This is a genomic window from Nocardioides asiaticus, from assembly GCF_040049175.1.
In the GTDB taxonomy this organism is placed as follows: Bacteria; Actinomycetota; Actinomycetes; order Propionibacteriales; family Nocardioidaceae; genus Nocardioides; species Nocardioides cheoyonin.
The window spans coordinates 682,083-793,373 of the sequence record NZ_JBDZDM010000001.1 but is presented as its reverse complement, the minus strand read 5'-3'; the positions used below and the strand labels follow the sequence as shown (position 1 = coordinate 793,373).

Here is a 111,291-nt window from a genome sequence, read left to right as displayed (position 1 = left end):
TACGACCACAAGGCGATGGGCATCACCGCGCGCGGCGCGTGGGTGTCCGTGCAGCGGCACTTCCGCGAGCTCGGGCTCGACACGCAGCGCGAGGACTTCACCGTCGTCGGCGTCGGTGACATGTCGGGCGACGTGTTCGGCAACGGCATGCTGCTCTCGGAGCACATCCGTCTCGTGGCCGCCTTCGACCACCGCGACATCTTCCTCGACCCCGATCCCGACCCCGCGACGTCGTATGCCGAGCGGCGCCGGCTCTTCGACCTCCCGCGGTCGAGCTGGCAGGACTACGACCGGTCGCTGATCTCCTCCGGCGGCGGGGTCTACTCGCGGCGGCTCAAGTCGATCCGGATCGACGACGCCTGCCGCCGGGCGCTGGGGATCGACGCCGGGGTGACCTCGATGACCCCTGCGGAGCTGATCAGCGCGATCCTCGAAGCGCCGGTGGACCTGCTGTGGAACGGCGGCATCGGCACCTACGTGAAGGCGTCCCACGAGCCGCACTCGGCGGCGGGCGACAAGACCAACGACGCGGTTCGTGTGGACGGCCGCGACGTGCGCGCCCGGGTCGTGGGGGAGGGCGGCAACCTCGGCCTGACCCAGGCCGGCCGGGTGGAGTACGCCATGCACGGCGCCTCCGGGGTCGGCGGCCGGATCAACACCGACGCCATCGACAACTCCGCCGGGGTCGACACCTCCGACCACGAGGTCAACCTCAAGATCCTGCTCGACCGGCAGGTCGCCGCCGCGGAGCTGACCACCGCCGACCGCAACGCGCTGCTCGGCGAGATGACCGACGAGGTCGCCGACCTCGTCCTGGCCGACAACGAGGAGCAGAACCTCGCGCTCGCCAACGCCGCCGCGCACGCGCCGTCGCTGCTGCACGTCCACGAGGAGTGGATGGCGCGGCTGGAGGAGCGCGGCGTCCTCGACCGCGCGGTGGAGGGACTGCCCTCGACCGCGGAGGTGCGCCGCCGCCTCGAGACCGGCGGTGCGCTCACCGCCCCCGAGCACGCGGTGCTCATGAGCTGGACCAAGATCGAGCTGGCCCGGGAGCTGATCGACACCGACCTGCCCGACGACCCCTACATCGCGGCCGGTCTGCCCGCCTACTTCCCCTCGCTCGTCCGCGAGCGGTTCCCCGAGGCGATCGAGGCCCACCCGCTGCGCCGCGAGATCGTCGTGACCCAGGTCGTCAACGACGTCGTCAACCACGCCGGCAAGACCTTCTGGCCGCGGCTCGTCGCCGAGACCAGCGCCCCGATCTCCGACCTCGTGCTCGCGCGCTTCGTGGCCCGCGACGTCTTCGGCGTCGCCGAGGTGCTGGACGAGATCCGGGCGCTCGACCATCGGGTCGAGGCCGGGCTGCAGACGCGGATGCGGGTCGACGCGCGCACCCTCGTCGAGCGGGCGACCCGTTGGCTGGTGGCGCACCGGCCGGGGGAGGGCTCCGCCGCCGTCGAGCGGTTCCGCGGGCCGGTGCAGGAGGTGCTGGCGCGGCTGCCGGAGCTGCTGACCGGCGCCGAGCTGGCGGCGTACGACGCCCGGCGGGAGCGGCTCCTCGACGGCGACGTCCCCGCGGGGCTGGCCTCCCGGGTGGCGATCCTCCCGGCGGCGTACGTCCTGCTCGCGGTGGTCGACGTCGCCCTCCGCGAGCGCCTCGACCCGGTCGAGGTGACCCGTACCCACGTCATCGTGGGGGAGCGGCTGGGGCTGCCGACGGTCCTGGACCGGATCGTCGCGCTCCCGCGCGAGGACACCTGGGAGTCGATGGCGCGCGCGGCGATCCGCGAGGACCTCCACGCCGCCCACGCCGAGCTCACCGCGCGGGCACTCCACGACCCGGCCTGGCTCGACTCGCGCGAGGTCGCCCACGCCGCCGACATGCTCGGCCGGATCGTCGCCGACGAGAACGCCGACCTCGCCCGGCTCTCCGTCGGGCTGCGGGTGATCCGCGGACTGCTCTGACACCGAACTGTCACGGTGACAGTCCGGGGCGTGCGTGACGGTTGCGAACTGTCGACGAAGGCGCGAGGTGTCACGGTGACACCTCGCGCGGGCCATGACAGGCTGCCAGGGTGATCGATCCGTACGACGACTTCCACCGCGCCCTCTCGGCGATCGAGCCCGACGGCCTGGTGGGCGACACCGCGCAGACCGGCGGCATGCGACGGCTCGAGGCGATCTCGGGCAGGTCGGTCGGCTCGCGTGACCTGTGGATGGGCCAGACGCACGTCGCGCCCTCGACCGCGTCGGCCAACCACCACCACGGTCACTCCGAGACCGGGATCTACGTCGTCAGCGGCCGGCCCGAGTTCGTGTTCCTCGCCGAGGACGGCGAGGAGACCCGGCTGGTCACGGGTCCGGGCAGCTACGTCTACGTGCCGCCCTGGGTGCCGCACCGCGAGGAGAACCCCGACCCCGACGACGAGGCGGTCGTCGTCATCGCCCGGACCACGCAGGAGGCGATCGTGGTCAACCTCGACAGCCTCGAGTGGGTCGGCCCGGTCGCCGTCGGCGAGGCGCCGCCGCCGGCGCCCTAGGCCCGGTCGTCGACCCGCCCTGCACCCGCACCGCGACCGAAGATCTTTCGGTCGGGAAAGGATTTTACGGTGTCGGTGGCGACGCTTATCCTTGCTAACGATGTCGTCGTCGTCGTCCTCCTCCGCTCCGGCCACGGCCGGTCATGACTCGCACGATGTGGAGGCCAACGCCAGCCTCCGCACCCTCTTCCGACTCAGTCCCTATCTGCGGCCCTACCGCTGGTCGCTGTTCTGGATGGCCGTGGCCGCGTTCGGCGCGGTCCTGATGACGATCGTCATCCCGCTGGTGACCAAGCACCTGATCGACGGCCCGATCCGCCACCACCAGACCGCGGGCGTGCTGCCCCTCGGACTGCTGGCGCTCTCCCTCGGCTGCCTCGAGGCGTTCCTGATCTGGCTGCGCCGGTGGGTGCAGTCCAACGCCGTCCTCGGCCTCGAGACGACGATGCGCAAGGACCTCTACCGCCGGCTCCAGGAGCTGCCGATGAGCTTCCACTCCCAGTGGGGCTCGGGCCAGCTGCTCTCCCGCGCGATCCAGGACCTCTCCCAGATCCGGCGGTTCTCCGGCTTCGGGATGCTCTTCCTGGTGATGAACATCCTGCAGCTGCTCATCACGACGCTGGTGCTGCTACAGATGTACTGGCCGCTCGGCCTCGTCGTCGCCGCCGCGGCGGTGCCGATCATCATGCTCTCGATGCGCTTCGAGAGGCGCTACACCCGGATCTCGCGCCGGGTCCAGGACGAGCAGGGCGACCTCGCCACCCTCGCGGAGGAGGGCGCGGTCGGCATCCGGACGATCAAGTCGTTCGGCCGCTCGCGCCACGTCTCTGAGCAGTACGCCGCGCAGGCCCGCCAGCTCCACGACACCAACCTCGAGAAGGTGCGTACCTCGGCGCGCTTCTGGACCTTCCTCGAGATGATCCCCAACGTCGCGGTGGTCGTCGTCCTCGCCCTCGGTGCCGTCGGCGTGGGCCGCGGCGCGATCACCACGGGCGAGCTGGTCGCCTTCATCACGCTGATGCTGAGCCTGGTCTGGCCGGTCTCCAGCCTCGGGATGATCCTCGCGATGTCCCAGGAGGCGATGACCGCCGCCGCCCGCATCCTGGAGATCTTCGACACCGAGCCCTCGATCGTCTCCGGCACCCGCACCATCGACCACCCCCGCGGCCACGTCCGCTTCGAGGGCGTCCACTTCGGCTTCGCCGAAAATGCACAGAGTGGCTTCGCCGAAAATGCACAGAGTGGCTTCGCCGAAAATGCACAGAGTGGCTTCGCCGAAAATGCACAGAGTGGCTTCGCCGAAAATGCACAGAGTGGCTTCGACGACGTCAGGCAGAGCCCGCGCGGCGATCACCCGGAGGAGATCCTCAGCGGGCTCGACCTCGAGATCCGGCCGGGCGAGACGGTCGCCCTCGTCGGCGCGACCGGCTCGGGCAAGACGCTGCTGACCGCGCTGATCCCGAGGCTGTACGACGTCACGGGCGGCCGGGTCACGATCGACGGCGTCGACGTCCGCGAGCTCGACCTGGTCCATCTCCGCACCTTGGTCGCCACCGCCTTCGAGGAGCCGACGCTGTTCTCGATGTCCGCGCGGGAGAACCTCGTGCTCGGGCGCCTCGACGCGACCGACGAGGAGATCGCCCAGGCGATCGACATCGCGCAGGCGCACTTCATCCACGACCTCCCGTGGGGCCTCGAGACCCGGATCGGGGAGCAGGGCATGTCCCTCTCGGGCGGCCAGCGGCAGCGGCTCGCCCTCGCGCGCGCGGTGCTCGCCCGGCCCAAGGTGCTGATCCTCGACGACACCCTCTCCGCGCTCGACGTCCACACCGAGAAGCTCGTCGAGCAGGAGCTGCGCCGCGTGCTCGCCGACACCACCGCCCTGATCGTCGCACACCGCGCCTCGACGGTGCTGCTCGCCGACCGGGTGGCGCTCCTCCAGGACGGCCGGATCACCGCCACGGGCGGCCACCGCGAGCTGCTGGCGACGGTCCCGGCCTACCGCGAGCTGCTCTCGGCGTACGACTCCGACGACGGGTCGCGGCCCGAGCTGGACGACCTCGACGACGACTACCTCGAAGGGGCGGAGAGCCGATGAGTGCGAGCACGACGCCCCAGCAGTCGTCGCAGCAGCCCGCCCAGTCTGCCCGGTCCGAGCAGGGCAACCTGTCGCAGGCCGAACTCGAGGCGCTCGAGACCAACCGGTCGTGGCGCGGGATCCTCGACGCCGACGCCGAGGAGGCGGCCGAGCGCGCCCAGGCCGGGAAGATGGGCGCCGGCGCCCGCCGGCTCCTCGTCGACCTGCTGCGGCCCTACAAGAGGTCGCTCTACTGGCTGATGGCGGTCGTCCTCGTCGAGAACGTCAGCCGGCTCTCGATCCCGTACCTCGTGAAGTTCGGCATCGACAAGGGCATCCCCGCCGGCGACCTGCACGAGAAGACGCTGTCCCTGATCGTGGCGCTCGTGCTGGTCGCCACGGTCTCGCAGGCGATCTCCCGCAACCGGTTCCTTGTGAGGTCCGGCGAGATCGGCCAGGGCGTCCTCTTCGAGCTGCGGGGCCGGGTCTTCGAGCACTTCCAGCGGCTCAGCCCGGCGTTCCACGACAGCTACACCTCCGGCCGCGTGATCTCCCGGCAGACCTCCGACATCGAGAGCATCTACGAGATGCTCGAGACCGGGTTCGACGGGCTGATCACCGCCGCGCTGACGCTGTTCGGCACGTCGATCCTGCTGCTCACGCTCAACGTGGAGCTCGGCCTGATCGCGCTCGTCAGCATCCCGTTCCTCACCTGGCTGACGGTCTGGTTCCGCCGCGAGTCGGCGAAGACCTACCGGGTCACGCGGGAGAAGGTCGCGCTCGTCATCGTCCACTTCGTCGAGTCCATGGGCGGCATCCGCGCGGTCCAGGCGTTCCGCCGGGAGCCGCGCAACCAGGAGATCTTCGACGACGTCAACGACCAGTACCGCGACGCCAACCTGCGTGCCTTCCGCCTGGTCGCGTGGTTCATGCCGGGCATCAAGCTGATCGGTAACCTGACGATCGGCCTCACCCTCCTGATCGGCGGCTACCTCGCCTACCACGGCCACCTCACGGTCGGCACCCTGGCGGCCTTCCTGCTCTACCTGCGCCAGTTCTTCGACCCGATGCAGGACATCTCGCAGTTCTACAACACCTTCCAGTCCGCCTCCGCAGCCCTCGACAAGCTGGCCGGCGTCCTCGCCGAGGAGCCGGGCGTCGCGGAGCCGACGAAGCCCGTGGCGCTCGACCGCGCCCGCGGCGAGGTCACCTTCGACCACGCTCGCTTCGAGTACGTCGGCGGGCGGCCGGTCATCCCCGACCTCGACCTCACCATCCCCGCCGGGCAGACCCTCGCCCTGGTCGGCACGACGGGGGCCGGCAAGACGACGATCGCCAAGCTCGCCACCCGGTTCTACGATCCGACCGACGGCCGGGTGCTGCTCGACGGGATCGACGTCCGCGACCTCACCTCCGACGACCTGCGGCGCAACGTGGTCATGGTGACCCAGGAGAACTACCTCTTCACCGGCACCGTCGCCGACAACATCAGGTTCGGCCGGCCCGAGGCGTCCCACGACGACATCGTCGCCGCCACCACGGCGCTCGGCGCGCACGGCTTCATCACCGCGATGCCCGACGGCTACGACACCGTGGTCTCCAACCAGGGTGGTCGGCTGTCGGCGGGCCAGCGGCAGCTGATCGCGTTCGCGCGGGCGTTCCTCGCCGACCCGGCGGTGCTCATCCTCGACGAGGCGACCTCGTCGCTCGACATCCCGAGTGAGCGGCTCGTCCAGCAGGCGCTGCGCACCGTCCTCGCCGGTCGTACGGCGGTGATCATCGCCCACCGGCTCTCCACGGTGGAGATCGCCGACCGGGTGCTCGTGCTCGAGCACGGCCGGATCGTCGAGGACGGCTCGCCCGCCGAGCTGGTCGCCGGCGGCGACGGGCGGTTCGCCGGCCTGCACGAGGCCTGGCTCGCCTCCCTCGCCTGACTTCTGACGATCCAGGTTTGCGGCCGCTTGGCCGGCGGTAGGTTCCGGGCATGAGCGAGCGTCAGCGAGCGACCGTCCAGATCCTCAGGCCGTCGCACCCGTATTCTTCGTTGTTCCTGACGGGGGCGACGGCATGAGCCACGCCGCCAACTGGTACCCCGACCCGCTCGGCCGCCACGAGCTTCGCTACTGGGACGGGTCGCAGTGGACCGAGCACGTCTCCTCCCACGGGCGCCAGGCGGTCGACCCGCCGGTCGGCGGGAGCCACGTGCCGCAGGTCAACCGGCCGACGGAGAAGGTCCAGCGCGACGTCGCCCGCGCCGGCGTACAAGCGGGCCAGTACGCCGGCGGCGGCTCGCTCTTCACCGAGCCGGTGCTGGTGGTCAACCAGAAGGCGAAGCTGATCGAGCTCAACAACGAGTACGCCGTCTACGACCAGCACGGCCGCCAGCTCGGCGCCGTACGCCAGGTCGGCCAGAACGCGTTCAAGAAGGCGGTCCGGCTGCTCTCCAGCTACGACCAGTTCCTCACCCACAAGCTCCAGGTCGTCGACGCGAAGGGCCAGGTGGTGCTCGCGCTCACCCGGCCGGCGAAGTTCCTCAAGAGCCGGGTCATCGTGCAGGACGGCGCAGGCGCCGATATCGGCCAGATCGTGCAGCAGAACGCGATCGGCAAGATCCGGTTCGCACTCGAGTCCGGCGGCCACACCTACGGCTCGATCAACGCCGAGAACTGGAGGGCCTGGAACTTCAACATCCAGGACCACACCGGCACCGAGATCGCCCGGATCACCAAGACCTGGGAGGGGCTGGCGAAGGCGATGTTCACGACCGCCGACAACTACGTCGTCCAGATCCACCGGCCCCTCGAGGACCCGCTGCGCTCCCTGGTCGTCGCCGCCGCCGTCGCGGTCGACACCGCCCTCAAGCAGGACTCCGGGGGCGGCTTCAACTGACCGGCCCCTCACCGGGCCGGCGGCGCCCCCCGACGAAACTGTCACGGTGACACTTCCAAAGTGTCACCGTGACACCTCACGACGTACGTGACACGTCGGAAGTGGGCGAGCGGGCGCTCAGCTGGCCTTGCGGGCGGCGGTCTTCTTCGTCGTCGACTTCTTGCTGGTCGACTTCTTGGCCGCGGTCTTCTTCGCCGGGGCCTTCTTGGTCGCCTTGGAGGAGGACTTCTTGGCGGTCGACTTCTTCGCAGCGCTCTTCCTCGCCGGTGCCTCCTCCTCGGTGTCGGTGTCCTCCGCGTCCTCGGCCTCCTCGGGCACGTCCTCGCCGCGCGACTTCTTGGCGGCCGCGACGGAGCGTTGCAGGGCCGCGAGCAGGTCGACCACCTCGCCGGAGGACTTCGTGGAGGTGGGCGTGCGCTCGACCTCGCCGCCCTCGATCTTGGACTTCACCAGGGTCTCGACGGCCTCGGCGTAGTCGTCCTCGAACTCGCTCGGGTCGAAGTCCCCGGCGAGCGTCTCGACGAGCATCTGGGCCATCTTGACCTCGGAGTCCTTCACCTCGCCGGTCTCGACGTTGAAGTCGGGCGTGCGGATCTCGTCGGGCCACATCATCGTCTGCAGCACGATCACGTCATCGCGCACGCGCAGCACGGCGACCGTCGTACGCTGCCGAAGCGCCACCGTGACCACGGCCATCCGGTCCGCGTCGAGGAGCGCCTGGCGGAGAAGGGCGTACGGCTTCGCCCCGGTGTTCTCCGGCTCCAGATAGTAGGAGCGCTCGAACAGCATCGGGTCGATCTGGTCGCTCGGCACGAACTTCTCGACGGCGATCTCGCGCGAGGAGGTCGTGGGCAGGTTCGCGAAGTCGTCGTCGGTGAGGACGACCATCTCCCCGTCCTCGGTCTCGTAGCCCTTGGCGATCTCGGAGTACGGCACCTCCTCGCCGTCGATCGAGCAGACCCGCTGGTAGCGGATCCGCCCGCCGTCCTTCACGTGCACCTGGCGGAACGAGACGTCGTGGGACTCGGTCGCGGCGTACAGCTTCACGGGCACGCTCACCAGCCCGAAGGACACCGCGCCCTTCCAGATCGCTCTCATGCGTCACATCCTCCCCGGCCGTCGGCCCGATTGCCACCAAGATGGGGGCATGCGTCCGATGCTCGCCACGACCGGTACCCACGTGCCGACCGGGGACGAGTGGGTCCACGAGGTGAAGTGGGACGGCATCCGGCTCCTCGCCGACGTGCCGTTCGGAAGTACGACGGCGCGGTTGACGACCAGGAACGAGAACCTCGCCACGGTCGCCTGGCCCGAGATCGCCGACCCCGGCCCGGCCGGCCCGTCGGGCCGCGACATGCTCGTCGACGGCGAGGTGATCGCGCTCAACGAGTCCGGGCTGCCCGACTTCCGGGTGCTCGGCGAGCGCATGCACGTCCGGGACGCGCGGCGCGCCCGCGCCTTCGCGGAGGCCCGCCCGGCGACCTACATGGTCTTCGACCTGCTCCGGCTCGACGGCCGCAGCCTGCTCGACCTGCCCTGGACGGATCGCCGGGCGCTGCTCGAGGGCCTCGACCTCGGCAGCTGGCAGGTCCCCGCGACGTACGACGACGGGGCGATGATCCACCGGGTGACCTACGAGCAGGGGCTCGAGGGGATCGTGTCCAAGCGGCGCTCGTCCCGCTACCACCCGGGGCAGCGCAGCCGGGAGTGGCTGAAGTTCGCGCACCGGTTCCGGGAGAGTTACGTCGTCGGCGGGTGGCGACCGCAGACCGGGACGGCCGACCGTCTCGCCGCGCTGCTCGTGGGGCAGCCGACCCCGACCGGTCTGGTCTACCGTGGCCGCGTGGGCAGTGGGATCGGAGCCAAGGAGAGTCTCCAGCTGCGCGCGCTCCTGACCGCCGCGCCGGCCAACCCGTTCGCGGACGACCACCTCGGCGGCGTGCCCAAGGAGGACGCCGTCGGCACCTTCTGGGTCGAGCCCCGGCTCGTGGTCGACGTGGAGACCCACGGGCGCCACCTCTACGACAGGCTGCGCCAGCCCGCGTTCATCGCCGTACGACCGGATCTCGGACCGGAGGACCTGCTGTGAACCCCCAGACCCGTCGTCGGCCGAAGGCCGGCGCCCTCGCCGTGCTCCCGCTCGTCGCGGGCCTGCTGCTCTCCACGATGGAGGCACCGCAGGCGACCGCGGCCGCGACCACCGTCACGCTCGGCGGCGTGCGCGTGAAGGTGCCCGACGGCGGCCGGCAGGTCGTCACCGTGAACCGTACGGCGGGCTACCACGCCCGGGTCGTCCTGTGGCGCAAGAGCCACGGCCGCTGGGAGCGGGTGGCGCGGGCGAAGGACGGCCGGATCGGGTACGGCGGCCTCGTCCGCTCCTGGAAGCGCAGGCAGGGCACAGGCACGACCCCGCTCGGCACCTTCGGGCTGATCTCGTCCTTCGGCACCCATCCGCATCGCGCCGGCTGGAACCTCGCCTACCGCAGGATCCGCAAGGGCGACTTCTGGGTCGAGGACAACACCTCGGCGTACTACAACCGCTACCGGAACCGGCGCCAGGGCGGCTTCCACTGGCGGCTGCCGGAGAGCGCGGAGAACGGCTCGGAGAGGCTCACCGACTATCCGACGCAGTACGAGTGGGCGATCGTCACGAGCTTCAACCGTCAGCAGGTGCGCCACCGCGGCGCCGGCATCTTCCTGCACGTCAACGGCAGCGGCGCGACCGCCGGCTGCGTGAGCGCGCCGCGCTGGTTCATCAAGAAGGTGGTGCGGCGCCTCGCGCCGTCGTACCACCCCGTCATCGCGATCGGGCGCTGAACGGCAGGGTTGGATGGCAGGGGGCGAGGTCCGGGTCGACGTCGAGGGCCGCACCCTCACGCTCAGCAACCTCGACAAGGTGCTCTACCCGCGCACCGGCACGACGAAGGGCGAGGTGCTCAACTACTACGCCCAGGTCGCGCCGCGGATCCTGCCGCACCTGCACGACCGCGCGGTGACGCGGATCCGCTGGCCTCACGGCGTCGAGGGCCAGTCGTTCTTCGAGAAGAACGCCCCGGCCGGTACGCCGAGCTGGGTCCGCACCGTCACCGTGCCCACCACCGGCTCGAGGACCGCCGACAAGCGCGCCGGCACGCTCACCTTCCCGGTCGTCGACGACCTCGCGACGCTCACCTGGCTGGTCAACCTCGCCGCGCTCGAGCTCCACGTGCACCAGTGGACGGTCGACGCCGACGGTACGCCGCAGGGTGCGGACCGGATCGTCATCGACCTCGACCCGGGGGAGCCGGCCGGGCTGCACGAGTGCTGCCAGGTGGCGCTGCTGGTGCGCGACCGGCTCGCCGGCCGCGGCCTCGACGCCTTCCCGGTCACCAGCGGGAGCAAGGGCCTCCACCTGTACGCCGGCCTCTCCGAGGCGCTGCCCAGCGACGAGGCGACCGCGCTCGCGAAGGAGGTCGCCGAGGAGCTCCAGACGGAGCAGCCGCGGATGGTCACCGCCTCCATGACGAAGAGCAGGCGGAGCGGGAGGGTGTTCCTGGACTGGTCGCAGAACTCCGGCTCGAAGACGACGATCTGCCCGTACTCGCTGCGCGGCAAGGAGCGGCCCACCGTCGCCTCGCCGGTCGGCTGGGACGAGGTCGAGGAGGGTGCCGACGACCCGCTCGGGCTGGAGCAGCTCACCCTGGAGCAGGTGCTGGTGCGGGACTGACCCCTTCGGCGTACGACAGGATGTGCGCATGACGTCCCAGCGCCCCATCGAGACCTGGCTGACCGACATGGACGGCGTCCTCGTGCACGAGGAGGTGCCGATCCCGGGCGCGACCGACTTCGTCGAGGCGCTCAAGACCTCGGGGCGACGGTTCCTGGTGCTGACCAACAACTCGATCTTCACCCCGCGCGACCTGCGGGCGCGGCTGCTCGGCAGCGGCATCGACGTACCCGAGGAGTCGATCTGGACCTCGGCGCTCGCGACGGCGCAGTTCCTGAGCGACCAGCGGCCCGGCGGTTCGGCGTACGTCGTCGGGGAGGCGGGCCTCACGACAGCGCTGCACGACATCGGCTACGTGATGACCGACCGGAGCCCGGACTACGTGGTGCTGGGGGAGACCCGGACCTACTCGTTCGAGGCGATCACGCGCGCGATCCGGCTGATCGAGGCGGGTGCGCGGTTCATCGCCACCAACCCCGACCCGAGCGGGCCCTCGCCGAGCGGGACGCTGCCGGCGACCGGCTCGGTGGCCGCGCTCATCTCGACGGCGACCGGCCACGAGCCGTACTACGTCGGGAAGCCGAACCCGCTGATGATGCGCAGCGCGCTCAACCGGATCGAGGGCCACTCCGAGACCACCGCGATGATCGGCGACCGGATGGACACCGACATCGTCAGCGGTCTCGAGGCCGGGCTCCGGACCTTCCTGGTGCTCACCGGCTCCACCCGGCCCGACATGGTCGAGCGGTTCCCGTACCGTCCGACGAAGGTCGTGGACTCGGTCAAGGACCTCGTCGAGATGGTCGGCTGAGGCGCCGCGGCTGCCGATTCAGGGCCGGTTCCTTGACATGTCGTCAAGTGAGTTCACTCACACGTAACACGCCATTTACGCGGGAATCGGTGCCGCGAACAACGGATTTGTGCTAGGCGGATTGGTTTCCCGCCGGATTCCCTGCCTACGGTCCGTTGCTGTTTGCAACTGCAACGCCGGTCCCCGGGTCACGCCGAGTCCTGTCCCGCCGGGCGACCGGTCCCACCGACCCAGCACGACCAGCAGCACTACGGGACAGGAGCGGGGGACCCAAATCTCGCGGCCGCATCGGGAGGCCGCTCGGGGTGAAGCCCAGCCGAGACTCGGATCGGCGGGCCGGGCACCTTCTCGCCCGAACCCGACAGCTCACCTCGCAGGCGTGGGAAGGAACTCCTACGCATGCCCAAGTCCACATCCCGTCCTGCCCTGCACACCCTCACCCGGGTCGGCCTCGCAGGACTCGCCACCGCCGGCATCCTCATGGTCGCGCCGGCCGGCGCGCAGGCAGCCCCGATGACCACCGTCGACCAGGCCACGCCCGCCGTCATCGTTCCCGGTCCCACTCTCCACCTCACCTGGGCCAAGGAGCAGCGCCTCGAGCGCGCGGCCGCAGAGAGGCGCCGCGAGGCCGCTGAGCGCCGCCGCGAGGCGCGGCTCGCGGCCAGCCGTGAGGCCCAGATCCGGAAGGCGCTCGACGTCGCCTTCCAGCACGTCGGGGACCCGTACGTCTGGGGCGCCACCGGTCCCGACTCCTTCGACTGCAGCGGCCTGACGTCGTACGCGTACGCCGCAGCGGGGATCCCGATCCCGCGCACGGCGGCCGAGCAGTCGGCGTACTTCCGCACGATTCCGCGCGACCAGCTGCGCCGCGGCGACCTCGTCTTCTTCGACGACGGCGCCGGCGTCTACCACGTCGGCTTCTGGCTCGGCTGGGGCGACGGCTCGGGCGTGATCCTGCACGCGCCGCACACGGGTGCGACGGTGCGCACGGAAGCCATCTGGACCGACAACTGGTTCGCGGGGACGCTCCGCACCCGCTGATCCACAGTCACCCAGGGGCGTGGCGCCCGGATCCACGATAGAAACGGGCGCCACGCCGCCCGGACCCATGCATCCAGAGGGATCCGTTGGGTAAAGAGGGTGTCGTGGCCCACACCCCGCTGAGCTCGGACCAGCGCAACGCCTTCATCGCAGCCCTCCTCGGCTGGACGATGGACGCGTTCGACTACTTCATCGTCGTCCTGGTGTACGCCGACATCGCCGACGACTTCGACGTCTCCAAGGAGAAGGTCGCGTTCCTGACGACCGCGACCCTCCTGATGCGACCGGTCGGGGCGTTCGTCTTCGGGCTGTGGGCGGACCGCATCGGCCGCCGGATCCCTCTGATCGTCGACGTCTGCCTCTACTCGGTCGTCGGCTTCGTGTGCGCGTTCGCGCCGAACCTGACCGTCCTCATCGTGCTGCGGTTCCTCTACGGGATCGGCATGGGCGGCGAGTGGGGCCTCGGGGCGGCGCTGGCGATGGAGAAGATCCCGGCGGAGCGGCGCGGGTTCTTCTCGGGGCTGCTGCAGGAGGGCTACTCGTTCGGCTACCTGCTGGCCGCGGCGGCGTACCTCCTCATCGGCGACGCGCTCGACCTGTCGTGGCGATGGCTGTTCGCGTTCTCGATCCTGCCGGCGCTGATCAGTCTGATCATCCGCAGCCGGGTCGAGGAGTCGGCGGTGTGGGAGAAGAGCAGGGAGACGCTCGAGGTCACCCGGACCGGCTTCCGCGACGTCTTCCTCAACGGTGCGGTGCTGCGCCGGTTCGTCTACCTGATCATCCTGATGACGGCGTTCAACTGGATGAGCCACGGGACCCAGGACGTCTACCCGACGTTCCTCAAGGCCACCGACCACGGCGGGGCCGCGCTCTCGGAGACCACGGCGCTGGTGATCGCGATCATCTACAACTGCGGCGCGATCATCGGCGGGCTGATCTTCGGCACGCTCTCGCAGCGCTTCGGTCGCCGCTACACGATCGCGTTCTGCGCGGTGCTGGGCCTGCCCGTCGTACCTCTCTTCGCGTACTCCGACACCGCCGGCTGGCTCTGCCTCGGCTCCTTCCTCATGCAGGTCTGCGTGCAGGGTGCCTGGGGCGCCATCCCCGCCCATCTCACCGAGATGTCGCCGGATGCCATCCGCGGCTTCTACCCGGGCGTGACCTACCAGCTCGGTAACCTGCTCGCCGCGCTCAACCTGCCGATCCAGGAGCACCTCGCCGACTCGCACTCCTATCCCTTCGCGCTGGCGGTCACGATCATCCCGGTGCTGATCGTCGTCGCCGGCGTGGTCCTGGTCGGCAAGGAGGCGAAGGGCGTCGAGTTCGGCCACCGGCCGACCGAGGCCCAGGTCACCGCGTAGCGGGCGCCGTAGGTCCGTCCGCGCCGGGGGCCGCCGCTGGCGTAGCCGTGGTTGTCCACAGGCCCTGACGCGGGCCGTCGACGCGGCGTGTTTCGACATTTACATTCCTGGGCACGACGTCGACCAGACGTCGGAGGATCGGGAACGGAACACACATGGCGATGATGGCCGCGGCGCAGGGTCGGGTGGTCGACCAGCTGGACCAGCACGTGCGCGAGCGGGTGCGCGCTGAGGGGGTCGACCCGCAACGCGACGCGCCCGTCGTACGCCGCATCGCGGAGTCGGTCGTCCGTGCGCATGACGAGCGCAGCCTCACCGGCGCGGTCGCCGCGCTTCCCGATCCGGAGGCGATGATCGGTGAGCTGGTCGCCCGGATCGCCGGGTTCGGAGTGCTGCAGCAGTTCCTGGACGATCCCGCGGTCGAGGAGATCTGGATCAACGACCCGAGCCGCGTCTTCGTCGCCCGCAACGGCCGTCACGAGCTGACCAACCTCGTCCTGACCTCGGCCCAGGTCGAGGAGCTGGTCGAGCGGATGCTCAAGGCGAGCGGCCGCCGCCTCGACCGCACGACGCCGTTCGTCGACGCGATGCTCCCCGACGGGCACCGCCTCCACGTGGTGCTGGAGGGCATCTCCCGCGGCTTCAGCGCGGTCAACATCCGGAAGTTCTCGCTGCGCGCGGCGCGGCTCGGCGACCTCGTCGAGCTCGGCAGCCTCACGCCCCAGGCCGCGACGTTCCTCGAGGCGAGCATCAGGGCGGGGCTCAACGTCCTGGTCTCCGGAGCGACCCAGGCAGGCAAGACGACCATGCTGAACTGCCTGGCGAGCGCGATCCCGGGCGGCGACCGGGTGGTGTCCTGCGAGGAGGTCTTCGAGCTCCGGTTCCCGCACCCCGACTGGGTGCCGCTCCAAACCCGCCAGGCCGGGCTCGAGGGGACCGGCGAGATCCGGCTGCGCGACCTCGTCAAGGAGAGCCTGCGGATGAGGCCGTCGCGGATCATCGTCGGCGAGGTCCGGGCGGAGGAGGCGCTCGACCTCCTGCTCGCGCTCAACGCCGGCTTGCCGGGGCTCGCGACCCTCCACGCCAACAGCGCCCGCGAGGCGCTGGTGAAGCTGTGCACGCTGCCGCTGCTTGCGGGGGAAAACATCAGCGCCCGCTTCGTGGTGCCCACGGTCGCGAGCAGCGTCGACCTCGTCGTCCACCTCGGGATCGACGAGCGCGGCGTACGCCGGGTGGAGGAGCTGGTCGCCGTCCCCGGGCGCATCGAGGCGGACGTCATCGAGACAGCGACGATCTTCGCCCGGGCCGGCGGCGAGCTGCGCCGCGGCGTCGGGATGCCTCCGCGGCCCGAGCGCTACGCGCGGCTCGGGCTCGACCTGCAGCGGCTGCTGGCGGAGGCGTGAGATGGGTGCGCTTCTCGGGCTCGGGACGGGCCTCGGCCTGCTCCTGATCTGGTCGGCGTTCGCGGTGCCGCGGGTGCCGACACACGCCGCGCCGGAGTCCGGCCGGGTCGACCGGCTGCTCGCCGCGGCCGGCATCGGTCAGGTCTCCCCGACCAGCTTCCTCGCGCTGTGCGTCGTCTGCGCGGGCGCGGCGGCGGTGGTCGTCGAGATCGCCACCCGTACGCCGCCGATCGCCGTGGTCGCGGCCGTCGCGGCGGGGTGGGCTCCGGTGGTGATCCTGCGTAGCCGGGCGCGCAGGCGGCAGCGTGACCTCGCCGAGGTGTGGCCGGAGGCGGTGGACAACCTGGCCTCGGCGGTCCGCGCCGGCATGGGGCTGCCCGAGGCGGTCGCCGGCCTCGCCGTCCGCGGCCCGGAGCCGCTGCGGCCGGCCTTCGAGCGGTTCGGCGCCGACTACCAGCTGTCGGGCCGGTTCGGCGAGTCGCTGGACCGGCTCAAGGAGCACCTCGCCGACCCGGTCGGCGACCGGGTGGTCGAGGGCCTCCGGGTCGCCCGCGAGGTCGGCGGCGGGGAGCTCGGGCGGCTGCTGAGGAACCTCTCGGCCTACCTCCGCGAGGAGCTGCGGACCCGCTCCGAGCTCGAGTCCCGGCAGGCCTGGGCGGTCAACGGCGCCCGGCTCGCGGTCGCGGCGCCGTGGATCGTGCTCGCGTTCCTGTGCTTCCAGCCGGCGGTCATCCACCGCTACGCCTCGCCCGCCGGGGCCGTGGTCATCGGTGCCGGAGCCGTGGTCTGCGTCGTCGCCTACCGCGTGATGATGCGGATCGGCCGGCTGCCGACGGAGCGCCGGATCCTCCGCTCGGTCGACGAGCAGGCGGGGGCGGTCCGATGAGCCCGCTGCTGTGGGGCATGGTCCTCGGCGGCGCCGCAGGTGCGGGGCTGCTGCTCGTCGTGGCCCGGGTGCGCGCGATCCGGCGGCCCCAGCTCGCGGTCCGCGTGCTGCCCTACCTCCGCGACCTGCCGCAGGCCGATCGGCGCTCGCCGCGCGAGGCGCCGACGGGTGCGGTGGCCGGCGTCTTCGGGCCGTTCCTGCGGTCCGCGGCGGACGGCGTCGAGCGGGTGCTCGGCGGCGCCGCCTCGATCCAGCGCCGTCTCGACCGTGCGGGACTGGCGACGACCGTCCACGAGTTCCGCGTGGAGCAGGTGCTCTGGGGCCTGGCCGGATTCGGACTGACGGCGGCGTACGCCCTGCTCCTCCAGCTCCGCGGCGGCGGCAGCCCGGTCGCGTCTCTCGTGCTCTGCCTGGTGGCGTTCGCGGCCGGGGTGATCTGCCGCGACTCACGGCTGACCGCCCAGGTGCGGCAGCGGGAGCGGCGGATGCTCGCGGAGTTCCCGACCGTCGCGGAGCTGCTCTCGCTCGCGGTCGCGGCCGGCGAGGGGCCGGTGCCCGCCCTCGACCGGGTCGTACGCCGCAGCGCCGGCGAGCTCAGCCGCGAGCTGGCCCGCGTGCTCGCCGACATCCGTACCGGCTCTCCGGTCCAGGAGGCCTTCGACGTCCTCGCGGCCCGCACCGGCGTACCCGCCGTGGCCCGGTTCGCCGCCGGCGTCGCCGTCGCCGTCGAGCGCGGCACTCCGCTGGCCGACGTGCTCCACGCCCAGGCCGCCGACGTACGCGAGGCCGGGCGCCGCGAGCTGATCGAGGTCGCGGCCCGCAAGGAGGTCCTGATGATGCTGCCGATCGTCTTCCTCGTCCTGCCCACCGTCGTCTTCTTCGCGCTCTGGCCGGGAGTCATCGGGCTCCACCTGAGCACGAACTGACCCACCGTCCCGCTCCTCGCTCGGAAGGACCCACGATGAACCCCCTCCTCCTGCTGATCCGGGTCCAGCTGACCCTGGTGGCCGCGCTGGCCCGCCCGCGTGATGACCGCGGTGACGTCCCGGGCTGGGTGATGGTGACGGTGATGACCGCCGGCATCTGCGCGGTGCTCTACGGCGTGGCCAAGGACCAGCTCGCCGACATGCTCCGGTCGGCGCTCAACCAGGTGAAGTAGTGGCCCGACGCACGCAGCGCGGGGCTGCCGTCGTCGACTTCGTCCTGGTCATGGTCGTGCTCCTGCCGCTCGTGCTCGGGGTGATGCAGCTGGCCCTGGTGCTCTACGTCCGCAATACCTCGCGTCGGCGGCCGCCGAGGGCGCGAGGTACGCCGCGACCCTCGGCCACCGGCCGGCCGACGGCGCCGCCCGTGCGCGGTCCCAGATCACGGGCGTGCTCTCCGGGAGGTACGCCGTCGGCGTGACCGCACACCCGAGCAGCGTCGACGGGGCGCCGGCCGTCGCGGTGAGCATCACGGCCAAGGTCCCGGCGCTCGGGCTCGGCGGGCCGGCGGTGTCGTTCACGGTCAGCGGCCACGCGGTCCAGGAGCAGCGATGAGGCTCCCGGTGGATCGTCTCCGCGCCGCCCGCGGGGAGCGGGGGAGCGGGCTGATCGAGATGACCTGGATCGGCATCATCCTCCTCGTCCCGCTGGTCTGGATCGTGCTGTCGGTCTTCCAGGTCCAGCGCGCGGCGTTCGCGACCAGCGGCGCGGCTCGCGCGGCCGGCCGCGCCTACGTGCTGGCCGACACCGACGCCGAGGGCGCGGTGCGTGCCCGCGACGCGGCCAGCCAGGCGGTGCGCGACCAGGGCGCCGACGTCAGTGGCCTCGCGGTGAGGGTCCGCTGCTCGCCGTACCCCCACGCCTGCCACAGCGGCACCTCGGTCGTCACGGTCACCGTCACCGGTCGCGTCACGCTGCCGCTGCTCCCGGCCATCCTCGGCGGCGGGGCGCCGAGCTTCCACCTCGACGCCTCCCACACCGTCCCCGTGGGGCAGTACCAGGAGATCCGCGATGCGGCCCGCCGCTGACCCCGGGCGCCGCGGGTGCCGCGGCGACCGCGGCTCGTCGCTGCCTCTGGTCATCGGCTTCATGGCCGTTCTGCTGATCCTGGTGGCGGTCGTCGTGGACGCCAGCGCGGCGTACCTGCGGCGGCAGAGCCTCGACACCCTCGCCGACGGCGCCGCCCTGCGCGGCGCGGATCTCGGTGCCGAGGGCACCCAGGTGTACGCCGGCGGCGTGACCGGCCAGCGGCTGCGGCTGACCACGGGGTCGGTGAGCCGCGCCGTCCGCAGCTACCTGCGGGAGGTCGGCGCCTACGGCCGCTACCCCGGCCTCACCGTCTCGGTCGCCGTGGACAGCGGCGCCCGTCAGGTCGCGGTGCACCTCTCCGCGCCGCTCGACCTGCCGCTCACCGTCCCCGGCGCGCCCGGCAGCGCCCGCGTCGGTGCCGAGGGCTCGGCCGCCGTGACCATCGATCCCGACGAATGAGGCCCGCGCCACGCGGTGACGTACCCTTGATCCTCGTGGCAGGCCCCGACTTCGACACCGAGATCAAGCAGCTCCAGGCGACGATGCACACCATCGAGCAGGTGCTCGACCTGGACGCCATGAAGGCGGAGATCGCCGATCTCCAGCAGCAGGTCTCGGCCCCCGACCTGTGGGACGACCAGGCCAACGCCCAGCGGGTGACCGGCCGGCTCTCGCTGCTGCAGGGCGAGCTGGAGCGCTTCGAGCAGCTCGACGGCCGCGTCGAGGACCTCGGCGTCCTCGTCGAGCTCGGTCAGGAGGAGGGCGACGCCGAGTCCCTCGCCGAGGCGGAGTCCGAGCTCGGCCGGCTCAAGAAGTCGGTCGAGGCGCTCGAGGTCCGCACCCTGCTCTCCGGCGAGTACGATGCCCGCGAGGCGCTCGTCACGATCCGCGCCGGGGCCGGCGGCGTCGACGCGGCCGACTTCGCCGAGATGCTGATGCGGATGTACGTCCGCTGGGCCGAGCGCAACAAGTACCCCGTCGAGGTCTTCGACACCTCCTACGCCGAGGAGGCCGGCCTCAAGAGCGCCACGTTCGCGGTCCACGCCCCCTACGCCTACGGCACGCTCTCCGTCGAGGCCGGCACCCACCGGCTGGTCCGGATCAGCCCGTTCGACAACCAGGGCCGCCGGCAGACCTCGTTCGCCGCGGTCGAGGTGGTCCCGGTGCTGGAGCAGACCGACGAGATCGAGGTCCCCGAGGAGGAGATCAAGGTCGACGTCTACCGCTCGTCCGGCCCCGGCGGCCAGAGCGTCAACACCACCGACTCCGCGGTGCGCCTGACCCACATCCCGACCGGCGTGGTCGTCAGCTGCCAGAACGAGAAGTCCCAGCTGCAGAACAAGGCCGCCGCGATGATCGTCCTCAAGGCCAAGCTCCTCGCCATGAAGAAGGCCGAGGAGGAGGCCCACCTGCGCGAGCTCAAGGGCGACGTCGCCGCGAGCTGGGGCGACCAGATGCGCAACTACGTGCTCAACCCGTACCAGATCGTCAAGGACCTCCGCACCGGCTACGAGACCGGCAACCCGCAGGCGGTCTTCGACGGCGAGATCGACGGCTTCCTCGAGGCCGGCATCCGCTGGCGGCGCGGCGCCGAGAAGGCCGACCAGAACTGACTCGCAGGACGTCATACGCCTCTGGCGGTGGACGGTCCCCGTCCGTATGACGTCCCGCAGCGGCCCGGAATGATCGCAGGGCGGCGGCCCCCATCCCTAAGGGCCGCCGCCCTGCTTTCGTGGCCGCTCCTGCGCTGCTCTGACCCAGCGGGGCGGCGGGCCGGCCGCGCTGCTCTGACCCAGCGCGGACGGCGGGCCGACGTCGGTGGCAAGCACTCCCGCGGGTGTGGGGGAGGCGTACGGCGCCGGCGGTCTGTGACTCCTCAGGCGGTCTCCCTCCGCTGAGTGGGTGGCGCGCTCGGCTCGGGCGCGGTCAGTCCGGTGCCGAGGCCGAGCTCGGCGAGCAGGTGGGACCGCAGGGCGGCGTACGCCTCGGCGACCGGCGCCTGTCGCCCCGGCCCCGACCGGACCGTCAGGTCGCAGTGGATCCGGCCGTCGCGCAGCGTGACGACGCGGTCGGCGAGCGTGATCGCCTCGTGGACGTCGTTGGTGACGACGAGGACGGCGGTCCGGTGGTTCTCGCAGACGGTCCGCAGCAGCCGGTGCAGGCCGCGCTGCGTGAGCGCGTCGAGCTGGCGGAACGGCTCGTCCGCGAGAACCAGCTCGGGGTCGGCCGCGAGCATCCGTGCGATCGCGACCCGGTGCTGCTCACCGGGGTCGAGGTCGCCGGGCCAGGCCAGCTCGCGGTCGGCGAGGCCGACCTCGGCGAGCGCACGGCGGCCGCGGACGAGGGCGTCGTACGTCCCCAGCGGGCTGGTCACGTTGTCGAGCACCCGCCGCCAGCCGAGCAGCCGCGGGTCGTCGCCCAGCACGGCGATCTGCTCGGGGAGCCGCAGGGTGCCGCTGCCGACCACCTCCTGGTCGACGCGGGCGAGCGCCCGGAGGAGCGTGCTCTTGCCGCTGCCGCGGCGACCCATCAGGCCGACGATCTCGCCGGCCCTCAGGTCGAGGTCGACACCGGCGAGGACGCCGCCGGTCGGCGTGAAGCTGCGGCACAGGTCGCGGACCCGTGCGACGCTCTCGGCCGGGTCGTACGTCGGGTGGTGGGTCGCACCTCCGCGCAGCTCGTCCATGCCCTCTCCCCGCGCACCTTGCGATTAAGTCAACTGGAATACTAGACAAAAGGAGCTGGGAACGGAAGCCGAACGGCCCGGCGCGTCGGGAGATTTTGCCGGGGGTGCCGACGACAGGGGTCAGCCGGCGGCCCGCGCGACCGCGAGGCACCAGCTGCCCGCGCGGGAGGCGACGGTGGCGGACGGCTCGGACCTGCGGCCGGTCAGCTCGCAGCTGAGCCAGGCGTCGCCGAACAGCCCGCGCACCGAGACCGTCGAGCGCGTGGCACCGCAGGAGAACGCGACCGACGGGTTCCCGTAGGGCAGATCCCGCTCGGGCCGGCAGCCCTTCGGGACGGTGTGTGCCATGTGCCGCGCCCACGCGCGGGTGACCGGCGGCGCGAACACCCACGCCCGCGCCTGGGCGCCGCGGGCGCCGGACCAGGTGCAGCCGTACTCCTGCGCGACGTCCTTGACCGAGTCGGTCAGCTCCGCCGAGTCGCCGTCGCCGTACGACGACGCCCTGGTGGCCTTGCTGCCCAGTGCCGCCTCCACGTCGGCGCTGTCGACCCGGTCGCAGAAGGCCTCCCGGCGTACGACCAACGTGGTCGTGTCGACGTCGGAGAGGGACTCGGTCGACGCGGTCGACTCCGAGGTGGCCGCCGGCTCGTCGCCGCCGTTCGGGGAGTGGAGCGTGACGCCGATCCCGACGCCGATGGCGGTGACCGCCACCGCGCCGACCAGGGTCTTGGTCTTCGCTGACACGCGAACGAGGGTACGTGCCCATGGGGGCATGGCTCCCAATCGAGAGGCCGCGGCAGCCGGGGGCCGGATCCGCGGATGGGGAAGGGCGCCCACCTGTCGACTACCCTCAGCCCGGTGATTCGCTTCGAGAAGGTCACCAAGACCTACCCCGGCACGACCAAGCCCGCGCTGGAGCAGGTGTCGGTCGACGTGGAGAAGGGCGAGTTCGTCTTCCTCGTCGGCCAGTCCGGATCCGGCAAGTCGACCGCGCTGCGGCTCGTCCTGCGCGAGACCCGGCCGACGGTCGGCCGCGTCTACGTCGCCGGCAAGGAGATCAACCGGCTCGCCGGGTGGAAGGTGCCGCGGCTGCGCCGCGACATCGGCACCGTGTTCCAGGACTTCCGGCTGCTGCAGAACAAGACCGTCGCCGAGAACGTCGCCTTCGCGATGCAGGTGACCGGCCACTCGCGCCACGAGATCGCCCAGCGGGTTCCCGAGACCCTCGAGCTGGTCGGTCTGGACGGCAAGGGCGAGCGGATGCCCGACGAGCTCTCCGGCGGTGAGCAGCAGCGCGTCGCGATCGCCCGCGCGTTCGTCAACCGGCCGATGATCCTGATCGCGGACGAGCCCACCGGAAACCTGGACCCGGCCACCTCGGTCGGGATCATGAAGATCCTGGACCGGATCAACCGGACCGGGACCACCGTCGTGATGGCCACCCACGACGCCGGCATCGTCGACCAGATGCGCAAGCGCGTCATCGAGCTCGAGTCCGGTCGCGTCGTACGCGACCAGTCCCAGGGCGGCTACGGCTTCTAGGCGACCGCGCCGCCAGGCGCGCCCGCCGTACCGTCCGCGAACCACGTCACGAAAGTCCCACACCACTCCATGCAGCTGCGCTACGTCTTCACCGAGCTCCGGCAGGGGCTGCGTCGCAACCTGTCGATGCACCTCGCCGTGGTGCTCACCCTCCTCGTCTCGCTCACCCTGGCCGGCATCGGGCTGTTGCTGCGGCAGCAGGCCGACCTGACCGAGGAGGTCTGGGGCAACGAGCTCCAGATCACCTTCTACCTCTGCAACGGCGTCGACGACCGCAACGCCGGCTGCACCGGTGCCGTCGACGACTCGCAGAAGAAGGTCATCCAGAAGGCCCTCGACGACAACCCGTACGTCGACTCGTACGACTTCGAGAACCAGGCCCAGGCCTACGAGCGGTTCAAGGCGATCTCCGACAAGAGCAACTGGTCGGGCTCCGACCCGGTCGTGCGCCAGTCGGACATGTGGGAGTCCTACTGGGTCACGATGACCGACCCCCACAAGGCCTCCGAGATCGTCGAGGCGGTGGCGGGGCTCGACGGCATCGATCACGTCTCCGACAACCACGAGACGATAGGCCCGGTGCTCAGCGCGATCGACGGGCTCCAGACGGCCGCGCTGATCGGGGCCGTGCTGCTGGTCATCGCGGCGCTGCTGCTGGTGGCCAACACCATCCGGCTGGCGGCGTTCGCCCGCAGACGCGAGATCGGCATCATGCGGCTGGTCGGCGCCTCGACGCTCTACATCGCGCTGCCGTTCCTCCTCGAGGCGCTCGTGACGGCGGTCGTCGGCATCGTCCTCGCGGGAGGTGCGCTCGCGCTGGTGATGTGGCTGGGCGTCGTACGCCGGCTGTCCAACGCGCACTGGACGCACTGGGTCGGCTGGCACGAGTACGCCGTGTCGCTCCTCATCGTGGCGATCCTCGGCGTCGCGCTCACGCTCATCCCGACACTCCTGCTCACACGCAAATACCTCAAAGTCTGAGCCGCGTCGCTTACGGTCGATCCGTTCCTCACCAGATCGGGCACGACCCCGAACGAACAAGCGGAGACCGACGGTGCGTCCCTTCCCCCGTGCCGCCCGCCGCCGTGCGATTGCCGGCGGGCTCGTCGCTGTGGCGACCATCGCCCTGGCGGCGCCCGGCGCGGACGCCGAGGACCACCGTCACCAGCTGGAGCAGAAGCAGAAGCACGTCCACGCCCAGCAGAAGCAGGCCGCCCACGACCTCGACGAGTCGAGCGCAGCGCTCCGCAAGGCCAGCGCCGCGCTCCGCACCGCCTCGGCCCGGCTGACCAGGGCCAGGTCCCACCTGGACGAGGTCAACGGCAAGCTCGCGGTGGCGCGCCGCGCCGACGCCAGGCTGAGGCGCGAGCTCGCGGAGAAGCGCGAGCAGCTCCGCGAGGCGCGCTCGGCCCTCTCCGAGGGGAAGAAGGACGTCGAGGACCAGCGCGACGAGCTGCGTGACCACGCCCTCGACACCTTCAGCCAGGGCGACCCGGCGCTGCAGCAGCTCTCCGCGCTGATGGGCGCCGGCTCGCTGGAGGACCTCACCCGCCAGCAGGCGTACGGCGACGCGGTGACCGGCACCCAGGACAACACGCTGCAGCGGCTGCAGGCGGCGCAGGCGGTCCTGACCGTCCGCGAGCAGGACGTCTCGGACGCGACCGACGCCGTCGCCGCCAAGGAGGACGAGGCGGCCGAGAAGGTGGCGGAGGTCAAGAGCCTGCGCCACGACGCGATCCTCGCCCGCAACCAGGTGCTCGTCCTCTTCGACGACCGCAAGAAGGCGGCGAGGGCCGCCGCCCGGGTCCGCGCCCACGACCGCGCCGTGCTCGCCCGCCTCCAGAAGCGCGAGGAGGCGATCCGCAAGCAGATCCTGAAGCTGGCGGCGAAGGCGGCCAACCGGCACGTCTCCAACCTCGGCGGGATGTTCGCGACGCCCGTGCTCAACACCTACATCACCTCGCCGTACGGCTGGCGCGAGCACCCGATCTACCACTACTGGGGCCTCCACAACGGCGACGACCTGCACGCGCCGTGCGGGACGCCGGAGCGGGCGATCGACACCGGCAAGGTGATCGCGACGTACTACTCCAGCGTCTGGGGCAACCGGCTCTACCTCAGCCTGGGCAGGATCAACGGGCACTCCTACGTCGCCGTCTACAACCACATCTCCGCCTACAAGGCCCACGTCGGCCAGGTGGTCGGACGCGGCGACACGGTGGCGTACGCCGGCACCACGGGCTGGTCCACGGCGTGCCACCTGCACTTCACGATCCTGCGCGACGGCAACCCGGTCGACCCCGCCCGTCTCATCGGCTTCTAGAATCCTCGACCGATGAAGGTCCTCGTCTCCGGCGGTGCCGGCTACATCGGCTCGCACACCGTCCTCGCCCTGATCGCCTCCGGCCACGACGTGGTCGTCGTCGACGACTTCGCCAACAGCAAGCCGACGGTGATCGCCCGCTTGGAGACGCTCGCCGGCCGGCCGATCCCGGTGCACGCCTTCGACCTCACCGACGTCGACAAGACCGAGCGGCTCTTCGACGCCGAGCGGTTCGACGCCGTCGTCCACTTCGCGGGCTTCAAGGCGGTCGGGGAGAGCGTGGAGAACCCGCTCGACTACTACACCAACAACCTCGGCTCGACCTTCTCGCTGCTGCGCGCGATGGCCCGCCACGACGTACGCCGGCTGGTCTTCTCCTCCTCGGCCACCGTGTACGGCGACGCGCCTGTGCCCTACCGCGAGGACCACGAGCCGCTGACGGCCGCCAACCCGTACGGCTGGACCAAGGCGATGCAGGAGCAGGTCTTCCGGGATGTCGCGCCCGCCCACGGCCTGCGGATCGCGCTGCTGCGCTACTTCAACCCGGTCGGCGCGCACCCCTCCGGGATGATCGGCGAGGACCCGCAGGGCAGGCCCAACAACCTGATGCCGTTCATCGCGCAGGTCGCCGTCGGCCGGCGCCCCGAGCTCGAGGTGTTCGGCGACGACTACCCGACCGCCGACGGCACCTGCGAGCGCGACTACATCCACGTCGAGGACCTCGCCCGCGGCCACGTCGCCGCGCTCGAGCACCTCGACGCCATGGTTGAGCCGGTCCGCGCCTTCAACCTCGGCGGCGGGGTCGGCACGTCCGTCCTCGAGCTCTTCCACGCCTTCGAGCGCGCCGTCGGCCACGAGCTGCCCTACCGCGTCGTGGGGCGGCGTCCGGGTGACCTGCCGGCGTACTGGGCCGACACCGCCCGCGCCCGCGAGGAGCTGGGCTGGGTGGCCGAGAAGACCATCGACGACATGTGCGCCGACACCTGGCGCTGGCAGCAGCAGAACCCGAACGGCTTTCCCGACGCCTGAGGAGCGGTGGTCGAGCCGGTCGACCGCTTGACGTGACGCGCGCCACGCCGACAGTGTCGGCGCATGGCGATCGCTGCTGATCTGGTGAGGCGGGGTGCGGCGAGGTACGCCGACCGCACGGCCGTGCTGTCCGGGGACGAGTCACTGACCTACCGCGAGGTCGACGAGGCGGCGAACCGGATCGCCGGCTTCCTCGCCGCACACGGTCTCGGCAAGGGCGCGCGGATCGGCCTGCTCGTCGGCAACGGGCTGTGGTCGGTGCCGCTCGACTTCGCGTGCATCAAGGGCGGTCTCGTCCGGGTGCCGCTGAACGCGCGGCTCTCGGTGCCCGAGCACGAGCGGATGCTCCGGGACACGGGCGTCGCCTGGCTGGTCCACGCCCCGGAGCTGACGAGCGTCGCCGAGGAGCTCCTCGGCCGCGTCGACGGGCTCTCCGCGATCGGGCTCGGCGCGTCCGGCGCCGGCGGCGGCCCGGACCTGCTGGCCGAGGCCGCCGCGCTGGCGCCGACAGACCCCGCCGTACCCCTCCAGGCCGACGACCCGATGCTGCTCATCTTCACCTCGGGCACGACCGGCCGGCTCAAGGCGGCCACCCACACGCAGGGCTCGTGGGCGGCGATCGCCACCAACATCCTGGCCAACCTCGTCGACCCGGGCCGCGACTCGGTGATGCTCCACGCGGCCTCGCTGATCCACGCGAGCGGCACGTTCGTGCTGCCGTACTGGCTGCGCGGCGGCGCCTCCGCGGTCCTGCCGGGCTTCGAGCCGCGGGAGTTCATGGCGGCGATCGAGCGCTGGTCGGTCACCGAGATCAACCTCGTCCCGACCATGCTCGGCATGCTCTTCTCGACCGGGGTCGCGACGTCGGGGGACGTCTCCTCGCTCCGCACGGTGGTGTACGGCGCAAGCCCGATGCCGCGGCCGCTCATCGAGGAGGCGATGAAGGCGTGGGGCCCGATCTTCGTGCAGTACTACGGCCAGACCGAGGCACCGCTCTGCCTCACCGTCCTCGACAAGGAGGACCACCTCGACGAGACCCTGCTCGGCTCGTGCGGCCACCCGTCGGTCGACGTGGAGGTCAGGCTCGTCGCCGAGGACGGCGGTCCGCTCGGGGCCGGCGAGATCGGGGAGCTGTGGATCCGCGCGCCGTTCCAGATGTCCGGCTACCACGAGGCGCCCGAGCTCAACGCGGAGATGCTGACCCCCGACGGCTGGATCCGCACCCGCGACATGGGCCGGGCGGACGAGCGCGGCTACCTCTACCTGGTCGACCGGCGCAGCGACATGATCGTGACCGGCGGCTACAACGTCTATCCGCGCGAGGTCGAGGACGCGCTCGCGACCCATCCCGCGGTCGCGGAGTGCGCCGTCGTCGGCGCGCCGGACGAGACCTGGGTCGAGGCGGTGACCGCCTTCGTGACGCTGCGGCCGGGGGCCTCCGCGACCGAGGACGAGCTGCGGGCCGTCTGCCGCGAGCGGCTGGCCGGCTACAAGGTGCCCAAGCGCGTCGTCTTCGCCGACAGCCTGCCGAAGTCGGCGGTCGGCAAGATCCTGCGCCGTGCGCTGCGCGACCCGCTGTGGGAGGGCCGATGAGCGCGGTCTCCGTGGAGCGGAACGGTCCCGTCGCCACCGTCGTCCTCGACCGTCCGGCAGCCCGCAACGCCGTCGACCGGCCCACCGCCGAGGCGCTCGCCGACGCGCTGCGTGGGTTCGACGCCGACGACTCGGCGTCCGCCGCCGTGCTCTGGGGAGCCGGCGGCACCTTCTGCGCCGGCGCCGACCTCAAGGCCGTCGGCACCGCGGGACAGAACCGGCTCGACCCCGACGGCGACGGACCGATGGGCGTCACCCGCCTGGAGCTGTCCAAGCCGGTGGTCGCCGCGATCGAGGGGTACGCCGTCGCCGGCGGTCTCGAGGTGGCGCTGTGGTGCGACCTCAGGGTGGCCGCGGCGGATGCCATCCTCGGTGTCTTCTGCCGGCGCTGGGGCGTGCCGCTCATCGACGGCGGCACCGTCCGGCTGGCGCAGGTCGTCGGGCGGGGGAGGGCGCTCGACCTCGTCCTCACCGGCCGCCCGGTCGGGGCCGAGGAGGCGCTCGCGATGGGGCTCGTCAACCGCGTCGTACCTCCCGGGCAGGCCCGCGCCGCCGCGGAGGAGCTGGCCGCAGACCTGGCGGCCTTCCCGCAGACCTGCCTGCGCAACGACCGACGCTCGCTGCTCCACGGCCTCGGCCGGCCGACGGCGGAGGCGATGGCGTACGAGTTCGCGGTGGGGATGGAGTCGCTCGCGGCCGACGGCGTCGAGGGCGCCGGCCGGTTCGCGGGCGGCGCCGGGCGCCACGGGGCGTTCTGAGGCTTTCAATGCCGTTGCTCCCACCTGCGACAATGGTGGGATGCCGAAGGAGCAGGGCCGCAAGATGGTCGCGCAGAACAAGAAGGCGCGCTTCGACTACCACATCGAGGACACCTTCGAGGCCGGTCTTGTGCTGACCGGGACCGAGGTGAAGTCGCTGCGGCAGGGGCGCGCCTCGCTCGTGGACGGGTTCGTCGACATCGAGCGCGGCGAGGCCTGGCTGCACGGCGTCCACATCCCGGAGTACTCCCAGGGCACCTGGACCAACCACTCCGCGCGCCGCAGGCGCAAGCTGCTGCTCCACAAGGCCGAGATCGAGAAGATCGACCGCCGCGTCTCCGAGAAGGGCCTCACCGTCATCCCGCTCTCGCTCTACTTCAGCGACGGCCGGGCCAAGGTCGAGATCGGGATCGCCAAGGGCAAGAAGTCGTGGGACAAGCGGCAGACGATCGCCGAGCGCACCGCCCGGCGCGAGACCGAGCAGGCCGTCGGACGCCGGCTGAAGGGACTGCGTGACTGACCTGCGCGCCGTCTCGGGCGACGCCCCGGACGTGCGCGCCTGGTGGGAGCGCCACGACCTGCCCGGGCTGTTCGACGTCCACGTCCACTTCATGGCGCCACCGGTCCAGCGGGCGGTGTGGGAGGTCTTCGCGCTCGCCGAGCACCACCCGAAGCTGGGCCGGCCGTGGCCGATCCGCTACCAGCTGCCCGACGAGGAGCGGGTGGCGCTGCTCCGCGACTTCGGCGTACGCCGCTTCTCCGCGCTGGCGTACGCCCACAAGCCCGGAGTGGCGACGTTCCTCAACGCGTGGGCGCGCGACTTCGCCGTACGCGTGCCCGAGTCGCTGTGGTCGGCCACGTTCTATCCCGAGCCCGAGGCGCCGGCGTACGTCGCCGACCTCCTCGCCGACGGCGTCGAGGTCTTCAAGGTGCACGTGCAGGTGGGCGAGTTCCACCTCGACGACCCGCTGCTCGACCCCGTCTGGGGACTCCTCGCCGAGGCCGGCACGCCCGTCGTCGTCCACTGCGGCTCCGGCCCGGTCGGCAACGACTACACCGGCCCCGAGCCGCTCGCCCGCGTCCTCGCCCGGCACCCACGGCTGGTCGTGATCGTCGCCCACCTCGGGGCGCCCGAGTACGCCGACTTCATCGCCCTCGCCGAGCGCTACCCGCGCGTGCGGCTCGACACGACGATGGCGTTCACCGACTTCTTCGACGCGATCGACGCGTTCCCCACCGACCTGCTGCCGCGCCTCGCCGACCTCGGTGACCGGATCCTGCTCGGCACCGACTTCCCGTCGATCCCCTATCCCTACGTCCACCAGCTCGACGCCCTCGAGCGGCTCGGCCTCGGGGAACAATGGCTCCGGGCGGTGTGTTGGGACAACTGCGTCGCCCTCTTCGGCGCTGGTTGAGGAGGTCGCGCAGCGACCGTCTCGAAACCGGTTCGGGGTCTGTCGGTCCCGCCCGCTAAGATGGCACGCGCACAACTCAAGAGGGGCTGATCGGTTTCGACTTGGGACGTTGGTCCCAGGGGAAGCGGGTCGAGGAGCCAGCGTCATCTCGTTAACGATCGCTGGAAACCAATAACTGCCGACAACAAGCAGTCGTACGCTCTCGCCGCCTGAGCGGTGACCGTACCGTCAGTCAGGGCATCCGTCTCCGTCCCTGAACCTGGCGTCGACTAGGAGACTCACCCACCAGCTCTCGTCGGAGGGGCGGTGGGGACAACAATCCGACTGAGTCCGTCGGTGACGTGTCTGTGCGAGCGCCGGGACTGAGAACACGACATCGCAGACTGCACCCGGAGAAGACCTGGTACGACGCTCGAGGACCGGGGTTCGATTCCCCGCAGCTCCACTCGGCAAGGCCGTGTGCTCGCGCTTCGCGCTCGCCACGGCCTCGTTAGTTTCATGGCGGCGCTCCGCGCCGCTGCGGGGGACTTCGTCCCCCGCACCCCCTCCTCACGGGGCTGGGGTTCCGGGTTCGTACTCGTCGTCACGGGCCAGTGTGGCCTTGTCGTCCGGTCTTCAGGCAAGGGCCAGGAACAGCTTCTCCATCTTCGCGAGGTCGACGCTGTCGGCCTCGCCGCCCTCGGCGAGGCAGTGCTGCAGGCCGGCGGCGACGATGGCGTACCCGCTCCTGCTCAGCGCCTTGTTGACCGCGGCGAGCTGGGTGAGGACGGACTCGCAGTCGGTGCCCTCCTCCATCATCCGGATCACGCTCCCGAGGTGTCCGTGGGCGCGCTTCATCCGCAGGATGATCGCCTTCATCTCGTCGGGTGCCAGGTCCACGCTCGTCTCCTTCTCACGACCTACGGCCCGCGGGCCTACGACGCCTTCTGTGAGTTCGCGGATGCACTGGAGCCGGGCGAGAGCCGGGCCTGACCGGACCCGACCTGAGGAGAGACGACATGTGCCGACCAGTCCGCTGCAAGACCTGCGGGAAGACCACCTGGGCCGGTTGCGGCCAGCACGTGGCGCAGGTCCGCGCCGGCGTACCCACCGACCAGTGGTGCCCCGGCCACCCCGACGAGCCGGCGACCGGCCTGCTCTCGAGGCTGTTCCGCCGCTGAGACTCGCCGCAGGCCAGCCCACCACGGCAGGCCGCGGCGGATAGGGTGTCGCCACCATGCGCCTCGGAAGCCTGCTCGCAGCCCTGTCCCTGATCGGCCTGGTGGCGCTTCCAGGCGTCACCGAGGCGGCGCCGCCAACGGCGAGCCTGACGCTCACCGCGACGCAGGCGTACGCCGGCAGCGACTCGACGCTGAGGGTGACCGCGACGACGGGCGACGGCGATCCGCTGGCGGATGCCGCGCTGACCCTCGAGCGCCGTACCGACGGCACCTGGAGGAAGGTCGCCGAGCTGACGACCGACGGTCAGGGTCGGGCGACGGACAAGGTGAAGGTCTGGAAGGACCCCGCCGGCAACGTCGTCCGGGTGACCTACAGCGACCCCGACGCGGGCAAGGCGACCGCGACGAAGACGCTCCCGCTGAAGAAGCGGGTCGGCGTGCTGTCGCTGACCGGCCCGGGCAAGGTCGTGGACGAGAGGTCGGCAACGCTCACCGTCCGCTGGCGCACCGGCGCCGGTGACCCGGTCGCCGGCGTCGTACGCATCGACCGGCGCTATCCCGGCGGGAAGTGGCGGACGGTGACGAGGGTCCGCACCCACGCGAAGGGGGTCGCCCGCTTCACGGTGCGCCCCCGGCTGGACACCTCGTGGCGTGCGAAGGGCTCCATGACCTGGGTCGCCTGGGACACCAGCGCCGTGCACAGGCTCGACAACGTCCCGCCGGGCAGGCCCGTCGCGCTGCCCGCCAAGGCACCGAGGCCGCGCCGGCACCCGGGCGCCCAGGCGCACGCGGTGGGCGCCGGCCCGCACGCGGTGATCAGCCGCATCCCGAACCGCATCTGGCGGCAGATGACCGGGATCTCGTGGCACAGCGGGTGTCCGGTCGGCCGCGCCGGCCTGCGGCTGCTGCGGATCAACTACTGGGACTACTCCGGCTACCGCCGTCGGGGCGAGCTGGTCGCGGCCGCCGGGGCGATCGACAACATGGCGGGGGCGCTCTCCGAGATGTATCGCAAGGGCTACCCGATCCGCTCGATGTACCGCGTCGACCGGTTCGGCTACTCCAAGCGGTCCCACGGCGGCAACGACTACGCCTCGATGGCGGCCGGCAACACCTCCGCGTTCAACTGCCGCGACGTCACCGGCCGGCCGGGCGTCCGCTCGCCGCACTCCTACGGCCGGGCGCTCGACGTGAACACCTGGGAGAACCCCTACCGCTCGGCGCAGGGGATCGTCCCCGACCGGTGGTGGCAGTCCCACTCCCACCCGCGGGTCGCCTGGCGGAGCGCCAAGCACCCCGTCGTACGCATCATGGCGCGGCACGGCCTGAGGTGGACCTACGGCCTCGGCGACACCCAGCACTTCGACGTCACCGTCAACGGCCGGCCGCTGGTCGTGCCCGGCTGCGAGGACGTGGTCTGCGACTAGCCTGCGGACATGAGCGACTGCGTCTTCTGCGACATCGTGCAGCGTCGTACGCCGGCGGAGATCGTGGTCGAGGACGAGCGGTTCCTCGGGTTCCTCGACCGGCGGCCGGTCCAGAAGGGTCACGTCCTGCTGGTCCCCAAGGAGCACGTGGTCACCCTGCCGGACCTGCCGGCGCAGCTGCGCGACGGGTTCCTCGCCCACGGGCAGCGGCTCGCGGCGGCGATGGTGGAGGGGCTCGGCGCCCAGGGCAGCTTCGTGGCCGTCAACAACGTCGTGAGCCAGTCGGTCCCGCACCTCCACCTCCACGTCGTACCGCGGACGCGCGGCGACGGGCTGCGCGGCTTCTTCTGGCCGCGGCACGCCTACCAGGACGGCGAGGCGGAGGAGTACGCCGGCCGGCTGCGCCTGGCCCTGGACTGATCTCGTGGACCAGCCGACCGGGCCCGGCGCAGCGTCGGGTCAGGACGCGGGCGGGATGTTCTGGTTGACGTGGAACACGTTGCCCGGGTCGTAGGTCCGCTTGACCTGCTGCAGCCGCTCGAAGTTGCCGCGGTAGGAGGCCCGGACCCGGTCGGCGCCCTCGTCGCCCATCAGGAAGTTGACGTAGGCGCCCCCGGCCGAGGTCGGGTGGAGTGCGGCCCAGTACTCCTTCGTCCACGCGGTGATGAGCGGAGCGCTCGCGGGGTCGGGGTCGACGCCGACGATGACGCCGGACCAGCCGCCGTCGCGGTAGGGGAACGCGGTGGCGGTCTCCGGGACCCGGGCTGCCGCGCCGTCGATCGGGTAGAGGTGCATGGTCGACTGCCCGGTCGGCAGGCGGCGACCGAACTCCTCGTGCACGGCGATCGCCTCGTCGGAGATCTCCTGGAAGACATCGGCGCGCCAGTACCACTGCAGCCCCTTCGGGTAGAGCGCGTCGAAGGCGCTCTGCAGCATCGTGAACGGCATCTCCTGGAGGCCGACGACCAGCGGCGAGCCGAAGTCGCGGACGGGGGCGAGGACCTCGTCGGCCCGGTCGTGCGGCCCGATGTAGCACCACACGATCGCGCACGACTTGCGGCCCCACAGCTCCTCGGGGAACGGCGGCGCCGGCGGGATGGTGATGAGCCCGAGCCACCCGTTGAGGTCCTCGGGGAGCGAGGGCTGGAGCTCGCGGTACCACCGCAGGACGTCGCCGGTGTCGGCGATGTCGTACAGCACCGGTCCGCCGATGACGTTGCCCGTCTCGCCCACCGGGTGGCAGCGGAAGGTGAAGCTGGTGACCACCCCGAAGTTCCCGCCGCCGCCCCGCAGCGCCCAGAACAGGTCGGAGCGCTCGGTCTCGTCGGCGTGCACGGCCGAGCCATCGGCGAGGACGACCTCGGCACCGATGAGGCTGTCGATGGTGAGCCCGTAGCGCCGTGTCAGGTAGCCGGTGCCTCCGCCGAGGGTCAGCCCGCCGACGCCGGTCGAGGAGATGAACCCGGTCGGGGTGGCGAGGCCGTGCGGGACGGTGGCGGCGTCCACCTGGGACCAGGTGCAGCCGCCGCCGACGACGACGGTCCCTGCCGTCGGGTCGACGTCGACCGTGTCCAGGCCGGCCAGGTCGATGACCAGCGCGTCGTCGGCGACGCCCAGGCCGCCGGCGTTGTGTCCGCCGCCGCGGACGGAGATCGTCAGGTCGTGGGCGGTGCCGAACCGTACGGCGGCCGCCACGTCCTCGGCGTCGTGACACAGCGCGACGGCCGCGGGTCGCTTGTCGATCATCCCGTTGTAGACGGCGCGCACGTCGTCGTACTCCTCGTCGGTCGGCAGGACCAGCCGGCCGTGGAGCCGCCCGGCCAGCTCCTCGTACGGCGGGGCCGCGTGGGTCTGCTCTGTCGTGGTCATGGAATCTCCCTCCCCGTCTCCGGGTGCGTGCCCACCCTGGGCACTGCCGGGAAACCTAGGAGCGGGAGCGTTCGCCCAGCGTTCGGCGCGTTCGGAGCGCGGAGCCGCCACCGCGCGGGCCAGGGACGGTGGTGAGCCGGTCGAGGAGGAGCCGGTTGCCCTGCTCGGTGGCCAGCCGCTCGGCAGCGGCGCGGGCGCGCTCGTCACCGCGGACGACGGCCAGGCGGTGCAGGATCTCCGGCAGCCACCAGCGGTCGCCGCGGGCGCCGGCGAGCGCCCGCGCGGCGTCGAGGGCGGCGACCTCCGCCTCGTCGCGACCCGCCGCGGCGTGCAGGTCGGCGAGCAGGGAGAGCCAGTACGGCATCCGCACCAGCGAACCCTGGTGGCGCAGCGTCGCGATGCCGCGGCGCGCCTCGGCGGTCCCGGCCTCGCCGCCGATGAGCCAGCCGTGCAGCACGTGTCCCCACTCGCCGTAGTAGGCGAACTCGTAGCGGGTGGTGACCTCCAGCAGCTCGACGGCGGTGTCCGCGAGCGCGTCGCGGTCGCCACGGATCTGGTCGGTCACGGCGGCGTACGCCAGTGCGACCGCGAGCGTGTAGGGATGGCCGTCCTCGCGGGACTGGTCGATCGCCGCCGTACGGCTGACGACGGCTCCCTGCGGATCTCCGAGCAGGAGCTGTGCGTGGGCCTGCCAGGCCAGCCGGTGCCGGTCCGGCTGGGTGCCGACCAGGAGGAAACCGTTACCGGGGCTGAGTCGCTCGGCCTGGGCGAACCGGTCGAGCGACTCGGCGAGCCGGCCCAGGGTCATCGCGGTGCCGGCGGCGGCGAAGTACGCCTCGGCGACGAGCCGCTGGTCGCCGCCGGTCGCGAGCGCGCGCTGCGCGAACTCGTAGGACCGCTCCACGTCGCCCTGCACGAAGCGGCACGACCACAGGCCGAGGAGGCCCTCGGCGAGATCGGTCGTGTGCCCCGAGCTCTCGGCGAGCCGGACCACCTGCTCGAGGACTCCCTGCAGCGCCCGGGAGCTGTAGCCCTGCATCGCGTTGAGCGGCGCGGCCTCGGCGCGCAGGAAGGCGAGCTCGTGCGCGTCGCGGACGTCGCCCGGCGGCAGCGTCGCCACCAGCGCGAGCGCCTGGTGACACAGCCTCACGGACTCGGCATGGGCGAACCGGTCGGCCGCCGACTTCGCGGCTCGGGCGTAGTGCGGGAGCGCCTGCTCGGGCCGGCCGGCGCGGGCGTACTGGTCGGCGAGCTGTACGCCGACGGCCGGGTCCTCCGGGCCGGCCCGCTCCAGCGCCAGGGCGAGCCGGTTGTGGAGCAGCCACTTCCGAGCAGGCGAGACGCCGGCGTACGCCGCCTCCCGGAGCAGGTCGTGGGAGAAGTCGTAGCCGCCGTCGGCCTCGACCAGGATCCCCGCCTGCGACAGCTCGTCCACCGCGTGTACGACGGCTTCGGGCCCGGGGCCGCCGTCGCGGCCTGCGGCATCCGCCACCAGGTCCAGCCCGAAGCCGCGCCCCACCGCCGCGGCGAGCGCCGCGACCTCCTGCGCGGCCGGCGAGAGCTGCCGCAGCCGCATGGTGAGCACGTCGTGCCATCCGGTCGCGGCGGCGCCGGCGTCGATCCCGGAGCGGACCGCCTCGCGCAGGAAGAGCGGGTAGCCGCCCGACACCGAGACCAGCGCGTCGAGCGTCGTCGGGTCGACGTCTCCTCCGGCCAGCGCACGGGCCAGCGCTGAGCTCTCCGGCCGGGCGAGCGGCTCGAGGGTGACGACGGTGAGCGACAGTCCCGTCGAGGGGAGCTGCGCGAGCCACTCGGCGACCGGCGGCGGGAAGTCCTCCCGGACCGTCGTGAGCAGCATCAGCGGGCGGCCGGCCGCCAGCCGGAGCAGCAGCGAGACGAAGGCGAGGGTCTCCTCGTCGGTCCACTGCAGGTCGTCGAGGACCAGCAGCGTCGGCCGTCGTACGGCGAAGAGCGCGTGCGCGAGCCCCTCGAAGAACCGGTGCCGCTGCCACGCGTCGGCCATCGGCCGCTCGCTCGGCGGCAGCGTCGCGCCGTCCTCCGGCAGGAGCCGGAGCACCTCCGCCCGCCAGACGTCGTCGAGGGACGCGGTCGCCGCCCGCACCCCGGAGGAGCGCAGCCAGTCCGCGACCGGAGCGAGCGCCACCCGGCCCGCCGTACCGAAGCAGGACGAGGCCGCCACCACGGCACCCTGCGCCCGGGCGACCGCCTCGACCTCCTCCGCCAGCCGGGTCTTGCCCAGCCCGGGCCGGCCCCGGACCACCGCGACCGACGGGCCCCGGCCGGTCGTGGCCTGCTGCCAGCCCGCGACGAGCGCCGTGACCTCGGCGGTCCGGCCGACCAGCGGCACGCCCAGGTGGGCGCCCACCGTCCGGTCCGGGGCCGGGGCCCCGCCCTCGATCGGCGCGTCCGGGTCGCCGGCGGCCAGGAGGCGCCGCAGCTCGACGGCGAGCGCCGGGGCGGGGCGTACGCCGAGCTCGCGCTCGAGCAGTGCCCGGCAGCGGCGGTAGGTCTCGATCGCCGCCGCCCGGTCGCCGGCGGCTGACTGCAGCCGCATGAGCGTCAGGTAGCGCGACTCCTCGAGCGGCGCCATCGCCACCGCCCGCCGGGCGGCGTCGAGCGCCCCGGGGACGTCCTCGACGGCGCTGGCGGCGCCGGCCAGGCGGTCCAGCAGCTCGAGGCACTGCGCCCGGAGCTCCTCGCGCGCCGCGTCGGCCCACGGCTCGTCGAGCCCTGGCAGGAGGTCGCCGCCGTACGCCGCGACGGCGACCCGGGCATGACGACGTACGACGGCCGGCGTCGCACCGGGCCGCAGCGCCGCCTCACGCTCGCGCGCGAAGGTGCGCAGGTCGACGTCGCAGCCGGGGGAGTCGCACCAGGCGAGGCTGCTCGCCGTCACCGCGAGCGCCTCCGCGGGCACGATGCGGCGCAGCGCGTGCAGCTCGCGGCGGAGGTTCGTCATCGCCTGAGCCGAGGTGGAGTCGGGCCAGAAGAGCTCGGCCATCAGCCCCCGCGGCTGGGGAACGCCGGCGTGCCACGCCAGATAGGCGACCAGCGCCAGCGCCCGCGCCGAACGGCCCCGGGCCCCGGTGACCGTGTCGGCGAGCGACTGCTCACCGAGAACTCTGACCGTGAGCACATCTCACTATGAGCCTCGCCGGCCCGGTTGTGATACGGCCGATCGTCCTCACCCGCGGAGGCGACCCCGGCGAGCCTGTCCTAGAGTGACGCGCGTCCCACTGTCGTGCAGTCGCAAGGAGTTTGGTCATGGGTCGTTTCGACGGTCGCGTCGCAGTCATCACCGGTGCCGCCCGCGGGATCGGTTTCGGTGTCGCCACCCGCTTCGCCGAGGAGGGTGCCTCGGTCGCCGTCATCGACCTCGACGAGACCGCGGCCGCGGAGGCCGCCGCCAAGCTCCCGCTGACGGAGGGGGCGAAGTCGGTCGGCATCGGCGCCAACGTGAGCAAGGCCGAGGACGTCGACGCGGCGGTGGAGCGGGTCGTCTCCGAGCTCGGTGGCCTCCACATCCTGATGAACAACGCCGGCATCATCCGCGACAACATGCTCTTCAAGATGACCGAGGAGGACTGGGACCTCGTCATGGGCGTCCACCTCAAGGGCCACTTCCTGATGAGCAAGGCCGCCCAGAAGCACTTCGTGGCGCAGAAGTACGGCAAGATCGTCAACGTCTCCAGCACCTCGGCGCTCGGCAACCGCGGCCAGGCCAACTACTCCGCCGCGAAGATGGGGATCCAGGGCTTCACCCGCACCCTCGCCATCGAGCTCGGCCCGTTCGGCGTCAACGTCAACGCGGTCGCCCCGGGCTTCATCGTCACCGACATGACCGACGCCACCGCCCAGCGGGTCGGCATGGACCCCGAGGCCTTCCGCGCCGCCGCCGCCGACCGCAACCCGGTCAAGCGGGTCGGCCACCCCGAGGACATCGCTGCCGCCGCGGCCTTCCTGGCCAGCGACGAGGCGTCGTACATCACCGGCCAGGTGGTGTACGTCGACGGCGGCGCGACGCTCCTCTGACGACCCGTTCTGACGCCCGTGCCCCGGGCAGCCGGGGCGCGTGCGACCTCACCCTTGGCTCGCGGCGAATCACGCCGCTCACCACTCGTCGCCTACCCTCTCGCAAGGCCGCCCGGCGCAGGGCGCGCCTCCCGCGTTCGTGGAGCGATCCGTCGGACACTGGGTCCGAAACACCACTGAACCAGACGACAATGCCGAGAACAGACAATGGAGTTGCCGTGCGCCTTTCCCGTGCCCTCATCCCTCTGGTGGCCGCCGCGAGCCTCGCGCTGACCGCCTGCGGGGGATCGGACGACAAGGCCGACAAGGACCCGCAGAAGGTCTCGGCCGGGACCACCCTGGACTCGACCTGGCCGCTCACCGGCCTGGACGTGACCGGCGACGGCTCTGCCGCGCAGAAGCATCCGGTCTACATCGCCAAGATCGACAACACGGAGGCGAGCAACCCCCAGATCGGCCTCGGCAAGGCCGACATGGTCACCGAGGAGCTCGTCGAGGGCGGCATCACCCGGCTCGCGGTGTTCTTCTACTCCGACCTGCCGAGCAAGGTCGGCCCGATCCGCTCCATGCGCGCCACCGACGTCGGCATCGCCTCGCCTGTCGGCGCGAGGCTGGTCACGAGCGGTGCGGCCCCCTACACGTACGCCGCGCTCAAGAAGGCGGGCGTCACGTGGATCGACATGAGCGACCCCAACGTCGTCCGTGACCTCGACGGCACCCACGACACCCTGCACAGCGTGATGGCGAACCTCGAGAAGATCGGCGCGGGCGCCAAGGGCAAGGAGACCCGGCCCGAGGACTACTTCCCGTGGGGCGAGGAGTCGGACTTCCCGGCCAAGAAGGCGGCCACGTCGATCCAGGCCCGGTTCTCGCCGGCGCGCACCGACGACTGGAAGTACCAGGGCGGGAAGTACGTCCTGCAGAACGGCTACATGGCCGCCGGCGACGTCTTCCACCCCGACACGATCGTCGCGGCGCAGGTGAAGACCTCGATCGCCCCCTACAAGGATCCGGCCGGCAACCCGGTCCCGGTCTCGCACTTCAACGGCAAGGGCAAGGCGTGGATCTTCCACGGAGGCAAGCTCGTCCGTGCGACCTGGGTCAAGAAGGGCGAGGATGCCCCGATCAGCTTCACGCTGGCCGGTGGGAAGACCCTCGACATCCCCGCCGGCAAGGTCTGGCTCGAGCTGATCCCGAAGGACGGCGGCTCGATCACCTTCGCCAAGAAGTGACGAGGCAGTCGCGGCTCAGGCGTCGTGGCGCAGACCGTCGAGCACGTCGCCGGTCAGCGCCACGCCCTGGTCCGTGAGCGTCTGGATGCCGGTCAGGATGAACCCGATCGCGGTCTCGACCCGCTGGGCGGCCGCGACCGCGTCGCTGGCCCCCGAGACGGACTCCCCGGCCGAGGAGAGCGCGCCGAAGAAGATCCGCGCGAACGTCGCGATCATGTCGTCGTCGACCTTGTGGCCACCGGAGGTCAGCACCGTGCGGACGATGTCCTGGACGACGGCGAACGCCGAGCGCTCCTCCTGCTCGCGGTAGCGCTCGTAGCCGAGGACCGCGGGCCCGTCCTGGATGACGATCCGACGGTACGCCGGCTCCTGGACCGCCGCGAGGAACGACCGCAGCCCCGTGAGCGCCTTGTCCCAGGGGTCCTTGACGCCCTTCATCTCCTGCTCGATCCGCTTCGCGGTCGACGACTCGACCTTCTCGAAGACGGCCTCGAACAGGGCCTGCTTGCCACTGAAGTGGTGGTAGAGCGCTCCCTTGGTGACCTCCGCGCCGGCGACGATCGCGTCCAGCGAGGCGTTGGCGTAGCCGTGCTCGGTGAAGAGGTCCTCGGCGACCTCGACGAGCGTGCGCTTGGTCGAGGCGGAGTACTGCTGCCGACGTGACGCCCCGGGAACCCCCGGCAGAGGAGGGACCTTCGGCACCAGCTTGCTCACAGTCGGCTTCGGCACCCACCCCACTGTAGTGGCGGCCGCTGTGGCACGGGTGGTCAGGATCACCCCGTGTCAGATTGGCCTACCGTCGGTATGGCCCGTACCTTGGGTACGTACTCACGGTATGTGAGTCCGAACCAAGGGGGCCATTCATGACCTGGACGACCTACCACAACCGCGCAGAGATCCTGCGCACCGTGATGGCCGTCGCCGACGAGCGTCGCGACGGTCTCCTCCCGATGGACGTGGAGGGCGTCGTCGAGAAGTTCGACGACGAGCTCGGCCTCCTCGGGACCCTGCAGCTGAAGTGGCACACCCGCCTCGCCGGCCGCATCGAGCAGGAGCTCAACGACCAGCCGATGGACCTCGAGTCCGCGGTGGTCCGGGCGTGGCAGCAGACCGCGGCCGAGATGCCCGGCGTCCGCGCCATCCTCGACCACTACCGCTCCGAGCCCGTCGACGCCCGGATGGCGGAGACCATGGCCAAGGCGCACGCGAAGGAGCACCTGCTCCTCGCCGTCATGGCCGGCAAGGGCGCCTACTCCGACGAGCTCGCCGTGCCCGCGGGTGCCGCGATCGAGGAGCGGGCGCGTGCGTCGTACCGCCCGCTCGGCCCGGTCCCCGCCCAGCGCGGGACCTCGCTCCTCGGCCGCATCAAGGCGGCCCTCGCAGCCTGAAGCTGCCCCAGACCGACGACCCCGGTGCCGGCGCACCCTCCCTCCCTCAGCGGTCCTCGACCGCGCTCCCTCCCGCGCCGGCCCGGGGTCGCCGTACGCCGCGTGCGGCATGGACACTGATGCCACACTGATGCCATGACCGAGGTCCGCGCGGGGATGCTGCTCGTGGCGACGCCGGAGCTGCGCGACCCCAACTTCATGGACACCGTCGTGCTGCTGCTCGACGTCGACGAGGGCGGCGTGCTCGGTGTGGTCCTCAACCGCCCCTCGCCGGTCCCCGTGGCCGACGTCCTCGATCCGTGGGCCGGGTCGGTCGCCCATCCGGACGTCCTCTTCCAGGGCGGCCCGGTCAGCCCCGAGGCAGCGCTGGCCGTCGCGCTGCTGCGCGACCCCGACGACGTACCTGTCGGCTTCCGTGCCGTCGAGGGCGCCAGCCAGCTCGGCCTGCTCGACCTCGACACTCCCCCCGAGCTGGTCGAGGGGAGCCTGAGCGGGCTGCGGATCTTCGCCGGGTACGCCGGCTGGGGTGCCGGTCAGCTCGCCGGGGAGATCGGCGAGGGGGACTGGTACGTCGTCGAGGCCGAGGACGCCGACCCCTTCCGCGACGAGGTCACCGAGCTGTGGCGGGACGTGCTCCGCCGCCAGCCGGGCAACCTCGCCTGGCACTCCACCCGCCCCGCCGACCCCGACCTCAACTGACGCCACCGTCCGACCGCTGACGTAGGCTTGCGGCATGTCCTTCCTGGGGTTCGACACCGCGACCGACGTCGACGAGAAGGTGCGCGAGGACGAGCGCACCGTCCCGACCGACGAGGGCGACCACGACCGCTTCTCCCACTACGTGGAGAAGGACAAGCTCACCGAGGCGATGGTCATGGGCACCCCCGTCGTGGCGCTGTGCGGCAAGGTGTGGGTCCCCAGCCGGGACGGCACGAAGTTCCCGGTCTGCCCCGAGTGCAAGGAGATCTGGGAGTCGTTCTCCGACAACCCCGGCTCCGGCAGCGGGGACGGCGAGTGAGCACCCCACCGAACCACTCGCTGCGCTCGCGTTTCGGCGGGGACCCCGCGTGACGGGGCGGCCGGACGCCGCCCACACGCCAGCGCCGACGGACGCGCTCACCCCCGCCTGGCCCAACCGCGCCGCCTGGGGGACGGCCACCAAGCTGCGCGCGTGGCAGCAGGCGGCGATGACGCAGTACTTCGACGAGCTGCCGCGTGACTTCCTCGCCGTCGCGACACCCGGCGCCGGGAAGACCACCTTCGCGCTGTCGGTGGCCGCCGAGCTGCTCGGCCGCCGGATGATCGACCGGGTCACGGTCGTGGCCCCGACCGAGCACCTGAAGCTGCAGTGGGCCGAGGCCGCCGCGCGGGCCGGGATCCCGATCGACCCGACCTACTCGGCCGGCCAGGGCAAGACCTCGAAGGAGTTCCTCGGCATCGCGGTGACGTACGCCGGTGTCGCGGTCAACCCGCTCGCGATGCGGATCCGCACGGAGCGGTTCAGGACGCTCGTCATCCTGGACGAGGTCCACCACGCCGGCGACGCGCTGTCCTGGGGCGAGGGGATCCGCGAGGCCTTCGAGCCCGCCGCGCGGCGGCTCGCGCTGACCGGCACGCCGTTCCGGTCCGACACCAACCCGATCCCGTTCGTCACCTACGCGCCCGGCGAGGACGGCGTGCCGCGCTCCGTGGCCGACTACACCTACGGCTACTCCGAGGCGCTGCAGGACCACGTCGTACGCCCGGTGCTGTTCATGGCGTACTCCGGCCAGATGAGCTGGCGGACCCGGGCCGGCGACGAGATCGCCGCGCACCTCGGCGAACCGCTCACCAAGGACCTCACCGCGCAGGCGCTGCGGACCGCGCTGGACCCGCAGGGGTCCTGGATCCCGTCGGTGCTCCAGGCCGCCGACAGGCGGCTCTCGGAGGTACGCCGGCACGTGCCGGACGCCGGCGGGCTCGTGATCGCCACCGACCAGGAGTCTGCCCGGGCGTACGCCAAGACGCTCCGGTCGATCACCGGCGAGCCGGCGACCGTCGTGCTCTCGGACGAGAAGGCCGCGTCGAAGAAGATCGCGAAGTTCAGCGAGGACGACAGCCGCTGGATGGTCGCGGTGCGGATGGTGTCCGAGGGGGTCGACGTACCGCGGCTGGCGGTCGGTGTCTACGCCACGACGACGGCGACGCCGCTGTTCTTCGCCCAGGCGGTCGGCCGCTTCGTCCGCGCCCGGGCACGGGGTGAGACGGCGTCGGTCTTCCTGCCCTCGGTCCCGATGCTGCTCGGGTTCGCCTCGGAGCTGGAGGTCGCCCGCGACCACGTGCTCGGCAAGCGGATCCAGGACGAGGACGACATCTTCGCCGCCGAGGACGCGCTGCTCGCGCAGGCCAACCAGGCCGAGTCCGCCTCCGACGAGGAGGCGCTCGGGCCGTGGGAGGCGCTCGGCTCGGAGGCCCGCTTCGACCGGGTTCTCTTCGACGGCGGGGAGTTCGGCCACTCGGGCGAGGTCCACGTCGGCTCGGAGGAGGAGATGGACTTCCTCGGCATCCCCGGGCTGCTCGACGCCGACCAGATGCGCGACCTGCTCAAGCAGCGGCAGACCGAGCGCGCCCAGAAGCAGAAGCGGGCCGACGCGGCCGCGGGGCCGCGGCCGGCCGAGACGGTCGCAGCCCTTCGAGACGCCTCGTCCCTCGGCTCCTCAGGGACCGCTACGCACGAGCAGCTGGCGATGCTGCGCCGCGAGCTCAACGGCCTCGTCGCCGCCTGGCACCACCGGACCGGCCAGCCTCACGGCCAGACCCACAACCAGCTGCGCAGGGAGTGCGGCGGCCCGCCCGCAGCGGTCGCCACCGCCGACCAGCTGCGGGCCCGGATCGACCTGATCCGGGACTGGGCCGCGCGGCGGTCGGGGTGATTACGGGTTGGCGGTGACCGGTCGGTTCGTCGAGGTCGTGCCGGGGGCGTACGTCGCCACGTCGCGGAGGATGACGACGACCTCGACGCTGCTCGTCACCGGCGACGCGTCCGTGCTCGTCGACCCGGCCTGGCTGCGCGACGAGCTGGACGCGATCGCCGAAGAACTGGAGGCGCGCGGCGTCGCGGTCACGGCCGGGTTCTCCACCCATGCCCACCACGACCACCTACTCTGGCACCCGCGCTACGGCGACGTGCCGCGCTGGGCGGCGCCGAAGGCGGCGGCGCTGGCGGTCTCGGAGGAGACGGGCCTGAGGGAGGAGCTCGGCGGCGACTACCCCGACGAGGTGCTGGCGCTCTTCGCGAAGGTCACGCCGCTCCCCGGCGACGTGGTGCCCGGCACCGAGCTGGAGGTGGCCGTCCACGACGGCCACGCGCCCGGCCACGCCGCGCTGCTCGACCCGCGGTCGGGCGTGCTCGTCGCCGGTGACATGCTCAGCGACGTCGAGCTGCCGCTGCCGTTCTGGCCAGATGACCTGCCGGCGTACGTCGAGGGGCTGGACCAGCTGGAGCCGTACGTCGCGCGGGCCTCGGTGCTCGTGCCGGGGCACGGGACGCCGTCGTACGCCCCGATCGAGCGGCTCGACGCCGACCGGCGCTACCTTGACGACGTGATGTCCGGCCGGGTCCCCGACGACCCGCGGATGGGCAACGAGGGCATGGAGGAGACGTACGAGCACCTCGTCCGGATGGTGCGCGGGGAGTAGGGCCGGTCAGGCCTTGCGGGGGGTCGGCTCGACCAGTTCGCGCAGGATCGCGACGGCGGTCTCGAGGTCCTCCGCGGTGTACTTGCTCTCGGAGAGCCGCTCCTGGACCGCGGTGGAGATCCGGTCGCGATAGGAGTCGAGCTCGGTCCTGCCCGCCTCGGTCAGCGTGATCACGCAGCCACGCGCATCGGTGGGATTGGGGGCCTTGGTCACGAGGCCCGCGTCGACCAGCTGGGCCACCTGCGCCGACATCGTCGGCTGCGAGCAGTTGTCGGCCTGGGCCAGCTCCGTCACGCCGAGCGGGCCCATCTGGGCGAGGATCGAGAGGACGCGCACACCAGCGGGCAGGTCGAGCGAGCGCCGCATGGTCCGGACGAGCCGGGCGGCGTACATGACGACGTCACTGGTCATCGCGAGCGTCGTCGCGGACATGAAGAGGTGGTGCATGGCCGTCCTCTGCGTGGCGTGTGATGGGGGTTGTGTGGGTGACATTATCGGGCCATGGCAACCTGGATCGCGTTTCTGAGGGCCATCAATCTCGGCGCCACCAGAAAGTTCCCCAAGGACGCGATCGTCGCCGCGGTCGAGCGGGCCGGCGGCCGGGCGATCGAGACCCACATCAACACCGGCAACGTGCGGTTCGACCACGACGTCGAGGTCCGCGCCGAGGTCGAGGTGATGCTGGAGGAGGAGTTCCTCCGCGACCGGGGCTTCGAGGTGCCCACCATCTGCGTGACACCCGCCGAGCTGAGCAGCATCGCCGAGGAGGCGGAGGCGTTCGGCCACGACGGGCGCCACTACGTGTCGGTGCTGAAGCGCGAGCCGACCGACGAGGAGGTCGCTCGGCTGGAGGCGGTCTCCTCGGCCGGGGAGGTCGCGAAGGTCGGCGGCCGCGCCGTCCATCTCCTGCTGGGCTCGAACTACCACACCGCGCGGCTCACCAACACGATCGTCGAGAAGCATCTCGGCGTCGCGACCAACCGCAACCTCAACGTCATCACCACGCTCGCGCGCAAGTGGGGCGGGTGACCGCCCTCTCCGAGGCTCGGGTCAGGCCGCCTGCGTCTGGGACCGCGGGACCACCCGGCGCACTGCCCGAACCGACGGGCTGAGCAACAGGAGCAGCGAGATCGCGACGTAGGCCACCCCGGAGACGAGGAGCACCCTCTCGAGGCCGTACGCCGCCGCGACCGGGCCGAGGGCCAGCTGGCCGACCGGGATCGCGGCGAACGAGCCGAGCTGGTCGTAGGAGACCGCCCGGGAGAGCAGCTCCTCGGGGATGTGCTCCTGCATGGCGAGGTTCCAGCCCATGCTGAAGACCTGGATGCCGACGCCGGACAGCAGGGCGGCGGTGAGCAGCGTCGCCAGCCCGGTCGTCACCCCGAGGACGACCATGGGCAGCCCGAACAGCGCCATCCCGACCATCCCGGTCTGGAGGGGCCGCTGGAGCCGCCAGCGGATCAGGCCGAGGGTCGCGATCAGCACGCCCACGCCCTGGGCCGAGAGCATCAGGCCCCACCCGTGGGGGCCGAGGTCCGACGACTTCGCGCGCACCGGGCCGAGGGTGAGCAGGCCGCCCTCGTACAGCGCGTTGAGGACGCAGGTCGCGGCGACGCCGAGCCACAGCCACGTCGTACGCCGGAAGAAGCCCCAGCCGGCGCCGAGGTCGTGGAGGAGGGACGGCCTGCGGTCGGACCCGGGCTCCGGGGCGCGGGCGGGGAGCTTCACCGGCACCATCAGCGCGGCCGCGGCCAGCCAGGTCGCGGCATCGACGAGCAGCGCCCAGCCGGGGCCGGCGCCGACGACGAAGACGGCCGCGAGGCTCGGGCCGAGGATGGCGAGGACCGCCCGGGTGAGCGCCGTCAGCGCGTTGGCCTCCTGCAGCCGGGTCCGGGGGACGAGCTGCGGGATGAGGCCGTTCATCGCCGGCATGCCGGCGGCGTCGGCGACCCCGTTGACCGCGGAGAGCGCCACCAGGTGCCACAAGGTCGCGTGACCGCTGAGCACGACCACCGCAGCGGCGCCCTGGCTGACCCCGCAGACGAGGTTGGACGCCATGATGACCCGCGCGCGGCCCCACCGGTCGGCGACCACCCCACCGATCAGCAGGAAGACCAGCAGCGGGACCGTCCTGGCCGCGAGGACGAGTCCCAGCGCGATCGCGGCGTGGCTGACCGAGAGCACGGCGAACGCCAGCGCGACCGGCGCCATGGTGTTGCCGACGAGGTTGACGGACCGGGACGCGAAGTACCACCTGAAGGGCGGTTCGCGCAGTGGGGCCATCGCCGAGATCGAAGCCACCCGCAGAGGGTAGACCAACCGCGACACTCCGGTGTGCCCTGGCGCACAACCGGGCCGCGAAGCGGTCCGGACCGGACTAGCTCGCCGGCCGGTCGCCGCGATGGCGGGGCGACAACGGCGGCGAGGCGAACGCGTGCGAGCTGCTCAGCTGACCAGCACCCCGGCGGCGCGCATCTCGGTGATCGCCCGCTCGGTGGTCTCCGGGGCGACACCGGCGCTCAGCGCGGTCAGCACCCTGGTGGTGAAGCCCTCCTTGGCGGCGTCGAGTGCGGTAGCGCGGACGCAGTGGTCGGTCGCCAGGCCGCAGACGTCGACCTCGGTGACGCCGTGGGCGCGCAGCCAGTCGGTGAGGCCGGTGCCGTCCTGCGCGACGCCCTCGAAGCCGGAGTACGCCGCGTGGTGCTCGCCCTTCCGGAAGATCTCGTCGAACGGCTCGGGATCGAGGTTGGGGTGGAACGCCTCGCCGTCGGTCCCGACCCGGCAGTGGACCGGCCAGGACTCGACGAAGTCGGGCTCCTTGGCCCAGTGCCCGCCGGGGTCGATGTGGTGGTCCTTGGTCGCCACCACGTGGTCGTAGTCCACCGCCCCGGGGTCCTTGTGGGTCCAGTGCTGGAGCAGGACCCCGATCTCGTGGGCCACCCGGGCCCCGCCCGCCACGGGCAGGGAGCCACCCTCGCAGAAGTCGTTCTGCACGTCGACGACGATCAGCGCACGCGTCATGCTGCTCACCGTAGCGCCGTCGCTAGCCTGACCGCGTGGAGCGACGACAGCTCGAGTTCTTCCTCGCGATCGCCGAGGCCGGCGGCTTCACCCGGGCGGCCGGCCGGCTCAACATCGCGCAGCCGTCGCTGTCCTACGCCATCCGCGTGCTGGAGAAGGAGCTCGGTGCCACGCTGTTCGAGCGGCACGGGCGCGGCGTACGCCTGACGGCCGCGGGCGAGGCGCTGGTGCGGCCGGCGCAGCAGGCGCTGCGCGGGTTCGCGCTCGCCGAGGTGGCCGTGCGGGCCTCCTCCGAGGGCGGTTTCGGGCGGGTCGTCATCGTCGGCAACACGCTCTGGGCGATCGACCCGCTGGTCGGGATCGTCAGCACCTTCCGGCGGCTGCAGCCGGCCGTGCAGTTCGTCGTACGCGACCCGGTGAGCCGCTCCGACGCCCTCGACCAGGTGCGCTCGGGGGCGGCCGACCTCGCGCTTGTGGACGGTACGCCGCCGGGCGGGGCCCTCACGAGCAGGCGGCTCGCCGAGCACGAGCTGGTCGCCGTGCTCCCGCCGGCCGAGCGCGGCAACCTGCCGGAGGAGGGCGCGACCTCGGTCGCGGCGCTGGTCGAGCTCGGGCTGGTGAGCACGCCGCGCGGGACCCCGATGCGCGAGCTGCTCGACCGCGCCCTCGAGGAGGCGGGAGCTGCGCCGGAGATCGCCGTCGAGACCGCCCACACCGCCACGGTCGTGCCGCTCGTCCTCGCCGGTGCCGGCGCCGCGGTCCTGCCGGAGGGGATGGCCGCCGAGGCGGCGGCGAAGGGCGCCCGGATCGCGCGACTGGACCCGCCTACGCGCGCGAGCGTCTCGCTGGTGTGGCGGTCCGGCCGGCTGAGCGAGGTCGCCCGGCAGGTGCTGCTGGTGGCCGGGGACGGGATGTCGGCGGGCGACTCGACCGGCGGGCGATAGACAGCCTCTATGACGGAGAACTGAAACCCGTCTGGCTCGACGCTGTTTCGCGCTTCCGTGGGCGCCTCACATTTCTCTACCGTAGTGGTCATATATAACCGCTACGCGTGGCAATGATGCCGACGCCGCACCCGAAGGGAGCCCCTATGACCATCACCGACAGCCCGACGGCCCCTGCGGGGACCGCCGGGACGCCTCGCGTCACCCGGCTGAACGGCCGCATCGGCGCCCGCGTCGACGGCGTACGCCTCGGACCGGACCTGCCCGACGACGTCGTCGCGGAGATCCGGCGCGCGCTCCTCGAGCACAAGGTGGTCTTCTTCCGCGAGCAGCACGACCTGACCGACGAGGACCACATCGGCTTCGCGGAGCGGTTCGGCCCGCTCACGACCGCGCACCCCACGGTCAACACCGGCAGCGCCCGCATCCTGCGCGTGACCGCCAACAAGGGGATGGCCGCCAACGCCTGGCACACCGACGTCACCTTCGTGGACCGTGTGCCGGCGATCAGCGTCCTGCGCGCCGTCACGCTCCCGCCGTACGGCGGCAACACGGTCTGGGCCAACACGGCGGCGGCGTACGACGACCTGACGCCGGGGCTCAAGGCGCTCGTCGACGAGCTGTGGGCGGTGCACACCAACAGCTACGACTACGCGCAACGCGACGAGGAGCACGAGCAGCCGGACGCCAACTACTCCCGCGACGACTTCACCTCGCAGCTGTTCGAGACCCGGCACCCCGTCGTCCGCGTCCACCCGGAGACCGGGGAGCGGTCGCTGGTGCTCGGCCACTTCGTGAAGGGCTTCGTGGGCCACAACAGCTCGGAGTCGGTGGCGCTGTTCCACCTCCTGCAGAATCGCATCACCCGGCTGGAGAACACCGTCCGCTGGGCGTGGCAGCCCGGCGACGTCGCGATGTGGGACAACCGCGCGACGCAGCATTACGCGGTCGCCGACTTCGACCACCACCCGCGCGAGATGCGGCGCATCACGGTCGCCGGCGACGTACCCGTCTCCATCGACGGCCGGCGCAGCGTCGTGATCTCCGGCGACGCGGAGGCCTACTCCCGCCTCGACGAGCTGATCAGCTGAAGGGCGGTCGCCAGGGGTCGTCCTCGGGCGGCCGCGCGGCGTCGGCCGGCTGTGCGGCGTCGGCCGGCTGTGCGGCGTCGGCTGGCTGTGCGGCGTCGGCCGGCTGTGCGGCCCCCGGTGCCTGTGCGGCCTCCGGTGGCTGTGCGGCGTCGGCCGGCTGTGCGGCCCCCGGTGGCTGTGCGGCCTCCGGTGGTGCGGCATCCGGTGGTTGAGGAGGTTGCGCTAGCAACCGTCTCGAAACCACCGGATCGCCAACTCCCGAAGGACCAAAGACTCCCGACCTGCTCGTGCGGTCGGTGGAGCTCGTCCGCCGCCGGGCGAGTTGCGGCAGGTCGTCGTACTCGCCCCGGATGAGCGCTTCGCGCTTGGCGCGACTCCAGCCCTGAACCTGCTTCTCGAAGTAGAACGCGTCCTTGATCGAGTCGAACTCGGCTGCCCAGGCCAACGTCACGGGCCGGCGTCGACGTGTGTAAGCCGCACCTTCGCCGTTGTCGTGCTGCCAGAGTCTGCGTTCGAGGTCGGTCGTGCTCCCGACGTAGTAGGTGCCATCGGCGCAGCGCAGGATGTAGACGTGGGCCATGAGACGCATGGTGCCCCGAGCGATGTGTCGCAACCGGCGGTCGTGATGCGCTGTGGATGGTGGTGGTTTCGAGACGGTCGCTGCGCGACCTCCTCAACCACCGGGCGTGGTGGATGGTGGTGGTTTCGAGACGGTCGCTGCGCGACCTCCTCAACCACCGGGCGTGGTGGATGGTGGTGGTTTCGAGACGGTCGCTGCGCGACCTCCTCAACCACCGTCAGACGAAGATCGTCGGGATCGCCGGGTCGCCCTTGGCCATCGACCGGACGGTGATCGGCAGCTCGTCGCGAGAGGCGACGTGGCGCTCGCGGGCCGCCTCGAGCGGCTCGCGACCGACGATCTCGCCGTCGCGGACGAGGGGCACGAGAAGCGGCCGATCGTCGCCATCGTCGACGGGCGGGGTGCCGATGCCGATGACCTCGGCCTCCGCGCGGCCGCGGCGGTCCCGGCGCCGGAGGGCGTACTTGCGGCCGCCGACCGAGACCTTGTCGGCGCTCTTCTTCGCCACCGACACCAGCTCGCCGTCCTCGCCCTCGCGCGCGACCAGCTTGTAGACGAAGCCGCAGGTCGGGTGGCCGCTGCCGGTGACGAGCTGGGTGCCGACGCCGTAGCCGTCCACGGGGGCGGCAGCGAGGGCCGCGATGGCGTACTCGTCGAGGTCACTGGTCACGATGATCCGGGTGTCCTTCGCGCCGAGCTCGTCGAGCTGCTCGCGTACGGCGACTGCGAGCACGCCCAGGTCGCCGGAGTCGATCCGCACGGCGCCGAGCTCGGGCCCGGCGACCTCGACGCCGAGCCGCACCGCCTCGGCGATGTCGTAGGTGTCGACCAGGAGCGTGGTGCCCTTGCCGAGCGACTCGACCTGCGCCCGGAAGGCCTGCTCCTCGGTGTCGTGGAGCAGGGTGAAGCTGTGGGCGCTCGTGCCCGCGGAGGGTACGCCGTACCGCGCCCGGGCGGCGAGGTTGGAGGTCGAGCCGAAGCCCGCGACGTACGCCGCCCGCGCGGCCGCGACCGCCGCCTCCTCGTGCGTACGCCGCGACCCCATCTCGATGCACGGCCGCCCGTCGGCCGCGAGCGTCATCCGCGAGGCCGCGGAGGCGACGGCGGAGTCGTGGTTGTAGATCGACAGCAGCACCGTCTCGAGGAGCACCGCCTCGGCGAACGTGGACTCGACGATGGCGAGCGGCGACTGCGGGAAGTACGCCTCGCCCTCGGGGTAGCCCCACACGTCGCCGTGGAAACGGTAGCCGGCCAGCCAGGTCAGCGTGCGGTCGTCCACGACGCCGTCGAGCGCGGCCAGCGTGACGTCGTCGAACCGGAAGGCCTCGATCGCGTCCAGCGCCCTGCCGACACCGGCCACGACGCCGTACCTGCGGCCACCGGGGAGGCGGCGCGGGAAGAGCTCGAAGACCGATCGCCGCTGGGCGGCGCCGCCCTCGAGCGCGGCCTGGAGCATGGTCAGCTCGTAGTGGTCGGTGAGGAGCGCGGTCGAAGCTCCCGTTGATTCAGTCACGGGCGCCATCGTGACACGATGGGAGACATGAGCGCGCCCAGCCCCGTGGAGCTCGACGAGCCGGACGTCGACGAGGTCGTCGCGCCCAACACACCCTGGGTGACGATCGTGTGGAACGACCCGGTCAACCTGATGTCGTACGTCACCTACGTCTTCCAGAAGTACTTCGGCTACTCCAAGAAGAAGGCCGAGAAGCTGATGCTCGAGGTGCACAACGACGGCAAGTCGGCGGTGAGCGCGGGCTCGCGCGAGGAGATGGAGCGCGATGTGCAGGCGATGCACGAGTACGGCCTGTGGGCGACGCTCGAGAAGCAGGACTGATCAGTGGTGGGTGGCTTCAGCTATCACCGGCGGAGCAAGCACGTCATCGCGACCTTCACCGGGTTCGAGGCGGACCTGCTGCGCTCGCTGGCGGGCCAGCTCGTCGAGCTGCTCCGCAACGAGGCGGCCGCGCCGCGCGAGAGCGAGGACCCGCTCGAGGCGATGTTCGACTTCTCGGGGCCGACGACCGAGCCCGAGGACCCGGTGCTCGCCCGGCTCTTCCCGACGGCGTACCGCGACGACGAGGAGGCCGCCGCGGAGTTCCGCCGCTTCACGGAGGGCTCGCTGCGCGACGGCAAGGCGGCGGCCGCCGCACAGATCATCGACGCCCTCGAGGAGGCCGGGCTGCCGCCCGAGCTCACCGAGGACGGCCTGGTCATCGACGTCGAGCTCGACCGCGAGGGCGCCGAGACCTGGCTGCGCTCGTTCACCGACATCCGGCTCGCGCTCGCGACCCGGCTCGGGATCGAGGAGGGCGACGAGGACTACTGGGACTCGCTGCCCGATGAGGAGCAGGTCGCCCAGGTCTACGGGATCTACCAGTGGGTCGGCGTCCTGCAGGAGACGCTCGTCGAGGCGCTCTACGCCGGCGAGTGAGCGGCGCCCGCCGTACCACTGCGGAGGGTGAGATCCGCCACTGTCCGGCACCCGGTCACGGCGCGCCGCCGACCGCCCGCGACCTAGGCTTGACGCCGTGCTGACCATCGACCAGGCGACGTACGACGCGATCATCGCCCACGCGAAGCGCGACCATCCCGACGAGGCGTGCGGGATCGTCGCGGGACCCGAGGGCTCCGACCGTCCGGAGCGCTTCATCGAGATGATCAACGCCGCCGGTTCGCCCACCTTCTACGAGTTCGACGCAGGCGACCTGCTGCAGCTCTACAAGGAGATGGACGCGAACGACGAGGAGCCGGTGATCGTCTACCACTCCCACACCGCGACCGAGGCCTACCCCAGCCGCACCGACATCGGGCTCGCGATGGAGCCGAACGCGCACTACGTGCTGGTGAGCACGCGCGAGCACGGAAACAGCAGCGGACCAGTAGAGTTTCGGTCCTACCGGATCGTCGACGGGGTCGTCACCGAGGAAGAAATCCAGGTCGTCCCGGCGTTGCCGCCCCACGAAACCGCACACGCACGTCAGCAGTGACGCAGCCGAGCGCATCAACACCCGAGCGAGGAGAACCCATGGCCATCGAGGTCAAGATCCCGACCATCCTGCGTACCTACACCGGCGGCGAGAAGGCAGTCACCGGCGAAGGTGCCAGCCTGAGCGCGCTCATCGAGGACCTCGAGGCGAACCACCCGGGCATCAAGGAGCGCCTGATCGACAACGGCGACCTGCGCCGGTTCGTCAACGTCTACGTCAACGACGAGGACGTCCGCTTCATCGGCGGCCTCGACGCCGAGCTCAAGGACGGCGACCAGGTCGTCGTGCTTCCCGCGGTGGCCGGCGGACAGTGACCCGCTTCGACAACCTGCTCTCCTCCGTCGGCGGTACGCCGCTGGTGGGGTTGCCGAGGCTGTCGCCGAGCCCCGACGTACGCCTGTGGGCGAAGCTCGAGGACCGCAACCCCACCGGCTCGATCAAGGACCGCCCGGCGCTGAAGATGGTGGAGGAGGCCGAGAAGGACGGCACCCTGCGCCACGGCTGCACCATCCTCGAGCCGACCTCGGGCAACACCGGGATCTCGCTCGCGATGGCGGCGAAGCTCAAGGGCTACCGGATCGTCTGCGTCATGCCGGAGAACACCTCCGAGGAGCGCCGCCAGCTGCTCCGGATGTGGGGCGCCGAGATCGTCTCCTCGCCTGCGGCAGGCGGCTCCAACGAGGCCGTGCGGGTCGCCAAGCGGCTCGCCGCCGAGCACCCCGACTGGGTGATGCTCTACCAGTACGGCAACACGGCCAACGCGCTCTCCCACGAGGAGGGGACCGGGCCGGAGATCCTCGCCGACCTGCCGTCGGTGACCCACTTCGTCGCCGGTCTCGGCACCACCGGCACCCTGATGGGCGTCTCGCGCTTCTTCCGCCGCGCGAAGCCCGACGTACGCATCGTCGCCGCCGAGCCGCGCTACGGCGAGCTCGTCTACGGACTGCGCAACCTCGACGAGGGCTTCGTCCCGGAGCTGTACGACGGCAGCCTGATCGACGCCCGCTTCTCGGTCGGCCCGCGCGACGCCGTACGCCGGGTCCGTGAGCTGCTCGAGCTCGAGGGCATCTTCGCCGGCATCTCGACCGGCGCCATCCTGCACGCCGCGCTCGGCCAGGCGGCCAAGTCGGTGAAGGCGGGGGAGAAGGCCGACATCGCCTTCGTCGTGGCCGACGGCGGCTGGAAGTACCTCTCCACGGGTGCCTACGAGGGCACCATCGACGACGCCGAGGAGTCCCTCGAGGGCCAGCTCTGGGCCTGACCAAAGTGTCACCGTGACACGTTGCGGCGTCGGTGACACTTCCGAAGTGTCACCGACAGCTCGAGCTGTCACGGTGACACTTTGGGGGCGCGGGCACTGTGGCGCGCGGTCTCTCAGCGGACGTCGAGGTTCTGCTTCGCGTCGAGCGTGCTGCCCCTGACAGGCCCGAGGCCGAGGAGCTCGAGGGCGAGGTCGGCGACGTCGCCGTTGCGGATCGGCTGGCGCGTGGCGGCGTACGCCGGCCGGCGGGTGCCGGGGTCCTTGTAGTCGGGGTTGAGCGCGTACAGGTCGCGGTGGGCGACGCCCGGGCCCCAGACGACGAACGGGATCCGGTAGTTCGCCAGGATGTGCGGCGTGTGGCTCTTCGCGCCCTTCGCGAAGCCGTGGTCGGAGGTGAGGACGACGACGAGGTGGCGCTTGAGCCGCGGGTGCCGGTCGAGCGCGGTGAGCACGCGGCCGAGCTGCGCGTCGGTCCGGCGTACGGCGGTGAGGTAGCGCGGCGACATCCCACCGTAGGCGTGCCCCGCCTGGTCGGGTAGCGACACGTGCAGGAAGGTGAAGTCGCGTCGCTTGGTCACGAGATCGTGGACGGCGGCGCCGACCAGCCGGTGCTGGTTCTCGTCGAGGTCGGTCCGGCCGATCGCGAAGCCCCACGACCGGCGGTAGAGCCCGAACTTCTTCTTGGTCGAGAACAGCGCGGTCGACCCGCCGGCGTAGTGCACCCGGGTGAACACCGATGCCACCGCGTGCCCGGCGGCCTTCTGGACGGTCATCCGCGGGCGGTCGGTGTCCCAGGTGACACCGTGGCCGCCCTTCGACGCGGTGATGCGGCGGCCCGTCAGCATGCTCGTGTGGTTGGGCAGGGTGACGTTCTGCTCGTACTCGCTGCGCGCGTTGAGCGTGTGCGCGCCGTGGTCGATGAGCCGGTAGAAGCTGGGCAGCCGCTTCCTGCCGAGCTGGGTGAGGGCCCGGGTGTTGAGCCCGTCGACGGAGATCGCCAGCACCTTGTAGGCCGAGCCGCCGGCCGCCGCGGCGACCGGCTCGACCCGACCACTGCGGTCCTCGGACGCCGCGCCACACCCCGCGAGAGCGAGCGAGCCGACGAGCGAGAGAGCGACCAGACCCCGGCCAAGCACCATGCCCCAGACCCTACGCGACGGCGACGTGACGACCGTCTCGTCCCATGGGAGAGTGACGTGGATCAAGGGTCCGTGCGACTGAAGGGGTGAGCGCCTAGCCTTGCCTTCCGTGCGTGCCCCCCTTCCCCCCACCGACCCCGAGGCGCCGATCGGCATCTTCGACTCGGGATTCGGCGGCCTCACCGTCGCCCGGTCGGTGATCGACCAGCTGCCGCACGAGTCGATCCTGTACGTCGGGGACACCGCCCGGGCGCCGTACGGCCCCAAGCCGATCGCCGAGGTCCGCGAGTACGCCCTCGAGTGCCTCGACCACCTCTACGCGCAGGGCGTCAAGGCGATCGTGATCGCCTGCAACTCCGCCTCCGCGGCGGTGCTCCGCGACGCCCGCGAGCGCTATGACGTCCCCGTCGTCGAGGTGATCCTGCCGGCGACCCGGCGGGCGGTGGCGGCGAGCCGCACCGGCCGGATCGGGGTCATCTGCACCCACGCGACCGCCGAGTCGATGGCGTACGACGACGCCTTCGCCGCTGCGCCCCACGTCGAGCTGCACACCCGGGTCTGCGCGAAGTTCGTCCCGCTCGTGGAGGCCGGGATCGTGACCGGCCCGGAGCTCCTCGACGCGGCTCACGAGTACCTCGACCCGCTCACCAGCGACGGCATCGACACCCTCATCCTCGGCTGCACCCACTACCCGCTGCTCACCGGCGTCATCTCCTACGTCATGGGGGACAACGTCACGCTCGTCAGCAGCGCGGAGGAGTCCGCGAAGGACGTCTACCGCGTGCTGGCGCAGACCGGCCTGATGCGGGAGAGCGGCGAGCCGACCTACACCTTCCTCACCACCGGCAACCCCGACGAGTTCGAGACCATCGGCCGGCGCTTCCTCGGGCCCGAGCTCGCCGGCGCCAAGCAGTTCGTGGGCGGCCTCGTATGACCACCCCACTCGATTCTTCGCTCCCCAGCTTCGCTCCTCCGCGAACAATCGAGAGGGGACCCCGGTGAGGCTCACGATCGTCGGCTGCTCCGGCTCCTACCCGGGCCCGGACAGCCCCGCCTCGTCCTACCTCGTCGAGGCCGACGGCCCCGACGCCTCGACGGGCTCGACGGGCTCGACGTCCGGGACCCGCACCTGGCGCCTCGTCATCGACATGGGCAACGGCGCGCTCGGCGCCCTCCACAAGTACGCCGACCCGCTCTCCGTCGACGCCGTGCTGCTCAGCCACCTGCACGCCGACCACTGCATCGACATGGCCAGCTACTACGTGCTCCGCAAGTGGCACCCGGCCGGCCCGCAGCCGAAGATCCCGGTGTGGGGCCCGAAGGGCACCGCCCGTCGGCTGGCGAAGGCCTACGACCTCCCGAAGAAGCCCGGGATGCGCGAGGAGTTCGAGTTCCACCGCTACCGCGGCACGTTCACCGTCGGCCCGTTCCGGATCACCCCGGTCCCGGTCGACCACCCGGTCCCGGCCTACGGCCTGCGGGTCGAGGCCGACGGCGCGGCGCTGGCCTACACCGGCGACACCGGCCCGACCGACGCGCTGCTCGAGCTCGCCTCCGGCGCCGACCTGCTGCTGTCGGAGGCGTCGTTCCGCGCCGAGGACGCCAACCCGCCGAGCCTGCACCTCACCGGCCAGGACGCCGGCCAGGCCGCGGCCAAGGCCGGCGCCAAGCGGCTCGTCGTCACCCACGTCCCGCCGTGGCACGACGCGGCCGGTATCCTGCAGGAGGCCGAGTCGGCGTACGACGGCCCGTCCGAGCTCGCGCGGGCCGGAGCGGTCTACGACCTCTAGGAGGCTGCCGGGGCCTACAGCAGCCCGGCGTCGTGGACGCAGATCGCGATCTGCACCCGGTTGGTGACCGCGAGCTTGTCGAAGAGCCGCGACACGTGCGCCTTGACGGTCGGGATCGAGAGGTGGAGCTCGGCTGCGACCTCCGCGTTGCTGAGCCCGCGGCCCACGGCGAGGGCGACGTCGCGCTCGCGGTCGGTGAGCGTGGCGAGCCGCTTCTCGGCGGCGGTGGCCCGGGTGCCGTCGTCGGCGTCGCTGCGCAGCCGGCGGATCAGGGTGCGAGTGACCGAGGGCGACAGCATCGGCTCGCCGTCGGCCACCCGGCGGATCGCGGCCACGATCTCGGCGGGCGGGGTGTCCTTGAGCAGGAACCCGTCGGCTCCGGCGCCGAGCGCCCCGACCACCTGCTCGTCGGCGTCGAAGGTGGTCAGCACGATCACCCGGGGCGTCTCGGGCAGCCGCTGGAGCTCGCGGGTGGCGTCCAGGCCGCTCAGCCGCGGCATCCGGAGATCCATGAGCACGACGTCGGGGCGTACGTCGCGGGCCAGCTCGACGCCCGCCCGGCCGTCGGCGGCCTCGCCGGCGATCTCGAGGTCGGGCTGGCCGCCGAGCATCAGCCCGAGGGCGGAGCGCACGAGCGGGTCGTCGTCGACGATGACGAGGCGGACCGGACTGCTCACTCGGACCACGGTATCCACGCCCGAAGGACGAAGGTGCCGGCGGTGACCTCGTGGTCGAGCCGGCCGCCGCTGAGCTCGGCACGCTCCGCGAGCCCGATCAGCCCGAGCCCGGCGCCCGGTGCCTGGGCGGGGCCGAGCCCGAGCGGGTTGCGCAGCTCGACGGCCAGACCCTCGCCAGGCGCACCGCCGACGCGGACCTCCACCCGGGCGCCGGGCGCGTGCTTGCGGGCGTTGGTCAGCCCCTCCTGGACGATCCGGTACGCCGTCCGGCCGACCGCGTCGGGCGGCGGGCCGCCGCGCACCTCGTCGTGGTAGTCGACCTTCGTGCCGGACGCGGTCGTCTCGGCGATCAGGTCGGCGAGATCGGCGTACGTCGGCTGTGGCCGGAGCGACGACGGCGAGCCGGACTCGCGCAGCACGCCGAGCACCGCACGCAGATCGGTCAGCGCCTCGTGGGCGCGCTCGCGGATCACCGAGGCGCTCGCCCGCATCTCCTCCGCGGAGAGGTCCTCGCGGAAGCCGAGCGCGCCGGCGTGCATCGAGATCTGCGAGATCCGGTGGGCGAGCACGTCGTGCATCTCCCGGGCGATCGCGTGCCGCTCGTGGTCGCGCGCCTGGGCGACCCGCAGCGCCTGCTCGGCCTCCGCCCGCTCGGCGCGGTGCCGGAGCGTCCAGATCAGCTCGCGCCGGGACCCGACGTACATGCCCCAGGCGAGCATCGCTCCGCACACCACCGCGGTCGAGCCGACGTCGAAGAGGTGGGCCTCGCCTCTGACGAGGGCAGGGTAGACGATGCCGGCCGCGAAGTTGACGAGCGCGACCACCGCGAGCTCGCGGATGACCCGGTGGGTCGCGACCGACACTGCTGCCAGCGACGCCGGCCCGCAGCTGAGCCCCGACACGCAGCTGGCCAGCCCGGTGACGACCGCGACCGTGACCGGCCACCGTCGGCGGTAGAAGACGAGGACGTAGCAGCCCAGCGCGACCAGCGCGTCGCCGGCGACCCAAAGCTCGCTCACCTTCGCCTGCTCCTCGACGCCGGTGCCGAGCCAGACGAGTGCACTGATGGCCAGCATGACGGCCAGCCGCCACCCGTGGCTCCACAGCCCGAGGGCGGGCTGGTAGTCCACGGGCGCCGGCCGGTCCATGGCACCACGCTAATGACCGGGGCCGGGTGCCACAGCAGTCCGCGGTCGGCGTACGCCCCCTACTTTCGTCGCGCGAGGTCTCGCCGGATGTCCGATGCGCGAGCGTGCCGCACGAGGCAGGCTAGGGGCCATGATCAAAGTCGAGGGAGTGACCCGCGTCTACGGGTCCTACACCGCCGTCGACGACATCAGCTTCGAGTGCCGGCCGGGGAAGGTCACCGGCTTCCTCGGCCCCAACGGAGCTGGCAAGTCGACGACGATGCGCATCATGGTCGGACTGACCGCGGCGACGAAGGGCCGGGTGACGATCGGGGGCCGGCTGTACGGCGACATCCCAAACCCCGGCCGCCACGTCGGCGTCCTCCTGGATGCGACCGCCCAGCACGGCGGCCGCACGGGACGGGAGGTGCTGATGCTCGGCGCACTGACGATGGGGCTGCCGAAGACGAAGGTCGATGAGCTGCTCGCGCTGGTCTCGCTGACGCCGCGGGAGGCCAAGCGCCGGGTCAAGGACTACTCGCTCGGCATGAAGCAGCGCCTCGGCATCGCCTACGCCCTGCTCGGCGACCCGCAGGTGCTGATCCTTGACGAGCCGGCCAACGGCCTCGACCCGGCGGGCATCCGCTGGATGCGCGGCCTGCTGAAGTCGTACGCCGACCGCGGCGGCACGGTGCTCCTCTCCAGCCACCTGCTCCACGAGGTGGAGCAGATCGCCGACGAGATGATCCTCATCGGCCAGGGCCGGATCGTCGCCCAGGGCGACAAGGAGTCGCTGCTCGCCGGTGCCGGGCCGGCCCAGACCCTGGTCACCGCCCTCGACAACGACGCCCTGGCCGCCGCCCTCGCGGCCGCGGGGCTGGAGACCGACACAGCGGGGATCGGGCTGCGTGTCCACGCCGCGCCGGTCGACGTCGGCCGGGTCGCCGCCGACAAGCAGATCGTCCTCACCGACCTGCGCGCCGGGGGCGCAGGCCTCGAGGACCTCTTCCTGCAGCTCACCGCCGAGACCCAGCGCGACGATGCGCTCGGCACCCCGGCGCAACCCGCCTCGACACAGCCGGGCCCGGTCCAGCCGGGCCAGATGCCGTCAGGCCCGATCCAGTCAGGACCCGTCGCATGACCGCCGCACCGCTCACCCTCGACGTCACCTCGACGCCGCCCATCCCGTTCAGCCGCATCGTCGGCGTCGAGATGCGGAAGATGACCGACACCCGGGCCGGCCGGTGGCTGCTGATCACGATCGTCGCGCTCACCGCGCTCATCGAGATCATCTTCTTCGCGACCGCCGACTCCCAGGACCGCACCTTCTTCAACTTCATGGGCGTCACGGCGACGCCGCAGGGGCTGCTGCTCCCGGTGCTGGGGATCCTGCTCGTGACCCAGGAGTGGGGCCAGCGCACGGCGCTCACCACGTTCAGCACCGTCCCGATCCGCAGCCGGGTGATCTGGGCGAAGGTCGTCGCCGCGCTGCTGTTCGCGCTCGCCGCGCTCGTCATCGCGCTGGCGATCGGGTGCCTCGCGACCGCCGTCGGTGGCTCGGACCACGCCTGGGACGGGGTCGGTCTCGACGACGTCGGGAAGTTCGCGCTCGTTCAGTTCAGCGGCATCATCCAGGGCCTCGGCTTCGCGCTGCTGTGGCTCAACACCGCTGCCGCGATCGTGACCTACTTCGTCGCGCCGCAGGTGTGGTCGATCCTGGTCAACGTCATCCACGGGCTCAGCAAGGTCGGCCCGTGGCTGGACCTCAACGACGCCCAGTCGCCGATGCTCGACGGCAGCCACATGGTCGGCAAGGACTGGTGGCAGCTGCTGACCGCGTCGCTGGTCTGGATCGTGCTGCCGTTCGTCGTCGGCTTCTGGCGGGTGCTGCGGTCCGAGCTGAAGTAGTTCGTTCACCATCCCTTCTGCGACACGCCACCCCCACGAGGGGGTGGCGTGTCTGTCTTCCCGACATTGGAGCCGTGAGCACGCTCGGGTCCCGCTACCTCCGCTTCGCAGCCCTCGGCGACAGCACCACCTTCGGCATCGGCGACCCGGTCCCCGGTGGCTGGCGGGGCTGGTCCCGCCTGCTGGCGCAGTCGCTGGCCTCGTCGTACGACCTCTCCTACTGCAACGTGGCGGTCTCGGGCGCCACCGCCGCGACGGTCCTCAGCGACCAGCTCGCCGATGCCCTCGCCCACCGTCCCGACATCGCCACCCTGATGGTGGGGGTCAACGACGTGCTGAGGTCGGGCTGGGACCCGGCCCGCGTGCGCGCCGACCTGATGAGCTGCGCGGAGGCGCTCACCGGCCAGGGGACACTGCTGCTGACCGCCCGGTTCCACGACCACGGCGGCGTCTGGAGGCTCCCGGAGTGGCTGCGACTGCGGTTGCGCCGCCGGCTCTGCGAGCTCAACGCCGTCTGGGACGAGGTCCACGCGACGTACGGCGGCCTGCGGGTCGACCTCGGGGCCCAGCCAGAGGTGTGGGACAGACGGTTCTGGTCGGTCGACCGGATCCACCCCTCCGAGCTCGGCCACCGCTACCTCGCCCGGCTGTTCGCCGCGGAGCTGCGGCGGGCCGGCCTCGACTTCGAGCCCCCGAGCGCGGGGTGCGAGGGCGGCATCCCGCCGAGCTGGTGGCGCGACGTGACGTGGATCGTCGCCGAGGGCGCGCCCTGGGTCGGCCGGCGGGCGCGCGACTTCGGCCCGTGGGCGGTGAGGCTCGCACTGCGGGAGGTGCGCCCGGCCGGGGAGCCGGCGCCGGAGGCGGTCGCGCTGCCGCGCTAGCCCTCTGGCTAGGGTTCCCTGCATGACTTCGCGTGCAGACGGCAGGGCCGACGACGAGCTGCGTCCGATCACGATCACCCGCGGCTGGCTCGACCACGCGGCGGGCTCGGTGCTCATCGAGTTCGGCCGCACCCGGGTGCTCTGCGCCGCCTCCGCCTCCGAGGGCGTACCGCGCTGGCGGAAGGGATCGGGGCTGGGCTGGGTCACCGCGGAGTACGCCATGCTCCCGGCCTCCACCAACACCCGCTCCGACCGCGAGTCCGTGAAGGGCCGGATCGGCGGCCGCACCCACGAGATCAGCCGCCTCATCGGCCGCTCCCTCCGCGCCGTCATCGACTACCAGGCGCTGGGGGAGAACACCATCCAGATCGACTGCGACGTGCTCCAGGCCGACGGCGGCACCCGCACCGCGTCGATCACCGGGGCCTACGTCGCGCTCGCCGACGCGGTCGCCTCGCTCGGCGTACCCAAGGCCCTCACCGGCTCCGTCGCCGCGGTCTCCGTCGGCATCATCGACGGCGTGCCCCGCCTCGACCTGCCGTACGAGGAGGACGTCCGTGCCGAGACGGACATGAACATCGTGATGACGGGCGAGGGCAAGTACGTCGAGGTGCAAGGGACGGCCGAGGGGGCCGCCTTCGACCGGGCCGAGCTCGACGCGCTGCTCGGCCTCGGCGAGAAGGGCTGCGCCGACCTCACCAGGCTGCAGGCCGAGGCGCTCGGGCTGTGAAGGTCTCCCGATGAAGGTGCACGTCGCCTCCCGCAACGCGAAGAAGCTGGGGGAGATGTTCCGGATCCTCGAGCCGCTGATGCCGGCCGTCGAGGTGGTCGGGCTCGACGACGTCGAGCACTACGACGAGCCGGTCGAGGACGCCCCGACGTTCGAGGGCAACGCGCTCATCAAGGCGCGCGCGGGCTTCGCCGCCACCGGGCTGCCGACCGTCGCCGACGACTCCGGGCTCTGCGTCGACGCGCTCAACGGCATGCCGGGGGTGCTGTCGGCCAGGTGGTCCGGGCCTCCCAAGTCGGACGAGCGCAACAACGAGCTCCTGCTCGCCCAGCTGGCCGACGTGCCCGACGAGCGCCGAGGTGCCCACTTCACCTGCGCGGTGGCGTTCGTCCACGCCGACGGCCCGGACGGTGAGGTGGTCGTCGAGGGCCGGATGGACGGCCGGGTCATCCGCGAGACGCGGGGCAGCGGCGGCTTCGGGTACGACGTCGTCTTCGAGCCCGACGAGACGCCCGGCCGCACCTCGGCGGAGCTGAGCGTGCCCGAGAAGGACGCCATCTCCCACCGCGGCCGGGCGCTGCGCGAGATCGCGCCGAGGATCGCTCGCTGGATGAGCGGGCCTGAGCGGCCGGGTTCCTAGGATCGTCGCCATGGATCTCTTCCCCGACGCCCGGCGTGCGGTCGAGGCCGACGCAGCCGGCCCCCGCGTGTGGGACCTCGACATCGCCGCCGAGCGCGCCGCCGCCCGGCGTGCGGCCGCCGCGGAGCCCAGGGAGGAGGTCGCCGAGGTCGCCGGCGTCGACGCGGCCTGGGAGGGCCGCCGTGTCCCGTGCCGGCTCTACACGCCGGCCGACGTGCGCGAGGGCGTGGTCGTCCATCTCCACGGCGGCGGGTTCGTCTTCAACGACATCGAGGTCCACGACGCCGCCTGTCGGCGGCTGGCCAACCGCACCCGGCTGCGGGTGCTCTCGGTCGACTACCGGCGGCCGCCCGAGCACCGCTTCCCGGCGGCGCCCGACGACGTCGACACGGTGCTGCGCTGGATGGACGCGGACCCGCTGCTGGGCGCCCTGCCGGCGTACGTCCACGGCGACAGCGCCGGCGGCAACCTCGCGCTGGTGGCCGCGCTCCGCAACCCCGGCCGGTTCCGGGCTGCCGCGCTGATCTACCCGTTCCTCGATCCGACCGCCTCCGCACCGTCGTACGCCGTCGAGGGCGGGTGGGCCGAGGAGGCGCGGTGGTACTGGCAGCAGTACGCCGCCGGCCCCGAGGACCTCACGAACCCGGATCTCGCGCCGCTGCTGTCCGACGGGCTCGCCGGGCTTCCGCCGACCCTGGTGGTGAGCGCCGAGGGCGACATCCTCGTCGACGAGGACGAGGCGTTCGCCCACCGGCTCGCCGGGCTCGGCGTCGAGGTGGTCGCCTTCCGCGCCGTCGGGCAGGTGCACGGCTTCTGGCGCCACGGGCTGACCTTCCCTGCGGCGGGATCGGTGATGGCGATGACCGCCGCCTTCTTCGCCGAGCACCCGTGACCATGTCCGAGCCCTACGACGTGACGGAGGTGCGGGCGGCGTACGACACCGTCGCGCCGACGTACGCCGCCAAGGTCGACCCGGACGTCACCGACAACCCCTTCGACCGGGGCGTGCTCGACACGTTCGCGACCTACGTCCTCGCCGACGGTGGCGGCCGGGTCGGCGACCTCGGCTGCGGGCCGGGGCGGATCACCGCCTACCTCGCCGGGCGCGGACTCGACGTCGTCGGCGTCGACCTCTCGCCGGGCATGGTGGAGGAGGCGCGTGCGGGTCACCCGGACCTGCGCTTCGACGTCGGCGACCTGGCCGCGCTGCCGCTCGAGGACGGCTCGCTGGCCGGTGCGCTGGCGTGGTACTCGCTCATCCACACGCCTCCCCAGCGTCGCCCGGCGGTGCTCGCCGAGCTGGCCCGCGTCGTGCGTCCCGCTGGCCGGCTCGTCGTCGCCTTCCAGGTCGGCGACGAGCACGTCCGGCACATCGGCGCCTACGGTCACGACGTCGCGATGGATGGCTACCGGCTGCCCGTCGACGGGATCAGCGCCGGGCTCGAGGATGTCGGCTTCGCGGTCACCGCGACCGTCGTACGCGCGCCGGAGAAGTGGGAGCGCACCCCGCAGGCCTACCTGCTCGCCCGGCGCGGGCCGACCGGTGGCTGAGGCGGCGCCCGGGCGGCCGGCGAGCCGTACGGCGGTGCTGGTCGCGCAGGCGCGTGCGGTGGCCGACGGCCGCATCGCGCCGGACCGGTTCGCCGACCCGGTCGCGGTCCGGCTCCTCGACGACACGGAGCGCGCCGACGTCGAGCGGGCCCGCGACGACAGCCCGCCGCCGGGATGGCGGCAGCGGATGGCGTACGAGCTCCTCCGCGCCACTGCGGAGCAGATGGCGGTGCGCACCGTCACCGTCGACGACGCCATCCGCGCGGCGGCGACACCTCAGGTCGTCATCCTCGGAGCCGGGCTCGACGACCGCGCATGGCGACTGGAGGAGCTCGCCGGCGTGACCGTCGTCGAGGTCGACCACCCCGCCTCCCAGGCCGACAAGCGGCGTCGCGTGGAAGGCCTCGAGCCGGTCAGCGCCCCGCGGTACGCCGCCGTCGACCTGGCGACCTCGCCGCTGGGGCCCGCGTTGGCGACCGTCGGCTTCGACGAGACCCTCCCCACGACGTGGGTCTGGGAGGGCGTCGTCATGTACCTCGCCCCGCCCGCCGTCGAGAGCACCGTCGGGCAGGTCGCCGCGCTCTCGGCACCGGGGAGCCGACTGATCGTGAACTACGCGTCCCCGTCCTGGGTCACCCTGCTCGGGCGCCTCGTCTTCGTGCGGCTGGCACGCCTCACCGGTGGCGAGACCCCGTTCGCCGACGAACCCAACCGGTCGGCCTGGAAACCCGAGGGGATGGGGCGACTCCTGACCCGGCACGGCTTCCGGGTCGACACCGACGACGACCTCGCCGCCACCGCACAGTCGGTCGGCGTCGAGATCCAGCACCGCGCCCGCTTGCGCCCGTTCCGCATCGTCGTCGCCCGTCGCTGACTCCCTCCTCGGGCCTCTGACAGACTCGGACCATGCGCGTGCACCTCGGCTGCGACCATGCCGGCCTCGACCTGAAGAGCCACCTGATCCAGCGCCTGACCGACCTCGGCTACGAGCCGGTCGACCACGGGCCGTTCGTCTACGACGCGCTCGACGACTACCCGGTGTTCTGCATCCGCGCCGCCGAGGGAGTCGCACGCGACCGGGCGGCCGGGCTCGACAGCCTCGGCGTCGTGATCGGCGGCTCCGGCAACGGCGAGCAGATGGCCGCCAACAAGGTGGGCGGCATCCGATGCGCGCTGGTCCACTCCGACGAGACCGCGACGCTCGCGCGCGAGCACAACGACGCCCAGGTCGTCGCGGTCGGTGGCCGGATGCACAGCCTCGAGGACATGACCCGCTTCGTGGAGCTCTTCCTCGCCGAGCCGTTCAGCAACGACGAGCGGCACGTACGCCGGATCAACCAGCTCACCCACTACGAGGCGACCGGCCAGCGGCCGCCGCTGCCCGACTCGGCCAAGGGCCTCGGCCCGGCCGAGGACCAGGACTGAGGGGCCGCGGGTGCCCGAGGGCCACACGCTCCACCGGCTCGCGCTCGACCTCACCGCCGCCTTCGCCGGCCGTCAGGTCCGGGTCGGCAGCCCGCAGGGCCGCTTCGAGGACTCGGCGAGGCTGCTTGACGGCGAGTTGCTGATCGGCGCCGAGGCGTGGGGGAAGCAGCTGTTCGTGGAGTTTCCCGGCGAGCAGTACGTCCACATCCACCTCGGCCTCATCGGCAGGCTCGACATCGCGGCGTACGACGGCGAGCCGCCCGCCCCGGTCGGCCAGGTCCGCCTCCGGATCGCCACCGTGCCCGGCCCGCACGACGAGCGTGTCGAGACGTCTCGAGAGGCTCGGCGCGCGTACGTCGCCGACCTGCGCGGTGCGACCGCCTGCGAGCTGTGGACGCGGGGCCAGCGCGACGCGTGCGTCGCGAGGCTCGGCCCCGACCCGCTCCGCGACGACGCGGAGCCCGACAGGGCGTGGGCGCGGATCAGCCGCAGCCGCAGCCCGATCGGCGGCCTGCTGATGAACCAGGAGGTCCTCGCGGGCGTCGGCAACGTCTACCGCGCCGAGGTGCTGTTCCGGCACCGGATCGACCCGCTCCGCCCCGGCAACACGCTGCGCAGGGCGCAGTGGCAGGCGATGTGGGACGACCTCGTCGTCCTCATGCACGACGGGCTCGCCACGAACCGGATCGACACCGTCCGCCCCGAGCACACCCCGGAGGCGATGGGCCGCCCGCCGCGCAAGGACGACCACGGCGGGGAGGTCTACGTCTACCGGCGTACCGGCCAGCCCTGCCTCGTCTGCGACAGGCCCGTCCGCACCGCCGAGCTGCAGGGCCGCAACCTGTTCTGGTGCCCGGGATGTCAGCGCGCTTATCGCCCGCGGCGCACCTCCCGCCCCGTAGAGTGAGCACCCCCGAGTCCGAGGATGCGCCCATGTCGACCCAGGCCCACTCCGCCCTGGTCGCGCGTCTGCGCCGCCCCAACCTGCTGAGGCGGCGGCTGCGGGGCGCGGAGACCCGGACGCTCCTCGCGCTGGGCGTGCTGACGGTGCTCTGCACCGTGCTCGCGTCCATGCACGAGGAGTGGATCGAGTGGTTCCCGCTCGCGTCGCTGACCGTGCCGCTGCTGCTCGGCAGCCTGCTGCTCGGGCCGCGGACGCTCCCGTGGTTCGTGGTCTTCGTGATGGCGATGCTGGTGCTCGCGACGAGCCGGCAGAACACGGTGAGCGACGTCGACGCCGCGGCCGTGGGCGTCTACTTCCTGCTCGGCCTGATCGTCCTGCTGGTGTCGTTCCGGCGTACCCGCCTCGGCGTCGCCGGCTTCCGCGGCGAGTCGATGTTCGTCGACCTCCGCGACCGCATCCTCAGCCAGGGCGGCATGCCGGACCTGCCGCCGCAGTGGCACGCCGAGTCCACCCTCGCATCGGCCAGCGGCACCCGCTTCGCGGGCGACTTCGTCGTCGCCGTCCGCCCGGCCCCGGCGCGGCTGGAGGTGGCCGTCGTCGACGTCTCGGGCAAGGGCGAGCAGGCCGGGACCCGTGCGCTGCAGCTCTCGGGGGCGTTCGGCGGCCTCCTCGGCGCCCTGCCGGCGGCCGACTTCCTGGTCGCCGCCAACGAGTACCTCCTGCGCCAGGAGTGGGAGGAGGGCTTCGCCACCGCCGTCCACCTCTCCGTCGACCTGGTCTCCGGCGCCTACGAGGTGCGTACGGCGGGCCATCCGCCCGCGCTGTTGCGCCACCCCGACGGACAGTGGGACGTCGCGTCGGGCAACGGCCCCGTGCTCGGGCTGATCGAGGGCGCCGAGTTCTCCGGTGCCGCCGGCGTGCTCGGGCACGGCGACTCGCTCATGCTCTACACCGACGGCATGGTCGAGGCGCCGGGGCGCGACATCGAGCTCGGCACCCAGCACCTCGTGACCGAGGCGGAGCGGCTGTTCGCGACCGGCTCCGACCGGCTCTCCCGCCGGCTCGTGGAGCGGCTCGGCTCGAAGGACGACGACCGCGCCCTGGTCGTCGTACGCCACTCCTGAACCGAGGGTGCCGTCCCGGCGCGCGAGCCGGTTGGGGATCGCAGACGTGCCTATGGCACCATTTCCGGGTTGCCCGGGGCCGAAGACGAGGACGCCTGGGTCGCGTGCGGACGTAGCTCAATGGTAGAGCCCCAGTCTTCCAAACTGGCTACGCGGGTTCGATTCCCGTCGTCCGCTCCAAGAGGGGCCTCCCGCGGAGTTTGGGAGGACCCGCTTGGCGGGGCGTAGCGTAGTGGCTAGCGCGCCTGCTTTGGGAGCAGGAGACCGCAGGTTCGAGTCCTGTCGCCCCGACTGAAACCCACGGCCGGTCCTCCGGTCGGCCAAGGCATGACCGCAACACCATCCATGAACAACGACAGGAGAAACCCTGTGAAGAGCGCCGTCGAGACGTTGAGCCCGACCCGGGCCAAGCTGACCGTCGAGGTGCCCTTCGAGGAGCTCAAGCCGAGCCTCGACGCGGCCTACAAGCAGATCGCGAAGCAGATCAACGTCCCCGGCTTCCGCCGCGGCAAGGTCCCGCCGCAGGTCATCGACCGCCAGGTCGGCCGCGGCGCCGTGCTCAACGAGGCGATCCAGCAGGTCCTCCCGCAGAAGTACGCCGAGGCGCTGCAGGAGAACTCCCTCGAGCCGCTGGCGCAGCCCGAGGTCGAGGTCACCAAGATCGACGACGACGAGGGCCTGGAGTTCACCGCCGAGGTCGACGTCAAGCCCGAGATCGAGCTGCCCGACTACGAGGGCCTCGAGGCCCAGGTCGACGACGTCGAGGTGACCGACGCCGACGTCGAGGAGCAGGTCCAGGCGCTCCGCGAGCGGTTCGGCACCCTCAAGGACGTCGAGCGCCCCGCCCAGGACGGCGACTTCGTCGTCATCGACCTCGTCGCCACCAAGGACGGCGAGCCGGTCGAGGGCGCCGAGGTCAGCGGCATGAGCTACCAGGTCGGCAAGGGCGGCATGCTCGAGGGCCTCGACGAGGCGCTCACGGGCCTCTCGGCCGGTGAGGAGAAGACCTTCACCAGCCAGCTCGTCGGCGGCGACCTCGTCGGCCAGGACGTCGACGTGCTCGTCAAGGTCAGCCAGGTCCAGGAGCAGGAGCTGCCGGAGTACGACGACGACTTCGCGCAGCTCGCGAGCGAGTTCGACACCGTGGCCGAGCTCGAGGCCGACGTACGCGAGCGGCTCGGCAACGGCAAGCGGCTCGAGCAGGCTGCGGCGGCGCGCGACGCCGTCCTCGAGGCGCTGCTCGACAAGGTCGAGGTGCCGCTGCCCGAGGGCATCGTGACCGAGGAGCTCAACGCCCGCCGGCAGAACATCGAGCAGCAGCTCGCCTTCGCCGGCATCACGATGGAGAAGTACCTCGAGGACGAGAAGCAGACCATCGAGGAGTTCGAGGCCGACCTCGACCGCCGGGTCCGCGACTCGGTGGCCGCGCAGCTCATCCTGGACACGATCGCCAAGAAGGAGGAGTTCGGCGTCGACCAGCAGGAGCTCTCCTCCCACATGATGCGGCGCGCCCAGCAGTCCGGTCAGGACCCGCAGGAGTTCGTCAACCACATGTTCGAGCACAACCACGTGCCCGAGCTGGTCGCCGAGATCCTCCGCGGCAAGGCGCTCGCGAAGATCGTCGAGTCCGCCACGGTCACCGACAAGTCCGGCAACGCGGTCGAGCTGGAGAACCTCCAGCCCGACGGCACGATCGGCGAGCCCGCCGACGAGTCGGCCGAGGCTGCCGAGGACGTCCCGGTCAACGCCCCCGCCGAGCTGCTCGGTGAGGCCGAGGAGCCGACCGAGGAGTCCACGGAGGAGTCCGCCGAGGAGAAGCCCGAGGCCTGATCAGAGCCTCGCCCGGCCGTCGTACGCCGCCCCGTCCGTGATCGGACGGGGCGGCGTCGCATCTGCGGCCCCGCCTCGTCGTACGCTCACCGCCGTGAGCGCCTCGCCCGACGCCCTGCCGCCGACGGTGCCCGCGGCGGTGCTGCGGGTCCAGGACAGCCCGACCGGCGGGTCACTCCGCCGATCGGAGCGACCGTCGCCGTCGCGACTCGTACGGCTGGCCCGGCGGCTCGCCGCTCCGGTGACCGGACTGGCGCGGCGGCCGCTGGCCGCGCCGCTCGTCCTTGCGGCGCCGCTGGTCCGCGCTGCCACGGTCGGCGGGCCCGCGGTCGGCGGCCCCGACGTCGCGCTCCGGCTCGGCGGTCGGGACGCCTCCGTCGAGGAGGTCGCCGCCGTAGGCGTGGGCGACCTGCTGCTCGTTCTCGTCCCACCGCCCGGCCGCGACGAATGGCTCTGGGACGCCGGGCGGGAGGTCACCGGCGCGACGTACGCCGAGCGGCTCGGCGCGCTGCTCGACTGGGCGCCCGTCCACGTGCGGGCAGGCGACGCGGGTCTGGACGCCGCCCTCACGCTCAGCGCGCTGCTCCAGCGCCTGGTCGAGGCCTGGCCGGTGCCGCCGCGCCGGATCGTGCTGGTGGGGTACGCCGGCGGCGGGCTGCTCGCCCGCACCGCGCTGGCCCTGCGCGTCAACGGTGCGCCGGGCGCCCCGCCGTGGCCCTCCCTGGTGACCGAGCTGGTGGCCCTCGGCACCACGCCGTACGCCGTCACCAAGGCGCCGGTCTCGCGCGGCGTCGGCCGCCGGATCGACGAGCAGCTGGCCGGGATCGCGGTGGTCGACGAGGCGGTGGCGGCCCTGCCGCCGCGGGCCGGCGTCGACCACCTGCTCGTGGCAGACGTCGCGACCGCGCGGCCGAACCGCGTCGGCGCGCTCCTCGGCGACCTGCTCTGGTGGCGTCACCGGGCGCTCGGTCGGCAGCGGAGGGCGCGCGACCTGTTCCCGGACGCGGAGCGGCTCACCCTCAGCACGGCGCAGGCCCCGCTCTCCAACCACCCCGCTGTCCACGACGCGCTGCTGCGCCGGCTGGCCTGACCCGGATCAGTCGGGGCCCGGCCGGCCGGAGTCGAAGTTGTCGGCCCAGCTGCCGGAGGTGTCGATGAGCTTCGCGGCGCAGTTGCGCACGGTGTCGTGGACATGGGCCCGGCACCACGCCAGCGCCGGTGCGGAGGTCCGGCCCGGGCGGGGGATCACGACGGCGTACATCCCGCCCTTCTCGTAGCTGTGCGGCCACCTCCCGGTGTCGAGCAGCAGTGCGCCCGGGTAGGTCGTCTTCAGCCGCTGGTAGTGGGCCAGTGCCTCGGTCCAGCTCCGGTCGCCCCCGGCACCGGGCGTCACCGCGGCCAGCTGCGGCACCCAGCGGCCGACGAGCCGCCTGACCTGCGCGTCGTCGGCCCGCGAGATCTGCTGCAGGCGGTCCTGGGGCTGGACCGGCGGGGAGGTGGCCGACGGCTGACCGCTGGCCTGGTCGCTCGGCTGACCGCTCGCCCCACCGCTCGCCTGGTCGGAGCCGGCCGCCGGCACGTCGGTCCCGCCCGAGCCCGCCGTGTCCTCGCCCCGGTGCCCGAGGGCATAGCCGATCCCGACGCCCGCGAGGATCAGCACGAGCACACCGAGGAGCGCGGCACGGCCACGGCGGCGACGGGGCGCGGGCTCCGGCTCGTACGCCGGCGCCGCGGGCTCGCCCACGGGGGCAGTCACCGGCCGGGTCGGGGGCGTCCCCTCGACCTCGTCGGTGAAGAGCGGCCGGCGTGGCGCGGTGGTGCCGAGCGGGTTGCCGCACTCGGTGCAGAAGGCGTGGTCGGGACTGCGGGGCTTGTGCCCGCACACCGTGCAGAAGACGTCACCGTGGGTCTCTGCCACCGGTCCGGTTCCCATGCGTGACCCCCTCGACGATGCTCCGGTGTGATTTCGCGATGCCGTCCGACGGTACGACGTCCGGGCGGCTCGATCACGCACCGCCGCGTCAGGCATGTCTGCGCGCGCCGCGGTGCCGTAGGGTCGAGCCATGGTGCCGGGCCCCACCGTGGTCGACGCCGCCGCGCTGCTGGCGCAGGTGGCGGACGAGCTCGTGCTCCGCAGCGCGCGGGACACCCACGAGGCGGTGGGAGACCGCGTCCACGGCGCCGTACGCCGCGGGACCCTCGGTCTCTCGGCCGTGCCGGAGGCGGCCCACAAGGGCATCTCGGCGGCGGTGTACGCCGGCCTCGGGCTTGCCCTGCGCGGCGCCTCCGAGGGGCTCGGCCGCGCGGCCGAGCAGGGCTGGGGCGCGCCGCTCGAGGCCACGGCCGGCGGAAGGCTGCTGCTCGGCGCGGTCAACGGGCTCATCGGCGACCGGCTCGCCGAGGAGCGGCCGCGGCTGGCGGTCGAGCTGGCCGTACGCCGCGACGGCCGGGACGTCCGGCTCGATGAGGACGCCATCGCCGAGGCGTTCCCGGAGGCCACCGGCCGCGTCGTGGTCCTCCTCCACGGGCTCTGTGAGAGCGACGAGTCGTGGAGCCGCGAGGGCGACCGGCGGACGACCTACGCGGACGCGCTCGCCGCCCGGGGCTGGACCCCGGTGCTGCTGCGGGCCAACACCGGGCTGTCCGTCCGCGAGAACGGCGCCGCGCTCGCCTCGCTGCTTGAGCGCCTGGTCGCGCTCTGGCCGACCGAGGTCACCCGGATCGCGCTCGTGGGGCACTCCCAGGGCGGCCTGGTGATGCGCGCGGCGGCCGCCGTGGTCGGTCCCTCCGCCGCCTGGAGCCCGCTCGTCACCGACGTCGTCACCCTCGGCACGCCACACCTCGGCGCCCCGCTCGCGGCCGCCGCGGGCTGGGGGAGCCGGACCCTCGCGCGGGTGCCCGAGTCGGCGGCGTTCGGGCGGATCCTCGACCACCGCTCCGCGGGCATCCACGACCTCGTCGCGGGGCTCGGCGAGGAGGTGCCGCCCCTTCCGCACGCGCGCTACCGGCTGGTGGCGGCGGCCCTGGGCGCCGACCGCAGAGATCCACTGAGCAGGCTGCTCGGCGACCTGCTCGTCCGGCCGGAGTCGGCCTACGGCCGCGACCGGCTGGGCCGGTCACTCTTCCCGCAGGCGGAGGTGCTCCACATCGACGGCGCCGACCACTTCGATCTGCTCAACCACCCCGAGGTCCACGAGGCGCTCGAGCGCTGGCTCGGCTGAGCCGGGGCCGGACCCTCACTTCTCGACGAGGGTGACCTCGAAGGAGTACCTCTCCGGCCGGTAGCAGTGGTCGCCGTACTCGACGGCGCGGGCCGAGTCGGCGTACGCCGTCCGCTGCATGCTCAGCACCGCCGCCCCGGCCTCGATCCCGAGCAGACCGGCCTCGGTCCCGGTGGCGCCGCGCGCGCCGATCCGCTGGCGGGCGATCCGCAGGTGCGTGCCCTGCTCGCGGAGCAGCTCGTAGAGACCGCGCTCCTCGAGCTCGGTCGTCAGCTCCGGGTCGGTCGAGAGCAGGTCGGCAGGCAGCCAGTTGCGCAGCACCGCGAGTGGCTCGTCGTCGGCGAGGCGCACCCGCTCGAGCCGGCGTACGGCGGCACCGGGCTCGAGCCCGAGCTCGTCGGCCACCTCGTCGGGCGCCTCGACCACCTCGTTGAGCAGCACCTTGGTGCGCGGGTGCTGCCCGGTGGCGAGGAGGTCGTCGTACAGGCTGGTGAGCTCGAGCTCGCGGCGGACCCGGCCGTGGACGACCTGGGTGCCGACGCCGCGGCGCCGGACCAGCAGGCCCTTGTCGACCAGCTCCTGGATCGCGCGCCGCATCGTGGGGCGGGAGAGACCGAGCCGGTCGGCCAGCGCGATCTCGTTGTCGAGCTTCGCGCCCGCCGGGAGCGCGCCGCTGCTGATCGCGTCCTCCATCTGCGCCGCGACCTGGTGGTAGAGCGGCACGGGGCTGCGCCGATCGACCCGCAGCCGCAGATCCCTCATGGCCGCAGCCTAGGGCCTATGTCAAATTGTCAAAATGTCTTGACAATTCCTTGACTCGACCCGTGCGACGGCAAAGACTGTGTCCTGCGTCACACGACGTGCACAAGGGCTCAGCCTGCAACGAGAGGGCATCGATGCGGATCGGTTTCCTGGGTGTCGGCCGGATCGGCTCGTCGCACGCCGCCGTCGTGGCCCGCCATCCCGACGTGGGCTCGGTCGTCTTCGGCGACCTCGACCCGGCCCGGGCGCGCGCTGCGGCGACGAGGTTCGCGGCCGAGGGCGTCGCCGTCACCGCCGTCGAGGCGGTCGACGACGTCATCGCCGCCGGGGTCGACGCGCTCGTGATCGCCACCGCCACCGACAGCCACGCCGAGCTGATCATCGCCGGCATCGAGGCGGGTCTCCCGGTCTTCTGCGAGAAGCCGGTCGCCCCCGACGTGGCCGGCACCCTCGCCGTACGCGACGCGATCAGCTCGTCCGACGGGGCCCCTGTCCAGATCGGCTTCCAGCGCCGGTTCGACGCCGGCTACGCGGCCGCACGGGCAGCGCTGCAGGCCGGCGAGCTCGGCGAGCTCCGCCGCGTCCACGCCGTCACGGCCGACGCGGCCCCACCGCCGGCGGCGTACATCCGGACCAGCGGCGGGATCTACCGCGACTGCCTGATCCACGACTTCGACATCGTGCGCTGGGTGACCGCGCACGAGATCGTCGATGTGACCGCACAGGGCGCGAACCGCGGGGCGGCGTTCTTCGGGGAGGCCGGCGACGTCGACGAGACGGTCGTGCTGCTCACCCTCGACGACGGCACGCTCGGGACGGTGCACGGGTCGCGCTACAACGGCGGCGGCTACGACGTACGCCTCGAGGTCGCGGGCACCGGCGGCACCCTCGCCGTCGGCCTCGACGACCACGCGGCGCTCTGCTCTGCGGAGCCCGGCGTCGGCTTCCCCCACGGCACGCCGCACGCCACCTTCTGGGAGCGCTTCGCGCCGGCGTACGCCGCGGAGATCGGGGCCTTCGTCGAGCTCGTCAGCGACGGCGGGCCGAGTCCCTGCAGCGTCGACGACGCGCTCGAGGCGCTCTATGTCGCCGAGGCGGCCACCCTGTCCCGGCTCGAGGGGCGCCGCGTGGAGATCGCGGAGGTGCGCAAGTGAGCGGCCTGGCCGGGCGGATCGCCGCCGCCCCGATCTCCTGGGGCGTGTGCGAGGTGCCGGACTGGGGCTTCCAGCTCGGCCCGGACCGCGTGCTGACAGAGATGGCCGGACTCGGACTGGTCGCGACCGAGCTCGGCCCGGAGGGCTTCCTGCCCGCCGATCCCCGCGAGGCGGCGGACCTGCTCGCCGCCCACGGCATGAGGGCCGTCGGCGGCTTCGTTCCCGTCGTGCTCTTCGACAACGCCCACGACCCGCTTCCCGACGTCGAGCGGGCGCTGCGCCACTTCATCGCGGCCGGGGCGACCAGCCTGGTGCTGGCGGCCGCCACCGGTCGCGAGGGGTACGACGACCGCCCCGTCCTCGACGAGACCGAGTGGAAGACCCTGCTGACCAACCTCGACCGGCTCCGCGACGCCGCCGCGGAGCGCGGCATCGAGGCGACGCTGCACCCGCACGTCGGCACCACCGTCGAGCGGCCGGAGGAGGTCGACCGGGTGCTCGACGGCAGCAGCATCGGGCTCACCCTCGACACCGGCCACCTGCTCGTCGGCGGCGCCGACCCGGTCCGGCTCGTGCACTCGGCGACCGAGCGCATCCGGCACGTCCACCTGAAGGACGTCGACGCGGCGATCGCGGCGCGGGTCCGGGACGGCGGGCTGACCTACCACGAGGGCGTACGACAGGGGCTCTACCGGCCCCTGGGCGCCGGCGACGTCGACGTCGCCGCCATCGTGACGACCCTCGAGCAGGCGGGCTACGACGGCTGGTACGTCATGGAGCAGGACACCGTGCTCGACGCGGCGCCGGTGGGTGAGGGCCCGCTCGCCGACGTACGCGCCGGCCTCGACTTCCTCCGCTCGCTCGAGACGGCCGGTGGAGGCGGGGGATGAGCCTCGAGGTCCTCACGATGGGGCGGGTCAGCGCCGACATCTACCCGCAGCAGGTCGGCGTGCCCCTCGACGAGGTGACCACGTTCGGCCGCTACCTCGGGGGCAGCCCCACCAACGTCGCCGTCGCGGCGGCCCGTCATGGGCGCCGGAGCGCGGTGATCACGAAGACCGGCGCCGATCCGTTCGGGCGGTTCGTCCACACCGCGCTGAGGGGCTACGGCGTCGACGACCGCTACGTCTCCACCGACCCGGTCTGGCCGACGCCCGTGACCTTCTGCGAGATCTTCCCGCCCGACGACTTCCCGCTGTACTTCTACCGGACCCCCACCGCGCCCGACCTGCAGCTCATCGAGGACGACCTGGACCTCGACGCGATCGCCGCGGCCGACGTCTTCTGGGTCACCGTGACCGGGCTGTGCCAGGAGCCGAGCCGCTCGACGACCCTCGCCGCCCTGGCCCACCGGGCGCGGCACCTGGCCCGTCGCGGGAGCGAGGACGGCGCCCCGGGCGGGGGTCGGCAAGGCGTCGAGCACCGTGGCGCGAGGGGGGCCACGGTGCTCGATCTCGACTACCGCCCGATGTTCTGGGACTCGCAGGACGAGGCGGTCCGGCAGATCGCGCGGGCGCTCCCGTTCGTGACGGTCGCCGTCGGCAACCGCGAGGAGTGCGCGGTGGCGCTCGGCTCGACGGAGCCGCTCCCGCCGCTGCGGACCGCGGAGGCGCTCCGGGCCCGCGGTGTCGACCTCGCGATCGTCAAGCAGGGTCCCGACGGCGTGCTGGCGTACGACGGCCGGGAGACCGTCGAGGTGCCGCCCGTCCCCGTGGACGTGGTCAACGGGCTCGGCGCCGGCGACGCCTTCGGCGGAGCGCTCTGCCACGGGCTGCTCGCCGGGTGGCCGACCGAGCGGACCCTGCGGTTCGCCAACGCGGCCGGGGCGTACGTCGCCGGCCAGCTCGCCTGCTCCGACGCCATGCCGACCACGGCCGAGGTCGAGCAGCTCTTGGGGGTGAAGGCACATGGTTGAGACCAGTCCCGGCGGGCTCACCGGACCCGACCTGGTCCGCGCGCTCACGGCGATCCGCTCCGCAGACCCCGGCGCGATCGCCGCCGCGGCCACGGCCCGCCGACGGCGTACGACACTGGTGGGGGAGAGCGGCCGGCTGATGCTGCTGGCCGCCGACCATCCGGCGCGCGGCGCGCTGCGGATCGGGGACGACCCGCTGGCGATGGCCGACCGCGCCGACCTGCTCCGCCGGATCGCGGTCGCCCTCGCCCGGCCGGGCGTCGACGGCTTCCTCGGGACGCCGGACGTGGTCGAGGATCTCCTGCTCATGGGCGCGCTCGACGACAAGGTCGTGATCGGCTCGATGAACCGCGGCGGCCTCGCCGGCACCGCGTTCGAGATCGACGATCGGATGACGGCGTACGACGCGGACACCATCGCCGCGATGGGATACGACGGCGGCAAGATGCTCGTCCGGATAGACCCGGAGGACCCGGCGACCGTGACCACCCTCGAGTCGTGCGCGGGCGCGGTCACGGCGCTGGCCGGCCGGGGCCTGATGGCCATGCTCGAGCCCTTCATCTCCCACCGGGACCCGACCGGGGGGCGGCTCCGCAACGAGCTGACCGCCGACGCGGTCATCCGCGCGGCGAGCGTGGCGGCGGGGCTCGGCGCCACCTCGGCGTACACCTGGCTCAAGCTGCCCGTCGTCGACGACCCCCGTGGGATGGAGCGGGTCGCCGATGCGACCACGCTCCCGGTGCTCCTGCTCGGCGGCGAGACGAGTCTCGACCAGCCGGGCGTGTTCGACCGCTGGCAGCAGGCCCTCAAGCTGCCCACCGTCGTCGGCATGGTCGTCGGCCGGGCGCTGCTCTACCCGCCCGACGGCGACGTCGCGGCGGCGGTCGACAGGACGGTGGGCCTGCTATGAGCCGACCCACCCCCGCCGCCCGCCACCTCCGCCGGCCGTCCGTCGTCACGCCGGCCGACGCCGGCTGGACCTACGCCGGCCTGGAGCTGCTCGACCTGGAGCCGGGCGCGTCCCTGGTGCTGACGACGGGACAGGCCGAGTGCCTCGTCCTCCCGCTCTCGGGGTCGTGCACGGTGGACGTCGCCGCACAGTCCGGCAGCGACGTGTTCGAGCTCGACGGGCGGGGGTCGGTCTTCGGCAGGGTCAGCGACTTCGCCTACGTCCCGCGGGACGCGGAGGCCGTGGTGACCTCGGCGGGTGGCGGGCGGTTCGCGGTCCCCTCGGCGCGGTGCCAGCGAGGGCTGCCCGCACGCTACGGGAAGGCGGAGGACGTGCCTGTCGAGCTCCGCGGCGCCGGCTCGGCGAGCCGCCAGGTCAACAACGTGGCCGCCGCGCACACCTTCGAGTGCGACCGGCTGATCGTCGTCGAGGTGCTCACCCCCGACGGCAACTGGTCCTCCTTCCCGCCCCACAAGCACGACGAGGAGCGCCCGGGCGAGGAGTCCGAGCTCGAGGAGATCTACTACTTCGAGGTCGGCGACGGCCCGGCCGCCACGGGGCCGGGCATCGGCTACCAGCGCGTGTACGGCACCGACGACCGCCCCGAGGACCTGCTGGCGGAGGTGCGCAGCGGCGACGTCGTCACCATCCCGCACGGCTGGCACGGCCCGTCGATGGCCGCTCCGGGCTACGACCTCTACTACCTCAACGTCATGGCCGGTCCGGGCGAGCGGGTCTGGCACATCTGCGACGACCCCGCCCACGCCTGGGTGCGCGACACCTGGGCCAGCCAGGAGGTCGACCCGCGGCTGCCGCTGACGTCCACGATCGAGAGGAGGCGGTGATGGAGACCGTCAGGCTGACGACCGCCCAGGCCGTCGTACGCTTCCTCGGTCGGCAGTGGTCCGAGCGCGACGGCGTCGAGCACCGCCTGGTGGAGCGCTGCCTCGGGATCTTCGGCCACGGCAACCTCGCCGGCCTCGGCGAGGCGCTGCTCGAGGAGGAGCTGCGCGACCCGGGCTCGATGACCTTCACCACCGCCCGCAACGAGCAGGGCATGGTCCACACCGCGGTCGGGTTCGCCCGGATGCGCAACCGGCTCTCGACGCTCGCGTGCACGTCCTCCATCGGTCCGGGCGCGACCAACATGGTCACCGGCGCCGCGCTCGCCACGATCAACCGGCTGCCGGTGCTGCTGCTCCCCGGCGACGTCTTCGCGACCCGCGCGAGCGGGCCGGTCCTGCAGGAGCTGGAGTCGCCGGCGACGTACGACGTCAGCGTCAACGACGTCTTCCGGCCGGTGTCGCGGTTCTTCGACCGCATCTGGCGGCCGGAGCAGCTGCCATCGGCGCTCCTCGGCGCGATGCGTGTGCTGACGGACCCGGTCGAGACCGGCGCCGTGACGCTCGCCCTCCCGCAGGACGTCCAGGCCGAGGCGTACGACTGGCCGGCGGAGCTCTTCGAGAAGCGGGTCTGGCACGTGCCGCGGCCCGTGCCCGAGAAGGCGCTCGTCGACCGCGCCGCCGCGCTGGTCCGGTCCGCACAGCGGCCGCTCCTGGTGGCGGGTGGAGGCGTGATCTACAGCGAGGCGACCGAGGCCATACGGGCCTTCGCCGAGGCCACCGGCATCCCGGTCGCGGAGACCCAGGCCGGCAAGGGCTCGCTGCCGTACGACCATCCGCTCGCCCTCGGCGCGATCGGCGCGACCGGCACGCGCGCGGCGAACGCGCTCGCACGCGACGCCGACCTCGTGATCGGCGTCGGCACCCGCTGGAGCGACTTCACCACCGCCTCCCGCACGGTCTTCGCCGACCCGGACGTGCGGTTCGTCAACCTCAACGTCGCCGGTCCCGATGCCCACAAGGAGGCGGGCCTGCCGCTCGTCGCCGATGCCCGCGAGGGCCTGACCGCGCTCACCGCCGCGCTCGAGGGGTACGACGCCGGAGCGGCCTACCGCGAGCGGGCCGCCACCCTGGCGGCCGAGTGGGACCGGGTCGTCGAGGACGCCTACACGCTCGGTCACACGCCGCTCCCCGCGCAGAGCGAGGTCATCGGGGTGGTCAACGAGGTCTCCGGCCCGCGCGACGTCGTGGTCTGCGCTGCCGGCTCGATGCCCGGCGACCTCCACAAGCTGTGGCGCACGCGTGACCCGAAGGGCTACCACGTCGAGTACGGCTACTCGTGCATGGGCTACGAGATCGCCGGCGGCCTCGGGGTCAAGCTCGCCGACCCGGAGCGCGAGGTGTACGTGCTCGTCGGCGACGGGTCCTACCTGATGATGGCGACAGAGCTCGTGACCGCCGTGCAGGAGGGCGTGCGGCTCGTCGTCGTCCTCGTGCAGAACCAGGGGTTCGCGTCGATCGGGGCGCTCTCGGAGTCGCTCGGCTCGCAGCGGTTCGGCACCTGCTACCGCTATCGCGACCCGGCCTCCGGGCGGCTCGACGGCGGCGTGCTGCCCGTGGACCTCGCCGCCAACGCCGAGAGCCTGGGCGCGCAGGTCGTGCGCGTGCACGGGGTCGGCGAGCTCCGCAAGGCCCTGGAGGCGGCCCGCGGAGTGGAGGGCGGGCCGGTCGTCGTCCACGTCGAGACGGACCCGCTCGTGCCGGCACCGGACAGCGAGGCGTGGTGGGACGTCCCCGTCGCCGAGGTCGCCGAGGTGGAGAGCACCCGTGCCGCCCGGGCGACGTACGAGCGCGAGAAGCACGCCCAGAGGCACTACCTGGCCCAACCCCCGACTGCGCCGTAGTCGGGCCGAGAGAAAGAGCACAACTCATGAGAAAACTGAAGGTGGCAGGCGCCATCGCTGTCGCCGTTCTCCTGCTGACCGCGTGCGGCGGCACCGGCCAGGAGAGCTCGGGGGCGAACACCGACACCGCCGACCTGACCTACGCGGTGATCACGCACAGCTCCCCGGGTGACGCCTTCTGGGACCGGGTCAAGTCCGGCGCCGAGCGAGCTGGCAAGGACTACGGCGTGAAGGTGGAGTACTCCGCCGACCCCGACCCCGCCAAGCAGTCGCAGCTCATCGACGGCGCCGTGGCAGACAAGGTCGACGGGATCGTCGTCTCGATGGCCAACCCCGACGGGCTCGAGTCCAGCATCAAGGCCGCCGTGGCCGCGGGTGTCCCGGTGGTGACCATCAACTCCGGCTATGACCAGTGGAAGGCGTTCGGCGCGATCACCCACATCGGCCAGAGCGAGACGATCGCTGGCCAGGCCGTGGGCGAGCGGCTGAAGTCCGAGGGTCTCAAGAACGTCCTCTGCGTCATCCAGGAGGCGGGCAACATCGGGCTCGAGGAGCGCTGCAAGGCGGTCGCGCAGACCGAGGGCGGCAAGGTGACCAACCTCCAGGTCGACGGCACCGACGACAACGCGGTCCAGGCGACGATCACCTCCAAGCTGCAGTCCGACAAGTCGATCGACGGTGTCCTCACGCTTGGTGGCCAGTACGCCATCGACGCGGTCGCCGCCGTCCAGGAGTCCGGCAGCAGCGCGAAGGTCGCCACCTTCGACCTCAACGAGGACGTCATCACCGACATCAAGGAGGGCTCGATCCTCTTCGCGGTCGACCAGCAGCCCTACGTCCAGGGCTACCTCGGGGTGACGGCGCTCTACCTGAAGTCCATCAACGGCAACGACATCGGCGGCGGCCAGGCGATCAACTCCGGCCCGGCGTTCGTGACGAAGGACAACGCCGACGAGGTCCTGAAGTACGCCCAGAACGGCACCCGCTGAGCCCGTAGGGGCCCGGCCGGCACGGGCCCCACCACGGCCGGTCCTCTCACAGGCACCGTCAGGCACCGAAAGGAACCCAGCTCATGGCCAGCATCACCGCCGGGGACGAGCGCCTCGGGCGTACGTCGGTCCTCGGCAGACTCATGAGGCGCCCGGAGGTCGGGGCGCTGTTCGCGGCCCTCGTGATCTTCCTGTTCTTCACGATCACGACCGACGTGTTCGCCACCGCCAGCGGCGCGAGCACGTGGCTGCGCTCGGCATCGACGATCGGCATCATGGCGGTCGCCGTGGCCCTGCTCATGATCGGCGGCGAGTTCGACCTCTCGGCCGGCGCGATGACCGGCTTCACCGGTCTCGTCGTCGGCGTACTCACCACGCACTGGGGGCTGCCGATCTGGATCGCCATCCTGATCTCGCTGCTGCTCGCCCTGGCGGTCGGGTTCCTCAACGGGGTCATGGTGATGAAGACCGGGCTGCCGAGCTTCATCGTCACCCTCGGCACCTTCTTCGTCCTCCAGGGGATCGACCTGGCCGGCACGAAGGCGATCATCGGGCAGGTGGCCATCCAGGGGATGCGGCTGGTGCCCGACTACGACCAGCCGCAGCGGGTCTTCGGATCCTCGGTCGAGATCTTCGGCGGCGCGGTCTTCGCGTCGGTGTGGTGGTGGATCGCCGTCACGGCCGTCGCGACCTGGGTGCTGCTCCGCACCCGCGTCGGCAACTGGGTCTTCGCGGTCGGCGGCGCGAAGCAGTCGGCGCGGCAGGTCGGCGTACCCGTCTTCAAGACGAAGGTCGGCCTCTTCATGACGACCGCCGGGTGCGGATGGCTGGTGGGGATGCTGCTGCTCTTCACGACCTCGACGGTGCAGAGCAACACCGGCGTCGGCCAGGAGTTCGTCTTCATCATCTGTGCCGTGGTCGGCGGGTGCCTGATGACCGGGGGCTACGGCTCGGCGATCGGGGCCGCGCTCGGCGCGCTGATCTACGGCATGGCGAACCAGGGCATCGTGTACGCCGGCTGGGACAACAACTGGCTGCGGGCCTTCCTCGGCGTGATGCTGCTGTGCGCGGTGTTGCTCAACGAATGGGTCCGCAGGCGGGCGGAGGTGTCGCGATGAGCCAGCAGGACCGGATCGAGCCGGGCGGCCGGCCCGGTGGCCAGCCGGCGGGACAGGCCGGAGAGCCGGAGCGGGTGAGCCCGACCGGGAAGCGGATCGGCAAGGTGGCGCGCGACTACGCCACCCGGCAGGCGCGGGAGGCCGCGAAGCGCGGCGCGGTGCCGGCGGCGGGGGAGGAGGGGACCACCCCGCTGCCGGCCCGCGGCACGCCGATCGTGGAGACCCGCGACATCGGCAAGAGGTACGGCAGCGTGATCGCGCTGCGCGACGTCACCACCACGGTGCGCGCCGGCGAGGTGACGTGCGTGCTGGGCGACAACGGCGCCGGCAAGTCGACGTTCATCAAGATCCTCGCGGGAGCCCACCAGCACACGGAGGGAGAGCTGCTCGTCGACTGCGTACCCACCCACTTCTCCAGCCCCCGGCAGGCCCTCGCGGCGGGGATCGCGACGGTCTACCAAGACCTCGCGGTCGTGCCGCTGATGCCGGTCTGGCGCAACTTCTTCCTCGGCTCCGAGCCGGTGAAGGGCTGGGGCCCGCTGCGGCGGATGGACATCGAGTTCATGCGGCGTACGGCGAAGACCGAGCTGGCCGCGATGGGCATCGACCTGCGCGACGTGGACCAGCCGATCGGGACCCTGTCGGGTGGCGAGCGGCAGTGCGTCGCGATCGCCCGGGCGGTCTACTTCGGGGCGCGTGTGCTGATCCTCGACGAGCCGACCGCGGCGCTCGGGGTCAAGCAGTCCGGCGTGGTGCTGCGCTACATCGCCAAGGCGCGCGAGCGCGGGCTCGCGGTCGTCTTCATCACCCACAACCCGCACCACGCCTACCCGGTCGGCGACCGGTTCCTGCTGCTGCGGCGGGGCCGGAGCATCGGCGAGTTCCCGAAGTCGGAGCTGCCGCTCGAGGAGCTCGTCGCGATGATGGCCGGCGGTGCCGAGCTGGAGTCGCTCGCCCACGAGCTGGAGCGCGACATGGGGGCCTCATCGCCCGTCGTCGCCGAGCTCAAGGCCGACGTGGAGGCGAACGGATGAGCGTCTCAACCGGTCCGAAAGGGCCGGCGGCCGCAGCGCCGCCGACGGCGTTGCTGAGGGTCGGCGTGATCGGCGCCGGCGCGATGGGGGCCGCGCACGCCCGTACGCTCGCCACCTGGGTCGGCGGTGCCCGCGTCACGCAGGTCTACGACGTGGACGTCGCCCGGGCCAAGGCCCTCGCCGAGGAGGTGGGCGCCCTCGCGGCCTCGTCGCCGGAGGCTCTGATCGCCGCGGGCGGCGCCGACTGGGCGCACGCCGTCGACGCGGTGGTCATCGCGTCCCCGGACATCACGCACGCCGACCTCGTGATCGCGGCGATCGCGGCGGGGCGGCCGGTCTTCTGCGAGAAGCCGCTCGCGGCGGACGTCGCCGGCGCCCGGCGGGTGGTCGAGGCCGAGACGGCTGCCGGGCGGCGGCTGGTGCAGGTCGGCTTCACCCGCCGCTACGACCCGGCGTTCCGCGAGCTGAAGGAGGTCGTCGACGCCGGGACGCTCGGCGAGGTGCGACTCGTCCACGCCGTACACCGCAACGCCTCCAACGCCACCAGCACCGACGACGCCACGCTCGTGACCGGGTCGATGATCCACGAGCTCGACATGGTGCCCTGGCTCGTCGGCGAGCCGGTGACGGCCGTGCGGGTCGAGTCGCCCGTCGACGGCCCCTTCCGCGACCCGCAGCTGGCGACGCTGCGCCTCGCCTCCGGGGCGCTGGCCTCGGTGGAGATCTTCGTCAACGCCCGCTACGGCTACGACGTGCAGTGCGAGGTCGTCGGTACGACGGGGAGCGTTGCGCTCCAGCCGCGCTCGACCGTGACCACCCGCGCGGCGGGCGTGGCCGGTGCGCGGGTCGGCGCCGACTTCGTCACCCACTTCGGCGACGCCTACCGGATCGAGCTGGCCGCGTGGGTCGCGGCTGCGCGCCGCGGGACCGTCGAGGGGCCGGACGCGTGGGACGGCTATCTGGCCAACCTCGCCGCCGAGGCCGGGGTGCGGTCGCTCGCCTCGGCCGGCTGGGAAGACGTCGTACTCCCGCAGCGGCCGGATCTCTACCCCGACCGTCGCTCCGAGCGCCGGAACCGGCAGTGACCAGGCCCGTCGGGCCACCCCTGACCGACCTGCTCGCCGGCAAGGCCGTGCTCGTCAGCGGCGGCACCCGGGGCGTCGGAGGAGCCGTCGCGGAGGCGGCGCTGCGCGAGGGCGCCCGGGTCGTCGTCACCGGCCGGCGGCGCGACGTCGGGGAGCGGTTCGTGACGGAGGCCGAGGAGCGGTCCACGGGAGGTGGTGAGATCCGGTTCGTGGGCTGCGACGTCGCCGACGTCGAGCAGGCACGCGCGGCCGTGGCCGGGACGGTGGCGGCGTACGGCGGCGTCGACTGCCTGGTCAACGCCGCCGGGCTCACCACCCGCGGCACCCTCCTCGACACCAGCCCCGAGCTCCTCGCACAGCACCTCGCGACCAACCTGACCGGGCCGTTCATCCTCATGCAGGAGACCGTCCGCGACCTGCTCCGCCGCGGGGTGCCGGGCACGATCGTCAACATCCTGAGCACGAGCGCCCACGGTGGGCAGCCGTACCTCGCACCGTACGTCGCCGCGAAGGCCGGCCTCGCCGCGCTCACCCGCAACGCGGCGTACGCCCACCGCTTCGACCGGATCCGGATCAACGGGCTCAACATCGGCTGGACGGAGACCGAGGGCGAGGACGCGATCCAGAGGCGCTTCCACGGCGCCGGCGACGACTGGGTCGCGCGGGCGGGCGCGCAGCTGCCGATGGGCAGGCTCGGCCAGGTCGACGAGATCGCGGACGCCGTCGTCTTCCTGCTCAGCGAGCGCAGCGGCGTGGTGACCGGCGCGCTCCTCGACTGGGACCAGACCGTGCTCGGCGCCCACGACTGAGCCGAAATCTGCTGTCGGCGAACAGAGCCGGTGAACCCGTGGAACTGTCCTCCGCTGGGGCTAAGGTCGGCGACGTGAACCAGAACTCCAGCGCCCCTCACGGCACGGCGTCCGGGTCGGAGCTCTCTCCGACGTCGGGCGGTGGAGCCGGCATCAACCTGCTCGACGACAACATCTACAACCGGCTGCTGCGGGAGCGCATCGTGTTCCTCGGCTCCGAGGTCCGCGACCAGAACGCCAACGCGATCTGCGCCCAGCTCCTGCTGCTCTCCGCGGAGGACCCCGAGGCCGACATCTTCCTCCACATCAACTCCCCCGGGGGCTCGGTGGACGCGGGGATGGCGATCTACGACACGATGAACTACATCCCCAACGACGTCGCGACAGTGGGGATGGGCCTGGCCGCCTCGATGGGCCAGTTCCTGCTGTGCGCCGGCGCGAAGGGCAAGCGCTACGCCCTGCCCCACGCGCGGATCATGATGCACCAGCCGTCGTCCGGCATGGGTGGCTCCGCGTCGGACATCAAGATCCAGGCCCAGCAGTCGCTCCACATCAAGAAGGTGCTCCTCGAGCTGATCGCCGAGCACACCGGTCAGACGGTCGACCAGGTCACCCAGGACGCCGACCGCGACCGCTGGTTCACCGCCGACGAGGCGAAGGACTACGGGCTCGTCGACGAGGTCATCAAGAGCGCCCGCGAGGCCGCCGACTCCGGCCGCCCCGCTCACACGAAGGACGAGAAATGAACTACTACATCCCGCAGTGGGAGGAGCGGACGTCCTATGGCTTCCGCCGGATCGACCCCTACGCGAAGCTCTTCGAAGAGCGGATCATCTACCTCGGCACCCCGATCAGCGACGACGTCGCCAACGCGGTCATCGCCCAGCTGCTGTGCCTGCAGTCGATGAACCCCGACCAGGACGTCAACATCTACATCAACTCCCCGGGCGGCTCGTTCACGGCGCTGACGGCGATCTACGACACGATCCAGTTCATCAAGCCGGACGTCTCGACGGTCTGCATGGGCCAGGCCGCCTCGGCCGCCGCGATCCTGCTCGCCTCCGGCACCCCGGGGAAGCGGATGGCGCTGCCCAACAGCCGGATCCTGATCCACCAGCCCTACACCGAGGGCACCTTCGGCCAGACCTCCGACATCGAGATCCAGGCCAACGAGATCCTGCGGATGCGCGAACTGCTCGAGAAGATGATCGCCGACCACAGCGGAAAGAGCATCGAGGAGGTCAGCCTCGACATCGAGCGCGACAAGATCCTCACCGCGCAGCAGGCCGTCGACTACGGCCTGATCGACACGGTGCTCGGCTCGCTCAAGACGACCCCCGCGCTCGTCTGACCCGTCCGGCCCGCCGGGTGATCCCGTGCCGGTCCCACAGCGACGGACCGGCACGGGGTACGGTCGGGGGGCTGCCAGGCCCCGCAGACCCCCACGACATCGCGGGCACAGCACGATCGATCCAAGTTGGAGGATGACCGCCCATGGCACGCATCGGTGACGGTGGCGACCTGCTGAAGTGTTCCTTCTGCGGGAAGAGTCAGAAGCAGGTCAAGAAGCTCATCGCCGGGCCAGGCGTCTACATCTGCGATGAATGCATCGACCTCTGCAACGAGATCATCGAGGAGGAGCTGAGCGAGGGCACGGAGGTCAGCCTCGACGAGCTGCCGAAGCCGAAGGAGATCTTCGAGTTCCTCAACTCCTACGTCATCGGGCAGGAGCACGCGAAGAAGTCCCTGGCCGTCGCGGTCTACAACCACTACAAGCGGGTCCAGGCGGGGCTGCAGCCGATCAGCGGCAAGCACAGCAAGGAAGAGAACGTCGAGGTCGCGAAGTCCAACATCCTCGTGATCGGGCCGACCGGCTGCGGCAAGACCTATCTCGCCCAGACCCTCGCCCGGATGCTCAACGTCCCGTTCGCGATCGCCGACGCCACCGCCCTCACCGAGGCGGGCTACGTGGGCGAGGACGTCGAGAACATCCTGCTCAAGCTCATCCAGGCGGCCGACTACGACGTCAAGAAGGCCGAGACGGGGATCATCTACATCGACGAGATCGACAAGGTCGCCCGCAAGGCGGAGAACCCCTCGATCACCCGCGACGTCTCCGGCGAGGGCGTCCAGCAGGCGCTCCTCAAGATCATCGAGGGCACGACCGCCTCGGTGCCGCCGCAGGGCGGCCGCAAGCACCCCCACCAGGAGTTCATCCAGATCGACACCACGAACATCCTGTTCATCGTGGGCGGGGCGTTCGCCGGTCTCGAGCACATCATCGAGCAGCGGGTCGGCAAGAAGACCCTCGGCTTCACCGCGGAGGTCCACAGCCACGCCGACAAGGAAGCCGACGACCTGCTCAAACTGGTCCGGCCCGAGGACCTCACGAAGTTCGGCCTGATCCCCGAGTTCATCGGCCGGCTCCCGCTCATCGCCAGCGTCAGCAAGCTCGACCAGGAGGCCCTGGTCAAGATCCTGACCGAGCCGCGCAACGCGCTCATCAAGCAGTACCAGAAGCTCTTCGAGCTCGACGGCGTCGAGCTCGAGTTCACCGAGGACGCCGTCGAGGCGGTCGCCGACAAGGCCCTCGAGCGCGGCACGGGTGCCCGCGGCCTGCGGGCGATCATCGAGGAGGTCCTCCTCCACGTGATGTACGACGTGCCCTCGCGCGGCGACGTCTCCAAGGTCATCGTCAACCGTGACGTCGTCGACGGCCAGGACGCCCCGACGCTGGTGGCGCGCGAGTCCGAGGCCAAGAAGAAGAAGTCCGCCTGACCGGTCCCGACCCGGCGCCTACCGCCTGGTAGCCCCTAGTCATCCGCCCGTAGTCACTTCGGGCCATTTTCCTCTAGCGGGCTCGCCCCGGTCCCGGTCCTCGGGAAGACTGGAGCCATTCCAATCATCCTGATCCGGGCGGGGGCAGAGTGAGGTCCGTGCAGAAGGCGCCGTTGGCAGCGTACGTCGCTGTGGTCGTCATCGGCCTGCTCGTGATCGTGCAGACCGCCAGCCACGACGCGATCGGGCTCGGCAGGGTCACGCAGTCGATCGGCAACCTGATCGGGTCGCCGACGCTCTCGCCCAACTCCGCGGAGCAGAAGCCCGGCCCCGTCTCCACCACCCCGAACGCCGTGTCGACGCCGGCAGCACCGTCCTCGGCGGTCGCGCCGCCGACCACGACCGGCCCGGCTCTCGTGCAGGGCGCAGCCGCCGGTGGAGGAACCGCTGGCGGCTCCGGCGCCGGCCAAGCCGGCGCTGCCGGCGGCGGTACGCCGTCGAACGGCGGCGGCGTCGCGGGCGGCAACGGCGGCCAGGGCAGCGCGGGCGGCTCCGGTGCCGGAGGCGCCGGCGGGGGAGGCACCAGCGCGCCGGTGCAGCCGTCCGGCTCCACGAGCTCTCAGTCCGGCAACTCGGGCTCCAGCTCGAGCCCGCAGAGCCAGGGGGAGTCGAACCCGGTCATTCCCGGGATCCCGGGACTGGGCCAGCTACCTGGGCTTCCGCAGGTGGACATCCCCGTGCCCGGCAACAACGGCAAGGGCCTGGGCAACGGGCTCGGCTCCACGAACGGCAAGGGCACCTCATCGACCGGTGAGACGGCGACGGACACCGGCAAGGACAGCAGCGGCAACGGCTACGGCAACGGGCTGGGCAACCTGCTGGGAAGCACGCTCGGCAGCGCGTCGGGCAGCAAGGTCAGCCTCACTGCGCTCGTCGCCGGGGTGCCGACCACGTTCGGCTTCCTGACGGTGGTGTCGGAGGAGTCGGTGTCGGGGGACTCGGTGTCGGGGGAGTCGGTGTCGCAGGAGCCCGCGTCGGAGACGTCAGCGGTCCCCGGCGACGAGGACGGGTCCACCTCGACGGAGCCGTCGGGGGCGCCCGCGGCGGCCCCGAGCGCCACGAAGGGGTCGAGCCGATCGGCGAAGTGGGGGGAGAGGTCGGCAGAGTCGTCGACCGGGACATCCACCGGGACGAAGAGCTGGACCGCGCCGAGCGGGCACCAGCACTCGTGGACGACCCACACCACCGGAGCCGGCGCGACCACGTCGCCGGTGCGCAGCAGCCACACGAGCGCACCCCCGAAGACCCATCACACGACGGCCCACTCGAGCGGCCACGCCACGAGGCACTCAGCCGGGCACGCCGTCGGGCACACCGCGGGCACCACGGTCGAGAACACCGCGAAGCAGGCGACCAAGCAGACGACCAAGCACGCTGGGCACACGGTCCAGCACACGGCGAAGCACACGAGCAGCGCGTCGACCGGGGCCGCCAGGAGCGACCAGGGCACGAAGCCGACGTGGAGCTGGCCCTGGACCGGGTCCACGGAGAAGCAGTCGGCCGGCTGGTCGAAGCACGGGAGCGGAGCCACGAGCACCCGCTCCGGATGGAGCCGCAGCGGGGGCAACGCCGGCAGGTCCCACGGCAGCCACGCGAAGCAGCGCACGAGCCAGTGGTCGGGCGGGTCGCGCACCCACTCGCACCGTTGGCCCTGGTGAGTCACCAGGCCCGGACACGACGAAGGCTCCGACCTCATGGTCGGAGCCTTCGCTCATGGAGGGGCGGATGCCGCTCGGCTCACTCCTCGCTCTGCGCCAGCTCCGCGGTGACGGTCAGCCCGGTCGCCTCGGGGTCGACGGTGAAGACCAGGTCGCCCAGGACGTTGCCGCTGCGCCGCAGGTCGTCGGCGGCCGACTCGGCGTCCCTGACGAGCTTCTCGGGTCCGGTGACCTCGGCCCGGGCGAGCGGCGTACGCATCTTGACCTTGGCGTTCGACTTCACGCCGCGGATGCCGGAGAGCGCCGCGGCGACCGCGTCCAGCGCCGTCGGGTCGGCGGCCGCCGCCGAGCCGAGATCGAGCTCGCACGGCCAGGCGGCGCGGTGGATCGAGCTTCCCCCGGCGTTGGCAGAGTGCCACCAGGACCAGACCTCCTCGGTGACGTACGGGAGGAAGGGCGCGAGGAGGCGGAGCTGTGCGTGCAGGGCGATCGCGAGCGTCGCGCGCGCGGACGCGGTGGCCGAGCCGCCGTGCTCGTCGTAGGCGCGCTCCTTGACCAGCTCGAGGTAGTCGTCGCAGAACTCCCAGAAGAACTTCTCGGTCGTCTCGAGCGCGGTCGTGTAGTCGTAGGCGTCGAACGCGTCGGTGGCCTTCGTGATGACATCCTTGAGCCGGGCGAGCAGGGTGCAGTCGACCGGCTCGGCGACCTCGAACGCGTTGAGCTCGGTGGCGCCGACGCCGCCGAGGACGAACTTCGAGGCGTTGAGGACCTTCATCGCCAGCCGGCGGCCGACCTTCATCTGGGTCTCGTCGAACGGCGAGTCCAGGCCGGGCCGGGCCATCGCCGCGCGCCAGCGGACCGCGTCGGCGCCGAACTTCGCCAGGACGTCGTCGGGGACGACGACGTTGCCCTTCGACTTCGACATCTTCTTGCGGTCGGGGTCGAGGATCCAGCCCGAGATCATGGCATGACGCCACGGCACCGTGCCGTTCTCGAAGTGCGCGCGGACCACGCGGCTGAACAGCCAGGTGCGGATGATGTCGTGGGCCTGCGTGCACAGGTCCATCGGGAAGACCCGGCCGAACAGGTCGTCGTCGGAGCCCCAGCCACCAGCGATCTGCGGGGTGAGCGACGAGGTCGCCCAGGTGTCCATCACGTCGGGATCGCCGATGAAGCCGCCCGGCTTGCCCCGCTGCTCGCTGTCGTAGCCGGCCGGGACGTCGGTCGACGGGTCGATCGGAAGGTCGGCCTCGGTGGGCAGGAGCGGCTGGCTGTAGTCCGGCTCGCCGTCCTCGTCGAGGGGGTACCAGACCGGGAACGGGATGCCGAAGAACCGCTGCCGCGAGATCAGCCAGTCGCCGTTGAGACCGCCCACCCAGTTGTCGTAGCGGTGCCGCATGTGCTCAGGCGTCCAGTCGATCTCGGCGCCGCGCGCGGTCAACGCGTCGCGGAGGCCGGCGTCGCGGCCGCCGTTCGTGATGTACCACTGCCGGGTGGCGACGATCTCGAGCGGCTTGTCGCCCTTCTCGTAGAAGTTCGCCATCCGCTGCGTCGGCCTCGGCTCTCCGTCGAGGTCGCCGGACTCGCGGAGCTTCGCGACCATCGCCTCGCGGGCGGAGTGGACGGTCTTCCCCTTGAGCTCGTCGTACGCCGCCGCGGCGGTCTCCGAGGAGAGCCACTCCGGCGTCTCGCGGCTGAACCGCCCGTCGCGACCGATGAGAGTGCGGACGGGGAGCTGCAGCTCGCGCCACCACTGGACGTCGGTGAGGTCGCCGAAGGTGCAGCACATCGCGATGCCGGCGCCCTTGTCGGGCTCGGCGGCGGGGTGGGCGAGGACCGGGATCTCGACGCCGAAGACGGGGCTGGTGACGGTCGTGCCGAACAGCGGCTGGTAGCGCTCGTCGTCGGGGTGGGCGATCAGCGCGACCGCGCTCGCGATCAGCTCCGGCCGGGTGGTCTCGACGTAGACGGGGCTGACTTCGCCCCCCTCCTTAGACACAGTGTGGTAGGCGACCCGGTGGAAGGCGCCGGGGTACTCGCGGGCCTCGAGCTCGGCCTGCGCGACGGCGGTCTGGAAGGTGACGTCCCAGAGGGTCGGCGCCTCCTGTAGGTAGGCCTCACCGCGGTGGAGGTTGCGCAGGAAGGCGCGCTGGCTGACCTCCCGGGCCTTCCGGCCGACGGTGGTGTAGTGCTGCGACCAGTCGACCGAGAGACCGAGCGTGCGCCACAGCTGCTCGAAGACCTCCTCGTCCTGCTCGACGAGCTGCTCGCACAGCGCGATGAAGTTCGGCCGACTGACCGGGATCTGCTTCTTCGGGTCGGCCCCCTTCGATTTGCTCAGCTCCGGCGGGGTGAAGTCCGGGTCGTACGGCAGGCTCGGGTCGCAGCGGACGCCGAAGTAGTTCTGGACGCGGCGCTCCGTCGGCAGCCCGTTGTCGTCCCACCCCATCGGGTAGAAGATCGTCTTCCCGCGCATCCGGTGGTAGCGGGCGATGACGTCGGGGTGCGTGTAGGAGAAGACGTGGCCGACGTGCAGGCTGCCGGAGACGGTCGGCGGCGGCGTGTCGATGGCGTAGACGTTCTCGCGCGGCTGGGTCCGGTCGAAGGCGTAGGTGCCGTCGGCCTTCCATCGCTCCGACCACTTGGCCTCGAGGCCCTCGAGCGCCGGCTTCTCGGGTACGACGACGGCGCGCTGCTGCTGGTCAGCGGGCTGCGCGGCGGTCGCCGTCTCCGGGGTCCCCTGGTCGGGGGCAGGGCTCTGGGTCTCGGTCATGGTTGAAATCCTAGGGCTGAGGGTTCACGCGCGCGAAACCGGTTGATCACCTGGACGCAGCGCGGTCAGGCTCCGTGCATGACCACGTCTGCACGGGACACCGACCTCGCCGTCGAGTTCTTCACCGATCCGGCGTCCTTCCTGTCCGCCGCCGGACCCCACCTGGCGGCGGCGCCCGTGGTGACGAACGTGGTGGCGACCATCGCGTCCCGAGCCGCGCGGACCGGGCCGCAGGGCGCGCCGTACGAGTGGTACGCCACCGCCGCGAACGGCGGCGAGGTCGTCGGCGTCGCGATGCGGACCGCGCCGTTCGCGCCGTACCCACTCTATGTCTCCCCGACGCCCGACGACGCCGCGCGGCTGCTCGCCCGTGCGCTGCACGAGCGCGGGGAGCACCCGGGCGGCTCCAACGGGTCGCTGCCCGCGGCGCGGGTCGTAGCCGAGGAGAGCGTCCGGCTGTGGGGCGGCCGGGTCGAGGTGGCCATGCACAGCCGGCTGTGGGAGCTCGGCGAGCTCGTCGTCCCTTCCGGGGCCGCCGGCGCGCCGCGGCCCGCGACGTACGACGACGCGGAGCTGTGCCACGACTGGTACAACGACTTCGGCCGCGCCGCCCGGGAACAGGCCGGGAACTCCGAGAGCGCCCAGGGCTCGCCGCACGAGAGCCTCGAGGACATCCGCCGGCGGATCGACGACGGTCGCATCCTCCTCTGGGAGCGCGACGGCGAGGTCGTCCACCTGACCGGCTTCAACCCGCCGGCGTACGGCGTCGCGCGGATCGGGCCGGTCTACACCCCGGACGAGCACCGCGGCCGCGGCTACGCGAGCGCCGCGGTGGCCGAGGCCAGCCGTCGTCTGCTGGCACTGGGCGCCCGGGTCTGCCTGTTCACCGACCGGGGCAACCCGGTCTCCAACCACGTCTACGCCAAGCTCGGCTTCCGTCCGCTGGTCGACACCGCCAACCACACCGTCGTGTCCTAGCAGAGACTCCGATCCGAGGTGATCCAGCCGGCCTCGGTGCGGATCACCCGGTGCCAGCAGGCCCCGGGCGACCTGTCGGTGAAGTCCTGCTGCGACCAGCCGGTCGCCTTCCGCTCGGCGCGCGGGACCAGGTAGTTCCAGTCCGCCGAGCCGGTGTAGACGTGCCGCCAGCTCGATGGCAGCTGCGCCTTCTGAGTGCCCTCGTCGGTCAGCGTCATCGTCGTGGAGATGTCACCCGCGTCGGTGTAGGTGAGGGCACCGTCGAGGCCGTAGGAGTAGTCCCAGCGCTGCACCGGGGCGACGGCGGCGCTGCTGGCCCGCCCGGTCGCCTGCGTACGGACCGTGCCGGCGTCCTCGAAGGTGGCCTGCTCGTCGTCGGCGTACTCGCCGTCGGACCACTGGTGGTGCACCGTCTCGGTGACCGTGCGGGTCACGGTCGTGGTCACCCTGCCGTGGCTGGTCTGCACCCAGCCCTCGGTCGTCAGCGAGTGACGCCCGGCGAGGTCGGCGGTGTGGTCGCCGTCCTCGGCGGTCCCGACGGTGTTGTCGACGACCGGTGCGGTCGACTGCGAGGAGACGAGCGCCCCGGCGACGTGGTCGGAGCCGGCGTCCTGCCACAGCCGGAAGCCGGTCGGGACGTCCCAGCCGTCGCCCTGCGCCCCGTCGACCTTGATCTGCACCCGGTGCGGCTCGCCGTCGGTCAGCTCGCCGACGAACGGCGTCAGGTCGACGGTGGCGGGCGCGATGTCGAGCGCCCGCGGTGCGGGCAGGGTCGCCCACAGGTACGGGTTCGACCAGCCGCCGGTGTAGATGTGCGGGTACGGCGTCGCCACGCCGGCGAGGGTGCCGTCGACGTACACCTGGACCTCACGCCATGGGCCGGACTCGCCGCCCTTGCAGGAGTAGTCGTCAGGGGAGGCGGACGGTGTGACGGTGTACCAGAACTCCTCGCACCCGCCGCCGGAGCCGGTCTCGTAGACGTCGGCGAGGAGCCGCTCGGTGTTCGCGGGCACGGTGAGCGTTCCGGTCGTCGCGCCGCCGGAGGTGGTGGTGTCGGCGAGAGGGACGACGTCGTCTGCGGTCTCCGCGGCCGGCCAGGCCTCGGACGTCGTGTAGAAGGTCAGGTCCACGGTCATGTCGAGGACGCCGGTGTAGGTGTCGTTGACGACGTTCCCCAGGAAGAACTTCACGGTCTGCGGAGAGCGCAGCAGCGCGGCGTAGGGCGTCAGGTCCTTCTCGACCGTCCACTCGATCCCGTCGGCCGACGGCTCCGGGGTGGAGAACTTCAGGACCGGCACGTCGCCGATGCTCATCCAGCCGAGCCGGTCGTACTGCACCCCCTTCACCGACCCGTGCATCGTCAGCACGACCTTGCTCCACGGACCCGCGCACCCCGCCGGGACGGCGTAGGCGTGGGTGTAGACGTCGAAGTCGTCGAAGCCGTGGTCGACGACGCGCTCGGTGCAGCTGCGGGTGTCGGGCTTCGAGACCGGCTTGTCAGCGGTGGTCGGGTCGTCGTGGTCGGTGCCGAAGACGGGTGTGTCAGCGGCGGAGACCGGACCGGCCACGACGACGGGTACGACGGCCAGGGCGAGCAGGGCGGCGACGGCCGCGGCTCGGCGTACGCGGGATGCGAGCAGCATCGAGGGCTCCCGAGACGAGAGGGGCGACGGGCGGTCACCCGGTGGATGGTGCGCACAACCTACTGGCAGACGGCAGCGATGGGGAGAGGCGGCGCACGCCCACCTAGACTCGACCCTGCGATGACCGAGACTCCCACCCCCCGCCTCGCGCAGACGTTCGCCGAGGCCGAGGACGCCCTCCTCTCCCGTTGGCCCGAGACCAAGCTCGAGCCCTCCCTGGACCGCATCAGGGCGTTCACCGAGCTGCTGGGGGACCCCCAGCACGCCTACCAGGTCGTGCACCTGACCGGCACCAACGGCAAGACCTCGACCAGCCGGATGATCGACACGCTGCTGCGCGCGCTCGACCTGCGCACCGGCCGGTTCACCAGCCCGCACGTCGAGAAGATGAGCGAGCGGATCTCGGTCGACGGCGAGCCGCTCTCCGACGAGGAGTTCGTGGCCGCGTTCAACGACGTCGCGCCCTACACCCACCTCGTCGACGAGGACCAGCCGTTCCCGCTGTCGTTCTTCGAGGCCGTGGTCGGGATGGCGTACGCCAAGTTCGCCGAGGCCCCCGTCGACGTCGCGATCGTCGAGGTCGGCATGGGCGGCGCGTGGGACGCGACCAACGTCGCCGACGGCAAGGTCGCGGTCATCACGCCGATCGCGGTGGACCACGAGAAGTACCTCGGCGGCTCGCCCGCCGTCATCGCGCGGGAGAAGGCCGGCATCATCAAGCCCGGCGCGGTCGCCGTCGTCGCCGAGCAGCAGCCCGAGGTCGACGAGGTCATCGCCGAGCGAGCGGTCGAGGTCGGCGCGACGGTCGTGCGGGAGGGCGAGGACTTCGCCGTGGTCTCGCGTACGCCGGCCGTGGGCGGGCAGGTGGTCACGGTGCGCACCCCCCGGGCGACGTACGACGACGTGTTCGTCCCCCTCTACGGCGCCCATCAGGCGGAGAACGCCGCCGTCGCCCTCGCGGCGGTCGAGGCTCTGCTCGACCGCCCGCTCGGGGCGGACCTGGCGCGCGACGCGTTCGCGACGGTCACCTCGCCGGGTCGGCTGGAGATCGTGCGCAGCTCGCCGACGATCCTGCTCGACGCGGCCCACAACCCGCACGGCGCGGAGGCGGCCGCGGCCGCGCTCGAGGACTCCTTCTCGTTCTCGTCGGTCATCGGCGTGATGGGGGTGATGGCCGACAAGGACGCCGAGGGCGTGCTGGCCGCCTTCGAGCCGCACCTCGAGCACCTCGTCGTCACCCAGAACTCCACGGAGCGCGCCATGCCCGCCGTCGAGCTCGGCCGGGTGGCCGTCGAGATCTTCGGCGAGGACCGGGTCACCGTCGTGCCCCGCCTCGCCGACGCCATCGACGCCGCCGCCGCGCTCGCGGAGTCCGACGGGTCCGGCTCGATCAGCGGTGGCGCCGTGCTCGTCACCGGCTCGGTCGTCACCGTCGGCGAGGCCCGCACGCTGCTGGCCCGGAAGGCCCGCCATGGCCAGTGAGCGCGAGAAGTCGCCGCGGCGCGGGATGTGCGCGGCGGTGCTCACCCTGGAGGCGATCGTCCTCGGCCTGACGAGCCCGGTCCTGATCGCCATCGCCGACGTCCCCGCGGCCGCGTCGCTGACGATCGGGCTCGGCCTGTGCGTGGTCTGCATCGTGCTCGCCGGCCTGCTCCGCCGTCCGTGGGCCTACTGGGCCGGGTGGCTCGTCCAGGCCGCCGCGATCGCGCTGGGGGTGGCGATCCCGCTGATGTACCTGCTCGGCGCGATCTTCGCGCTCCTGTGGGGGCTCGCCGACGGGCTGGGCCGCAAGATCGATCGCGAGCGGGCGGCCGCCTTCGCGGCGTACGACCGGATGACGCAGCAGCAGCAGCCCTGACCCCTCCTCACAGGGCGCCGGTGACCGCCGCCAGCGCCCCGTCGAGCTCCTCGTCGGTGACGCCGCCGAAGCCGATGACGAGGCCGGTGAGCCCGCTGGAGCGGGAGTAGGAGCTGAGCAGGTTCAGCTCGAAGCCCGCGGCCCGCGCGGCGTCCCGGGCTCGCACGGCGTCGGGCTCGGGCAGGAGCCAGGTGGAGTACATCCCGGCGAGCGGACCGGCGAGGGTGGCGTACGGCGCCATCGCCTCGGCCACCCGCGGGGCCCGCTCGGCGTAGACCCGGCGCGCCGCCCGCACGACCTTGTCGACCCAGCCGTCGCGCAGCAGCGTGAGCAGCGCCCGCTGGGAGGGCCACGCGGCCCCGGCGTGGGTGATCGCGCGGCGCTCCACGACCGCGTCGAGGAGCGGGGCCGGCGGCACCAGCCAGCCGAGCCGGAGGGTCGGGACGACCGACTTGGCGGCGGTGCCGACGTAGGCCACCCGGTCGGCGGCGCCGCCGCCGGGACCGCCGCGGTCGAGCGTCGCAAGTGCGGGCACCGGTGCGACGTCGTACCTGAACTCGGAGTCGTAGTCGTCCTCGACCACGATCGCCCCGGCGGTGCCGGCGGCGTCGAGCAGCGTGAGCCGGTCCGCGGCCGGCATGACCCGGCCGAGCGGGTGCTGGTGCGCCGGCGTGACGTACGCCGCCACCGACCCGGCCAGGGAGGTGACCGGCGCCAGCGCGGGCAGGTCGACGACCTCCCTCCCGAACGTGCGGACCGTCTCGACGGCGGCGCGGTAGCCGGGGTCCTCCACGGCCACCGGGCCGGGCGGCAGCTCGGGGAGGAGCTGGCGGAGGGCGTCGGTGGTGCCGGCGGTCACGACGATCTCGTCGGGATCGAGGTCGAGGCCGCGGGTGCGGGCGAGCCGCTCGGCGAGGGCGGTGCGGAGCGCGGGAAGGCCGCGCGGGTCGTCGTACCCCCGCGGCGGCGCTGCCGCCGACACCTCCCGCCATGCCCGTCGCCAGCCGCGCGCCCAGCGCGGGTCCTGCCGAGGATCGACCCACGGCGTGCCGGTGTCGAGACGCACCAGCCGCCGGCCCTCGGCGGTGCGCCGACGGCGCGGCGCGGGGGTGCCGGCGGGACCCGGCGGCACCCCGACGTACGTGCCGCTGCCGCGCCTGGTCTCGAGCCAGCCCTCGGCAAGGAGCTGCTCGTAGGCCTGCTCGGTGACCGAGCGGGAGACGCCGAGGTCGGTCGCGAGCGCGCGTGAGGAGGGCAGCCGGTCACCGCGGACGAGAGTGCCGCGGACGACGATGTCGCGGACCTGTGCCGCGAGCTGCACCGGCAGCGGGTCGGGGGAGCGGCGGTCGAGCCGCAGCGGGAGCTCGGGCAAGTGTCCTGTCGCAATCGATCGGCATTGGCCCGTGCGTGCAGGCCACTTCCCCGCCACGATAGACCCATGATCAGGCTCTCGCCCACGCCTCGCACGACGCTCACCCGGGAGAGGCACCGCGCCGTGACCGACCGCGCGCGGCTGCACGCCCTCCTCGCCGACGGGCTGGTCGCGCACCTCGGCGTCGTCGCCGACGGGCACCCGGTCGTGCTGCCGACTGCGTACGGCGTGGACCTCGAGGGCCCGGACGAGGGCGGGACGCTCTACCTGCACGGCTCGGTGGCCGCCGGCTGGCTGACGCGGGCGCTGGAGCACGAGGTCTGCGTCACCGTGACCGAGCTCGACGGCCTGGTGACCGCCCGGTCCGGGTTCCACCACTCGATGAACTACCGCAGCGCCGTGGTGATCGGCCGGGTCCGCCGCGTCGAGGACGACGCCGAGCGGTCCCACGCGCTCGACCTGATCGTGGACCAGATGGTGCCCGGCCGGGCCGTCACGCTGCGCCCGCCCACGCGCAAGGAGCTGGCCGCGACCGTCGTCCTCGCACTGCCGCTGGCGGAGGCGTCGATGAAGGAGCGCGCCGGCGGCCCGAGGGACGATCCGGAGGACGTCGAGGCCGGCGTCTGGGGCGGCCACGTCCCCCTGCGCCGCGTCGCCGGCACGCCGGTGAGCAGCGCCGACTCCCACGACGACGTGCCGGCCGACGTCGTACGCCGGGCGGCGGGGCTGGCCTGATGTACGTCCCGCACTTCAACGCCGTCGACGAGGCTGAAGCTCGCGCGATGGTCGCGTCGTACGCCGTCGGCGAGCTGGTCACGACCGGACCCGACGGCTACCCGCTGGCCACGCTGCTGCCGGTCGTCTGGGAGGGCGACACGGTGATCGCCCACTTCGCGCGTGCCAACCCGCACTGGAGGGCGATCGGGACCGACCGCCCGGGCACACCCGCACTGCTGGTGTGCACCGGGCCGGCGGCGTACGTCCACCCGGGCTGGTACGCCGCCAAGGCCGAGCACGGGAAGGTGGTCCCGACCTGGAACTACTCCTCGGTCCACCTCACCGGCCACGCGCGGGTCGTCCACGACCCGGTCTGGCTGCGGGACGCTGTCGAGCGGCTCACCGACGTCCACGAGGCGGGCCGACCCGACCGCTGGCGGGTGGGCGACGCGCCCGCCGACTACATCGAGAAGATGCTGAAGGGGATCGTCGGCGTCGAGCTCGCCGTCGAGCGGGTCGAGGGCAAGGCGAAGCTCTCGCAGAACCGCTCGGCCGAGGACCGCGACGGCGTGATCGCGGGCCTCGGCGACCACCCGGTGGCCGACGCGATGCGTCGGCTCTGACCCGCGGCGCGGCACCGCCCCGTCGGTCAGAGCGGGTCGAAGAGCCCCACCCTGGCGCCGTCGCGGCCGGCCAGCGCGCGCACGGCGTCGACGCCGCGTCCCGTGGTGACGGCGATCGCCGACAGCGTCGCGAGGACCGGGGCGAGGAGAGCCGACGGCACCTCGGCGACCGGGGTCAGGTCGAGGCCGTGCACGACCAGCTCGAGGGTGCGGGTGGGGAGGTAGGCGTCCAGCGTCATCCTGGCGAAGGGCGTCACCGCGTCGGCGTCCACGGGCGCCGACGCGACCGTCGCGACGGCGGCCTCGGCCAGCCGGTGGACGTGGCCGACCACGTCGTCCCCGGCCGCCTCGGCGGCCGCCCTGGCCCGGGCGGCGACCTCCGCCGGGTCGGCCCGCAGCACGATCGCGTAGTAGCCGGCGGCGTCCTCGACGTCGATCGCCGACCCGTCGGCCGGGGTGGTGTAGTCGACGACGGTCGACAGCGACCGGGCGGTATGCGCGACCAGCTCCCGCCTGCTCCACTCGCCCAGGCCGGCGCCGCCGAGCGCAGGGTCGGCCGCCGCCGCGGCATCGACCACGCCGACGTACCACTCCACCGCCGCCCGATAGTCGTCGCGGACCGTCATGTCGCCATCAGAGTCCACCGCGTCGGCCGGCGTCAACGGGCCGGGTTCGCAGCGGGGATCGAGGGTGGCTAGGGTCACCCGCATGAGCCAGCGCACCTTCGTGATCATCAAGCCCGACGCCGTACGCCGCGGCCTGGTCGGGGAGGTGCTGTCCCGCTACGAGGCCAAGGGGCTCACGATCGTCGCGATGGAGCACCGCACCATCGACGCGTCACAGGCCGACGAGCACTACGCCGAGCACGTCGAGCAGCCGTGGTACCCGCCGCTGCGCGACTTCGTCACCTCCGGCCCGCTCGTCGCGGCGATCCTCGAGGGCGACGAGGCGATCGAGGTCGTCCGGCTGATCAACGGCGCCACCGACGGCCGCAAGGCCGCGCCCGGGACCATCCGCGGCGACCTCTCCCTCTCCAACCGCGAGAACCTCGTCCACGGCTCGGACTCGCCCGAGTCGGCCGAGCGCGAGATCAAGCTCTGGTTCCCCAGCCTTTGACCCGGCCTTCGACCCAGCTCCCGATCTGGCTGCGCCGGGGCCCGCGGACCTACGCCGGCATCCGGCCGTCCCAGGCGCCGGTGGCCTACCACCGGACGCTGCCCGGCTACGCGCCGACGCCGCTCGTCGAGGTGCCGGCGGGTCCTGGCACCGGCCGGGTGCTCGTCAAGGACGAGTCGCACCGCTTCGACCTCGGCGCCTTCAAGCTCCTCGGGGCGTCGTGGGCGTGCGAGCGAGCGCTCGAGGGCCGCACCGACGTCGTACTCGTCACCGCGACCGACGGCAACCACGGCCGGGCGGTGGCCCGCTCGGCGCGGCTGCGCGGCCTGGCCGCGCGGGTCTACATGCCGCCCTCCGCCGACGTCGTCGTACGCCGCATCGAGGCGGAGGGTGCCACCCTCGTCCACGTGGACGGGAGCTACGACGACGCCGTCGCCGCAGCCGCTGCGTACGCCGAGAAGGACGCGGCCGCCGTGCTCGTCCAGGACACCGCGTGGGAGGGCTATGAGGAGATCCCGGGCTGGATCGTCGAGGGCTACGAGACCCTCTTCGTCGAGCTCGACCGACAGCTCGAGGACCAGCTCGGCACCGCTCCTGACCTGGTCGCGGTCCCGGTCGGCGTCGGCAGCCTCGCCCAGGCGGCGGTCGCCCACTACGAGTCGACCCGGACGCGACTCCTCGCCGTCGAGCCGGACACCGCCGCCTGCCTGCTGCGCAGCCTCGAGGCGGGCGGGCCGGTGAGGGTCGGGACCCCCGGGACGATCATGAACGGCCTCAACTGCGGCACGGTCAGCAGCCTCGCCTGGCCGCTCCTGCGCGACGGCCTCGACGCGGCCGTCGCCGTCACCGACGACCAGACGCGCGCGGCTATGGACGAGCTCGGCGCTGCCGGCGTCGGGTCGGGACCGAGCGGCGCCGCGGCGTACGCCGGCCTGCGGGCGGTGCTCGCCGACGACGCCGCCCGCGAGGCGATGGGGCTGGGCGAGACCTCGGTGGTCGTCGCGCTCAGCACCGAGGGCCCGCTCAGCTGAGCGGCGTCAGCCGCAGCCAGCGGGACGGGTCGACGGCGTCGGTGTAGTCACCGCCCGCCGGCCGTACCTCGAAGTGCAGGTGGCACCCGTCCGGCGCCCCGGAGTCCGACGACAGCGCGATCCGCTGGCCAGGGTGCACCCGCTCGCCGGGGTGCACGAAGACCCTTCGGGTGTGGCCGATCAGGATGTCGTGCTCGCCGCCGGGACCGCTCACCCGGATGCGGAACGGGTTGACGCCGTACGCGGGCCCCGGCGTGCCGGGGGCCGACGGGTGGAGCACCGTGCCGGTCACGGCGGAGGTCAGTGGCGTGCCACACGGCATCGCCACGTCGATGCCGTGGTGGGATCCCTCGTTGCCCGGGCAGGCCGGGTCGGGGGAGTAGTACGGCGCGGCCGTGCAGCCGAAGCCGATCATGATCCGGTGGCTGCCCGCGAACCACGGCGAGGTGTAGCGGTGCCGGTCCCGGGTGTAGAACCGCCAGCGCGGGTCCGGCTTCTCGGTCGGCGTGGGCGCTGAGGTCGTGGGCGTCGACGTCGTGGACGTCGGCGTCGGGCTGTGCGAGGCGCTGGGACTGGCGCTCGCCGAGCCCGCTGAGGCGCTCGGGCCGGGATTCGCCGAGCCCGTCGGGACGTCGACGGAGCCCGTCGAGGTGCCGCCCGACGCCCGGGGGGACGAGCCGTCGCCGCAGCCGGCGAGGACGGCCACGGCGCAGGCCGCGGCCAGGAGCAGGGCCGCTGACCTCACTTCTTGCGGAAGAGCGCCTCGATGATCTTCGTCAGGACCGAGCCGCCCGTTGACCTGCTCGTCCCGGCGCCGGTCCCGGACGCGGCCCCGGCGAGGACGCTCGAGAGCACGGTGCCGAGCGCGCCGGCGTTCTTGCCGCCGACCTTCTTCGCGATGACGCCGAGCACGATTGGCGCGAGGTAGGGGAGCAGCTTCTTGACCAGGTCGGCTCCCGCACCCGTGCCTCCGGTCGCCCCGAGCGTCCGGACCGCCTGGTCCGGGTCGCCGACGAGGTGGGTGGCGATCTTCTGCCCCTCGCTGGTGTCGACGGAGGCGGGGTCGCGCTGGGCGTGCTCGTCGAGGGCGCCGAGGAGACCGACCTGCTTCTGCGGGTCCTGGGCGTTGGCCTGCATCCCGCCGAGCAGCATGGGCACCGCGGCGTACGCCGCCTTTCTCACCTCTTGGGGGTCCTCCCCGAGCTCGGCGCTCACCTTCGCGAGGTCGAGCTGGCCGATGATCTGGTCGATGCTCACGTCGGCGTCGGACATAGCGGCAACGTAGTCCCTTCATCCACAGCCGGGGAAGGCACGCGTTTCCTACCCAGGGGCTCGGGAAGCCTGCGGACATGCCCGATCGCATGCCCCGACCCGCACCAGCAGATGCTGATCCGCTCGCCCGCGAGCCGTTCTTCGCCGCCGTCCACCGGCGCCGTCCCGACGTCGACCTCGTCGTGCTGCCGCCCGACCCCGGACCGCCCGAGAGGCGGTCGGGCGAGCCCGCCACGGCCGAGCTGCTCGCCTGCCTGGTGGCGGCCGTCGAGGGGGTCGCAGCGACGCTGGCCCCCTCCCTGCCAGACGGCGCCGGGACGCGGTCGCTCTGGGAGGCCGCCGGCCCCGCCGCCGTACGCCGCCGGCTGACGACCTCCGCCCGCGTCGACGACCCCTCCGGATGGCTCGGGGGCGTGGCCCGGACGCTGGAGGACGCCGGCTGGCAGCTGCGTACGACGAGCGGGGCGTTCGACCGGCTGGTGGCCCGGCGCCACTGCGGACCCGATGAGCCCGCGCGCGGGAGGCTCGAGCTCGTGGCCACCGCCGCACCCACCGGCGCGGTCACCGTGAGCGCCCGCAGCGTCGCGGCCGTCGTCGAGCCCCGCCGACTGGCGGTCCTGGTCGGCGAGCGGCGAGGCGGCGACGGCGACCCCGACGACGAGGGGGCGCCCTCATGACCCTCCGCGTCGACCCGGAGCGGGTGGGCACCACCGCCACCGCCTGGGACACCCGCAGCCTCGAGCTCACCGGGGCCCGGACGCTGCTGGCCGGGCTCTCCGGCGCCGGCTTCACGACCGCCGTCCGCGGACCGGCGACCGCCTTCACCACGGCCTGGGCGGGCCTCGCCCGCACGGAGGCGACAGCCGCGGAGGCGCAGGCCGACGGGCTGCGCGAGACCGCAACGCTCCTGCTCCGCGAGGACCTCGTCTCCGGTCGCAGCCTCATCGCCTTCCTGGCCCAGCTCGAGGAGACCCGATGACCACCACGGTCGTGCTCCCGCCGATGCCGGTCGCCACGCCGCCGCTGGAGGCCGACCCGGTCCGCGTCGCAGCCTACGGTCAGGGTCTGCGCACCTCGTCGGCGATCTTCGACGACCTCGGCTCGTTCGTGGCCGGCGGCGCGCGCACCTCGGGGCTGGAGGGCGTCGCCCACGACGCCTACCTGCGCGGGCTGGCGCCCCTCGGCCTCCGTGCCGATACCGAGTCGCTCGGCCTGCGCGACGTCGCCACGCTCGTCCTCGACCACAGCGACGAGCTCGCCTCGCTCCGGTCCCGCCGGACCGACCTGGTCGACTGGGCCGACCACCTGGCGGGGGCCGTCGCCTGGCTGCGGACCCGGGCGCCGAAGGTCACCGAGCCGGAGGCGGCGGCGTTCGCGCAGGAGTGCCGGACGGTGGCCGGCCGGGTGGCCGACCACGCGGAGGCGGTCCGCACCTGGATCGCCGACGTGGCGAGGGCCGAGCGCGAGATGAGCCGGGCGTTCAGCCGACTCCTCACCCCCGAGCAGGTCCGCCGGAGGTACGCCGGCCTGCCCGACCCGGCCGACACGGCGCTCGCGACCAGACCTGGCGACGGGGCGTCCGCGAGCGAGGTCCGGGCGTGGTGGGACGGCCTCACCGACGTGCAGCGCGCGGCGCTCATCGCCGCGGACCCGGAGATCATCGGCAACCTCGACGGCATCCCGGCGAGGGCCCGCGACGCGGCCAACCGGGTCACCCTCGACCGCGACCTCGCCACCCTCCCGCAGATCCCCGACGACGACCGGACCGACGCGGAGACCGACCGGCTCGCCAACGCCCTGGCCGCCGACCGGGCGCGCCGGCGGATGGCGAACGCCATCGACCCGGTCACCAACGAGCACTACGTCCCGCAGCTCTACCTCTACGACCCCGACGCCTTCGGCGGCGACGGCCGGGTCGCGATCGCGGTCGGCGACCTCGACACGGCCGACGACGTCGCGATCACGGTGCCCGGCTTCGGCACCGACGGCGGCTCGGCCTACGACCAGGCGGCGAAGGCGATCGACGTCCAGCAGGCGGCGGCCCAGGAGGGCGGCACCAGCACCGCCACGATGTTCTGGATCGGCTACGACGCCCCCGACAACCTGCCGCTCGGCGAGGGCGGCTTCGACGGGCTCGGCGTCACCCGCGAGGACCTGGCGACGTCCGGCGGCGAGCGTCTCGCCGCCACCATCGACGGGCTCGACGCGATGCGCGACCACGACGTCCACCTGACCGTCATCGGCCACAGCTACGGCTCCACGACCACCGCCCACGCGATGACCGACCACCATCCCGAGGCCGACGACGTGGTGCTCGTCGGCAGCCCCGGCGTCGGCGGCGGCACCACCGACGCCGGCGCCCTCGGGGTCGGCGCCGACCACGTCTGGGTCGGGCGCAACAGCGCGGACCCGGTCGCGACCTGGGGCGATGACGGCTGGGTGGACACCTATCTGCTCGGGGGCGGCGGTCTCGGACGCGATCCGGCCGAGGACGACTTCGGGGCCCAGCGGTTCGAGGCGGAGAGCACCACCCGCGGCCAGGGCGGGTTCTTCGGTGACCACCACAAGTACTTCGCCCACGACACCGAGTCGCTCGCCAACATCGCCCACGTCGTCAACGGGCAGTACGCCGAGGTGACCCTCGCGGGCCACGTCCACGACCCGCTCTTCGGTCCGCCGCACGACCCCGAGACCGACCGCACGCCGACCGCACCGGACACGGACGGCAGGCCGTGAGGCACGCCCTCGGACGTGTCGGGGTCGCCCTGGTCGCGTCGCTCCTGTGCTCGTTCATGCTCTCCTTCGTGGCAGGGTGTGGCGGCGTGAGCGAGGAGACCTACGCCGCGCTGGAGAGGGACCGCGGCCGGGTGATCGCCTGGACCCGGGTCCTCGTCGAGGAGACCGACGGCACGCTGGCCCGCCTGGACGAGCCGGCGACAGGCAGCTACACCGGCGTCGACGCCGACGGCCCGAGCGGCGAGTCCAGCGCCTTCCGCTACGAGATCCAGGTCAGGCTCCGCGCGAGCGCCGCCGAGCCGCTCGACGCCATCGCCGAGCGGCTCGCCCGGTTCCGGCCGGTCGTCACCCAGCGGACCCGGACGGTCACGGTCAGCCACGGCGACCTCGTCGCCGACTTCGACCTGGCACCGCGGGGAGGCGCGACGGTCGTGCTCATCGTCACGGGACCGGAGACACCGATCACCACCGACCAGATGGCGGCCTGGGACGGCTGGGAGGTCGGGGTGCCGGTCGACCTGTCCTGACGTGACCTCACGGCCGGGATCGGCCCGAGACGGTCGCCGTCGTACGCCGGACCACTGGTCACATCCGTCACAGGAGTACCGGCGTGCCTCACCGGAAACTGGCACGGATCTCCTTAGCCTCGGACACGGGCGCGCCCTTCCTTCCCCGAGCCCGCGCCCAGTGAAGGCAGACGACCCATGGCGAACAGCTTCATCGGCCGTGACATGGCCGTCGACCTCGGCACCGCCAACACGCTCGTCTACGTGCGTGGCAAGGGCGTGCTCGTCGACGAGCCGAGCGTCGTCGCCCTGCACCAGAAGACCGGCGAGGTGCTCGCGGTCGGCCACGAGGCCAAGCGCATGCTGGGGCGTACGCCGGACGACATCGTCGCCATCCGCCCGCTCAAGGACGGCGTCATCGCCGACTTCGAGGCCACCGAGCAGATGCTGCGGTACTTCATCCAGCGGGTCCACCGGCGGCGCTACTTCGCGAAGCCCCGGATGGTCATCTGCGTCCCCAGCGGGATCACGGCGGTCGAGACCCGGGCGGTCAAGGAGGCCGGCTACCAGGCCGGCGCGCGCAACGTCTACATCGTGGAGGAGCCGATGGCCGCGGCGATCGGCGCCGGGCTGCCGGTCCACCTGCCCACCGGCAACATGGTCGTCGACGTCGGCGGCGGCACCACCGAGGTCGCGGTCATCTCGCTCGGCGGCATCGTCACGAGCCTCTCGGTCCAGACCGCCGGCGACGACCTCGACAACGCGATCGTCTCGTGGATGAAGAAGGAGCACGCGCTCCTGCTCGGCGAGCGCACGGCCGAGGAGGTCAAGATGACCCTCGGCTCGGCGTTCCCGCTGCCCACCGAGCCCGAGGCCGAGATCCGCGGCCGCGACATGGTCAGCGGCCTGCCCCGCACCGTCACGGTGTCGAGCGCCGACATCCGGCGGGCCATCGAGGAGCCGCTGCACGGGATCATCGACGCCGTCCGCGCGACCCTCGACCAGACCCCGCCCGAGCTCGCCGGCGACATCATGGACCGCGGCATCGTCCTCACCGGCGGCGGCGCCCTGCTGCGCGGCCTCGACGAGCGGCTCCGCCACGAGACCGGGATGCCGGTCCACCTCGCCGACGGGCCGCTCACCTCGGTCGCGCTCGGCGCAGGCCGCTGCGTGGAGGACTTCGACGCGCTCCGCGCCGTACTCGTCACCGAGACGAGGCGGTGGTGATGGCCCTCCTCAGCCCGCCCCCGCTCCGCCCCCTCACCCGGCTGCGGCCGCCCGCCGGTCGATCCGGCGAGGAGGGCCTGAACCGCCGCGGGAGCCTGCAGCCGCGGGACCCGCGCGGCCCGAAGCGCTCCACGCTGGTCGCCCTGCTGCTCGCCGGCGCCACGCTCGTCACGCTCGACCAGACGCCGGCGCTCGCCCCGGTGCGCGACCTCGCCGACGACGTGTTCGGTCCGGCCGAGTCGGCGGTCAGCGCGGTCGCCCGGCCGCTCACCGGCCTCCCCGGCTGGTTCGACAGCCGCGGGAAGCTGAAGGATCGCGTCTCGGGCCTGGAGGCCGAGAACGCCGAGCTGCGCCAGAAGCTGCACGCGACCGACTTCGGCCGCAACCGGCTGGAGGAGTACGAGGGCCTGACGCAGTCGGCGGAGAACCTCGGCTACAGCCTCGTTCCCGCTCGGGTCGTCGCCTACGGCCCGGCGCAGTCCTTCACCCGAACCGTTACGATCGACGCCGGCTCCGAGGCCGGCATCTCCGCGGACATGACCGTCGTCAGCGCCGACGGCCTGGTCGGCCGCGTCCTCCGGGTCAGCCGTACGACGGCGACGGTGCTGCTCATCGTCGACGCCGACTCCGTCGTCGGGGGACGGGTCGGAGACTCGATGCAGGTCGGCTTCGTGCACGGCTCCGGCGTGATCGCCCGCAAGAGCGGCCTGGACCTCGAGCTGGTCGACCAGTCGGTCGCGCCGGTCAAGGGCGAGGAGGTCGTGACCTGGGGCAACGGCCAGGCCGCGCCGTACGTCTCCGGCGTGCCGATCGGCCGCGTGACCGGCGTCTTCGCGAGCGTCCGTGACTCCTCGCGCACCGTCCGGGTGCAGCCGTACGTCGACTTCGGCGCCCTCGACGTCGTCGGCGTCGTCGTCCCGGCCGGCACCCACGGCGACCGGGCCGTGATCGAGTCGGACGGGAGCCTGGGATGAGGGGGACGCGATGACCTGGCCGACCTCGACGGCGCTGCGCAACGTGATCGCGGTGGCGCTCGTCGTCCTCGCGCTGCTGCTCCAGGTGAGCGTGTTCAGCGCGTTCGCGTGGGACGGCGTCGTCCCGGACCTGGTCCTGCTGGTGGTCGTCGCGGGCGCACTCGCCCGCGGCGGGCAGTTCGGCATGGTGCTCGGGTTCGCCGCCGGCGTGCTCCTCGACCTGGCGCCGCCGGCCGACCACACCGCCGGGCGCTGGGCGATCGCCCTGCTCCTGGTGGGATACGTCGCCGGGCTGGTCCGTCCCGACCGCCGCGAGGGCAGGCTCGGGGACCGGCTCCCGGCGATGACGGTGATGGCCACCGTCGCCGGCTGCTCGTTCGTAGGCACCAGCGTCTTCGCGCTCACCGGACTGCTGCTCCACGAGGGCTCGGACATCGGCCCGATGCTCGAGGTGGTCGGCATCAGCCTGGCGTGGGACCTGCTGCTGACCCCGTTCGTGGTGCCGTGGGCGATGGTGCTCCTGCGCCGTCTCGAGCCGGAGCGCGCCCGGGTCTGATGGCAGCGAACGACAGCCGGACCCCCGGCACCGCCCGCACCAGCCGCCTGCGTCTCATCGTCATCGAGGCGCTGGTCTTCGCACTCTTCGCCACGCTGGCGGTCAGGCTCTACTACCTGCAGGTCGCGCACGGGCCGACGTATCAGGCGCAGGCCGCCTCCCAGTCGGTCCGCGAGGTCGTCCAGCAGCCGGTGCGCGGACTGATCGTCGACGACCAGGGGGTCCCGCTCGTCACCAACCGCACCTCGTGGGTCGTGAGCATCGACAAGACGGTGCTGGAGAAGCTCGACGCGAAGGACCGCAGGACGCTGCTGCTCCGGGTCGGCTCGGTCGTCCACGTGCGCGAGAAGAAGATCGAGAAGACCCTCGCGGACTGGAACGGCTCGCAGTACCAGCCGGTCCCGGTCGCCTCCGACGTCAAGCAGAAGGTCGCGCTCCAGATCCTCGAGCAGCCCGAGGACTACCCGGGCGTCCTCGCCCAGAAGCAGACCGTCCGCGCCTACCCGCACCCCTACGGCGTCAACGCCGCCGACGTGCTCGGCTATCTCTCGCCGATCACCGGGAAGGAGTACGCCAGCGCGAAGAAGGCCGGCGACGAGTCGCTCAACAACACCTCCGTCGTCGGCCGGGCCGGCGTCGAGAAGGAGTACGACGAGTGGCTGCGCGGCATGCCCGGCTACACCTCGGTCACGGTCGACTCGCTCGGCCGGCAGATCGGCGAGGGTCAGTCGGTCGCCGCCCAGCCCGGCGACACGCTCGTCACCAGCATCGACGCCAAGCTGCAGGGGCTGGTCGAGCGCCAGCTGCACCAGACGATCCGGACCGCCCGGCACACCTACGACGAGGTCACGCACAAGAACTACGTCGCCGACTCGGGCGCGGTCGTGGTGATGGAGGCGAAGACGGGTCGCGTCGTCGCGATGGCCAGCCAGCCGACGTACGACCCCTCGGAGTGGGTCGGCGGGATCAGCCAGAAGGAGCTCGACCGGCTCTACTCCAAGAAGGCCGGCTACCCGCTGGTCAGCCGGGCCACGCAGGGGCAGTACGCACCCGGGTCGACGTGGAAGCCCTTCATGACCGCCGGGGCGCTGAGCGACGACCTCACCCCCGACACCCGGCTGGGCTGCACCTCCGGCCTGCAG

The 111,291-nt window shown here is 72.4% G+C and carries 115 protein-coding genes, 2 tRNA genes, 1 other RNA gene and 1 riboswitch (2 of these 119 running past the window's edge); of the genes, 95 read left to right on the top strand and 23 right to left on the bottom strand.

The annotated features are described in order from the left end of the window. The 5 genes from ABLE53_RS03845 to ABLE53_RS03825 form a co-directional block, all read left to right on the top strand. Positions 1-1,965: the 3' end of an NAD-glutamate dehydrogenase gene (locus ABLE53_RS03845; protein ID WP_348857323.1), read on the top strand. The gene continues 2,847 nt to the left of window position 1, outside the view; only the last 1,965 of its 4,812 coding nucleotides appear in the window; the start codon falls outside the window, past its left edge; the stop codon is at positions 1,963-1,965. A 110-nt stretch (positions 1,966-2,075) separates the two neighbouring features. Then, positions 2,076-2,540, top strand: coding sequence for a cupin domain-containing protein (locus tag ABLE53_RS03840; protein ID WP_348857322.1), 465 nt, complete (start codon positions 2,076-2,078; stop codon positions 2,538-2,540). Between the two features lie 100 nt (positions 2,541-2,640). Then, on the top strand, positions 2,641-4,638 hold the full coding sequence (locus tag ABLE53_RS03835) for an ABC transporter ATP-binding protein (protein ID WP_348857321.1): 1,998 nt from the start codon (positions 2,641-2,643) through the stop codon (positions 4,636-4,638). Beyond that, a complete protein-coding gene (locus ABLE53_RS03830; protein WP_348857319.1) occupies positions 4,635-6,551 on the top strand; it encodes an ABC transporter ATP-binding protein in 1,917 nt (638 codons plus the stop codon). Before ABLE53_RS03835 ends, ABLE53_RS03830 begins: the two co-directional genes overlap by 4 nt. 133 nt (positions 6,552-6,684) lie before the next feature. Beyond that, the gene (locus ABLE53_RS03825; RefSeq protein ID WP_348857318.1) at positions 6,685-7,506 is read left to right on the top strand and encodes an LURP-one-related family protein; all 822 of its coding nucleotides are present in this window, start codon (positions 6,685-6,687) and stop codon (positions 7,504-7,506) included. A gap of 117 nt (positions 7,507-7,623) precedes the next feature. On the opposite strand, the gene ku is transcribed toward ABLE53_RS03825, so the two are convergent. Continuing rightward, positions 7,624-8,604, bottom strand: coding sequence for a non-homologous end joining protein Ku (ku, locus tag ABLE53_RS03820; protein WP_348857316.1), 981 nt, complete (start codon positions 8,602-8,604; stop codon positions 7,624-7,626). A gap of 49 nt (positions 8,605-8,653) precedes the next feature. Between ku and ABLE53_RS03815 the strand changes: the two genes are divergently transcribed. The 15 genes from ABLE53_RS03815 to prfB all read left to right on the top strand — a co-directional run bounded on the left by ABLE53_RS03815 (position 8,654) and on the right by prfB (position 20,339). Next, on the top strand, positions 8,654-9,595 hold the full coding sequence (locus ABLE53_RS03815; RefSeq protein ID WP_348857315.1) for an ATP-dependent DNA ligase: 942 nt from the start codon (positions 8,654-8,656) through the stop codon (positions 9,593-9,595). Then, positions 9,592-10,323: a L,D-transpeptidase family protein gene (locus ABLE53_RS03810; RefSeq protein ID WP_348857314.1), complete on the top strand. Its 732-nt coding sequence runs from the start codon at positions 9,592-9,594 to the stop codon at positions 10,321-10,323. Before ABLE53_RS03815 ends, ABLE53_RS03810 begins: the two co-directional genes overlap by 4 nt. Before the next feature lie 13 nt (positions 10,324-10,336). After that, on the top strand, positions 10,337-11,212 hold the full coding sequence (gene ligD / locus ABLE53_RS03805) for a non-homologous end-joining DNA ligase (RefSeq protein ID WP_348857313.1): 876 nt from the start codon (positions 10,337-10,339) through the stop codon (positions 11,210-11,212). Between the two features lie 28 nt (positions 11,213-11,240). After that, positions 11,241-12,023, top strand: a complete 783-nt coding sequence (locus tag ABLE53_RS03800; RefSeq protein WP_348857312.1) for an HAD-IIA family hydrolase — start codon at positions 11,241-11,243, stop codon at positions 12,021-12,023. 231 nt (positions 12,024-12,254) lie between these two features. Next, a riboswitch (cyclic di-AMP (ydaO/yuaA leader) is annotated at positions 12,255-12,418 on the top strand. Between the two features lie 4 nt (positions 12,419-12,422). Next, positions 12,423-13,064 carry a C40 family peptidase gene (locus tag ABLE53_RS03795; protein WP_348857310.1) on the top strand — a complete coding sequence of 214 codons (642 nt, stop codon included), beginning with the start codon at positions 12,423-12,425 and terminating at the stop codon, positions 13,062-13,064. 104 nt (positions 13,065-13,168) lie between these two features. Beyond that, on the top strand, positions 13,169-14,425 hold the full coding sequence (locus ABLE53_RS03790; protein WP_348857309.1) for an MFS transporter: 1,257 nt from the start codon (positions 13,169-13,171) through the stop codon (positions 14,423-14,425). A gap of 155 nt (positions 14,426-14,580) precedes the next feature. Continuing rightward, entirely contained in the window at positions 14,581-15,828 is a 1,248-nt protein-coding gene (locus ABLE53_RS03785) for a TadA family conjugal transfer-associated ATPase (RefSeq protein WP_348857308.1), read from the top strand. Position 15,829: 1 nt separating this feature from the next. After that, the gene (locus ABLE53_RS03780) at positions 15,830-16,714 is read left to right on the top strand and encodes a type II secretion system F family protein (protein WP_348857307.1); all 885 of its coding nucleotides are present in this window, start codon (positions 15,830-15,832) and stop codon (positions 16,712-16,714) included. Beyond that, the gene (locus ABLE53_RS03775; protein ID WP_348857306.1) at positions 16,711-17,640 is read left to right on the top strand and encodes a type II secretion system F family protein; all 930 of its coding nucleotides are present in this window, start codon (positions 16,711-16,713) and stop codon (positions 17,638-17,640) included. The genes ABLE53_RS03780 and ABLE53_RS03775 overlap by 4 nt, the downstream gene beginning before the upstream one ends. Before the next feature lie 35 nt (positions 17,641-17,675). After that, a complete protein-coding gene (locus tag ABLE53_RS03770; protein WP_348857305.1) occupies positions 17,676-17,873 on the top strand; it encodes a hypothetical protein in 198 nt (65 codons plus the stop codon). After that, positions 17,873-18,118: a TadE/TadG family type IV pilus assembly protein gene (locus ABLE53_RS03765; RefSeq protein ID WP_348857304.1), complete on the top strand. Its 246-nt coding sequence runs from the start codon at positions 17,873-17,875 to the stop codon at positions 18,116-18,118. Before ABLE53_RS03770 ends, ABLE53_RS03765 begins: the two co-directional genes overlap by 1 nt. Further along, on the top strand, positions 18,115-18,252 hold the full coding sequence (locus ABLE53_RS03760) for a hypothetical protein (protein WP_348857303.1): 138 nt from the start codon (positions 18,115-18,117) through the stop codon (positions 18,250-18,252). Before ABLE53_RS03765 ends, ABLE53_RS03760 begins: the two co-directional genes overlap by 4 nt. Continuing rightward, the gene (locus tag ABLE53_RS03755; protein ID WP_348857301.1) at positions 18,249-18,725 is read left to right on the top strand and encodes a hypothetical protein; all 477 of its coding nucleotides are present in this window, start codon (positions 18,249-18,251) and stop codon (positions 18,723-18,725) included. The genes ABLE53_RS03760 and ABLE53_RS03755 overlap by 4 nt, the downstream gene beginning before the upstream one ends. Then, the gene (locus ABLE53_RS03750; RefSeq protein WP_348857299.1) at positions 18,709-19,185 is read left to right on the top strand and encodes a pilus assembly protein TadG-related protein; all 477 of its coding nucleotides are present in this window, start codon (positions 18,709-18,711) and stop codon (positions 19,183-19,185) included. Before ABLE53_RS03755 ends, ABLE53_RS03750 begins: the two co-directional genes overlap by 17 nt. 35 nt (positions 19,186-19,220) lie before the next feature. Beyond that, positions 19,221-20,339, top strand: coding sequence for a peptide chain release factor 2 (gene prfB / locus ABLE53_RS03745; protein ID WP_348857298.1), 1,119 nt, complete (start codon positions 19,221-19,223; stop codon positions 20,337-20,339). Between the two features lie 263 nt (positions 20,340-20,602). On the opposite strand, the gene ABLE53_RS03740 is transcribed toward prfB, so the two are convergent. After that, on the bottom strand, positions 20,603-21,412 hold the full coding sequence (locus ABLE53_RS03740) for an ATP-binding cassette domain-containing protein (protein ID WP_348857297.1): 810 nt from the start codon (positions 21,410-21,412) through the stop codon (positions 20,603-20,605). 120 nt (positions 21,413-21,532) lie between these two features. After that, positions 21,533-22,156 carry a hypothetical protein gene (locus tag ABLE53_RS03735; protein ID WP_348857296.1) on the bottom strand — a complete coding sequence of 208 codons (624 nt, stop codon included), beginning with the start codon at positions 22,154-22,156 and terminating at the stop codon, positions 21,533-21,535. Positions 22,157-22,270: 114 nt separating this feature from the next. On the opposite strand from ABLE53_RS03735, the gene ftsE reads away from it, so the two are divergent. The 9 genes from ftsE (at position 22,271) to ssrA (ending at position 30,520) form a co-directional block, all read left to right on the top strand. After that, a complete protein-coding gene (ftsE, locus tag ABLE53_RS03730; protein WP_348857294.1) occupies positions 22,271-22,954 on the top strand; it encodes a cell division ATP-binding protein FtsE in 684 nt (227 codons plus the stop codon). Between the two features lie 69 nt (positions 22,955-23,023). Then, positions 23,024-23,935 (top strand): permease-like cell division protein FtsX, encoded by a 912-nt coding sequence (ftsX, locus tag ABLE53_RS03725; protein ID WP_348857293.1) that lies wholly within the window; start codon positions 23,024-23,026, stop codon positions 23,933-23,935. Between the two features lie 73 nt (positions 23,936-24,008). Beyond that, positions 24,009-25,277 (top strand): peptidoglycan DD-metalloendopeptidase family protein, encoded by a 1,269-nt coding sequence (locus tag ABLE53_RS03720; RefSeq protein WP_348857292.1) that lies wholly within the window; start codon positions 24,009-24,011, stop codon positions 25,275-25,277. 12 nt (positions 25,278-25,289) lie between these two features. After that, positions 25,290-26,306, top strand: a complete 1,017-nt coding sequence (galE, locus tag ABLE53_RS03715) for a UDP-glucose 4-epimerase GalE (protein ID WP_348857291.1) — start codon at positions 25,290-25,292, stop codon at positions 26,304-26,306. Between the two features lie 63 nt (positions 26,307-26,369). Beyond that, positions 26,370-27,899 carry a class I adenylate-forming enzyme family protein gene (locus tag ABLE53_RS03710; protein ID WP_348857290.1) on the top strand — a complete coding sequence of 510 codons (1,530 nt, stop codon included), beginning with the start codon at positions 26,370-26,372 and terminating at the stop codon, positions 27,897-27,899. After that, positions 27,896-28,657: a crotonase/enoyl-CoA hydratase family protein gene (locus tag ABLE53_RS03705; protein WP_348857289.1), complete on the top strand. Its 762-nt coding sequence runs from the start codon at positions 27,896-27,898 to the stop codon at positions 28,655-28,657. Before ABLE53_RS03710 ends, ABLE53_RS03705 begins: the two co-directional genes overlap by 4 nt. 40 nt (positions 28,658-28,697) lie before the next feature. Then, a complete protein-coding gene (smpB, locus tag ABLE53_RS03700) occupies positions 28,698-29,177 on the top strand; it encodes an SsrA-binding protein SmpB (RefSeq protein WP_348857288.1) in 480 nt (159 codons plus the stop codon). Continuing rightward, positions 29,170-30,072, top strand: a complete 903-nt coding sequence (locus ABLE53_RS03695) for an amidohydrolase family protein (protein WP_348857287.1) — start codon at positions 29,170-29,172, stop codon at positions 30,070-30,072. The genes smpB and ABLE53_RS03695 overlap by 8 nt, the downstream gene beginning before the upstream one ends. An 82-nt stretch (positions 30,073-30,154) precedes the next feature. Further along, positions 30,155-30,520: a transfer-messenger RNA gene (gene ssrA, locus ABLE53_RS03690) on the top strand. 167 nt (positions 30,521-30,687) lie between these two features. Here ssrA and ABLE53_RS03685 read toward each other — a convergent pair. Then, positions 30,688-30,951, bottom strand: a complete 264-nt coding sequence (locus tag ABLE53_RS03685; RefSeq protein ID WP_348857286.1) for a metal-sensitive transcriptional regulator — start codon at positions 30,949-30,951, stop codon at positions 30,688-30,690. A 119-nt stretch (positions 30,952-31,070) separates the two neighbouring features. Here ABLE53_RS03685 and ABLE53_RS03680 point away from each other — a divergent pair, with 119 nt between their 5' ends. From ABLE53_RS03680 to ABLE53_RS03670, 3 genes are read left to right on the top strand one after another with little or no spacing between them, the layout of a single operon-like run. Further along, positions 31,071-31,232: a hypothetical protein gene (locus tag ABLE53_RS03680; RefSeq protein ID WP_348857285.1), complete on the top strand. Its 162-nt coding sequence runs from the start codon at positions 31,071-31,073 to the stop codon at positions 31,230-31,232. Positions 31,233-31,288: 56 nt separating this feature from the next. Further along, positions 31,289-32,659, top strand: coding sequence for a M15 family metallopeptidase (locus ABLE53_RS03675; protein ID WP_348857283.1), 1,371 nt, complete (start codon positions 31,289-31,291; stop codon positions 32,657-32,659). A gap of 9 nt (positions 32,660-32,668) precedes the next feature. Next, complete coding sequence (locus ABLE53_RS03670) at positions 32,669-33,079, top strand: HIT family protein (RefSeq protein ID WP_348857282.1); 411 nt, start codon at positions 32,669-32,671, stop codon at positions 33,077-33,079. 39 nt (positions 33,080-33,118) lie between these two features. Here ABLE53_RS03670 and ABLE53_RS03665 read toward each other — a convergent pair whose 3' ends face one another. Both ABLE53_RS03665 and ABLE53_RS03660 read right to left on the bottom strand, forming a co-directional pair. Further along, complete coding sequence (locus tag ABLE53_RS03665) at positions 33,119-34,528, bottom strand: FAD-binding oxidoreductase (RefSeq protein ID WP_348857280.1); 1,410 nt, start codon at positions 34,526-34,528, stop codon at positions 33,119-33,121. A gap of 55 nt (positions 34,529-34,583) precedes the next feature. Next, positions 34,584-37,685, bottom strand: a complete 3,102-nt coding sequence (locus tag ABLE53_RS03660; RefSeq protein ID WP_348857279.1) for an ATP-binding protein — start codon at positions 37,683-37,685, stop codon at positions 34,584-34,586. A gap of 128 nt (positions 37,686-37,813) precedes the next feature. Here ABLE53_RS03660 and ABLE53_RS03655 point away from each other — a divergent pair, with 128 nt between their 5' ends. Beyond that, positions 37,814-38,581 (top strand): SDR family NAD(P)-dependent oxidoreductase, encoded by a 768-nt coding sequence (locus tag ABLE53_RS03655; RefSeq protein WP_348857278.1) that lies wholly within the window; start codon positions 37,814-37,816, stop codon positions 38,579-38,581. Between the two features lie 218 nt (positions 38,582-38,799). Beyond that, positions 38,800-39,813, top strand: a complete 1,014-nt coding sequence (locus ABLE53_RS03650; RefSeq protein WP_348857276.1) for a DUF3048 domain-containing protein — start codon at positions 38,800-38,802, stop codon at positions 39,811-39,813. Between the two features lie 15 nt (positions 39,814-39,828). Here the strand turns inward: ABLE53_RS03650 and ABLE53_RS03645 are convergent, their stop codons facing one another. Continuing rightward, positions 39,829-40,542 carry a TetR/AcrR family transcriptional regulator gene (locus ABLE53_RS03645; RefSeq protein ID WP_348857275.1) on the bottom strand — a complete coding sequence of 238 codons (714 nt, stop codon included), beginning with the start codon at positions 40,540-40,542 and terminating at the stop codon, positions 39,829-39,831. Between the two features lie 134 nt (positions 40,543-40,676). On the opposite strand from ABLE53_RS03645, the gene ABLE53_RS03640 reads away from it, so the two are divergent. From ABLE53_RS03640 to ABLE53_RS03620, 5 genes are all read left to right on the top strand, one after another. After that, on the top strand, positions 40,677-41,201 hold the full coding sequence (locus ABLE53_RS03640; RefSeq protein ID WP_348857273.1) for a hypothetical protein: 525 nt from the start codon (positions 40,677-40,679) through the stop codon (positions 41,199-41,201). A 135-nt stretch (positions 41,202-41,336) separates the two neighbouring features. Beyond that, positions 41,337-41,900: a YqgE/AlgH family protein gene (locus tag ABLE53_RS03635; protein ID WP_348857272.1), complete on the top strand. Its 564-nt coding sequence runs from the start codon at positions 41,337-41,339 to the stop codon at positions 41,898-41,900. Positions 41,901-41,934: 34 nt separating this feature from the next. Next, positions 41,935-42,219 (top strand): DUF3039 domain-containing protein, encoded by a 285-nt coding sequence (locus ABLE53_RS03630; RefSeq protein WP_348857271.1) that lies wholly within the window; start codon positions 41,935-41,937, stop codon positions 42,217-42,219. A 49-nt stretch (positions 42,220-42,268) separates the two neighbouring features. After that, on the top strand, positions 42,269-44,113 hold the full coding sequence (locus ABLE53_RS03625) for a DEAD/DEAH box helicase (protein ID WP_348857270.1): 1,845 nt from the start codon (positions 42,269-42,271) through the stop codon (positions 44,111-44,113). A 13-nt stretch (positions 44,114-44,126) separates the two neighbouring features. After that, on the top strand, positions 44,127-44,879 hold the full coding sequence (locus ABLE53_RS03620; RefSeq protein ID WP_348857269.1) for an MBL fold metallo-hydrolase: 753 nt from the start codon (positions 44,127-44,129) through the stop codon (positions 44,877-44,879). 6 nt (positions 44,880-44,885) lie between these two features. Here the strand turns inward: ABLE53_RS03620 and ABLE53_RS03615 are convergent, their stop codons facing one another. Continuing rightward, complete coding sequence (locus ABLE53_RS03615) at positions 44,886-45,326, bottom strand: MarR family winged helix-turn-helix transcriptional regulator (RefSeq protein ID WP_348857268.1); 441 nt, start codon at positions 45,324-45,326, stop codon at positions 44,886-44,888. 54 nt (positions 45,327-45,380) lie between these two features. Here ABLE53_RS03615 and ABLE53_RS03610 point away from each other — a divergent pair, with 54 nt between their 5' ends. Next, positions 45,381-45,908 (top strand): DUF1697 domain-containing protein, encoded by a 528-nt coding sequence (locus ABLE53_RS03610; RefSeq protein ID WP_348857267.1) that lies wholly within the window; start codon positions 45,381-45,383, stop codon positions 45,906-45,908. Between the two features lie 21 nt (positions 45,909-45,929). Here the strand turns inward: ABLE53_RS03610 and ABLE53_RS03605 are convergent, their stop codons facing one another. Both ABLE53_RS03605 and ABLE53_RS03600 read right to left on the bottom strand, forming a co-directional pair. Next, positions 45,930-47,180, bottom strand: a complete 1,251-nt coding sequence (locus ABLE53_RS03605; RefSeq protein ID WP_348857266.1) for an MFS transporter — start codon at positions 47,178-47,180, stop codon at positions 45,930-45,932. 144 nt (positions 47,181-47,324) lie between these two features. Then, positions 47,325-47,909 carry a nicotinamidase gene (locus ABLE53_RS03600; RefSeq protein ID WP_425474835.1) on the bottom strand — a complete coding sequence of 195 codons (585 nt, stop codon included), beginning with the start codon at positions 47,907-47,909 and terminating at the stop codon, positions 47,325-47,327. Between the two features lie 26 nt (positions 47,910-47,935). Here ABLE53_RS03600 and ABLE53_RS03595 point away from each other — a divergent pair, with 26 nt between their 5' ends. Next, positions 47,936-48,844, top strand: coding sequence for a LysR family transcriptional regulator (locus tag ABLE53_RS03595; RefSeq protein WP_348857264.1), 909 nt, complete (start codon positions 47,936-47,938; stop codon positions 48,842-48,844). Positions 48,845-48,990: 146 nt separating this feature from the next. Then, positions 48,991-49,935: a TauD/TfdA dioxygenase family protein gene (locus tag ABLE53_RS03590; protein ID WP_348857263.1), complete on the top strand. Its 945-nt coding sequence runs from the start codon at positions 48,991-48,993 to the stop codon at positions 49,933-49,935. On the opposite strand, the gene ABLE53_RS03585 is transcribed toward ABLE53_RS03590, so the two are convergent. Next, on the bottom strand, positions 49,928-50,515 hold the full coding sequence (locus tag ABLE53_RS03585; RefSeq protein ID WP_348857262.1) for a GIY-YIG nuclease family protein: 588 nt from the start codon (positions 50,513-50,515) through the stop codon (positions 49,928-49,930). The genes ABLE53_RS03590 and ABLE53_RS03585 overlap by 8 nt on opposite strands. Positions 50,516-50,732: 217 nt before the next feature. Next, positions 50,733-52,037 carry a nicotinate phosphoribosyltransferase gene (locus ABLE53_RS03580; RefSeq protein ID WP_348857260.1) on the bottom strand — a complete coding sequence of 435 codons (1,305 nt, stop codon included), beginning with the start codon at positions 52,035-52,037 and terminating at the stop codon, positions 50,733-50,735. Between the two features lie 18 nt (positions 52,038-52,055). On the opposite strand from ABLE53_RS03580, the gene clpS reads away from it, so the two are divergent. From clpS to ABLE53_RS03555, 5 genes are all read left to right on the top strand, one after another. Beyond that, positions 52,056-52,349, top strand: a complete 294-nt coding sequence (clpS, locus tag ABLE53_RS03575; protein WP_348857259.1) for an ATP-dependent Clp protease adapter ClpS — start codon at positions 52,056-52,058, stop codon at positions 52,347-52,349. Positions 52,350-52,352: 3 nt separating this feature from the next. After that, a complete protein-coding gene (locus ABLE53_RS03570; RefSeq protein ID WP_348857258.1) occupies positions 52,353-52,946 on the top strand; it encodes a DUF2017 domain-containing protein in 594 nt (197 codons plus the stop codon). A 97-nt stretch (positions 52,947-53,043) separates the two neighbouring features. Next, positions 53,044-53,502, top strand: a complete 459-nt coding sequence (locus ABLE53_RS03565; RefSeq protein ID WP_348857257.1) for a M67 family metallopeptidase — start codon at positions 53,044-53,046, stop codon at positions 53,500-53,502. A gap of 38 nt (positions 53,503-53,540) precedes the next feature. Further along, complete coding sequence (locus tag ABLE53_RS03560; RefSeq protein WP_348857256.1) at positions 53,541-53,816, top strand: MoaD family protein; 276 nt, start codon at positions 53,541-53,543, stop codon at positions 53,814-53,816. Beyond that, positions 53,813-54,763 (top strand): PLP-dependent cysteine synthase family protein, encoded by a 951-nt coding sequence (locus ABLE53_RS03555; RefSeq protein ID WP_348857254.1) that lies wholly within the window; start codon positions 53,813-53,815, stop codon positions 54,761-54,763. Before ABLE53_RS03560 ends, ABLE53_RS03555 begins: the two co-directional genes overlap by 4 nt. Positions 54,764-54,876: 113 nt before the next feature. Here the strand turns inward: ABLE53_RS03555 and ABLE53_RS03550 are convergent, their stop codons facing one another. Further along, complete coding sequence (locus tag ABLE53_RS03550; RefSeq protein WP_348857253.1) at positions 54,877-55,902, bottom strand: alkaline phosphatase family protein; 1,026 nt, start codon at positions 55,900-55,902, stop codon at positions 54,877-54,879. Positions 55,903-56,011: 109 nt separating this feature from the next. Here ABLE53_RS03550 and murI point away from each other — a divergent pair, with 109 nt between their 5' ends. Continuing rightward, entirely contained in the window at positions 56,012-56,836 is an 825-nt protein-coding gene (gene murI / locus ABLE53_RS03545; protein WP_348857252.1) for a glutamate racemase, read from the top strand. A 64-nt stretch (positions 56,837-56,900) separates the two neighbouring features. Beyond that, positions 56,901-57,692 carry an MBL fold metallo-hydrolase gene (locus tag ABLE53_RS03540; RefSeq protein WP_348857250.1) on the top strand — a complete coding sequence of 264 codons (792 nt, stop codon included), beginning with the start codon at positions 56,901-56,903 and terminating at the stop codon, positions 57,690-57,692. A gap of 14 nt (positions 57,693-57,706) precedes the next feature. Here the strand turns inward: ABLE53_RS03540 and ABLE53_RS03535 are convergent, their stop codons facing one another. Further along, positions 57,707-58,369, bottom strand: a complete 663-nt coding sequence (locus tag ABLE53_RS03535; protein WP_348857249.1) for a response regulator — start codon at positions 58,367-58,369, stop codon at positions 57,707-57,709. Then, on the bottom strand, positions 58,366-59,517 hold the full coding sequence (locus ABLE53_RS03530) for a sensor histidine kinase (protein WP_348857248.1): 1,152 nt from the start codon (positions 59,515-59,517) through the stop codon (positions 58,366-58,368). Before ABLE53_RS03530 ends, ABLE53_RS03535 begins: the two co-directional genes overlap by 4 nt. A gap of 130 nt (positions 59,518-59,647) precedes the next feature. On the opposite strand from ABLE53_RS03530, the gene ABLE53_RS03525 reads away from it, so the two are divergent. From ABLE53_RS03525 to ABLE53_RS03455, 15 genes are all read left to right on the top strand, one after another. Then, positions 59,648-60,637, top strand: a complete 990-nt coding sequence (locus ABLE53_RS03525; RefSeq protein WP_348857247.1) for an ABC transporter ATP-binding protein — start codon at positions 59,648-59,650, stop codon at positions 60,635-60,637. Further along, a complete protein-coding gene (locus ABLE53_RS03520) occupies positions 60,634-61,404 on the top strand; it encodes an ABC transporter permease (RefSeq protein ID WP_348857246.1) in 771 nt (256 codons plus the stop codon). Before ABLE53_RS03525 ends, ABLE53_RS03520 begins: the two co-directional genes overlap by 4 nt. Before the next feature lie 74 nt (positions 61,405-61,478). After that, complete coding sequence (locus ABLE53_RS03515; RefSeq protein WP_348857245.1) at positions 61,479-62,285, top strand: SGNH/GDSL hydrolase family protein; 807 nt, start codon at positions 61,479-61,481, stop codon at positions 62,283-62,285. 22 nt (positions 62,286-62,307) lie between these two features. Further along, positions 62,308-63,015: a ribonuclease PH gene (rph, locus tag ABLE53_RS03510; protein ID WP_348857244.1), complete on the top strand. Its 708-nt coding sequence runs from the start codon at positions 62,308-62,310 to the stop codon at positions 63,013-63,015. Positions 63,016-63,025: 10 nt separating this feature from the next. Further along, on the top strand, positions 63,026-63,655 hold the full coding sequence (locus ABLE53_RS03505; RefSeq protein ID WP_348857241.1) for a non-canonical purine NTP pyrophosphatase: 630 nt from the start codon (positions 63,026-63,028) through the stop codon (positions 63,653-63,655). Between the two features lie 10 nt (positions 63,656-63,665). Next, positions 63,666-64,547, top strand: coding sequence for an alpha/beta hydrolase (locus tag ABLE53_RS03500; protein WP_348857240.1), 882 nt, complete (start codon positions 63,666-63,668; stop codon positions 64,545-64,547). A gap of 2 nt (positions 64,548-64,549) precedes the next feature. Beyond that, positions 64,550-65,206 carry a class I SAM-dependent methyltransferase gene (locus tag ABLE53_RS03495; RefSeq protein ID WP_348857239.1) on the top strand — a complete coding sequence of 219 codons (657 nt, stop codon included), beginning with the start codon at positions 64,550-64,552 and terminating at the stop codon, positions 65,204-65,206. Beyond that, positions 65,199-66,080: a class I SAM-dependent methyltransferase gene (locus tag ABLE53_RS03490; protein WP_348857237.1), complete on the top strand. Its 882-nt coding sequence runs from the start codon at positions 65,199-65,201 to the stop codon at positions 66,078-66,080. The genes ABLE53_RS03495 and ABLE53_RS03490 overlap by 8 nt, the downstream gene beginning before the upstream one ends. 32 nt (positions 66,081-66,112) lie before the next feature. Continuing rightward, positions 66,113-66,631, top strand: coding sequence for a ribose-5-phosphate isomerase (locus ABLE53_RS03485; protein ID WP_348857236.1), 519 nt, complete (start codon positions 66,113-66,115; stop codon positions 66,629-66,631). 10 nt (positions 66,632-66,641) lie between these two features. After that, positions 66,642-67,538, top strand: coding sequence for an Fpg/Nei family DNA glycosylase (locus ABLE53_RS03480; RefSeq protein ID WP_348857235.1), 897 nt, complete (start codon positions 66,642-66,644; stop codon positions 67,536-67,538). Between the two features lie 26 nt (positions 67,539-67,564). Next, positions 67,565-68,659, top strand: coding sequence for a PP2C family protein-serine/threonine phosphatase (locus ABLE53_RS03475; protein WP_348857234.1), 1,095 nt, complete (start codon positions 67,565-67,567; stop codon positions 68,657-68,659). A gap of 106 nt (positions 68,660-68,765) precedes the next feature. Further along, positions 68,766-68,839: transfer RNA gene (locus ABLE53_RS03470), tRNA-Gly, on the top strand. A gap of 38 nt (positions 68,840-68,877) precedes the next feature. Further along, positions 68,878-68,950, top strand: a tRNA-Pro gene (locus ABLE53_RS03465). Positions 68,951-69,028: 78 nt separating this feature from the next. After that, a complete protein-coding gene (gene tig, locus ABLE53_RS03460; protein ID WP_348857233.1) occupies positions 69,029-70,489 on the top strand; it encodes a trigger factor in 1,461 nt (486 codons plus the stop codon). A 94-nt stretch (positions 70,490-70,583) separates the two neighbouring features. Beyond that, positions 70,584-71,579 (top strand): hypothetical protein, encoded by a 996-nt coding sequence (locus tag ABLE53_RS03455; protein WP_348857231.1) that lies wholly within the window; start codon positions 70,584-70,586, stop codon positions 71,577-71,579. A gap of 6 nt (positions 71,580-71,585) precedes the next feature. Here ABLE53_RS03455 and ABLE53_RS03450 read toward each other — a convergent pair whose 3' ends face one another. Next, the gene (locus ABLE53_RS03450; protein ID WP_348857229.1) at positions 71,586-72,422 is read right to left on the bottom strand and encodes a hypothetical protein; all 837 of its coding nucleotides are present in this window, start codon (positions 72,420-72,422) and stop codon (positions 71,586-71,588) included. Between the two features lie 130 nt (positions 72,423-72,552). On the opposite strand from ABLE53_RS03450, the gene ABLE53_RS03445 reads away from it, so the two are divergent. Next, complete coding sequence (locus tag ABLE53_RS03445) at positions 72,553-73,710, top strand: lipase family alpha/beta hydrolase (protein WP_348857228.1); 1,158 nt, start codon at positions 72,553-72,555, stop codon at positions 73,708-73,710. A 15-nt stretch (positions 73,711-73,725) separates the two neighbouring features. On the opposite strand, the gene ABLE53_RS03440 is transcribed toward ABLE53_RS03445, so the two are convergent. Further along, positions 73,726-74,472: a GntR family transcriptional regulator gene (locus tag ABLE53_RS03440; protein ID WP_348857227.1), complete on the bottom strand. Its 747-nt coding sequence runs from the start codon at positions 74,470-74,472 to the stop codon at positions 73,726-73,728. Between the two features lie 134 nt (positions 74,473-74,606). Here ABLE53_RS03440 and ABLE53_RS03435 point away from each other — a divergent pair, with 134 nt between their 5' ends. From ABLE53_RS03435 to ABLE53_RS03365, 15 genes are all read left to right on the top strand, one after another. After that, positions 74,607-75,626: a Gfo/Idh/MocA family protein gene (locus ABLE53_RS03435; protein WP_348857226.1), complete on the top strand. Its 1,020-nt coding sequence runs from the start codon at positions 74,607-74,609 to the stop codon at positions 75,624-75,626. Further along, on the top strand, positions 75,623-76,516 hold the full coding sequence (locus ABLE53_RS03430) for a TIM barrel protein (RefSeq protein WP_348857224.1): 894 nt from the start codon (positions 75,623-75,625) through the stop codon (positions 76,514-76,516). The genes ABLE53_RS03435 and ABLE53_RS03430 overlap by 4 nt, the downstream gene beginning before the upstream one ends. Further along, on the top strand, positions 76,513-77,541 hold the full coding sequence (locus ABLE53_RS03425) for a 5-dehydro-2-deoxygluconokinase (RefSeq protein ID WP_348857223.1): 1,029 nt from the start codon (positions 76,513-76,515) through the stop codon (positions 77,539-77,541). The genes ABLE53_RS03430 and ABLE53_RS03425 overlap by 4 nt, the downstream gene beginning before the upstream one ends. Then, positions 77,534-78,451, top strand: a complete 918-nt coding sequence (locus tag ABLE53_RS03420) for a Cgl0159 family (beta/alpha)8-fold protein (protein ID WP_348857222.1) — start codon at positions 77,534-77,536, stop codon at positions 78,449-78,451. Before ABLE53_RS03425 ends, ABLE53_RS03420 begins: the two co-directional genes overlap by 8 nt. After that, complete coding sequence (gene iolB / locus ABLE53_RS03415) at positions 78,448-79,335, top strand: 5-deoxy-glucuronate isomerase (protein ID WP_348857221.1); 888 nt, start codon at positions 78,448-78,450, stop codon at positions 79,333-79,335. The genes ABLE53_RS03420 and iolB overlap by 4 nt, the downstream gene beginning before the upstream one ends. After that, the gene (iolD, locus tag ABLE53_RS03410) at positions 79,335-81,236 is read left to right on the top strand and encodes a 3D-(3,5/4)-trihydroxycyclohexane-1,2-dione acylhydrolase (decyclizing) (protein ID WP_348857220.1); all 1,902 of its coding nucleotides are present in this window, start codon (positions 79,335-79,337) and stop codon (positions 81,234-81,236) included. The genes iolB and iolD overlap by 1 nt, the downstream gene beginning before the upstream one ends. Before the next feature lie 26 nt (positions 81,237-81,262). Next, positions 81,263-82,225 (top strand): substrate-binding domain-containing protein, encoded by a 963-nt coding sequence (locus ABLE53_RS03405; protein WP_348857219.1) that lies wholly within the window; start codon positions 81,263-81,265, stop codon positions 82,223-82,225. Positions 82,226-82,308: 83 nt separating this feature from the next. Further along, positions 82,309-83,343 (top strand): ABC transporter permease, encoded by a 1,035-nt coding sequence (locus ABLE53_RS03400; protein ID WP_348857218.1) that lies wholly within the window; start codon positions 82,309-82,311, stop codon positions 83,341-83,343. Next, entirely contained in the window at positions 83,340-84,377 is a 1,038-nt protein-coding gene (locus ABLE53_RS03395) for an ATP-binding cassette domain-containing protein (protein ID WP_348857217.1), read from the top strand. The genes ABLE53_RS03400 and ABLE53_RS03395 overlap by 4 nt, the downstream gene beginning before the upstream one ends. Further along, positions 84,374-85,462 carry a Gfo/Idh/MocA family oxidoreductase gene (locus tag ABLE53_RS03390; RefSeq protein ID WP_348857215.1) on the top strand — a complete coding sequence of 363 codons (1,089 nt, stop codon included), beginning with the start codon at positions 84,374-84,376 and terminating at the stop codon, positions 85,460-85,462. The genes ABLE53_RS03395 and ABLE53_RS03390 overlap by 4 nt, the downstream gene beginning before the upstream one ends. Next, on the top strand, positions 85,459-86,271 hold the full coding sequence (locus tag ABLE53_RS03385) for an SDR family oxidoreductase (RefSeq protein WP_348857213.1): 813 nt from the start codon (positions 85,459-85,461) through the stop codon (positions 86,269-86,271). The genes ABLE53_RS03390 and ABLE53_RS03385 overlap by 4 nt, the downstream gene beginning before the upstream one ends. Before the next feature lie 74 nt (positions 86,272-86,345). Further along, positions 86,346-87,017: an ATP-dependent Clp protease proteolytic subunit gene (locus ABLE53_RS03380; protein ID WP_425474834.1), complete on the top strand. Its 672-nt coding sequence runs from the start codon at positions 86,346-86,348 to the stop codon at positions 87,015-87,017. Further along, positions 87,014-87,622, top strand: a complete 609-nt coding sequence (locus tag ABLE53_RS03375) for an ATP-dependent Clp protease proteolytic subunit (RefSeq protein WP_348857212.1) — start codon at positions 87,014-87,016, stop codon at positions 87,620-87,622. Before ABLE53_RS03380 ends, ABLE53_RS03375 begins: the two co-directional genes overlap by 4 nt. Before the next feature lie 143 nt (positions 87,623-87,765). Beyond that, the gene (gene clpX / locus ABLE53_RS03370; RefSeq protein ID WP_348857211.1) at positions 87,766-89,049 is read left to right on the top strand and encodes an ATP-dependent Clp protease ATP-binding subunit ClpX; all 1,284 of its coding nucleotides are present in this window, start codon (positions 87,766-87,768) and stop codon (positions 89,047-89,049) included. A 173-nt stretch (positions 89,050-89,222) separates the two neighbouring features. After that, positions 89,223-90,767, top strand: a complete 1,545-nt coding sequence (locus ABLE53_RS03365; RefSeq protein ID WP_348857210.1) for a serine-rich family protein — start codon at positions 89,223-89,225, stop codon at positions 90,765-90,767. A 79-nt stretch (positions 90,768-90,846) separates the two neighbouring features. On the opposite strand, the gene valS is transcribed toward ABLE53_RS03365, so the two are convergent. Further along, positions 90,847-93,540, bottom strand: coding sequence for a valine--tRNA ligase (gene valS / locus ABLE53_RS03360; RefSeq protein ID WP_348857209.1), 2,694 nt, complete (start codon positions 93,538-93,540; stop codon positions 90,847-90,849). 78 nt (positions 93,541-93,618) lie between these two features. Between valS and ABLE53_RS03355 the strand changes: the two genes are divergently transcribed. After that, positions 93,619-94,518 carry a GNAT family N-acetyltransferase gene (locus ABLE53_RS03355; RefSeq protein ID WP_348857208.1) on the top strand — a complete coding sequence of 300 codons (900 nt, stop codon included), beginning with the start codon at positions 93,619-93,621 and terminating at the stop codon, positions 94,516-94,518. Here the strand turns inward: ABLE53_RS03355 and ABLE53_RS03350 are convergent. Beyond that, positions 94,515-96,161 carry a peptide-N4-asparagine amidase gene (locus ABLE53_RS03350; RefSeq protein ID WP_348857207.1) on the bottom strand — a complete coding sequence of 549 codons (1,647 nt, stop codon included), beginning with the start codon at positions 96,159-96,161 and terminating at the stop codon, positions 94,515-94,517. The genes ABLE53_RS03355 and ABLE53_RS03350 overlap by 4 nt on opposite strands. Before the next feature lie 120 nt (positions 96,162-96,281). Here ABLE53_RS03350 and ABLE53_RS03345 point away from each other — a divergent pair, with 120 nt between their 5' ends. After that, complete coding sequence (locus ABLE53_RS03345) at positions 96,282-97,643, top strand: bifunctional folylpolyglutamate synthase/dihydrofolate synthase (protein WP_348857206.1); 1,362 nt, start codon at positions 96,282-96,284, stop codon at positions 97,641-97,643. Continuing rightward, positions 97,633-98,019, top strand: coding sequence for a DUF4233 domain-containing protein (locus ABLE53_RS03340; protein WP_348857205.1), 387 nt, complete (start codon positions 97,633-97,635; stop codon positions 98,017-98,019). The genes ABLE53_RS03345 and ABLE53_RS03340 overlap by 11 nt, the downstream gene beginning before the upstream one ends. 7 nt (positions 98,020-98,026) lie before the next feature. Here the strand turns inward: ABLE53_RS03340 and ABLE53_RS03335 are convergent, their stop codons facing one another. Continuing rightward, positions 98,027-99,391: an aminotransferase-like domain-containing protein gene (locus tag ABLE53_RS03335; RefSeq protein WP_348857204.1), complete on the bottom strand. Its 1,365-nt coding sequence runs from the start codon at positions 99,389-99,391 to the stop codon at positions 98,027-98,029. Between the two features lie 66 nt (positions 99,392-99,457). On the opposite strand from ABLE53_RS03335, the gene ABLE53_RS03330 reads away from it, so the two are divergent. Together ABLE53_RS03330 and ABLE53_RS03325 are read left to right on the top strand one after the other, a co-directional pair. Next, on the top strand, positions 99,458-100,126 hold the full coding sequence (locus ABLE53_RS03330) for a pyridoxamine 5'-phosphate oxidase family protein (RefSeq protein WP_348857202.1): 669 nt from the start codon (positions 99,458-99,460) through the stop codon (positions 100,124-100,126). Next, positions 100,126-100,731: an FMN-binding negative transcriptional regulator gene (locus ABLE53_RS03325; protein WP_348857201.1), complete on the top strand. Its 606-nt coding sequence runs from the start codon at positions 100,126-100,128 to the stop codon at positions 100,729-100,731. The genes ABLE53_RS03330 and ABLE53_RS03325 overlap by 1 nt, the downstream gene beginning before the upstream one ends. Positions 100,732-100,757: 26 nt before the next feature. Here the strand turns inward: ABLE53_RS03325 and ABLE53_RS03320 are convergent, their stop codons facing one another. Continuing rightward, complete coding sequence (locus ABLE53_RS03320) at positions 100,758-101,357, bottom strand: maleylpyruvate isomerase N-terminal domain-containing protein (protein ID WP_348857200.1); 600 nt, start codon at positions 101,355-101,357, stop codon at positions 100,758-100,760. Between the two features lie 82 nt (positions 101,358-101,439). Between ABLE53_RS03320 and ndk the strand changes: the two genes are divergently transcribed. Together ndk and ABLE53_RS03310 are read left to right on the top strand one after the other, a co-directional pair. Continuing rightward, the gene (gene ndk / locus ABLE53_RS03315; RefSeq protein ID WP_348857199.1) at positions 101,440-101,847 is read left to right on the top strand and encodes a nucleoside-diphosphate kinase; all 408 of its coding nucleotides are present in this window, start codon (positions 101,440-101,442) and stop codon (positions 101,845-101,847) included. Then, positions 101,844-102,878, top strand: a complete 1,035-nt coding sequence (locus ABLE53_RS03310; RefSeq protein ID WP_348857198.1) for a pyridoxal-phosphate dependent enzyme — start codon at positions 101,844-101,846, stop codon at positions 102,876-102,878. The genes ndk and ABLE53_RS03310 overlap by 4 nt, the downstream gene beginning before the upstream one ends. Here the strand turns inward: ABLE53_RS03310 and ABLE53_RS03305 are convergent. Beyond that, entirely contained in the window at positions 102,871-103,623 is a 753-nt protein-coding gene (locus tag ABLE53_RS03305) for a M23 family metallopeptidase (protein WP_348857197.1), read from the bottom strand. The genes ABLE53_RS03310 and ABLE53_RS03305 overlap by 8 nt on opposite strands. Then, positions 103,620-104,150, bottom strand: a complete 531-nt coding sequence (locus tag ABLE53_RS03300; RefSeq protein WP_348857196.1) for a DUF937 domain-containing protein — start codon at positions 104,148-104,150, stop codon at positions 103,620-103,622. The genes ABLE53_RS03305 and ABLE53_RS03300 overlap by 4 nt, the downstream gene beginning before the upstream one ends. 77 nt (positions 104,151-104,227) lie before the next feature. Here ABLE53_RS03300 and ABLE53_RS03295 point away from each other — a divergent pair, with 77 nt between their 5' ends. The 8 genes from ABLE53_RS03295 to mrdA all read left to right on the top strand — a co-directional run. Beyond that, a complete protein-coding gene (locus ABLE53_RS03295) occupies positions 104,228-104,827 on the top strand; it encodes a hypothetical protein (RefSeq protein ID WP_348857194.1) in 600 nt (199 codons plus the stop codon). After that, positions 104,824-105,129 (top strand): hypothetical protein, encoded by a 306-nt coding sequence (locus tag ABLE53_RS03290; RefSeq protein WP_348857193.1) that lies wholly within the window; start codon positions 104,824-104,826, stop codon positions 105,127-105,129. Before ABLE53_RS03295 ends, ABLE53_RS03290 begins: the two co-directional genes overlap by 4 nt. Further along, positions 105,126-106,886 carry an alpha/beta hydrolase gene (locus tag ABLE53_RS03285; protein ID WP_348857192.1) on the top strand — a complete coding sequence of 587 codons (1,761 nt, stop codon included), beginning with the start codon at positions 105,126-105,128 and terminating at the stop codon, positions 106,884-106,886. The genes ABLE53_RS03290 and ABLE53_RS03285 overlap by 4 nt, the downstream gene beginning before the upstream one ends. Positions 106,887-106,972: 86 nt before the next feature. After that, entirely contained in the window at positions 106,973-107,413 is a 441-nt protein-coding gene (locus ABLE53_RS03280; RefSeq protein ID WP_348857191.1) for a hypothetical protein, read from the top strand. Between the two features lie 177 nt (positions 107,414-107,590). Next, positions 107,591-108,619, top strand: coding sequence for a rod shape-determining protein (locus tag ABLE53_RS03275; RefSeq protein WP_348857190.1), 1,029 nt, complete (start codon positions 107,591-107,593; stop codon positions 108,617-108,619). Then, positions 108,619-109,593, top strand: a complete 975-nt coding sequence (gene mreC / locus ABLE53_RS03270) for a rod shape-determining protein MreC (protein ID WP_348857189.1) — start codon at positions 108,619-108,621, stop codon at positions 109,591-109,593. Before ABLE53_RS03275 ends, mreC begins: the two co-directional genes overlap by 1 nt. Before the next feature lie 10 nt (positions 109,594-109,603). Then, complete coding sequence (mreD, locus tag ABLE53_RS03265; RefSeq protein WP_348857187.1) at positions 109,604-110,149, top strand: rod shape-determining protein MreD; 546 nt, start codon at positions 109,604-109,606, stop codon at positions 110,147-110,149. Then, positions 110,149-111,291 carry the 5' portion of a penicillin-binding protein 2 gene (gene mrdA, locus ABLE53_RS03260; RefSeq protein WP_348857184.1) on the top strand. Its footprint extends 978 nt past the window's final position, so only the first 1,143 of its 2,121 coding nucleotides appear in the window; its start codon is at positions 110,149-110,151; the stop codon falls past the right edge of the window. Before mreD ends, mrdA begins: the two co-directional genes overlap by 1 nt.

What these genes read in the sequence shown, in the direction of transcription:
- ABLE53_RS03710 (WP_348857290.1), top strand. Translation starts at nt 26,370, where the DNA reads ATGGCGATCGCTGCTGATCTGGTGAGGCGGGGTGCGGCGAGGTACGCC.
- ABLE53_RS03450 (WP_348857229.1), bottom strand. Translation starts at nt 72,422, where the DNA reads ATGGGAACCGGACCGGTGGCAGAGACCCACGGTGACGTCTTCTGCACG.
- ABLE53_RS03630 (WP_348857271.1), top strand. Translation starts at nt 41,935, where the DNA reads ATGTCCTTCCTGGGGTTCGACACCGCGACCGACGTCGACGAGAAGGTG.
- clpX (WP_348857211.1), top strand. Translation starts at nt 87,766, where the DNA reads ATGGCACGCATCGGTGACGGTGGCGACCTGCTGAAGTGTTCCTTCTGC.
- ndk (WP_348857199.1), top strand. Translation starts at nt 101,440, where the DNA reads ATGAGCCAGCGCACCTTCGTGATCATCAAGCCCGACGCCGTACGCCGC.
- ABLE53_RS03300 (WP_348857196.1), bottom strand. Translation starts at nt 104,150, where the DNA reads ATGTCCGACGCCGACGTGAGCATCGACCAGATCATCGGCCAGCTCGAC.
- ABLE53_RS03580 (WP_348857260.1), bottom strand. Translation starts at nt 52,037, where the DNA reads ATGGCGCCCGTGACTGAATCAACGGGAGCTTCGACCGCGCTCCTCACC.
- ABLE53_RS03340 (WP_348857205.1), top strand. Translation starts at nt 97,633, where the DNA reads ATGGCCAGTGAGCGCGAGAAGTCGCCGCGGCGCGGGATGTGCGCGGCG.
- iolB (WP_348857221.1), top strand. Translation starts at nt 78,448, where the DNA reads ATGAGCCGACCCACCCCCGCCGCCCGCCACCTCCGCCGGCCGTCCGTC.
- ABLE53_RS03655 (WP_348857278.1), top strand. Translation starts at nt 37,814, where the DNA reads ATGGGTCGTTTCGACGGTCGCGTCGCAGTCATCACCGGTGCCGCCCGC.
- ku (WP_348857316.1), bottom strand. Translation starts at nt 8,604, where the DNA reads ATGAGAGCGATCTGGAAGGGCGCGGTGTCCTTCGGGCTGGTGAGCGTG.
- ABLE53_RS03390 (WP_348857215.1), top strand. Translation starts at nt 84,374, where the DNA reads ATGAGCGTCTCAACCGGTCCGAAAGGGCCGGCGGCCGCAGCGCCGCCG.
- ABLE53_RS03475 (WP_348857234.1), top strand. Translation starts at nt 67,565, where the DNA reads ATGTCGACCCAGGCCCACTCCGCCCTGGTCGCGCGTCTGCGCCGCCCC.
- ABLE53_RS03705 (WP_348857289.1), top strand. Translation starts at nt 27,896, where the DNA reads ATGAGCGCGGTCTCCGTGGAGCGGAACGGTCCCGTCGCCACCGTCGTC.
- ABLE53_RS03815 (WP_348857315.1), top strand. Translation starts at nt 8,654, where the DNA reads ATGCGTCCGATGCTCGCCACGACCGGTACCCACGTGCCGACCGGGGAC.
- ABLE53_RS03275 (WP_348857190.1), top strand. Translation starts at nt 107,591, where the DNA reads ATGGCGAACAGCTTCATCGGCCGTGACATGGCCGTCGACCTCGGCACC.
- ABLE53_RS03285 (WP_348857192.1), top strand. Translation starts at nt 105,126, where the DNA reads ATGACCACCACGGTCGTGCTCCCGCCGATGCCGGTCGCCACGCCGCCG.
- ABLE53_RS03755 (WP_348857301.1), top strand. Translation starts at nt 18,249, where the DNA reads ATGAGGCTCCCGGTGGATCGTCTCCGCGCCGCCCGCGGGGAGCGGGGG.
- ABLE53_RS03405 (WP_348857219.1), top strand. Translation starts at nt 81,263, where the DNA reads ATGAGAAAACTGAAGGTGGCAGGCGCCATCGCTGTCGCCGTTCTCCTG.
- valS (WP_348857209.1), bottom strand. Translation starts at nt 93,540, where the DNA reads ATGACCGAGACCCAGAGCCCTGCCCCCGACCAGGGGACCCCGGAGACG.
- ABLE53_RS03435 (WP_348857226.1), top strand. Translation starts at nt 74,607, where the DNA reads ATGCGGATCGGTTTCCTGGGTGTCGGCCGGATCGGCTCGTCGCACGCC.
- ABLE53_RS03640 (WP_348857273.1), top strand. Translation starts at nt 40,677, where the DNA reads ATGACCTGGACGACCTACCACAACCGCGCAGAGATCCTGCGCACCGTG.
- ABLE53_RS03665 (WP_348857280.1), bottom strand. Translation starts at nt 34,528, where the DNA reads ATGACCACGACAGAGCAGACCCACGCGGCCCCGCCGTACGAGGAGCTG.
- ABLE53_RS03420 (WP_348857222.1), top strand. Translation starts at nt 77,534, where the DNA reads ATGGTTGAGACCAGTCCCGGCGGGCTCACCGGACCCGACCTGGTCCGC.
- ftsX (WP_348857293.1), top strand. Translation starts at nt 23,024, where the DNA reads ATGCAGCTGCGCTACGTCTTCACCGAGCTCCGGCAGGGGCTGCGTCGC.
- ABLE53_RS03835 (WP_348857321.1), top strand. Translation starts at nt 2,641, where the DNA reads ATGTCGTCGTCGTCGTCCTCCTCCGCTCCGGCCACGGCCGGTCATGAC.
- ABLE53_RS03585 (WP_348857262.1), bottom strand. Translation starts at nt 50,515, where the DNA reads ATGGCCCACGTCTACATCCTGCGCTGCGCCGATGGCACCTACTACGTC.
- ABLE53_RS03505 (WP_348857241.1), top strand. Translation starts at nt 63,026, where the DNA reads ATGAAGGTGCACGTCGCCTCCCGCAACGCGAAGAAGCTGGGGGAGATG.
- rph (WP_348857244.1), top strand. Translation starts at nt 62,308, where the DNA reads ATGACTTCGCGTGCAGACGGCAGGGCCGACGACGAGCTGCGTCCGATC.
- ABLE53_RS03680 (WP_348857285.1), top strand. Translation starts at nt 31,071, where the DNA reads ATGTGCCGACCAGTCCGCTGCAAGACCTGCGGGAAGACCACCTGGGCC.
- galE (WP_348857291.1), top strand. Translation starts at nt 25,290, where the DNA reads ATGAAGGTCCTCGTCTCCGGCGGTGCCGGCTACATCGGCTCGCACACC.
- ABLE53_RS03825 (WP_348857318.1), top strand. Translation starts at nt 6,685, where the DNA reads ATGAGCCACGCCGCCAACTGGTACCCCGACCCGCTCGGCCGCCACGAG.
- ABLE53_RS03500 (WP_348857240.1), top strand. Translation starts at nt 63,666, where the DNA reads ATGGATCTCTTCCCCGACGCCCGGCGTGCGGTCGAGGCCGACGCAGCC.
- ABLE53_RS03750 (WP_348857299.1), top strand. Translation starts at nt 18,709, where the DNA reads ATGCGGCCCGCCGCTGACCCCGGGCGCCGCGGGTGCCGCGGCGACCGC.
- iolD (WP_348857220.1), top strand. Translation starts at nt 79,335, where the DNA reads ATGGAGACCGTCAGGCTGACGACCGCCCAGGCCGTCGTACGCTTCCTC.
- clpS (WP_348857259.1), top strand. Translation starts at nt 52,056, where the DNA reads ATGAGCGCGCCCAGCCCCGTGGAGCTCGACGAGCCGGACGTCGACGAG.
- ABLE53_RS03615 (WP_348857268.1), bottom strand. Translation starts at nt 45,326, where the DNA reads ATGCACCACCTCTTCATGTCCGCGACGACGCTCGCGATGACCAGTGAC.
- ABLE53_RS03610 (WP_348857267.1), top strand. Translation starts at nt 45,381, where the DNA reads ATGGCAACCTGGATCGCGTTTCTGAGGGCCATCAATCTCGGCGCCACC.
- ABLE53_RS03345 (WP_348857206.1), top strand. Translation starts at nt 96,282, where the DNA reads ATGACCGAGACTCCCACCCCCCGCCTCGCGCAGACGTTCGCCGAGGCC.
- ABLE53_RS03530 (WP_348857248.1), bottom strand. Translation starts at nt 59,517, where the DNA reads ATGGACCGGCCGGCGCCCGTGGACTACCAGCCCGCCCTCGGGCTGTGG.
- ABLE53_RS03550 (WP_348857253.1), bottom strand. Translation starts at nt 55,902, where the DNA reads ATGGTGCTTGGCCGGGGTCTGGTCGCTCTCTCGCTCGTCGGCTCGCTC.
- ABLE53_RS03495 (WP_348857239.1), top strand. Translation starts at nt 64,550, where the DNA reads ATGTCCGAGCCCTACGACGTGACGGAGGTGCGGGCGGCGTACGACACC.
- ABLE53_RS03795 (WP_348857310.1), top strand. Translation starts at nt 12,423, where the DNA reads ATGCCCAAGTCCACATCCCGTCCTGCCCTGCACACCCTCACCCGGGTC.
- ABLE53_RS03560 (WP_348857256.1), top strand. Translation starts at nt 53,541, where the DNA reads ATGGCCATCGAGGTCAAGATCCCGACCATCCTGCGTACCTACACCGGC.
- ABLE53_RS03350 (WP_348857207.1), bottom strand. Translation starts at nt 96,161, where the DNA reads ATGCTGCTCGCATCCCGCGTACGCCGAGCCGCGGCCGTCGCCGCCCTG.
- ABLE53_RS03485 (WP_348857236.1), top strand. Translation starts at nt 66,113, where the DNA reads ATGCGCGTGCACCTCGGCTGCGACCATGCCGGCCTCGACCTGAAGAGC.
- ABLE53_RS03525 (WP_348857247.1), top strand. Translation starts at nt 59,648, where the DNA reads ATGATCAAAGTCGAGGGAGTGACCCGCGTCTACGGGTCCTACACCGCC.
- smpB (WP_348857288.1), top strand. Translation starts at nt 28,698, where the DNA reads ATGCCGAAGGAGCAGGGCCGCAAGATGGTCGCGCAGAACAAGAAGGCG.
- ABLE53_RS03785 (WP_348857308.1), top strand. Translation starts at nt 14,581, where the DNA reads ATGGCGATGATGGCCGCGGCGCAGGGTCGGGTGGTCGACCAGCTGGAC.
- ABLE53_RS03800 (WP_348857312.1), top strand. Translation starts at nt 11,241, where the DNA reads ATGACGTCCCAGCGCCCCATCGAGACCTGGCTGACCGACATGGACGGC.
- mreC (WP_348857189.1), top strand. Translation starts at nt 108,619, where the DNA reads ATGGCCCTCCTCAGCCCGCCCCCGCTCCGCCCCCTCACCCGGCTGCGG.
- ABLE53_RS03670 (WP_348857282.1), top strand. Translation starts at nt 32,669, where the DNA reads ATGAGCGACTGCGTCTTCTGCGACATCGTGCAGCGTCGTACGCCGGCG.
- ABLE53_RS03635 (WP_348857272.1), top strand. Translation starts at nt 41,337, where the DNA reads ATGACCGAGGTCCGCGCGGGGATGCTGCTCGTGGCGACGCCGGAGCTG.
- ABLE53_RS03290 (WP_348857193.1), top strand. Translation starts at nt 104,824, where the DNA reads ATGACCCTCCGCGTCGACCCGGAGCGGGTGGGCACCACCGCCACCGCC.
- ABLE53_RS03740 (WP_348857297.1), bottom strand. Translation starts at nt 21,412, where the DNA reads ATGGACGAGCTGCGCGGAGGTGCGACCCACCACCCGACGTACGACCCG.
- ABLE53_RS03590 (WP_348857263.1), top strand. Translation starts at nt 48,991, where the DNA reads ATGACCATCACCGACAGCCCGACGGCCCCTGCGGGGACCGCCGGGACG.
- ABLE53_RS03520 (WP_348857246.1), top strand. Translation starts at nt 60,634, where the DNA reads ATGACCGCCGCACCGCTCACCCTCGACGTCACCTCGACGCCGCCCATC.
- mreD (WP_348857187.1), top strand. Translation starts at nt 109,604, where the DNA reads ATGACCTGGCCGACCTCGACGGCGCTGCGCAACGTGATCGCGGTGGCG.
- ABLE53_RS03770 (WP_348857305.1), top strand. Translation starts at nt 17,676, where the DNA reads ATGAACCCCCTCCTCCTGCTGATCCGGGTCCAGCTGACCCTGGTGGCC.
- ABLE53_RS03675 (WP_348857283.1), top strand. Translation starts at nt 31,289, where the DNA reads ATGCGCCTCGGAAGCCTGCTCGCAGCCCTGTCCCTGATCGGCCTGGTG.
- ABLE53_RS03355 (WP_348857208.1), top strand. Translation starts at nt 93,619, where the DNA reads ATGACCACGTCTGCACGGGACACCGACCTCGCCGTCGAGTTCTTCACC.
- ABLE53_RS03775 (WP_348857306.1), top strand. Translation starts at nt 16,711, where the DNA reads ATGAGCCCGCTGCTGTGGGGCATGGTCCTCGGCGGCGCCGCAGGTGCG.
- ABLE53_RS03400 (WP_348857218.1), top strand. Translation starts at nt 82,309, where the DNA reads ATGGCCAGCATCACCGCCGGGGACGAGCGCCTCGGGCGTACGTCGGTC.
- ABLE53_RS03325 (WP_348857201.1), top strand. Translation starts at nt 100,126, where the DNA reads ATGTACGTCCCGCACTTCAACGCCGTCGACGAGGCTGAAGCTCGCGCG.
- ABLE53_RS03425 (WP_348857223.1), top strand. Translation starts at nt 76,513, where the DNA reads ATGAGCCTCGAGGTCCTCACGATGGGGCGGGTCAGCGCCGACATCTAC.
- ABLE53_RS03395 (WP_348857217.1), top strand. Translation starts at nt 83,340, where the DNA reads ATGAGCCAGCAGGACCGGATCGAGCCGGGCGGCCGGCCCGGTGGCCAG.
- ABLE53_RS03375 (WP_348857212.1), top strand. Translation starts at nt 87,014, where the DNA reads ATGAACTACTACATCCCGCAGTGGGAGGAGCGGACGTCCTATGGCTTC.
- ABLE53_RS03330 (WP_348857202.1), top strand. Translation starts at nt 99,458, where the DNA reads ATGATCAGGCTCTCGCCCACGCCTCGCACGACGCTCACCCGGGAGAGG.
- ABLE53_RS03295 (WP_348857194.1), top strand. Translation starts at nt 104,228, where the DNA reads ATGCCCGATCGCATGCCCCGACCCGCACCAGCAGATGCTGATCCGCTC.
- ABLE53_RS03440 (WP_348857227.1), bottom strand. Translation starts at nt 74,472, where the DNA reads ATGAGGGATCTGCGGCTGCGGGTCGATCGGCGCAGCCCCGTGCCGCTC.
- ABLE53_RS03780 (WP_348857307.1), top strand. Translation starts at nt 15,830, where the DNA reads ATGGGTGCGCTTCTCGGGCTCGGGACGGGCCTCGGCCTGCTCCTGATC.
- ligD (WP_348857313.1), top strand. Translation starts at nt 10,337, where the DNA reads ATGGCAGGGGGCGAGGTCCGGGTCGACGTCGAGGGCCGCACCCTCACG.
- ABLE53_RS03320 (WP_348857200.1), bottom strand. Translation starts at nt 101,357, where the DNA reads ATGACGGTCCGCGACGACTATCGGGCGGCGGTGGAGTGGTACGTCGGC.
- ABLE53_RS03445 (WP_348857228.1), top strand. Translation starts at nt 72,553, where the DNA reads ATGGTGCCGGGCCCCACCGTGGTCGACGCCGCCGCGCTGCTGGCGCAG.
- ABLE53_RS03830 (WP_348857319.1), top strand. Translation starts at nt 4,635, where the DNA reads ATGAGTGCGAGCACGACGCCCCAGCAGTCGTCGCAGCAGCCCGCCCAG.